The 112151-nt window shown below is 72.5% G+C and carries 102 protein-coding genes and 1 pseudogene (2 of these 103 running past the window's edge); 39 read left to right on the top strand and 64 right to left on the bottom strand.

Annotated elements, in window-relative coordinates:
• From egtA to ACJ9NR_RS33525, 6 genes are all read left to right on the top strand, one after another.
• Positions 1–1117: the 3' portion of an ergothioneine biosynthesis glutamate--cysteine ligase EgtA gene (egtA, locus tag ACJ9NR_RS33550; protein ID WP_412490920.1), read on the top strand. The gene continues 236 nt to the left of window position 1, outside the view; 1117 of the gene's 1353 nt are visible here — the last part of the coding sequence; its start codon lies off the left edge, out of view; the stop codon is at positions 1115–1117.
• Positions 1114–2484, top strand: a complete 1371-nt coding sequence (gene egtB / locus ACJ9NR_RS33545; RefSeq protein ID WP_412490921.1) for an ergothioneine biosynthesis protein EgtB — start codon at positions 1114–1116, stop codon at positions 2482–2484. Before egtA ends, egtB begins: the two co-directional genes overlap by 4 nt.
• The gene (egtC, locus tag ACJ9NR_RS33540) at positions 2484–3275 is read left to right on the top strand and encodes an ergothioneine biosynthesis protein EgtC (protein ID WP_412490922.1); all 792 of its coding nucleotides are present in this window, start codon (positions 2484–2486) and stop codon (positions 3273–3275) included. Before egtB ends, egtC begins: the two co-directional genes overlap by 1 nt.
• Entirely contained in the window at positions 3272–4234 is a 963-nt protein-coding gene (gene egtD, locus ACJ9NR_RS33535) for an L-histidine N(alpha)-methyltransferase (protein ID WP_412490923.1), read from the top strand. The genes egtC and egtD overlap by 4 nt, the downstream gene beginning before the upstream one ends.
• A 261-nt stretch (positions 4235–4495) precedes the next feature.
• Positions 4496–5170: a glycoside hydrolase family 11 protein gene (locus ACJ9NR_RS33530; RefSeq protein ID WP_412490924.1), complete on the top strand. Its 675-nt coding sequence runs from the start codon at positions 4496–4498 to the stop codon at positions 5168–5170.
• Positions 5167–5856 carry a polysaccharide deacetylase family protein gene (locus ACJ9NR_RS33525; protein WP_412490925.1) on the top strand — a complete coding sequence of 230 codons (690 nt, stop codon included), beginning with the start codon at positions 5167–5169 and terminating at the stop codon, positions 5854–5856. Before ACJ9NR_RS33530 ends, ACJ9NR_RS33525 begins: the two co-directional genes overlap by 4 nt.
• Before the next feature lie 82 nt (positions 5857–5938).
• Here the strand turns inward: ACJ9NR_RS33525 and ACJ9NR_RS33520 are convergent, their stop codons facing one another.
• Both ACJ9NR_RS33520 and ACJ9NR_RS33515 read right to left on the bottom strand, forming a co-directional pair.
• Entirely contained in the window at positions 5939–7192 is a 1254-nt protein-coding gene (locus ACJ9NR_RS33520) for an extracellular solute-binding protein (protein ID WP_412490926.1), read from the bottom strand.
• A gap of 180 nt (positions 7193–7372) precedes the next feature.
• Positions 7373–10798, bottom strand: a complete 3426-nt coding sequence (locus ACJ9NR_RS33515) for an indolepyruvate ferredoxin oxidoreductase family protein (RefSeq protein ID WP_412490927.1) — start codon at positions 10796–10798, stop codon at positions 7373–7375.
• Between the two features lie 167 nt (positions 10799–10965).
• Here ACJ9NR_RS33515 and ACJ9NR_RS33510 point away from each other — a divergent pair, with 167 nt between their 5' ends.
• The 3 genes from ACJ9NR_RS33510 to ACJ9NR_RS33500 all read left to right on the top strand — a co-directional run bounded on the left by ACJ9NR_RS33510 (position 10966) and on the right by ACJ9NR_RS33500 (position 12654).
• Positions 10966–11412 (top strand): Lrp/AsnC family transcriptional regulator, encoded by a 447-nt coding sequence (locus tag ACJ9NR_RS33510; RefSeq protein WP_412490928.1) that lies wholly within the window; start codon positions 10966–10968, stop codon positions 11410–11412.
• Positions 11413–11525: 113 nt separating this feature from the next.
• Positions 11526–12338 carry an SAM-dependent methyltransferase gene (locus tag ACJ9NR_RS33505; RefSeq protein ID WP_412490929.1) on the top strand — a complete coding sequence of 271 codons (813 nt, stop codon included), beginning with the start codon at positions 11526–11528 and terminating at the stop codon, positions 12336–12338.
• A 97-nt stretch (positions 12339–12435) separates the two neighbouring features.
• Positions 12436–12654 (top strand): dodecin, encoded by a 219-nt coding sequence (locus ACJ9NR_RS33500; RefSeq protein ID WP_412490930.1) that lies wholly within the window; start codon positions 12436–12438, stop codon positions 12652–12654.
• Between the two features lie 100 nt (positions 12655–12754).
• Here the strand turns inward: ACJ9NR_RS33500 and ACJ9NR_RS33495 are convergent, their stop codons facing one another.
• Both ACJ9NR_RS33495 and ACJ9NR_RS33490 read right to left on the bottom strand, forming a co-directional pair.
• Entirely contained in the window at positions 12755–13246 is a 492-nt protein-coding gene (locus tag ACJ9NR_RS33495) for a phosphatase domain-containing protein (protein ID WP_412490931.1), read from the bottom strand.
• Positions 13247–13266: 20 nt separating this feature from the next.
• Positions 13267–14100, bottom strand: a complete 834-nt coding sequence (locus ACJ9NR_RS33490) for an alpha/beta fold hydrolase (protein WP_412490932.1) — start codon at positions 14098–14100, stop codon at positions 13267–13269.
• A gap of 153 nt (positions 14101–14253) precedes the next feature.
• Here ACJ9NR_RS33490 and ACJ9NR_RS33485 point away from each other — a divergent pair, with 153 nt between their 5' ends.
• The 3 genes from ACJ9NR_RS33485 (at position 14254) to ACJ9NR_RS33475 (ending at position 16705) form a co-directional block, all read left to right on the top strand.
• Positions 14254–15246, top strand: a complete 993-nt coding sequence (locus tag ACJ9NR_RS33485; protein WP_412490933.1) for an LLM class flavin-dependent oxidoreductase — start codon at positions 14254–14256, stop codon at positions 15244–15246.
• A gap of 252 nt (positions 15247–15498) precedes the next feature.
• Entirely contained in the window at positions 15499–15840 is a 342-nt protein-coding gene (locus ACJ9NR_RS33480; protein WP_412490934.1) for a VOC family protein, read from the top strand.
• 106 nt (positions 15841–15946) lie between these two features.
• A complete protein-coding gene (locus tag ACJ9NR_RS33475; protein ID WP_412490935.1) occupies positions 15947–16705 on the top strand; it encodes an MBL fold metallo-hydrolase in 759 nt (252 codons plus the stop codon).
• A 76-nt stretch (positions 16706–16781) separates the two neighbouring features.
• Here the strand turns inward: ACJ9NR_RS33475 and ACJ9NR_RS33470 are convergent, their stop codons facing one another.
• The 5 genes from ACJ9NR_RS33470 to ACJ9NR_RS33450 form a co-directional block, all read right to left on the bottom strand.
• The gene (locus ACJ9NR_RS33470) at positions 16782–18959 is read right to left on the bottom strand and encodes a DUF6114 domain-containing protein (RefSeq protein ID WP_412490936.1); all 2178 of its coding nucleotides are present in this window, start codon (positions 18957–18959) and stop codon (positions 16782–16784) included.
• Positions 18960–18995: 36 nt separating this feature from the next.
• Entirely contained in the window at positions 18996–19655 is a 660-nt protein-coding gene (locus tag ACJ9NR_RS33465) for a DUF6230 family protein (RefSeq protein WP_412490937.1), read from the bottom strand.
• Between the two features lie 179 nt (positions 19656–19834).
• Positions 19835–20467 (bottom strand): DUF6230 family protein, encoded by a 633-nt coding sequence (locus ACJ9NR_RS33460; protein ID WP_412490938.1) that lies wholly within the window; start codon positions 20465–20467, stop codon positions 19835–19837.
• 172 nt (positions 20468–20639) lie between these two features.
• Positions 20640–21515, bottom strand: coding sequence for a lysophospholipid acyltransferase family protein (locus tag ACJ9NR_RS33455; RefSeq protein ID WP_412490939.1), 876 nt, complete (start codon positions 21513–21515; stop codon positions 20640–20642).
• The gene (locus ACJ9NR_RS33450; protein WP_412490940.1) at positions 21515–22285 is read right to left on the bottom strand and encodes a GNAT family N-acetyltransferase; all 771 of its coding nucleotides are present in this window, start codon (positions 22283–22285) and stop codon (positions 21515–21517) included. The genes ACJ9NR_RS33455 and ACJ9NR_RS33450 overlap by 1 nt, the downstream gene beginning before the upstream one ends.
• Before the next feature lie 124 nt (positions 22286–22409).
• Here ACJ9NR_RS33450 and ACJ9NR_RS33445 point away from each other — a divergent pair, with 124 nt between their 5' ends.
• On the top strand, positions 22410–22583 hold the full coding sequence (locus tag ACJ9NR_RS33445; protein WP_412490941.1) for a hypothetical protein: 174 nt from the start codon (positions 22410–22412) through the stop codon (positions 22581–22583).
• Between the two features lie 67 nt (positions 22584–22650).
• Here the strand turns inward: ACJ9NR_RS33445 and ACJ9NR_RS33440 are convergent, their stop codons facing one another.
• Genes ACJ9NR_RS33440 through ACJ9NR_RS33430 form a run of 3 tightly spaced genes read right to left on the bottom strand, consistent with a single transcriptional unit; the run spans position 22651 to position 26023 of the window.
• On the bottom strand, positions 22651–23400 hold the full coding sequence (locus ACJ9NR_RS33440) for a succinate dehydrogenase/fumarate reductase iron-sulfur subunit (protein WP_412490942.1): 750 nt from the start codon (positions 23398–23400) through the stop codon (positions 22651–22653).
• Positions 23397–25349, bottom strand: coding sequence for a fumarate reductase/succinate dehydrogenase flavoprotein subunit (locus ACJ9NR_RS33435; RefSeq protein ID WP_412490943.1), 1953 nt, complete (start codon positions 25347–25349; stop codon positions 23397–23399). The genes ACJ9NR_RS33440 and ACJ9NR_RS33435 overlap by 4 nt, the downstream gene beginning before the upstream one ends.
• A 2-nt stretch (positions 25350–25351) precedes the next feature.
• A complete protein-coding gene (locus ACJ9NR_RS33430) occupies positions 25352–26023 on the bottom strand; it encodes a succinate dehydrogenase (protein WP_412491840.1) in 672 nt (223 codons plus the stop codon).
• A 120-nt stretch (positions 26024–26143) separates the two neighbouring features.
• On the opposite strand from ACJ9NR_RS33430, the gene ACJ9NR_RS33425 reads away from it, so the two are divergent.
• Positions 26144–27031 (top strand): LysR family transcriptional regulator, encoded by an 888-nt coding sequence (locus tag ACJ9NR_RS33425; protein ID WP_412490944.1) that lies wholly within the window; start codon positions 26144–26146, stop codon positions 27029–27031.
• 25 nt (positions 27032–27056) lie between these two features.
• On the opposite strand, the gene ACJ9NR_RS33420 is transcribed toward ACJ9NR_RS33425, so the two are convergent.
• The 8 genes from ACJ9NR_RS33420 to ACJ9NR_RS33385 all read right to left on the bottom strand — a co-directional run bounded on the left by ACJ9NR_RS33420 (position 27057) and on the right by ACJ9NR_RS33385 (position 35954).
• Complete coding sequence (locus tag ACJ9NR_RS33420) at positions 27057–28145, bottom strand: pentapeptide repeat-containing protein (protein WP_412490945.1); 1089 nt, start codon at positions 28143–28145, stop codon at positions 27057–27059.
• A 15-nt stretch (positions 28146–28160) separates the two neighbouring features.
• Positions 28161–28682 carry a dCTP deaminase domain-containing protein gene (locus tag ACJ9NR_RS33415; RefSeq protein WP_412490946.1) on the bottom strand — a complete coding sequence of 174 codons (522 nt, stop codon included), beginning with the start codon at positions 28680–28682 and terminating at the stop codon, positions 28161–28163.
• Between the two features lie 14 nt (positions 28683–28696).
• Entirely contained in the window at positions 28697–29803 is a 1107-nt protein-coding gene (locus ACJ9NR_RS33410) for a PEP-utilizing enzyme (protein ID WP_412490947.1), read from the bottom strand.
• Positions 29804–29815: 12 nt separating this feature from the next.
• Positions 29816–30799, bottom strand: coding sequence for a radical SAM protein (locus ACJ9NR_RS33405; protein ID WP_412491841.1), 984 nt, complete (start codon positions 30797–30799; stop codon positions 29816–29818).
• A 42-nt stretch (positions 30800–30841) separates the two neighbouring features.
• Positions 30842–31648 (bottom strand): PEP/pyruvate-binding domain-containing protein, encoded by an 807-nt coding sequence (locus ACJ9NR_RS33400; RefSeq protein ID WP_412490948.1) that lies wholly within the window; start codon positions 31646–31648, stop codon positions 30842–30844.
• Positions 31649–31784: 136 nt separating this feature from the next.
• Positions 31785–33920 (bottom strand): putative bifunctional diguanylate cyclase/phosphodiesterase, encoded by a 2136-nt coding sequence (locus ACJ9NR_RS33395; protein WP_412490949.1) that lies wholly within the window; start codon positions 33918–33920, stop codon positions 31785–31787.
• Positions 33917–34729 (bottom strand): SAM-dependent methyltransferase, encoded by an 813-nt coding sequence (locus ACJ9NR_RS33390; protein WP_412490950.1) that lies wholly within the window; start codon positions 34727–34729, stop codon positions 33917–33919. Before ACJ9NR_RS33390 ends, ACJ9NR_RS33395 begins: the two co-directional genes overlap by 4 nt.
• Before the next feature lie 277 nt (positions 34730–35006).
• Positions 35007–35954 carry an SCO0930 family lipoprotein gene (locus ACJ9NR_RS33385; RefSeq protein ID WP_412490951.1) on the bottom strand — a complete coding sequence of 316 codons (948 nt, stop codon included), beginning with the start codon at positions 35952–35954 and terminating at the stop codon, positions 35007–35009.
• Positions 35955–36662: 708 nt separating this feature from the next.
• Between ACJ9NR_RS33385 and ACJ9NR_RS33380 the strand changes: the two genes are divergently transcribed.
• From ACJ9NR_RS33380 to ACJ9NR_RS33370, 3 genes are all read left to right on the top strand, one after another.
• Complete coding sequence (locus ACJ9NR_RS33380) at positions 36663–36791, top strand: hypothetical protein (RefSeq protein ID WP_412490952.1); 129 nt, start codon at positions 36663–36665, stop codon at positions 36789–36791.
• 16 nt (positions 36792–36807) lie between these two features.
• Complete coding sequence (locus tag ACJ9NR_RS33375) at positions 36808–37566, top strand: bestrophin-like domain (RefSeq protein ID WP_412490953.1); 759 nt, start codon at positions 36808–36810, stop codon at positions 37564–37566.
• Between the two features lie 196 nt (positions 37567–37762).
• Entirely contained in the window at positions 37763–38326 is a 564-nt protein-coding gene (locus tag ACJ9NR_RS33370) for a hypothetical protein (protein WP_412490954.1), read from the top strand.
• A 125-nt stretch (positions 38327–38451) separates the two neighbouring features.
• Here the strand turns inward: ACJ9NR_RS33370 and ACJ9NR_RS33365 are convergent, their stop codons facing one another.
• Positions 38452–38943: a hypothetical protein gene (locus ACJ9NR_RS33365; RefSeq protein WP_412490955.1), complete on the bottom strand. Its 492-nt coding sequence runs from the start codon at positions 38941–38943 to the stop codon at positions 38452–38454.
• A gap of 342 nt (positions 38944–39285) precedes the next feature.
• Here ACJ9NR_RS33365 and ACJ9NR_RS33360 point away from each other — a divergent pair, with 342 nt between their 5' ends.
• On the top strand, positions 39286–39954 hold the full coding sequence (locus ACJ9NR_RS33360) for a class F sortase (protein ID WP_412490956.1): 669 nt from the start codon (positions 39286–39288) through the stop codon (positions 39952–39954).
• Positions 39955–40012: 58 nt separating this feature from the next.
• On the opposite strand, the gene ACJ9NR_RS33355 is transcribed toward ACJ9NR_RS33360, so the two are convergent.
• Together ACJ9NR_RS33355 and lysX are read right to left on the bottom strand one after the other, a co-directional pair.
• Positions 40013–40846, bottom strand: coding sequence for a polysaccharide deacetylase family protein (locus ACJ9NR_RS33355; protein WP_412490957.1), 834 nt, complete (start codon positions 40844–40846; stop codon positions 40013–40015).
• Between the two features lie 132 nt (positions 40847–40978).
• Positions 40979–44257 (bottom strand): bifunctional lysylphosphatidylglycerol synthetase/lysine--tRNA ligase LysX, encoded by a 3279-nt coding sequence (lysX, locus tag ACJ9NR_RS33350; RefSeq protein ID WP_412490958.1) that lies wholly within the window; start codon positions 44255–44257, stop codon positions 40979–40981.
• A gap of 85 nt (positions 44258–44342) precedes the next feature.
• Between lysX and ACJ9NR_RS33345 the strand changes: the two genes are divergently transcribed.
• On the top strand, positions 44343–44804 hold the full coding sequence (locus ACJ9NR_RS33345; RefSeq protein ID WP_412490959.1) for a universal stress protein: 462 nt from the start codon (positions 44343–44345) through the stop codon (positions 44802–44804).
• Between the two features lie 108 nt (positions 44805–44912).
• Positions 44913–46340 carry an amino acid permease gene (locus tag ACJ9NR_RS33340; protein ID WP_412490960.1) on the top strand — a complete coding sequence of 476 codons (1428 nt, stop codon included), beginning with the start codon at positions 44913–44915 and terminating at the stop codon, positions 46338–46340.
• Between the two features lie 30 nt (positions 46341–46370).
• Here ACJ9NR_RS33340 and ACJ9NR_RS33335 read toward each other — a convergent pair whose 3' ends face one another.
• On the bottom strand, positions 46371–47519 hold the full coding sequence (locus ACJ9NR_RS33335) for a CapA family protein (RefSeq protein WP_412490961.1): 1149 nt from the start codon (positions 47517–47519) through the stop codon (positions 46371–46373).
• A 232-nt stretch (positions 47520–47751) separates the two neighbouring features.
• On the opposite strand from ACJ9NR_RS33335, the gene ACJ9NR_RS33330 reads away from it, so the two are divergent.
• The 3 genes from ACJ9NR_RS33330 (at position 47752) to ACJ9NR_RS33320 (ending at position 49802) form a co-directional block, all read left to right on the top strand.
• Positions 47752–48297, top strand: a complete 546-nt coding sequence (locus tag ACJ9NR_RS33330) for a sigma-70 family RNA polymerase sigma factor (RefSeq protein WP_412490962.1) — start codon at positions 47752–47754, stop codon at positions 48295–48297.
• Between the two features lie 155 nt (positions 48298–48452).
• Positions 48453–48965: a hypothetical protein gene (locus ACJ9NR_RS33325; protein WP_412490963.1), complete on the top strand. Its 513-nt coding sequence runs from the start codon at positions 48453–48455 to the stop codon at positions 48963–48965.
• 177 nt (positions 48966–49142) lie between these two features.
• Complete coding sequence (locus ACJ9NR_RS33320; RefSeq protein ID WP_412490964.1) at positions 49143–49802, top strand: zf-HC2 domain-containing protein; 660 nt, start codon at positions 49143–49145, stop codon at positions 49800–49802.
• 44 nt (positions 49803–49846) lie between these two features.
• On the opposite strand, the gene ACJ9NR_RS33315 is transcribed toward ACJ9NR_RS33320, so the two are convergent.
• Complete coding sequence (locus ACJ9NR_RS33315) at positions 49847–50710, bottom strand: Fpg/Nei family DNA glycosylase (RefSeq protein ID WP_412490965.1); 864 nt, start codon at positions 50708–50710, stop codon at positions 49847–49849.
• Positions 50711–50765: 55 nt separating this feature from the next.
• Positions 50766–52841: a SpoIIE family protein phosphatase gene (locus ACJ9NR_RS33310; RefSeq protein WP_412490966.1), complete on the bottom strand. Its 2076-nt coding sequence runs from the start codon at positions 52839–52841 to the stop codon at positions 50766–50768.
• Between the two features lie 228 nt (positions 52842–53069).
• On the opposite strand from ACJ9NR_RS33310, the gene ACJ9NR_RS33305 reads away from it, so the two are divergent.
• A complete protein-coding gene (locus ACJ9NR_RS33305) occupies positions 53070–54494 on the top strand; it encodes a lipase maturation factor family protein (protein ID WP_412490967.1) in 1425 nt (474 codons plus the stop codon).
• Here ACJ9NR_RS33305 and ACJ9NR_RS33300 read toward each other — a convergent pair.
• Genes ACJ9NR_RS33300 through ACJ9NR_RS33265 form a run of 8 tightly spaced genes read right to left on the bottom strand, consistent with a single transcriptional unit; the run spans position 54482 to position 62395 of the window.
• A complete protein-coding gene (locus ACJ9NR_RS33300; protein ID WP_412490968.1) occupies positions 54482–55315 on the bottom strand; it encodes an amidohydrolase family protein in 834 nt (277 codons plus the stop codon). The two genes, ACJ9NR_RS33305 and ACJ9NR_RS33300, sit on opposite strands and share 13 nt — an antisense overlap.
• A complete protein-coding gene (locus ACJ9NR_RS33295) occupies positions 55312–55626 on the bottom strand; it encodes an L-rhamnose mutarotase (protein WP_412490969.1) in 315 nt (104 codons plus the stop codon). Before ACJ9NR_RS33295 ends, ACJ9NR_RS33300 begins: the two co-directional genes overlap by 4 nt.
• A complete protein-coding gene (locus tag ACJ9NR_RS33290) occupies positions 55623–56609 on the bottom strand; it encodes an aldo/keto reductase (RefSeq protein ID WP_412490970.1) in 987 nt (328 codons plus the stop codon). Before ACJ9NR_RS33290 ends, ACJ9NR_RS33295 begins: the two co-directional genes overlap by 4 nt.
• Positions 56606–57379 (bottom strand): SDR family NAD(P)-dependent oxidoreductase, encoded by a 774-nt coding sequence (locus ACJ9NR_RS33285; RefSeq protein WP_412490971.1) that lies wholly within the window; start codon positions 57377–57379, stop codon positions 56606–56608. The genes ACJ9NR_RS33290 and ACJ9NR_RS33285 overlap by 4 nt, the downstream gene beginning before the upstream one ends.
• Positions 57376–58734 (bottom strand): L-fuconate dehydratase, encoded by a 1359-nt coding sequence (locus ACJ9NR_RS33280; protein ID WP_412490972.1) that lies wholly within the window; start codon positions 58732–58734, stop codon positions 57376–57378. Before ACJ9NR_RS33280 ends, ACJ9NR_RS33285 begins: the two co-directional genes overlap by 4 nt.
• A 31-nt stretch (positions 58735–58765) precedes the next feature.
• Entirely contained in the window at positions 58766–59791 is a 1026-nt protein-coding gene (locus ACJ9NR_RS33275; RefSeq protein ID WP_412490973.1) for an ABC transporter permease, read from the bottom strand.
• Positions 59784–61322, bottom strand: coding sequence for a sugar ABC transporter ATP-binding protein (locus tag ACJ9NR_RS33270; protein ID WP_412490974.1), 1539 nt, complete (start codon positions 61320–61322; stop codon positions 59784–59786). Before ACJ9NR_RS33270 ends, ACJ9NR_RS33275 begins: the two co-directional genes overlap by 8 nt.
• The gene (locus ACJ9NR_RS33265) at positions 61319–62395 is read right to left on the bottom strand and encodes a sugar ABC transporter substrate-binding protein (RefSeq protein WP_412490975.1); all 1077 of its coding nucleotides are present in this window, start codon (positions 62393–62395) and stop codon (positions 61319–61321) included. The genes ACJ9NR_RS33270 and ACJ9NR_RS33265 overlap by 4 nt, the downstream gene beginning before the upstream one ends.
• A gap of 165 nt (positions 62396–62560) precedes the next feature.
• Here ACJ9NR_RS33265 and ACJ9NR_RS33260 point away from each other — a divergent pair, with 165 nt between their 5' ends.
• Positions 62561–63262: a FadR/GntR family transcriptional regulator gene (locus tag ACJ9NR_RS33260; protein ID WP_412490976.1), complete on the top strand. Its 702-nt coding sequence runs from the start codon at positions 62561–62563 to the stop codon at positions 63260–63262.
• A 92-nt stretch (positions 63263–63354) separates the two neighbouring features.
• Here ACJ9NR_RS33260 and ACJ9NR_RS33255 read toward each other — a convergent pair whose 3' ends face one another.
• The 6 genes and pseudogenes from ACJ9NR_RS33255 to ACJ9NR_RS33230 form a co-directional block, all read right to left on the bottom strand.
• Positions 63355–66375: an alpha-mannosidase gene (locus ACJ9NR_RS33255; RefSeq protein WP_412491842.1), complete on the bottom strand. Its 3021-nt coding sequence runs from the start codon at positions 66373–66375 to the stop codon at positions 63355–63357.
• 39 nt (positions 66376–66414) lie between these two features.
• Positions 66415–66908, bottom strand: a pseudogene (locus ACJ9NR_RS33250) (endo-beta-N-acetylglucosaminidase); the annotation flags it as partial.
• A 128-nt stretch (positions 66909–67036) separates the two neighbouring features.
• The gene (locus ACJ9NR_RS33245) at positions 67037–68299 is read right to left on the bottom strand and encodes a glycoside hydrolase 5 family protein (RefSeq protein WP_412490977.1); all 1263 of its coding nucleotides are present in this window, start codon (positions 68297–68299) and stop codon (positions 67037–67039) included.
• Positions 68300–68334: 35 nt separating this feature from the next.
• Positions 68335–69240: a carbohydrate ABC transporter permease gene (locus ACJ9NR_RS33240; RefSeq protein ID WP_412490978.1), complete on the bottom strand. Its 906-nt coding sequence runs from the start codon at positions 69238–69240 to the stop codon at positions 68335–68337.
• Positions 69237–70163 (bottom strand): carbohydrate ABC transporter permease, encoded by a 927-nt coding sequence (locus tag ACJ9NR_RS33235; protein WP_412490979.1) that lies wholly within the window; start codon positions 70161–70163, stop codon positions 69237–69239. The genes ACJ9NR_RS33240 and ACJ9NR_RS33235 overlap by 4 nt, the downstream gene beginning before the upstream one ends.
• A 10-nt stretch (positions 70164–70173) precedes the next feature.
• The gene (locus ACJ9NR_RS33230) at positions 70174–71466 is read right to left on the bottom strand and encodes an ABC transporter substrate-binding protein (protein ID WP_412490980.1); all 1293 of its coding nucleotides are present in this window, start codon (positions 71464–71466) and stop codon (positions 70174–70176) included.
• Positions 71467–71723: 257 nt separating this feature from the next.
• On the opposite strand from ACJ9NR_RS33230, the gene ACJ9NR_RS33225 reads away from it, so the two are divergent.
• The 3 genes from ACJ9NR_RS33225 to ACJ9NR_RS33215 all read left to right on the top strand — a co-directional run bounded on the left by ACJ9NR_RS33225 (position 71724) and on the right by ACJ9NR_RS33215 (position 74369).
• The gene (locus ACJ9NR_RS33225; RefSeq protein ID WP_412491843.1) at positions 71724–72734 is read left to right on the top strand and encodes a LacI family DNA-binding transcriptional regulator; all 1011 of its coding nucleotides are present in this window, start codon (positions 71724–71726) and stop codon (positions 72732–72734) included.
• A 60-nt stretch (positions 72735–72794) separates the two neighbouring features.
• Positions 72795–73709, top strand: a complete 915-nt coding sequence (locus ACJ9NR_RS33220) for a YihY/virulence factor BrkB family protein (protein ID WP_412490981.1) — start codon at positions 72795–72797, stop codon at positions 73707–73709.
• Between the two features lie 162 nt (positions 73710–73871).
• Complete coding sequence (locus ACJ9NR_RS33215; RefSeq protein ID WP_412490982.1) at positions 73872–74369, top strand: MarR family winged helix-turn-helix transcriptional regulator; 498 nt, start codon at positions 73872–73874, stop codon at positions 74367–74369.
• A gap of 1 nt (position 74370) precedes the next feature.
• Here ACJ9NR_RS33215 and ACJ9NR_RS33210 read toward each other — a convergent pair whose 3' ends face one another.
• From ACJ9NR_RS33210 to ACJ9NR_RS33190, 5 genes are all read right to left on the bottom strand, one after another.
• The gene (locus ACJ9NR_RS33210) at positions 74371–75579 is read right to left on the bottom strand and encodes a PP2C family protein-serine/threonine phosphatase (protein WP_412490983.1); all 1209 of its coding nucleotides are present in this window, start codon (positions 75577–75579) and stop codon (positions 74371–74373) included.
• A 511-nt stretch (positions 75580–76090) separates the two neighbouring features.
• Entirely contained in the window at positions 76091–76540 is a 450-nt protein-coding gene (locus tag ACJ9NR_RS33205; protein ID WP_412490984.1) for an anti-sigma regulatory factor, read from the bottom strand.
• Positions 76537–76938 carry an STAS domain-containing protein gene (locus ACJ9NR_RS33200; RefSeq protein ID WP_412490985.1) on the bottom strand — a complete coding sequence of 134 codons (402 nt, stop codon included), beginning with the start codon at positions 76936–76938 and terminating at the stop codon, positions 76537–76539. Before ACJ9NR_RS33200 ends, ACJ9NR_RS33205 begins: the two co-directional genes overlap by 4 nt.
• Positions 76863–77084, bottom strand: coding sequence for a hypothetical protein (locus ACJ9NR_RS33195; protein WP_412490986.1), 222 nt, complete (start codon positions 77082–77084; stop codon positions 76863–76865). The genes ACJ9NR_RS33200 and ACJ9NR_RS33195 overlap by 76 nt, the downstream gene beginning before the upstream one ends.
• 139 nt (positions 77085–77223) lie before the next feature.
• Positions 77224–78384 (bottom strand): PP2C family protein-serine/threonine phosphatase, encoded by a 1161-nt coding sequence (locus ACJ9NR_RS33190; protein WP_412490987.1) that lies wholly within the window; start codon positions 78382–78384, stop codon positions 77224–77226.
• A 202-nt stretch (positions 78385–78586) separates the two neighbouring features.
• On the opposite strand from ACJ9NR_RS33190, the gene ACJ9NR_RS33185 reads away from it, so the two are divergent.
• Positions 78587–79024 carry a MarR family winged helix-turn-helix transcriptional regulator gene (locus tag ACJ9NR_RS33185; RefSeq protein WP_412491844.1) on the top strand — a complete coding sequence of 146 codons (438 nt, stop codon included), beginning with the start codon at positions 78587–78589 and terminating at the stop codon, positions 79022–79024.
• Between the two features lie 269 nt (positions 79025–79293).
• On the opposite strand, the gene ACJ9NR_RS33180 is transcribed toward ACJ9NR_RS33185, so the two are convergent.
• Complete coding sequence (locus tag ACJ9NR_RS33180) at positions 79294–80136, bottom strand: RNA polymerase sigma factor SigF (RefSeq protein ID WP_412490988.1); 843 nt, start codon at positions 80134–80136, stop codon at positions 79294–79296.
• A gap of 189 nt (positions 80137–80325) precedes the next feature.
• The gene (locus tag ACJ9NR_RS33175; RefSeq protein WP_412490989.1) at positions 80326–80871 is read right to left on the bottom strand and encodes an ATP-binding protein; all 546 of its coding nucleotides are present in this window, start codon (positions 80869–80871) and stop codon (positions 80326–80328) included.
• Between the two features lie 229 nt (positions 80872–81100).
• Between ACJ9NR_RS33175 and ACJ9NR_RS33170 the strand changes: the two genes are divergently transcribed.
• Positions 81101–81343 (top strand): DUF397 domain-containing protein, encoded by a 243-nt coding sequence (locus ACJ9NR_RS33170; protein WP_412490990.1) that lies wholly within the window; start codon positions 81101–81103, stop codon positions 81341–81343.
• A gap of 161 nt (positions 81344–81504) precedes the next feature.
• Positions 81505–82410, top strand: coding sequence for a Sco1979 family transcriptional regulator (locus tag ACJ9NR_RS33165; protein WP_412490991.1), 906 nt, complete (start codon positions 81505–81507; stop codon positions 82408–82410).
• A gap of 45 nt (positions 82411–82455) precedes the next feature.
• On the opposite strand, the gene phoU is transcribed toward ACJ9NR_RS33165, so the two are convergent.
• Entirely contained in the window at positions 82456–83130 is a 675-nt protein-coding gene (phoU, locus tag ACJ9NR_RS33160) for a phosphate signaling complex protein PhoU (RefSeq protein ID WP_412490992.1), read from the bottom strand.
• Between the two features lie 128 nt (positions 83131–83258).
• Here phoU and ACJ9NR_RS33155 point away from each other — a divergent pair, with 128 nt between their 5' ends.
• A complete protein-coding gene (locus tag ACJ9NR_RS33155; RefSeq protein ID WP_412490993.1) occupies positions 83259–83870 on the top strand; it encodes a DedA family protein in 612 nt (203 codons plus the stop codon).
• A 501-nt stretch (positions 83871–84371) separates the two neighbouring features.
• Here the strand turns inward: ACJ9NR_RS33155 and ACJ9NR_RS33150 are convergent.
• Positions 84372–86729 (bottom strand): alpha-L-fucosidase, encoded by a 2358-nt coding sequence (locus ACJ9NR_RS33150; protein ID WP_412491845.1) that lies wholly within the window; start codon positions 86727–86729, stop codon positions 84372–84374.
• Positions 86730–86995: 266 nt separating this feature from the next.
• Between ACJ9NR_RS33150 and ACJ9NR_RS33145 the strand changes: the two genes are divergently transcribed.
• Together ACJ9NR_RS33145 and ACJ9NR_RS33140 are read left to right on the top strand one after the other, a co-directional pair.
• Positions 86996–88339: an amidase gene (locus ACJ9NR_RS33145; RefSeq protein WP_412490994.1), complete on the top strand. Its 1344-nt coding sequence runs from the start codon at positions 86996–86998 to the stop codon at positions 88337–88339.
• A gap of 113 nt (positions 88340–88452) precedes the next feature.
• Complete coding sequence (locus tag ACJ9NR_RS33140; protein ID WP_412490995.1) at positions 88453–89091, top strand: LysE family translocator; 639 nt, start codon at positions 88453–88455, stop codon at positions 89089–89091.
• A 24-nt stretch (positions 89092–89115) separates the two neighbouring features.
• On the opposite strand, the gene ACJ9NR_RS33135 is transcribed toward ACJ9NR_RS33140, so the two are convergent.
• Positions 89116–89598 (bottom strand): GNAT family N-acetyltransferase, encoded by a 483-nt coding sequence (locus ACJ9NR_RS33135; protein ID WP_412490996.1) that lies wholly within the window; start codon positions 89596–89598, stop codon positions 89116–89118.
• 56 nt (positions 89599–89654) lie between these two features.
• The gene (locus ACJ9NR_RS33130) at positions 89655–89828 is read right to left on the bottom strand and encodes a hypothetical protein (RefSeq protein ID WP_412490997.1); all 174 of its coding nucleotides are present in this window, start codon (positions 89826–89828) and stop codon (positions 89655–89657) included.
• A gap of 377 nt (positions 89829–90205) precedes the next feature.
• Between ACJ9NR_RS33130 and ACJ9NR_RS33125 the strand changes: the two genes are divergently transcribed.
• The 3 genes from ACJ9NR_RS33125 to ACJ9NR_RS33115 all read left to right on the top strand — a co-directional run bounded on the left by ACJ9NR_RS33125 (position 90206) and on the right by ACJ9NR_RS33115 (position 92723).
• A complete protein-coding gene (locus ACJ9NR_RS33125; protein WP_412490998.1) occupies positions 90206–91318 on the top strand; it encodes an ABC transporter ATP-binding protein in 1113 nt (370 codons plus the stop codon).
• Between the two features lie 114 nt (positions 91319–91432).
• Positions 91433–91882 carry a hypothetical protein gene (locus tag ACJ9NR_RS33120; protein ID WP_412490999.1) on the top strand — a complete coding sequence of 150 codons (450 nt, stop codon included), beginning with the start codon at positions 91433–91435 and terminating at the stop codon, positions 91880–91882.
• A 25-nt stretch (positions 91883–91907) separates the two neighbouring features.
• Positions 91908–92723 (top strand): SDR family oxidoreductase, encoded by an 816-nt coding sequence (locus tag ACJ9NR_RS33115; RefSeq protein WP_412491000.1) that lies wholly within the window; start codon positions 91908–91910, stop codon positions 92721–92723.
• 17 nt (positions 92724–92740) lie between these two features.
• On the opposite strand, the gene ACJ9NR_RS33110 is transcribed toward ACJ9NR_RS33115, so the two are convergent.
• From ACJ9NR_RS33110 to ACJ9NR_RS33080, 7 genes are all read right to left on the bottom strand, one after another.
• Positions 92741–92971 carry a hypothetical protein gene (locus ACJ9NR_RS33110; protein ID WP_412491001.1) on the bottom strand — a complete coding sequence of 77 codons (231 nt, stop codon included), beginning with the start codon at positions 92969–92971 and terminating at the stop codon, positions 92741–92743.
• 73 nt (positions 92972–93044) lie between these two features.
• Positions 93045–94538, bottom strand: coding sequence for an SDR family NAD(P)-dependent oxidoreductase (locus ACJ9NR_RS33105; protein ID WP_412491002.1), 1494 nt, complete (start codon positions 94536–94538; stop codon positions 93045–93047).
• A 159-nt stretch (positions 94539–94697) separates the two neighbouring features.
• Complete coding sequence (locus tag ACJ9NR_RS33100) at positions 94698–96032, bottom strand: wax ester/triacylglycerol synthase family O-acyltransferase (protein ID WP_412491003.1); 1335 nt, start codon at positions 96030–96032, stop codon at positions 94698–94700.
• A 146-nt stretch (positions 96033–96178) separates the two neighbouring features.
• Positions 96179–98497 carry a GH92 family glycosyl hydrolase gene (locus ACJ9NR_RS33095; RefSeq protein ID WP_412491004.1) on the bottom strand — a complete coding sequence of 773 codons (2319 nt, stop codon included), beginning with the start codon at positions 98495–98497 and terminating at the stop codon, positions 96179–96181.
• A 202-nt stretch (positions 98498–98699) separates the two neighbouring features.
• Positions 98700–99920: a glucose-1-phosphate adenylyltransferase gene (gene glgC / locus ACJ9NR_RS33090; protein WP_412491005.1), complete on the bottom strand. Its 1221-nt coding sequence runs from the start codon at positions 99918–99920 to the stop codon at positions 98700–98702.
• Positions 99921–100088: 168 nt separating this feature from the next.
• A complete protein-coding gene (glgA, locus tag ACJ9NR_RS33085; RefSeq protein WP_412491846.1) occupies positions 100089–101240 on the bottom strand; it encodes a glycogen synthase in 1152 nt (383 codons plus the stop codon).
• Positions 101241–101278: 38 nt separating this feature from the next.
• Positions 101279–102016: a (2Fe-2S)-binding protein gene (locus ACJ9NR_RS33080; protein WP_412491006.1), complete on the bottom strand. Its 738-nt coding sequence runs from the start codon at positions 102014–102016 to the stop codon at positions 101279–101281.
• A 262-nt stretch (positions 102017–102278) separates the two neighbouring features.
• Here ACJ9NR_RS33080 and ACJ9NR_RS33075 point away from each other — a divergent pair, with 262 nt between their 5' ends.
• Positions 102279–103409 carry a DMT family transporter gene (locus ACJ9NR_RS33075; protein ID WP_412491007.1) on the top strand — a complete coding sequence of 377 codons (1131 nt, stop codon included), beginning with the start codon at positions 102279–102281 and terminating at the stop codon, positions 103407–103409.
• On the opposite strand, the gene ACJ9NR_RS33070 is transcribed toward ACJ9NR_RS33075, so the two are convergent.
• Complete coding sequence (locus ACJ9NR_RS33070) at positions 103399–104640, bottom strand: transglycosylase family protein (RefSeq protein ID WP_412491008.1); 1242 nt, start codon at positions 104638–104640, stop codon at positions 103399–103401. The two genes, ACJ9NR_RS33075 and ACJ9NR_RS33070, sit on opposite strands and share 11 nt — an antisense overlap.
• Before the next feature lie 279 nt (positions 104641–104919).
• Here ACJ9NR_RS33070 and gnd point away from each other — a divergent pair, with 279 nt between their 5' ends.
• Complete coding sequence (gene gnd / locus ACJ9NR_RS33065; protein ID WP_412491009.1) at positions 104920–106359, top strand: NADP-dependent phosphogluconate dehydrogenase; 1440 nt, start codon at positions 104920–104922, stop codon at positions 106357–106359.
• A 494-nt stretch (positions 106360–106853) separates the two neighbouring features.
• Here gnd and ACJ9NR_RS33060 read toward each other — a convergent pair whose 3' ends face one another.
• The 5 genes from ACJ9NR_RS33060 to ACJ9NR_RS33040 form a co-directional block, all read right to left on the bottom strand.
• Positions 106854–107486 (bottom strand): aspartate/glutamate racemase family protein, encoded by a 633-nt coding sequence (locus ACJ9NR_RS33060; protein ID WP_412491010.1) that lies wholly within the window; start codon positions 107484–107486, stop codon positions 106854–106856.
• A gap of 53 nt (positions 107487–107539) precedes the next feature.
• On the bottom strand, positions 107540–107893 hold the full coding sequence (locus ACJ9NR_RS33055; protein ID WP_412491011.1) for a GNAT family N-acetyltransferase: 354 nt from the start codon (positions 107891–107893) through the stop codon (positions 107540–107542).
• A gap of 32 nt (positions 107894–107925) precedes the next feature.
• Positions 107926–108345: an aspartate 1-decarboxylase gene (panD, locus tag ACJ9NR_RS33050; RefSeq protein ID WP_412491012.1), complete on the bottom strand. Its 420-nt coding sequence runs from the start codon at positions 108343–108345 to the stop codon at positions 107926–107928.
• Positions 108346–108613: 268 nt separating this feature from the next.
• Positions 108614–111481, bottom strand: coding sequence for a glycosyl hydrolase (locus ACJ9NR_RS33045; protein ID WP_412491013.1), 2868 nt, complete (start codon positions 111479–111481; stop codon positions 108614–108616).
• 600 nt (positions 111482–112081) lie between these two features.
• Positions 112082–112151, bottom strand: the end of a protein-coding gene (locus tag ACJ9NR_RS33040; protein WP_412491847.1) for an ABC transporter ATP-binding protein. 1832 nt of this gene lie beyond the right edge of the window; the window shows 70 of its 1902 coding nt (coding positions 1833–1902); its start codon lies off the right edge, out of view; the stop codon is at positions 112082–112084.

Below are 112151 nucleotides of genomic sequence, written 5' to 3'. Positions count from 1 at the left end.
GGCGCTCACCATCGAGCCCGGCGGTCAGCTGGAGCTCAGCTCGCCGCCCGCCGCCTCCCTGATGGAGTGCGTCCGCACCGTCTCCGCCGACCTCGACGCCGTCCGCCCGGTCCTGACCGGGCAGGGTCTCGGCCTCGTCGGCATCGGGCACGATCCATGGCACGCCCCCCGCCGGTTCCTGCGCGAACCGCGCTATGACGCCCTGGAGGCCTGTCTCGACCGGACCGGCCCCGCCGGGCGCCGCATGATGTGCACCTCGGCCTCCGTCCAGATCGCTCTGGACGCCGGCTACGAGGAGCCCGGCCCGCTCGGTCACGGGCGGCGCTGGTGGCTGGCGCACCAGCTGGGAGCGGTCCTGGTGGCCGCCTTCGCCAACTCCCCGCTCGCCGGGCGGCGGCCCACGGGCTGGCGCTCCACCCGGCAGTCGCTGTGGCTGGACATCGGCCCCGGCCGGGCGGGCGCGCCCCCGCTGGACCGCGACCCGCGCCGGGCCTGGGCGCGGCACGTCCTGGACGCGCCGGTGATGTGCGTACGCAGGGACGACGGGCCCTGGGACGTTCCGGAGGGGCTGACCTTCCGGGAGTGGGCGGAGTCCGGGGCACCGCGCCCGCCCACCCGGGAGGATCTCGACTACCACATCACCACCCTGTTCCCGCCGGTCAGACCGCGCGGGTTCCTCGAACTGCGCATGATCGACGCGCAGCCCGGCGAGGACGGGTGGATCGTCCCGCTCGCCGTGACGGCGGCGCTCTTCGACGATCCGGAGGCCGCCGAGACCGCGTACCGCACCGTGAAGCCCCTGGCGGAGCGGGCGCTCGCGAGGCCGGCGCCGCACAATCCGCTGTGGATCGACGCCGCCCGCGACGGCCTGGCCGACCCCGAACTGCACGAGGCGGCCATCACCTGCTTCGCCGCGGCGCTCGAGGCCCTGCCCAGGATCGGCGCCACCACCGAGGTCACGGACGCCGTGGCGGCGTACCTCGGCCGCTATGTCATCCGGGGCCGCAGCCCTGCCGACGACCTGCTGGACCGGTTGCGCGGCACCGGTTCCGCCCGTTCCGGGCCGCACCCGGCCGGGGGGACCCCCGGCCCGCACGGGAAGGACATCCGCACATGACCGACCCCGCCATCGACGCATCCTTCACCGACCCCGCCGGCGGCTCCTCCACCGACGGGGGCGTCCTCGACGCGGAGACGCTCCGCGAGCGGGCCCTGACCACGCTCGTCACCGCCCGCGACCGCACCACGCTCCTGACCAGCTGCGTCGAGGAGCCCGACCTCACCGCCCAGCACTCGCCGCTGATGTCGCCGCTGGTGTGGGACCTGGCGCACATCGGCAACCAGGAGGAGCTGTGGCTGCTGCGGTCGGTCGCCGGGCGGGAGGCGATGCGGCCCGAGATCGACGGCCTCTACGACGCCTTCGAGCACCCGCGCTCCGAACGGCCCTCGCTGCCGCTGCTGCCGCCCGCCGAGGCGCGCGCGTACGCGGCCGAGGTGCGCGGGCGGGTGCTGGACCTGCTGGAGGGCGCCGACTTCCACGGAACGCGGCTGACCGAGGCGGGCTTCGCCTTCGGGATGATCGCCCAGCACGAACAGCAGCACGACGAGACGATGCTGATCACCCATCAGCTGCGCAAGGGCCCGCAGGCGCTGACCGCCCCCGACCCGGACCCGGTCCCGCTGTTCACCGGACCGGCCGAAGTCCTCGTGCCGGGCGGCCCGTTCACCATGGGCACCTCGACCGAGCCGTGGGCGCTGGACAACGAGCGCCCCGCGCACCGGCGCGAGGTGGCCTCGTTCCACATCGACACCACACCGGTGACCAACGGCGCCTACCAGGCGTTCATCGAGGACGGCGGCTACGACGACGAGCGCTGGTGGACGCCCGAGGGCTGGGCGCACATCCGCGAGCACGCCATCCGGGCGCCCCTGTTCTGGCGGCGCGACGGCAAGCAGTGGCTGCGGCGGCGCTTCGGCGTCACCGAGGTGGTGCCGGCGGACGAGCCGGTGCTGCACGTGTGCTGGTACGAGGCCGACGCCTACGCCCGCTGGGCCGGGCGGCGGCTGCCGACCGAGGCCGAGTGGGAGAAGGCGGCCCGGCACGACCCGGCGGGCGGCCGTTCGACGCGCTACCCGTGGGGCGACGCCGACCCGCGGCCCGAGCACGCCAACCTCGGGCAGCGGCATCTGCGCCCCGCGCCGGCCGGCAGTTATCCGGAGGGCGAGTCCCCGCTGGGCGTACGGCAGTTGATCGGTGACGTGTGGGAGTGGACGTCGAGCGACTTCGCGCCGTACCCGGGCTTCGCGGCCTTCCCCTACAAGGAGTACTCGGAGGTGTTCTTCGGGCCGGAGTACAAGGTGCTGCGCGGCGGTTCGTTCGCCGTGGACCAGGTGGCCTGCCGGGGCACGTTCCGCAACTGGGACTACCCGATCCGCAGGCAGATCTTCTCCGGCTTCCGCACGGCCCGCTCGGGAGACGTCTGATGTGCCGTCATCTCGCCTATCTGGGGCCCGAGGAGCCGCTCGGGCACGTCCTCGTGGATCCCGCACACGGCCTGTACCGGCAGTCGTGGGCACCGCGGCATCAGCGGTACGGCACGGTCAACGCCGATGGTTTCGGGGTGGGCTGGTACGCCCCGGGGGACCCGGCGCCGGCCCGCTACCGCCGGGCCGGGCCCATCTGGGCCGACCTGTCCTTCGCCGACCTGGCCCGCGTCGTGCGCTCGGGGGCCCTCCTGGCCGCCGTACGGGACGCGACCCTGTCCGGCGCGGACGCGGAGGCCGCGGCGGCGCCGTACGCCGCGGGGCCCTGGCTGTTCAGCCACAACGGCGCCGTGCGGGGCTGGCCCGGTTCGCTGGCCCCGCTCGTGTCCGCCCTGCCCGCCGTCGACGTGCTGTCGCTGGAGGCCCGCAACGACTCGGCGCTCGTGTGGGCGCTGGTCCTGGCGAGGCTGCGCGAGGGCGACGAGGAGGGGCAGGCGCTGGCGGACACGGTCCTGGAGGTCGCCGAGGCGGCCCCCGGCTCCCGCCTCAACCTGCTGCTCACCAACGGCACGTCGATCACGGCGACCACCTGGGGCGACACCCTCTGGTACCTGTCCCGGCCCGGCCGGGGCACCGTCGTGGCGTCCGAGCCCTACGACGACGACCCGCACTGGCAGGAGGTCCCCGACCGCACCCTGCTCGCGGCGAGCGGCACGGACGTGCTGCTCACCCCTCTCAAGGAGCCGAGCGACGCCTCGGCACCCGCACTGCCGAAGGAGCCCCGCACGTGAGCCCGTTCCTTCTCACCCGCACCCTGCCCGAGGACGCCACCGACACCGCCCTGCGCACCGACGTCCAGCGGGGCCTGACCGGCACGCCCAAGACGCTGCCGCCGAAATGGTTCTACGACGCGCGGGGCAGCGAGCTGTTCGAGCAGATCACCGAGCTGCCCGAGTACTACCCGACGCGCGCGGAGCGGGAGATCCTGATCACCCGTGCCGCCGAGATCGCCGCGGCGACCGGCGCCCGCACCCTGGTCGAGCTCGGCTCGGGCTCCTCCGAGAAGACCAGGCACCTGCTCGACGCGCTCACCGGCCTGGACACCTACGTCCCGGTCGACGTGAGCGACAGCGCCCTCACCCAGGCCGGGCAGGCCCTCGTCGCCGAACGTCCCGGCCTGCGCGTGCACGCCCTGATCGCCGACTTCACCGCGGGCCTGTCCCTTCCGGACACGCCCGGTCCCCGGCTGATCGCCTTCCTCGGCGGCACGATCGGCAACCTGCTGCCGGCCGAACGGGCCGCCTTCCACGCCGCGGTCCGCTCCCTGCTCTCCCCCGGCGACGCGCTGCTGCTCGGCACGGACCTGGTCAAGGACGAGAAGGTCCTGGTCCGTGCGTACGACGACGCGGCCGGGGTGACGGCCGCCTTCAACAAGAACGTCCTGGCGGTCGTCAACCGTGAACTGGGCGCCGACTTCGACCCCGGCGCCTTCGACCACGTGGCCCTCTGGGACTCCGGCAACGAGTGGATCGAGATGCGCCTGCGCTCCCGCACCGCGCAGACCGTGAAGATCCACGCCCTGGACCTCGCCGTCGACTTCGCCGAGGACGAGGAGCTGCGCACCGAGATCTCCGCGAAGTTCCGCCAGGAGGGCGTACGCGCCGAACTGGCCGCGGCGGGGCTGGACCTGACCCACTGGTGGACGGACAGGGAGGGACGGTTCGCACTGTCGCTGAGCGTGGCGCGGTAAGCCGCAGCAGCGTGGTCGGGGCGGGTGCCGATGTCGGCACCCGCCCCTTTCCGTGGCAGCCCAGCTCCGGAATGTCTTCGAAACTTTCGACGGTACGGTGAGGTACCGGCGGCGAGTTTGAGACAGGGATTCGAAAGTAAACCGCAGGCTGAATACCTTCGAATGTTTCGAATTCCCACCGAAAGTATTGACGCTTGACGGGGACAGGCCAACACTGGCGGACCACAACCCGGCCTCGATCCACGAGGAGGAAACCCCCACATGGACGTCACACCCGCACACCCGGTGAGCCGCAGGGCCGCCTGCGGCCTGCTGCTGGGTACGGCCACGGCGCTGGCGCTGCCCGGTACCGCCCGAGCCGCGACGGTCATCACCACGAACCAGACCGGCACCGACAGCGGCTTCTACTACTCGTTCTGGACGGACGCGCAGGGCACCGTCTCGATGACCCTGGGCTCCGGCGGCAACTACAGCGCCGGCTGGCACAACACCGGCAACTTCGTCTGCGGCAAGGGCTGGAGCACCGGCGGCCGCCGCAGCGTCGGCTACTGGGGCAGCTTCAACCCCTCCGGCAACGGCTACCTCTCCCTGTACGGCTGGACGTCGAACCCGCTCGTCGAGTACTACATCGTCGACAACTGGGGCACCTACCGGCCCACGGGAACGTACAAGGGCTCCGTCACCAGCGACGGCGGTACGTACGACATCTACCAGACGACGCGGTACAACGCCCCGTCCGTGGAAGGCACCAGGACCTTCAACCAGTACTGGAGCGTGCGGCAGTCGAAGCGGACCGGCGGCACCATCACCACCGGCAACCACTTCGACGCCTGGGCCCGTGCCGGGATGCCTCTCGGCAGCTTCAAGTACTACATGATCCTCGCGACCGAGGGTTACCAGAGCAGCGGCAGCTCCAACATCACGGTGTCCGGATGAGCCGCCGACGAGGACTGCTGTCACGCCCGCTGACGTCGGCCCTGACCGCCGTCGCACTGGCCGCCACGGGCACCCTCGCCCTGCACGCCGCCCCGGCGCGGGCCGCCTCCTGCTACGGCTATGTCGGACTCACCTTCGACGACGGCCCGTCCGGCAACACGACCGCCCTGCTCAACGCGCTCGGGCAGAACGGCCTGCGGGCGACGATGTTCAACGAGGGCCGGTACGCCGCCGCCTACCCGGCCCAGGTCAGGGCCGAGGTCGCCGCCGGGATGTGGGTCGGCGACCACAGCTACACCCACCCGCATCTGACCCGACTCGGCCAGGCGCAGATCGACTCGGAGATCTCCCGCACCCAGCAGGCCATCGCCGCCGCGGGCGGCGGTACGCCGCGACTGTTCCGCCCGCCGTACGGCGAGACCAACGCGACGCTGAAGGCCGTCGAGGCCAAGTACGGCCTGCGGGAGATCATCTGGGACGTGGACTCGCAGGACTGGAACGGCGCGAGCACCGACGCGATCGTCGCGGCCGCCGGCCGGCTCACCAACGGCCAGATCATCCTCATGCACGACTGGCCCGCCAACACGGTCGCCGCGGTTCCCCGCATCGCGCAGCAACTCGCCTCCCGCGGCCTGTGCGCCGGGATGATCTCCCCGCAGACGGGCCGTGCCGTGGCACCGGCATGACCGGTACGCCCTGAACGATCCCGGTGACGCCCCGGCCTCCGGACAGGCGCCGGTCCGGAGGCCGACCGCGTCCGCCCGGGCGTCAGCCCAGCCTGTTGAGCACGTCGGTGATGCGCCGGGAGGCCCGCCGGGCCTCGGTCGCCGGGTCGGCTCCCGTGAGCACCTTGGTCATGTACTCCTTGATCGGATTGTCCGCCTCCACCGCCCCCCACTGCGGCGTGCTGGGCGTGGCCCGGCCCTGTGCGGCCCCGGCCGCCATGGCCGCGACTCCCTCCTCGCCGCCGACGGCCCCGGCGAGGCTCTTCTTGTTGGGGACGTAGTTCATGGTGCGGGCCAGTTCGGTGTCCCACCTGGCGCCGGTGAGCGCGGCGACGACGGCGACGGCGCCGTCCCGCTCACGGGTGTTGTTCGGGACCACCAGGTCGGAGCCGCCGGTGAAGACGGCGCCGGGGTGGGCGGCGGTCGGGCCGGGCACGGGGAAGAAGCCCAGCCTGCCCTTCAGGTGCGGGTTCTGCTGGACGACGGTGCGGGCCAGGCCCGGGACGGCGACCATCTGGGCGACCTTGCCCCCGGCGAACACGCCTGCCTGCGGCGGGTGTTCCTCGTCGGCGCCGACCGGTCCGGCACCGAGGGCCTGCAGCCGCCGGTAGAAGTCCATGCCGCGCAGGGCCGCCGGGGTGTCCAGCGTGCCGCGCCAGCCCTCGCCGTCCCCGTCGTCGGCCAAGTCCCCGCCCTCGTCCCAGATGAAGCCGGCGAGGGTGTACCAGTCCTGGCCGGCGAGGTAGATACCCTGGTTCCCGCCGGAGTCGAGCTTCTCGGTGGCGTCGAGCCACTGGTCGCGGGTGCGGGGCACGGCCCTGATGCCGGCCCGCGCGAACAGGTCCTTGCGGTAGACGACGACCCGGTTGGCCGCGTACCAGGGAATGCCGTACTGGTGCGAGAGGAACTGTCCCGGCTCGGCGAGGCCCGGCAGCCAGCTCTCACTGCCCCAGCGCAGCGCCGACTCCAGGGTCAGGTCGAGCAGCCGGCCTCCCTCCACGTACTGCGGCACCTGGGTGTTGCCCACCTCGATGACGTCGGGTCCGTGGCCGGCGTCGGCGTCCAGGGCGGCCTGCACCTTGGGGCCGATGCCGGTCCACTGCTGGATGCGGATGTCCAGCCGGAGCCTGGGGTTGTCGCGCTCGAACGCCGCGGTGAACCGCCGCAGGAAGCTCCGCGAGGCGCTGTCCTTCATCAGCCAGGCCGTGACGGTGCGCCTGCCGTCGCCGCCGGAATCGAGTCCGCACGCGCTGACGAGACCGACGGAGGAGAGGGCGAGGAGCCGACGACGTCTCACGAGGGGTCCTGTTCTGTCTGACGGACAGGGCGAAGGGCCCGACGTGGGGGGACGAGCGCGGGGGCTCGCACGGGTCGTCCGGGATTTTGGTATGGACCAATGCGGTAGTCAAGAGGGGGCGAAGGCGGCGTCCACGGAGGAAGGCCGTATGCCGGTCCGGTTCGCCCGCGGTGCGCGGGGTCAGCCGGTCAGCTCGCCCAGCGTCCTGCGCGCCTGCTCCCGGTACTCCTCGACCCGGGCCATCTTGATGTGCTCGTAGCCGCGGACGGACTGCGGGAGCCCGGCGATCCGCACGACCGTGTCGGCGTTGTCCGGGGTGAGCCGGTCCAGGGCCGCGCGCATCAGCCGCTGGTACTCCGCGACCAGGGCGCGTTCCGTGCGGCGCACGGTGGTGCGGGCGAAGGGGTCCAGCGGGGTGCCGCGCAGCCGGCGGGCGGCGCGCAGGGCCCGGAAGGCGGGGCCGCCGGTGCGGCGCAGCCGCAGTTTGCGGTTCATGCCCAGCGCCCGCAGGACGGGCGGGTGCAGCATCACCGAGACCGTGGCGTCCGCACCGAACTCGGCGCGGATCCGGGCCTGTTCGGCGGGGTCGAGGTGCAGGCGGGCCACCTCGTACTCGTCCTTGTACGCCATCAGCTGGTGCAGTGACGTGGCGAAGGCGTGCGCGATCCGCCGGGCGTCCCGCTCCCCCGCGCGCTCGGTGGCGAGGCGGGTGACGGCCTCCACCGCCCGCCGGTAGCGGTCCGCGTAGGCCCTGTTCTGGTACTCGGTCAGGTCGGCCGCACGGACGTCGACCGCCTCCTCCAGGGTGGTGCTGCGCGGGACCTGCTGCCGCGGTGCCGCGGCCCGCCGCACGGCCTCGGGTTCGAGCACCGCGGCGCGTCCCCAGCGGAAGGCGGCCAGGTTCTTCGCCACGGAGGCGCCGTTGAGCTCGATGGCGCGCTCCACCGCCTCCGCGCCCACGGGCAGACAGCCGTGCTGGTAGGCCGCGCCGAGCAGCAGCATGTTGGCCGGCATGTGGTCGCCGAAGAGCCGTTCGGCCAGACCCTGGGCGTCGAGCGGGAGCAGCGTCTCGGAGCGGGTCGCCGAGGCGATCCTGGCGAGCGCGTCCTGGGGGCCGCCGGGCACGGCGACCTGCCGGGTGACCATGGCGGCGGTGGGCACGACGGCCGTGTTGACGACGGCCACCGTCCGCTCGGGCGCGCAGGTGGCCAGGGTGGCATCGGAGGCCGCGCCGAGCAGGTCGTAGCAGATGAGGACGTCGACGCCGGCTGCGGAGGCGCGCACGGCGCCGGTGACGGGGTCCTTGCCGATGCGGACGTCGCTGACGACGGGGCCGCCCTTCTGGGCCAGGCCGGTCTGGTCCAGGCCCGCGGCGTGCAGTCCGTCCAGGTGCGCGGCCATCTGCAGGATCTGGGAGACGGTGACGACGCCGGTGCCGCCGATGCCGGGCATGCGCAGCACCACCTCGCGGTCGGTGAAGCGGCGCTCCGGTTCCGGCAGCGGGGCGGGCGGTTCGGGCAGGCGGCCGGGAGCGGGGGCGGCCGAGGTGCCCGGTCGCACCAGCAGGAAGGAGGGGCAGTCGCCCTTGAGGCAGCTCAGGTCGGAGTTGCAGGACGGCTGGTGGATACGGGTCTTGCTGCCGAACTCGGTCTCGACGGGCTGCACGGACAGGCAGGTGGACTGCTCGGCGCAGTCGCCGCAGCCTTCGCAGACCCGCTCGTTGACCACGACCTTCTCGGCGGGGGCCGGCAGCAGACCGCGCTTGCGCATCCGGCGTTCCTCGGCGGCGCAGCGGTCGTCGTGGATCAGTACCGTGACGCCCTCGACGCCGGCGAGCTCGCGTTCGACGTCGGCGAGTTCGTCCCGGTGGCGCACGGAGGCCCGCGGGTCCAGGCGTGTGCCGCGGTAGGCGCGCGGCTCGGGCGTGGTGACGACGACGCGCCGCACGCCCTCCAGCGCCAGCAGCCGGGTGAGGGCGGCGACGTCGAGGCGCCCTTCGACGCTCTGCCCGCCGGTCATGGCGACGGCCTCGTTGTAGAGGAGCTTGTAGGTCATGCTCACCCCGGCCGCGACGGCGGCGCGGACGGCGAGCGAGCCGGAGTGGTGGAAGGTGCCGTCCCCGAGGTTCTGCACGAAGTGGCGGTCGTCGGTGAAGGGGGCGAGGCCGAACCACTGTGCCCCCTCGCCGCCCATCTGCGTCACGCCGATCTGGTTGCCGCGCATGCCGCTGTCGTCGAGGGCGACCATGGCGTGGCATCCGATCCCCACCCCGACCAGGGTGTCCGCGGTGGTGCGGGTGGAGAGGTTGTGCGGGCAGCCGGAGCAGAAGAACGGGGTGCGGGTGGCGACGAGCGGCAGCATGCGCGGTCCCGACGGGCGCGGCCGCCCTGCGGGCGCCGCGGGCCGGCCCGGCAGGCGCCCGGCGCCGATGAGTCCGGCCAGCGCCCGGGCCACGTCGTCGGCCTTGAGGGTGCCGCGCACCGGCAGCAGCGTACGGCCGGAGTCGTCGCGGCGGCCGAGGACGAGCGGTGCTCCGGGCCGCCGGTAGAGGGCCTGCTTGAGCCGGCCTTCCAGGAAGTCGCTCTTGTCCTCCACCACCAGCAGGCGCTCCAGGCCCTCGGTCAGCTCCGCCAGGTGGTCGCCGTCCAGCGGATGGGGCATGCCCAGCGCGATGAGCCGGATGCCGAGCCGTTCCATCCCGGCCTCGTCGATGCCGAGATCCCCCAGCGCCCGGCGCACCACGGCGAAGGACGTCCCCGAGGCGAGCACGCCCAGGGTCGCCCGCCGGGCGGAGGCGACGACGCGGTTGAGGCGGTGCTCACGGGCGTAGGCGCGGGCGATGTCGAGCCGGCGGGTCAGCAGGTCCTGCTCGGCGTCCAGCGCGGCGGGTCCGACCAGCACCGGTGGCTTGCCGGCCGGGCGGCGCGCGGGCACGGGAACGTCGCGGCCGAGGCCGGTCAGGTCGACGGTCGCCGAGGAGTCCGCGACATCGGAGACGATCTTCAGGGCCGTCCAGAGGCCCGCGGCCCGGGACAGGGCGACCGCGTGCAGGCCGTGGTCGATGAGTTCGCGCACCGACCCCGGCGCGAACAGCGGCAGGTGCAGGCTCGCGCACATCGCCTCGCAGGAGCTGGGCAGCGTGGAGGACTTGCAGTCCGGGTCGTCCCCGATCCAGGCGACCGCCCCGCCCAGCGGCGCCGTGCCGGCCGTGCTCGCGTGCCGGATCGCGTCCGCCGCCCGGTCCAGGCCCGGGTTCTTGCCGTACCAGAACCCGGTGACCCCCTCGTGCCGGGCTCCGGGCAGTTGGCCGAGCAACTGGGTGCCGCCGACCGCGGTGGCGGCCAGCTCCTCGTTCAGTCCCGCCTTGAAGACCACGCCGGCCTCGTCGAGGAAGCGGGCCGCGCGGTCCATCTCCAGGTCGACGCCGCCGAGCGGGGAGCCCTGGTAGCCGGAGACGTACACGCGGGTGTCCAGCCCCCGCTCCCGGTCCAGGCGCCGCTGCTCCAGTGTGAGCCGCACCAGGGCCTGCACCCCCGACATCAGGGCACGCCCCTCGGTGGCCGTGTACTTGGCGTCGAGCGACGAGGAGACGGCCGGGACGCTCACGAGTTCCTCCACTGGATCCGGGGAGCAGGAGTGGGCACAGCACACAACCGGCCGGCAGGCGACGCAAGACCTGTGCGGGAAGACGCTCCGAAGACGCAAAGAACTCGTGGACAGGGCCCGGATTGCTTGATTCCATTGCGCCACCGCATGCGGAGGAAGGGGTGGCGATGGCGCCGTACCAATTGGACGAGACCGATCACCGGCTGCTGCGTCTGCTCCAGGCGGACGGCCGCCGTACGTTCTCGGAGATGGCACCCGACGTCGGGCTGTCCGTGGCGGCGGTGAAGCGCAGGATCGACCGGATGCGCGAGGCCGGGGTCATCACGGGCTTCACCGTCCAGGTCGACCACGCCAAACTCGGCTGGGGCATCGAGGCGTTCACCGAGCTGCGCTACGCCGGCACCACCAGCATCAAGGACATCCTCGCCAGCACGACCCGCACCCCCGAGGTGCAGGCGGTGTTCACCATCGCCGGTGACCTGGACGCCCTGGTCCACATGCGGGTGCGCGACATCAACCATCTGCAGGAGGTCATCGACCGGCTGCGCGGCTCGGGCAAGGTCATCGGCACCAGGACCCTGATGGTGCTGGGCTCCTGGACGCGGGAGGACTGATCCGCGGCACCTTCGGGTCGTACGGCGAACTGGGCTGTGGAACCGGGGTGTTGGCCTCTAGGTTATGCGGAGAAGCATTCACTGACGCCTCGGCCGAAAGACGGACGCCACGCATGACCGACCCTGAGACGCACGGACCCGCGGGACACACGAAGATCGACACCTCGGTGCCGCACTCGGCCCGGATCTGGAACTACTGGCTGGGCGGCAAGGACAACTACCCGGTCGACGAGGAGGCGGGCGACGCGTACACCGCCGTGTTCCCCGGCATCGTCACCATCGCCCGCAGCAGCCGCGCCTTCCTGCGGCGCACCATCACCTACCTGGTCACCGAGGCCGGGATCCGGCAGTTCCTGGACGTCGGGACCGGCCTGCCGACCGCCGACAACACGCACGAGGTCGCCCAGCGGCTGGCACCCGAGTCACGGATCGTCTACGTCGACAACGACCCGATGGTGCTCTCCCACGCCCGCGCGCTGCTCTACTCCTCGCGCGAGGGGGCGACCGCCTACGTCGACGCCGACGTGACGGACCCCGACCGCATCCTGGCCGCCGCCGCCGAGACGCTGGACCTCAGCCGCCCCACCGCGCTGATCCTCAGCAACATCCTGGGGCACGTCGCCGACCACGCGGAGGCCCGCTCCATCGTGACCCGGCTGATGGCGGCGCTGCCGCCGGGCAGCTACCTGTCCGTCAACGACGGCTCGCGGGGCGTCGACCCGGTCTTCGAGCGGGCGCAGGACGCCTACAACGAGAGCGGGGCCGTTCCCTACAACCTGCGCACGGTCGACGAGATCACCGCCTACTTCGATGGTCTGGAGCTCATCGAACCCGGTGTCGTGTCGGTCCCTCTGTGGCGTCCGGAGCCCGGCGCGCCGGCCCCGGAAGTCATCGGCGAGCACGGCGGGCTGGCCCGCAAGCCCTGACGGCCACCGCCCGGTCGGACATGTCGCGCTCCGCCGCGCCCTGGGGCACGGTGGAGTGACGTGTGACACAGGCGTCACCGCCGAGAGGAGCACCGGCATGTCGAACCACACCTACCGGGTCACGGATATCGTCGGCACCTCGCCCGACGGAGTCGACCAGGCCATCCGCAACGGCATCTCCCGTGCCTCGCAGACCCTGCGCAACCTGGACTGGTTCGAGGTGACCCAGGTCAGGGGCCAGATCGAGGAGGGGCAGGTCGCGCACTGGCAGGTCGGTCTGAAGGTGGGCTTCCGGCTGGAGGAGGAGGGGGACTGAGGGCTCGGCCTCCCGGGCCGGGCCGACGGTCAGGCGGCCGGGGCCCGGCCCGCCGTCCGCGGGAGGGAAGGCCTGCGCGCGGTCCGGCGGGCGGCGCGCTTCAGGTCCGGCCCTCCCGCTCCTGCGCCGTCTTCAGGGCGGCCGACGGGGCCGCCCAGCGGGCCCGTACGACGGGGAACCCGGCCCGTTCGGCGTCCTCGCAGACCAGTTCGTCGTCGTCCACGACCACGCGGATGTCGCGGTCGCGGGCGAGGCGGCGCAGGGTCTCCAGCTTGGTGCGGCGGGCGGGCCTGCGGTCGTCGTCGCGCCGCATGTGCACCCGCCCGTCGGGCAGCCCCTGCGCGGCGAGCCAGTCCAGCGTGTCGCGGCGGCAGCGCTCGGGCCGGCCGGTGAGGTACACGACCTCGCACTCCCGCGCGCTCTCCCGCACCAGCGCGATGCCCTCCGAAAGCGGGGGGTCGGCCGGTGCGGCGGCGAAGAACGCGTCCCAGTCCCGCGGCCGGCGTTCCAGGAACCGCTGCCGGTGGGCCGTGTCGGCGAGGGTGTTGTCCAGGTCGAACACGGCGAGGGGGCGTGTGCTGCTGTCGGTCACACGGCCACCCTAGACAGCGGTCAGGACAGCTGCGCGAGGAAGGCGATGAGCGCGGCGGTGAGTTCGGCCGGGGCGTCCTCCTGGACCAGATGGCCGGCGCCGGCGATCGGCTCGAGGCGCGCGCCCGGGATGCGGGCGACCAGCTCGTGTCCCTTGGCCGGCGGGATCCAGGTGTCCTCCTGGCCCCAGCAGACCAGGACGGGGAGGCCGATCTCGCCGTAGCGGTGCTGCACCTCGTTGGTGTGGCGCTGGTCGGCCTGGGCGATCTGCCGGTAGAAGGCCGCCTGGCCCGGGTCGCCGAGCCAGGGCCGGACGAGCCGGTCCAGTACGGCCGGGTGCAGCCCGCGGCTGCTCGCCGAGCCGACGTACTCGCGCACCAGGGCGCCGTGCAGGGCGGGCGGCAGCTGCTCGAAGACCTCGGCGTGCTCGCCGACCAGCCGGAAGAACGGGGAGCCCCAGGGCACCAGCGCGACCGGGTCGACGAGCGCGAGGGCCCGGTAGCGCGCCCCGTGCAGCAGACGGGCCCGCAAGGACACCGCGCCGCCGAAGTCGTGGGCCACCACCACCGGTTCGGTCAGGCGCCAGTGCGCGAGGAGCTCGGTGAGGATCCGGCCCTGGGCCGCCAGCGACACGTCCTGCCCGGCGGACATCTGCGAGGCGCCGTAGCCGGGCATGTCCCACACGAACACGTGGTGGTGGCGGGCGAGCGAGCGGGCGACGGCGCGCCAGACGTAGGAGGAGAAGGGCGTGCCGTGACAGAGCACGACCGGGTCCCGGCCGGGCTCGCCGAGCGTGTCCCAGCGCACGTCGCCGGAGGCGCTGCGGAAGGTCCTGGTCAGCGGCCAGTCACTCACAGCGGTACTCCCGGGACGTCGTGGTCGGCCGTGACACGTACACGCTAGCAACCGGCGGCCCGCGCCGGGCACCGGACGTACGGATCATGCTTCCGCCCCGCCCTTCGTGCTCGCGGTGAGGAATCCTGCGGGCGGCCGGCTGTTGAACCGTGCATGAGCTCCGTCATCGCCTCCACCCGCTTCTCCGTCCTCGACCGCTCCCGCACCCGTGAGGGTCACACCGCCGCGGAGGCGCTGCGCGACACGGTGGCTCTGGCACGGGAGCTGGAGGTGCTCGGTTACCACCGCCTCTGGGTCTCGGAGCATCACGGGGTGCCCGGGGTCGCCGGGTCCGCGCCGACCGTGCTGGCCGCCGCCGTCGCGGGAGCCACCGGATCGATCCGGGTCGGCACCGGCGGCGTGATGCTGCCCAATCACCAGCCCCTCGTCGTGGCCGAGCAGTTCGGAGTGCTGGAGTCGCTGTTCCCCGGGCGGATCGACATGGGGCTGGGCCGTTCCGTCGGGTTCACCGGCGGGGTGCGCAAGGCGCTGGGCCGGGACAGGGGCGAGGCCGAGGGCTTCGAGGCACAACTGCGGGAACTGCTCGGCTGGTTCCGCGGGACCTCGCCGACAGGCGTGCACGCGCGGCCCGCCGAGGGCCTGACCGTGCCGCCCTTCGTCCTGGCCATGGGCGAGGGCGCCGCGATCGCCGCCCGCACGGGCCTGCCGATGGTCATCGGCGACCTGCGCAACCGCGAGAAGATGCGGCGCGGCATCGACCACTACCGCAGCCTCTTCCGGCCCTCCGCCTGGGCGAGCGAGCCGTACGTCGTGATCTCCGGCACCGTCGCGGTGGCCGCCACCCCCGAGGAGGCCCGGCGGCTGCTGATCCCGGAGGCCTGGTCGATGGCGTACTCGCGCACACACGGCTCCTTCCCGCCCCTGCCGCCCGCCGAGCGCGTCGAGGCACTGGCGATGACCGGCAAGGAGCGCGGCCTGTACGAATCCGGGCTCACCGGCCACATCGCCGGCACCGAGGAGCAGGTCGCGCACGAACTGGAGGCGGTGCTGAAGGAGACCGGGGCGCAGGAGGTACTGGTCACCACCAGTACCCACGACCGCACGGCACTGGTGGACTCCTACCGGCGCCTGGCCCGCCTGTGGTGAGAGGCCGCGGCCGGCCCCGCCGGAGCCCGCGCCGGGCGCCATGCGCCCCGTCGGCACAGGATCGTGGCGTCTGTCCCGCAGGCGGCCCGGTCGACGCCGGACACACCGTGATCGTCGTCGAGCACGACATACCGGTCGTGGCCGGCGCGGACCGGGCCGTCGGCCTCGGCCCGGCGATCCGCTTTCTCCCGCGCACCCCGCGGCGGCGCCGGATCCGCGTGTCCCGCCCACCGCCCGACCTATCGTGACGCCATGACCCTCACCCTCTTCGCAGGCATCCCCGTCAACGACTACGCGACGGCGCTGGCCTGGTACGAACGGCTCCTCGGCGGCCAGCCGGCGTTCTTCCCGAACGACAGGGAAGCGGTGTGGGAACTCGCCGAGCACCGCTACGTGTACATCGAGCACCGCCCCGGACACGGCGGCCACGCGCTGCACACCGTGTTCGTCGACGACCTCGACACCCGTGTCGCCGGGATCGCCGGCCGGGGCCTGGAGCCCACGAGCAGGGAGACGTACGCCAACGGCGTACGCAAGGTCACCTACCACGACCCGGACGGCAACGAGTTCGGCTTCGGCGGCGCCGCGGCCTGAGCCGGGCCACGCCCGCGATCGGTGAGCCGGAGAAGTCGGTGAGCCGGAGACGAGGGAGCCCGAATCCCGTCGCCCGGTTCCCGGCCGGAGGTTAGGGTCTGCTGTCATGCGACTGACGGTTCTCGGCGGCTGCGGTGCCTGGCCCACGGCCGTACAGGCGTGCAGCGGCTACCTGGTCGAGTACGACGGGTTCCGCCTGCTGCTCGATCCCGGATACGCCACCCTGCCGCGCCTGTTGCACCGGCACACCGCCGACGCGGTCGACGCCGTGCTGGTCAGCCACGGCCACCCGGACCACTGCGCCGACCTCAACCCCCTGCTGCGCGCCCGGGGGCTGAGCGACGATCCTCCGCCGCCGCTGCCCGTGTACGCGCCGCACGGCGCCCTCGACGCGGTGCTGGCGCTCGACGGGCCGCGCATGCTGGCGGCGGCGTACCGCCTGCACGAGTTCACCCCCGGCGACCGGTTCGCCGTCGGCCCGTTCACCGTCGCCACCCGGCTCCTGCCGCACTTCGTACCCAATGCCGGCATCCGGCTCGGCACCCCGCACGGCGTGCTCGCCTACACGGGCGACACCGGTCCGAGCCCGGACGTCCCGCTGCTCGCGGAAGGCGCCGACCTCTTCCTGTCCGAGGCCACCCATCTGCACCGGGTTCCGGCCGCCGACGCCCCCTATCTGCTGACCGCCCGACTGGCCGCCCGCTACGCCCGGCAGGCCGGCAGTGCCCGGCTCCTGCTCACCCATCTGTGGCCGGGCACGGATCCGGCGGCGGCCCGGGAGACGGCCGCGGAGCTCTTCACCGGGCCGGTCGACGTCGCCGTGCCCGGCCTCGTCGCCGAGCCGGCTTCCCGATCCACTTCCTGATCCACCCGGCGGCCGCTTCCTGATCGACGCGGCGGCCGCACCCGCGGCCCGTGCCCGGTTCCACGGTGCGCCGCAGTCAGCGGGACGCCGTCTGGTGGAGACCCGGAACGTCCAGGTCGTCGGCGCCGAGGTACTGGTTGTAGGCGGTGACGTCGGTGAAGAAGATCGGGATGGGAAGAGTCAGTCCCGGCGGCAGCGGGGGCGGCATGCTCGGGGTGAACGTGACGGGCAGCAGGCCGAGGAGGTTCCCGCTGAGGACCTTGGTCAGCAGGACCACGGGCTCACCGGTGGCGACCGCCGTGCCGGAGGGAGCGCCGTCCGTCTCCAGAGTGCCCTGGCACGGATACCAGGGGCCGGGGGCGGCCGGGTCCACGCTGCCGATACCGGGAACGCCCATGTCCAGCAGGGGCAGCCGGAGGCCGGGCAGGCCGTGGAAGGACGGAGCGGGCGGCGGGGGCTGGTCGCGGCCGCACCGGGGGGCGAGCAGGGGCGCGGTCTGGCGCAGGCTCTCGATGGCGATCCGGGACACGGTGAAGACCAGCACCTCCTCGGGACCGTACGCCGTCGGCACCTCGGTGATGCCGTGATAGGTCAGGCCGGTGAGCACCATCAGGGGGCTGCGGACCCGGAACGGCTGGGCCGCGGTGCGGACCTGGTACGCGGCGGCGTCGACACCCAGCCTGAGGGAGATCAGGGGCTGCGGAAGGCACCAGGGCGAGCGCTCGTCCCGGCCGGAGCCGGCGTCCGGCCTGATGTGCGGGGGCAGCAGCGACAGCAGGCCGTCCATCCGCCCGTCGCCGGGCAGGGGCGGGATCCTCAAGGGCAGGACGGACGGCGGGGCGGCGTCCGCGGCGCCGCCGGACCGGCCCGGCCGCTCGTGCGGCGCACCCGGCCGCGCGGAGTGGCCGGACTTGCCGCGCTGCGCCGGGCCGGCCGAACCGCTCGGGCGCGGCGTCGCACGGTCGTGCCGGGCGGCCGGGCCGGCGCCGCGTCCGCCGGGCGCGCCGTGTCCGTCGGGTGCGTCGGGTGCGTCGGGTGCGTCGGGTGCGTCGGGTGGACCGTCCAGGCCGAGCAGGCCCGCGACCGAGCCGAGCAGGCCCGCTCCGGACGAATGTGCGGGAGGCGGGGCGGACTCGGCGGAGTCGGGTCCCCGTCCGGGCCTGTGGTGGCCGTGCGCCTCGGTACGCGGCTTCGGCACGCGAGGACTCCGGGCCGCGTGCGGGCCCGGGCCGTCCGAGGCGGAGGCCGGGCCCGTGGGGTGGTGAGCGGCCTCAGGCCCGGAGCCGGGGTCCGGCGCGCGGCCCGGCTCGGCGCGCACCGGATCGCGGCTTCCCGCGCCCGGCCCGGTGGGTGCCGTGGTCCCGGCCAGCAGTCCGCCGAGCAGGGAACAGACGGTCAGGCCCCGCGGGGTCTCCTCGTCGGCGGTGCCTGCGGGCACGCCGGGTGGTGCGTCGGCGATGTTCGACACCGTCCGGGGGAGGTGCGCCGGGGGCGCCTGCAGCCCGCCGGTCAGCAGAGCCCCGATCGGAAGCACACCGAGCGCCCGGGTACGGGCGGTGCGCCAGCTCAACGGGTTCGTGCGCGGACCGCTGCCGGCGTGTCCGCCGCCGGCCGTCCGATCACCGTCGCCCTCTCCCCCGCTGCCCGGTTCACCGGAACCGCCGGCGTCACCGGCGCCGGGGCCACCGGGCCGATCAGGACCACCGGCCCCACCGGGACCGCCCGGACCACCCGGACCGTCAGGGCCGCCCGGACCGCGCGGCTCCTCCGGGTCGCCCGGTCCTCCGGGGCGGCCCGGACCGTTCCCGCGGCGCCAGTCCGGCCGGATCGGCGGCCGGGCCGGCGGCCGGGCGTACGGCACCCAGCTGACCGCCATCGCGCCGCCGGCGACGCCCAGCAGAAAACCGATCAGGAAGCCGCCGAAATTGGAGAGCACGAGTGAGGCGACGGCGAACACCAGCGTCGCGATGCCCGCGAACACCCGGTGCCCGGGAGCCAGCCACATGCTGAGCGCGAGGACCACCATGAAGATCCCCATGAGGGACCCCGCCACGCCCGCGATGCCCTCGTGCATCATGATCGGCAAGGGCGCGAACGGGATGGAGAGGATCTCGACTCCGGCCAGCAGCGTCCACACCCCCGCCCAGAACGGGCGGCTGCGCCGCCAGTCCGTGAAGGCGTTCCACCACCCGCCGCTCCGTCCGCCGGCCGCCGTCTTCCCCTTGCCTCCCCGGCGCAGCCGCGCACTACTCACGTCGTTCTCCCCGAGTGTGGTTTGCGTGAGACGGCGTCAGAAACACGAGTGGTCGCCGACCTTCACGCTCAGGTGGAGTCCCGGCAGCCGGAACGTCGCCGCGCTCACCGAACGTGTCCGCTGCCGCAGATCGTCGATGCGTACGGTGTCGGCCTGCTCACCGAAGCCGCCGGGCTCGCCGTGCACACCCGGCACCCCCTGCACGGTCGCGGCGTCCTGGCCGATGTTGATGTTGTGGAAGAGCGCGTCACCCTGCAGGTCGTGGCTGTCCGCGACGAGCCGCCGGGCGCGCGCGGGATTCCCCCCGCTGCCCGAGGTCAGCCGCAGGGTGACGGGCCCGAAGAGGGGCACGTCCTGTACGACGGACTGGCACAGGTCGTACAGCTTCGCGTCCCGGATCCCGGAGAGCGCCTCCGGGTACGAGGCGTGCGCGCCCCGGTCCACCACGCCGAACTGGACGAACCCGCGTCCCTCGAGCGTGCTGGCTCCGATCTGGAAGCTCTGGCCGGACACCGTGAACGAGTTGGGTGACACTCCGAAGGACGCGGCCAGGGCGCCACGCGCCATCGCCGTGCACAGCGCGGCGGACGCCAGCAGGGTGGGCACCATGGCCACGGCCAGGCGCCGCCATCGGGTGTGGCCGGTCGGACGTGAGCTCACGGCGGTCTCGGCGGAACTGTGGGCGATGCTTGTCATCCCTCTCCCCGTCAGCCATTCGGGGCCGGCCCGCCGGGCCGGGACACCCCGACGCCCGAGTCTCGGGCGGTATGCATCGCCAACTCCCGCGGGACTCGCTCGTGACGTCGGGAACCGCAGGGATACCCCAATGGCCGGACACTTTCATCCGTTCGGCCCCGAGGGAGGGGGAGGGCCGTTCAGTAGCAGGGCTTGGCCCCGGCCTTCACGCCCAGGTGCAGGCCCGTGAGCCGGAAGGTCGCCGCCGTCACCTCTCGGGTCGACTGCCGCAGGTGATCGATGCGTACGGTGTCGGCCCGCTGCCCGAAGATCCCCGCCACGCCATCGGGGCCGTTCTTGAAGGTCGAGGCGTCCTGACCGATGGTGATGTTGCTGAACACGGCGTCACCGCCGAGGTCGTCGGTGTGGACGACGAGATGGTCCGCGTGCGCGGGCTTGCCGCCCCCGCCGGCACCGATCCGCAGCGTGGTCTCGCCGACCACGGGGAGGCGGACGACCATCGACTGGCAGAGGTTGTACAGGTCGGCCGAGTCGATGCCCGCGATGGCCTCCGGGTACGCCTTGGACTTCGACCGGTCCGTCCCGACGTACTGGGTGAACCCGGTGCCCTGCAGCCGGTCCGCGGAGATCTTGAGGTTCTGTCCGGAAATCACCATGGACTGCGCGGAGACCGCGAGCGAGACGGGGAGGGTGCCCGTGCCGACCGCCGCCAGGAGGACCGCCGAGACCAGCAGCGTCGGCACCATGACCCAGGCGAGCCGCGGCCACCGGGTGTGCCCCGCGGGGCGGGAACCGGGATCAGGGAACGTCATCGCTGCCTCCCGCCTCGAGCGGTGCCGAGCGGGGACGGGGCAGCACCCGCGCCGCCGGCAGCGGCCGTCGGGCCACAGCCTCATTGCACCCCGGGGCACGGGGGTCGGCAACCGGAACACCTGCCGGGCGCCCCCGCGGCACGCGGCCGGAGCGGGCCGCGGGACCGCCGCGTCACCGGGCCCGGGCGGCAGCGAGCCGGCCGGAGGGGGCACCCGGCGACAAGGATTCCGGAGCGGTCCGGACCGCCGGCGCGGCGTGGATCCGGCCCGGTCGACCCTCCGTCGCCGGCTGAGCGGCCCGCGCCAGCGCCCGCCGGTCGCCGTGCGTGCCCGGCGCGATGACCTCGCGCACCTCGACCTCGGCCACCAGCCCCCGCGCCGTCAGCACCCGCCACACCGACGTCAGCAGCGAGTCGTCGCCGATGAAGGCCGGCACCGTGCTGGGCGTGCCGCCCTCGATCCGGTAGCGCAGGCGGACCGGCTGGACGGGGACGCCCGCGTCGAGTGCGGCCTGGAAGGCGGCCCGCCTGAAGGTGCCCTGGGCCCGTCCGCACCAGGTGCTGCCCTCGGGGAAGACGCCGACGGCCTGCCCGCGGCGCAGCGCGTCCGCGATCTGGGCGACCGTCCGCGGCAGGGCGCGCAGCCGGGTCCGGTCGATGAACAGCGCGCCGCTGCGCGCCGTCAGCGGGCCGGCCACGGGCCAGCCGCGGATGTCGGACTTGGCGAGCATGCGGGCCGGGCGGACGGCGGCGAGCAGCGGGACGTCCAGCCAGGAGATGTGGTTGGCGACCAGCAGCAGGCCGCCGGCGGGCGCGGTGGCGCCGGTGATGCGGACCCGGACCCCTGCGGCCCGTACGATCCACCGGCACCACCGCCTCACCAGTTCGGCGGGGATCCTCCCGCCAAGCGGCGACAGCACGATCCCGGCGAGCATCAGCATCACGACCGCCCCCATACGCAGCACGGCGCGCGGTACGGCCGAGGCGGACCCCGTCGCCTCTATGCACGCCCCCGGGGTGCAGGGCGCGCTGGGCTGCCAGACGCTCATCAGGCCGGCACGAGCGAGAGGAAGTGCCGCAGATAGCGCGGGTCGACCCGGCGCATCGACAGCAGCACGTACAGGTCGGCGACCCCGAAGTCCGGATCGTGGGCGGGTTCCGCGCACACCCAGGCGCCCAGGCGCAGGTAGCCGCGCAGCAGGGCGGGGAGTTCGGTGTTCGCGGCCGGAGCGGCCGTGCCCGGGACCCAGGGCAGCAGCGGACGTACCCGGTACTCCTGAGGGGCCAGGTGCGCGGCGCGCACCCGGTCCCAGGTCGCGGAGGCGAGCCGGCCGCCGTCGGCGAGCGGGACGGAGCAGCAGCCGGCCAGCCACTCGTGGCCGCGGTCGACCATGTAGCGGGCGATGCCGGCCCAGATCAGGCCGATGACGGTGCCGTCGCGGTGGTCGGGGTGGACGCAGGAGCGGCCGACCTCGACCAGGCCGGGCCGGATCGCGTCGAGCGCGGTGAGGTCGAACTCGCCCTCGGAGTACAGCCGTCCGGCGATCGCAGCGCGCTCCGGCGGCAGCAGCCGGTAGGTGCCGACGACCTGGCCGCTCATCTCCTCGCGCACCAGCAGGTGGTCGCAGTGGGCGTCGAAGGGGTCGATGTCGTGGCCGGGCTGCGAGGTGGTCAGCAGGGCGCCCATCTCCCCGGCGAAGACGTCGTGCCGCAGCCGCTGCGCGGCGCGCACGTCGGCCTCGTCGCGGGCGAGGGCGACGCTGTAGCGGGTGGGCGCGGCGGGCCGCGGGGGACGGTCGAGCGTGGGTACGCCGGTCATGGCTCACTCCTGGTCACGGGCCGGGGCGGCGAGGTGGGGGCGGCGGAGCGGTGTGCTGCGATCCGCCGCCCCTGTTCTTCCGATGCCGACTGACCTTCGAGTGACCGGCGCTAAGAGGAGGGGTGTGAGCTTGCTGAACGGCTCGGTCGACGGCTTCCAGCCGCACTCACTGCTCGTCGGCCGGCCCGTGTCCGGTTCCCGTCGTGCGCGAAGCCCACCGACCCCGCGCATGCGGGGCGGGGCCGGGGAGCACCACTCCCGGCCCCGCCCGTCCGCCCTGTCGGCGGACGTCTCCTGAGCGTGCGACCGGCCGTGCCGGCGCCGGCAGCCGCCGGGCGGCGACCGCGGCGCTCACGGCGGGACGCTCAGCGCTTGGCCACCTTGCGGGTCGCCCGCAGCCACTCCTTGTTCATGCTGGTGATGGACATCAGCGGAATGCCCTTGGGGCAGGCCGTGGCGCACTCCCCGGTCAGCGTGCAGCCGCCGAAGCCCTCTTCGTCCATCTGGGCCACCATGTCCAGGACGCGGGTCTCGCGTTCGGGCGCGCCCTGCGGCAGCGTGTTCAGGTGGTTGATCTTGGCGGAGGTGAACAGCATCGCCGCGCCGTTCGGGCAGGCCGCCACGCACGCGCCGCAGCCGATGCACTCCGCGTGCTCGAAGGCGAAGTCGGCGTCCGGCTTGGGTACGGGGGTGGCGTGGGCCTCCGGTGCGGCGCCGGTGGGCGCGGTGATGTAGCCGCCGGACTGGATGATCCGGTCGAAGGCCGAGCGGTCGACGACCAGGTCCTTGATCACCGGGAAGGCGGAGGCGCGCCAGGGCTCGATGTCGATGGTGTCGCCGTCCTCGAAGGACCGCATGTGCAGCTGGCAGGTGGTGGTGCGTTCCGGGCCGTGCGCGTCGCCGTTGATGACGAGCGAGCACGCGCCGCAGATCCCCTCGCGGCAGTCGTGGTCGAAGGCGACCGGGTCCTCGCCCTTGAGGATGAGCTCCTCGTTGAGGGTGTCGAGCATCTCCAGGAAGGACATGTCGGCGGAGATGCCGTCCACCTCGTACGTGGACATGGTGCCGTCGGCGTCGGCGTTCTTCTGCCGCCAGACGCGCAGGGTGAGCTTCATGCGTAGCTCCGCTGGGTGGGGTGGACGTACTCGAAGACCAGGTCTTCCTTGTGCAGGGCGGGAGCCTCGCCGGTGCCGGTGAACTCCCAGGCGGCCGCGTAGGCGAACCGCTCGTCGTCACGGGCCGCTTCGCCGTCCGGGGTCTGCGACTCCTCGCGGAAGTGGCCGCCGCAGGACTCGGTGCGGTGCAGTGCGTCGAGGCACATCAGCTCGGCGAGTTCGAGGTAGTCGACGACGCGGTTGGCCTTCTCCAGCGACTGGTTGAACTCCTCGCCGGTGCCGGGGACCTTGATGCGCCGCCAGAACTCCTCGCGGATCTGCGGGATGCGCTCCAGCGCCTTGCGCAGTCCGCTGTCGGTGCGGGCCATGCCGCAGAACTCCCACATGAGTTCGCCGACCTCGCGGTGGAAGGAGTCGGGGGTGCGGTCGCCGTCGACCGCGAGCAGCCCGGCGAGGCGCTCCTCGGTCTCGCGGACCGTCTCGACGGCGGCCGGGTGCGTGGCGTCGACCTCGACGGTGTGCGGGTTGCGGGCGAGGTAGTCGTTGATCGTCGCCGGCAGCACGAAGTAGCCGTCGGCCAGGCCCTGCATCAGCGCGGAGGCGCCGAGCCGGTTCGCGCCGTGGTCGGAGAAGTTGGCCTCGCCGATGGCGAACAGGCCCGGGACGGTGGTCTGCAGGTCGTAGTCGACCCACAGCCCGCCCATCGTGTAGTGCACGGCCGGGTAGATGCGCATGGGCACCTGGTACGGATCCTCGTCGGTGATCCGCTGGTACATGTCGAAGAGGTTGCCGTACCTGGCCTCGACGGCCGCCCGTCCCATGCGCTCGATGGCGTCGGCGAAGTCCAGGTAGACGCCCTGCCCGCCGGGGCCCACGCCGCGGCCCTCGTCGCAGACGTTCTTCGCGGCGCGGGAGGCGATGTCGCGCGGGACCAGGTTGCCGAAGGAGGGGTAGATGCGCTCCAGGTAGTAGTCGCGCTCGTCCTCGGGGATCTGGTTCGGCGGGCGGTCGTCGCCCTTCGCCCTGGGCACCCAGATGCGGCCGTCGTTGCGCAGCGACTCGCTCATCAGCGTCAGCTTCGACTGGTGGTCGCCGGTGCGCGGGATGCAGGTCGGGTGGATCTGGGTGAAGCAGGGGTTGGCGAAGTACGCGCCGCGCCGGTGGGCCCGCCAGATCGCGGTGGCGTTGGAGTTCATGGCGTTCGTCGACAGGTAGAAGACGTTGCCGTAGCCGCCGGACGCCAGGACGACGGCGTCCGCGAAGTAGGTGGAGATCTTGCCGGTGATCAGGTCGCGGGCGACGATGCCGCGGGCCTTGCCGTCGACGACGACCAGGTCGAGCATCTCGGTGCGCGGGTGCATCTCCACGTTCCCGGCGGCGATCTGCCGGGACAGCGCCTGGTAGGCGCCGAGGAGCAGCTGCTGGCCCGTCTGGCCGCGGGCGTAGAAGGTGCGGGAGACCTGGACGCCGCCGAAGGAGCGGGTGTCGAGCAGGCCGCCGTACTCGCGGGCGAAGGGCACGCCCTGCGCCACGCACTGGTCGATGATCTCCACCGAGATCTGGGCGAGCCGGTGCACGTTGGACTCGCGCGCCCGGAAGTCGCCGCCCTTGACGGTGTCGTAGAAGAGCCGGTGGACGGAGTCGCCGTCGTTGCGGTAGTTCTTCGCGGCGTTGATGCCGCCCTGGGCGGCGATGGAGTGGGCGCGGCGCGGGGAGTCCTGGTAGCAGAACTGCACGACGTGGTAGCCCTGTTCGGCGAGGGTGGCGCCCGCGGAGCCGCCGGCCAGGCCGGTGCCCACCACGATCACGGTGTGCTTGCGCCGGTTGGCCGGGTTGACCAGCTTGGCCTCGAACCGGCGCCTGTCCCAGCGCTCGTTGATGGGGCCGGCGGGTGCCTTGGTGTCGGCGACGGGCTCGCCGGTCGTGTAGTCCACGTAGTCAGCAGGCATGTTCAGCTCACCACTCCGGTCATCACGCCCACGGGGACGGCGACGAAGCCGGCCGTGAGCAGCAGTGCGAGGACGTTGGCGCAGGTCTTCAGGGCGCGGTCGCGGGTGCGGCTGCCCACGCCGAGGGTCTGGGCCGCGCTCCAGAAGCCGTGCCGGACGTGCAGGCCGAGGGCGAGCATCGCGACGATGTAGATGACGTCGCCGTACCAGGTGGAGAAGGTGTCCACGACGTTCTGGTACGGGTGGCCCGCCTGGAATCCGCCGGAGTGCACGGTTCCCGTGGTCAGGTCGAGGATGTGCCACACGATGAACAGGCCGAGGATGACGCCGCCCCAGCGCATGGTGCGCGTGGCGTAGTCGGCCCGGGGCCTCTTGTGCGCGTACCTGCTGGGCCGGGCCTTGATGCCGCGGCGGCTGAGCTGGTAGGCGGAGACCGCGTGCGCCACGACCGCGACGACGAGCACGACGCGGATCAGCCACAGCGTCCACTCGTAGTGCATGAAGGGCTCACCGACGGTGCGCAGCCAGTGCGCGTAGTGGTTGAACTCCCCCGCTCCGAAGAAGATCTTCAGGTTGCCGATCACATGGGCGACCAGGTACAGCAGCATGATCACGCCGCTGACGGCCATCACCGTCTTCTTGCCGACGGAGCTGTCCCACACCGTGCGCGCCATGGACGGTCGTCGGTCCGTCCGCGTTGCCAGAGCCATGGGACACGACGCTAGGGCCGAACGACCCGATCGGTCCAAGACATGGTCCAGCTTGATTCCATAGGCATCGGCTATCGTGGAGCGGTGCAGTTCCAGCAACTCCAGTACTTCGTGGCGGTCGCCGAGACGCGGCACTTCACCCGCGCCGCGGACCTCGTGCACGTGGCCCAGCCGTCCCTGTCCCAGCAGATCAAGGCGCTGGAGCGGGAGCTGGGGGCCGATCTGTTCCTGCGGGCGCGCGGCAACATCACGCTCACCGACGCGGGCGAGGCACTGCTGCCGCTGGCCCGGCGCATCCTGGCCGACGCGGACACGGCCCGGCACGAGGTGCAGGAGCTGGCGCAGCTGCGCAGCGGCCGGGTCCGGCTGGGCGCGACGCCGAGCGTGTGCACGGGCCTGCTGCCGGACGTGCTGCGCGCCTTCCACGACCGCTACCCCGGCATCCGGCTGCTGATCGAGGAGGGCGGCTCGCACGATCTCGTACGGGAACTCGCCCGCGGCGCCCTCGACCTCGCCCTGGTCGTCCTGCCACTGCCGACGCCGTCCCCGGCGCTGACCACGGTGGAACTGCTGCGCGAGGACCTGGTCGTGGTGTCCTCGCCGGAGACACCCGCGCCGGGCGGTCCGGGCCGGCGCACGGTGCGCGTCGCCGACCTGGAGGGCGAACGCCTGGTGATGTTCCGGCACGGCTACGACCTGCGCGAGCTGACCGTGGCCGCCTGCCGCGCCGAGGGCTTCGAGCCGGACCTCGCGGTGGAGGGCGGGGAGATGGACGCGGTGCTGGGCTTCGTCCGGGCGGGGCTCGGACTGGCGGTCGTGCCGCGCATGGTGGCCACCCGCTCGGGCCGCGGGCTGCGGGTGACCGCGCTGGCCCGGCCCGGGCTGCACCGGACGATCGCGCTGGCGCACCGCAGCGACGTGGCACCGCCGCGCGCGGCCCGGGAGCTGCAGCGCATGCTGCTGGAACGGTGACAGGCCTCCAACGGTTCTCCGACTGTCACTCACTGAGCAGGCGCAGGAACACCGCCGAGAACAACAGCGCCAGCAGGCAGGCGGACAGGGCGAAGTAGAGCAGCGAAACCGGGATCATCACGCCGTAAGGCGTGAACTGGTTCACCTCCGGACTGACCATCCCGAGCGAGGAGTACTGCGCCAGCCGACCGACGTCGCTTTCGCCCTTTCCGAGGTCTGTGCTGACGTTCCGCACCCGTGGTTGCGCGGAGGCAGGGGAGACGGATCCTCTGACAGCCGCCGCAGGCCGGGGCGCCTGGTAGATCACCCCGCTGCCACTCGTGAAGATGGACACGAGGCACGCGGTCAGCCAGAAAGCGAGGAAGAGGAGCCCAAGATTCCGCAGGATGCGCAGCGGGCGCACGCCGTACCCGCTCAGGAACTCGGCAGTGTACGCGAAGCCGGTGCGGATGATCGTGCGCACGATCTGGTCGCGGTACTGGCCACCGGTCAGCGCGCTGTATCGGTAGAAGGACCGGGTCAGGTAGTAGCGCTCGTTGTACTGGCAGTGCACCGCCGCCTGTCCATTGTGGTTCTCCCGGTACAGACGCTTGAGCCGGTTGTAGATCTGCGAGCGCTGCAATGCGGCTTCCTGCGGGTCCAGTTCGTCGAACGTGAACCCGTAGCCACCGACCTGATAACTACGCAGACACAGGTCCTTCGTGTCCTGGATAACCTGGCCGAAGGGTACGTCGCGGACGTTGTGCTCGATGTCCACCGAGAAGGTCACCGATCGGCGGCGGGACTCCACTCCGAAGTCGAGCAGCTTTGCGTACGTCACGTTCGCCGAGGAATTAAGCAGCCATCCGTAGGTGAATGCCCCCCGAAAATCGGCCCGCGTAAGATTCGCACCGTCGAGCTCGACCGCATAGAGGACGGACCGCACGAAATTACAGCGGTAGAGGTCCGCTCCGGAGAAGTTGGCCATACTCAGATCGCTGTCCGAGAAGTCACAGTCCTTGCATATGGCGCCGGAGAAATCAGCCCCCACCAGACATCTGCTGGAGAAGTCAACGCCTATGAACGTCTGCCCGGCAAACACACCCGGCTCCCACACACCCTGATACGACGCCATACCCTCCCCCTCTTGTCACGCACGGCCACCGTTGAGCATCGGGAATCTGTTGTTGTAATCCTTTAGGTTCGGTTCGTTGCGGGGATACATGATGCGATAGATGTTCGCGAAGCAGTACGCTTCACCGGCCGCCAGATGAGATGTAGGCCGACGTACCGTTATCTCGAATATGATCGGCGCGGGCCCTGCATTTCCGAAGCCAGGGACAACGAAGTTCGACGACTGAAGCGTTTCAAGCCCTATACGGGCGAAGCGGGAGCGCGTGTGCAGAGACGCCACGAGCCCCATGCCGAGCGAGAAACGTTCACGAGTGATGCCGAGATAGAACGAACCCGGGTCTAGCCGGGCCGCGGGCAGCGGAATCTGCTTGAGGACGGCGTGCTGAGGTGCCCGCAGGTCGACATCGCCGACCACCTCGTGCAGTTCGGCCATGTGGAGGGCTATGCGGTGCTCGTCCAGAAATTCATGGCCGCCCTCTATAAACAGATCGCCGGACCTCATGAGCGAGCCGATCTCGGAGATGTTGCACAGATGCATGGCGACGCCTCCCTTCACGTCGTCCGGATGATGCCTGAATCGGCGTCCACAGTCACACACTGCCCGCTCTGAATCATCTCCGTCGCGTTGACCGTGCCGATGACACAGGGAATTGCCATCTCCCGGCACACCACGGAGCAGTGGCTCAGCAGTCCGCCGCGATCGGACACCACCGCCGCCGCCTTGGCGAGCAGGGGAATCATGTCCGGGGTCGGCTCCGAGCACACCAGCACCTCGCCGTCCGCGAGATCCAGCAGGTCGGCCTCCCGCTGGAGGAGGACGCGAGCCACCCCGACCGCGTGCCCCCGGCTGGCGGTCACGCCCTGGACCTCTGTCTGCTCGGTGGCCTGCTGGGCCCGGATGAGGTCCAGGTACGAGGCCTCCAGGCGCCTACCCATCGCGATGTTGAAGTCGATGAAGCGGATATCCGCACTGGGTCCGACCACAGCCTCGTAGTACCCCTCCATATAACCGCCGCGTGTGAACGAGCAGCCGAGGCTGCGGCTCAGTTCAAGCTGCGCGGATGCGGCCACACGCGTGTGCTGGACCACGGAGGCTGCGATCTCCTGATACTTGGCCTGCGGTGGCACCACACTCCACTCAGCATCGAAATTATGCGTGAAGATGCTCGGTGTCGCCGCCGTGTAATCCCCCTGAGTGAGCTGCCGCAGACTACCGCGCACCACTTCTCCAATGATGCCACTGAGGGTCACGACAAAAATAGTGGCCCACTCGTTCGGCATGTGCGGAGTGAATTCGATGTCACAGTCCGAGAGGTCACTGACCTTCGACTCAAGCCACTGGAGGAGTTCGTCCACCGGTAGGTTGCGGTTACGCACCACCGTCTCAGTACCGCGATGGAAGGACCGTACGGCGTAGGCGCCCCGGGCGGTCCGAAGGAATTCCTCGAACTCCGGCGCGCGTTCCGCGACCTGCTGCCCGGAAAAGGGCACCACGTGGAGGATGGGAAGACCCATGCGCTCATGCAGAAATCGAAGCCGACTCGAACGGGTGGAGTCCTCGTTGAGGATCGCCTCCCGACTGTCCGGGCGCGCAACGGCCAGCCAGTCCGCCAAGGCGGAATGGCTGCGAAAATATTCTTGAGGTGAAGGGCGCGTCATCTCATCATCTCCTCATTGGATGGAAGGCACATACATTCCCGCGGCTGGAAGCGTCACCTTGTCAAAGATGCACGCCACATGCTGTCCGACCCTCTCGGACTCCTCACACAGTGGAGCGTTGACGATCCGCATGGCGGGGCAGTGCTTGAACTCCCGCTCCTGCGTGCCTTCGGTGCGCCGCAGCAGAAAATTTGGATTCCGTTTCAGGTCGGTCCCGTCCCAGGTGAAGGAATGCCCGTCAGCCATACCCAGAAACATGGGGCACTGAAATACTCTGCCATCCGGAAAGAGCAGCAACTCGCTGTCCTTTTCCACGGCACAACCCGAAAGCGACGCCCGGGAGGTGAAGCCTCGGTCGACACGGACGGGAGTGGTGAGCCCCAGCTTTTTCATTTCCTGGCGCAGAGCCATCCAACGGCGTGCCGAAATGACCGGCTGGCGTGCCGCATAGCCCCGGTTGGAGACGTAGTGCACGTTGATGTGGTGGAGCTTGAGCTCATCGAGCAGTACCAGTGTCGGCAGCGCCCGCTGCAGGTTGTGCGTACCGATGGACACGATGGCCGCGGCCTCGTGGCCTGCTTGCCGCACGGCCTCAAGGCTGCGCAGCGCCCGCTCGAACGACCGCGGCCTGCGGATGCCGTCGTGGACAGCCGACGAATCGCCGTCCACGCTCACCGTCACCGCGAACGGTGCGTCGTCGCGACGCTCCTCCAGGAGCCTACCTAACGAGAGGCCGCCGTTCGAGACAAGTCGGACGCGGAATCCCAGCTCTTGCGCCCTGGCGATGGCGCGGCCGATATGCGGGTACAGGCTCGGTTCCCCACCGAGGAACGCCACCTCCTCGGATGACCACTCGGTTCTCGCCGTCTCCAGGAAGGCGCACAGTGCGTCCCAGTCAAGATCGGCAGCCGTGTCGAGGAGCTCTCCGACGAAGCAGTGGCCGCAGCGCATGTTGCAGCGGAAGGTCGTGTAGACGTCGATGGCGGGAACACGCATCCGTTTCACTGCCTTCTCTTGGCAACAGGACAACCGGAAATCTCACACGGTGACAGGGCGGCTCTGCAAGATGCGCAAGCGGCCGCCGGTGAAGGCCCACTCGATGTCCTGGGGGCCACCCAGCAGCGCCTCGCACCGGGCACCGGCCTTCGCCAGCTCTTCCAGTTGCCCGGGGGTGAGCGACGGAACCCCTCGCCGCTCGGCCGGCACGGGCACGATCGCTGTCCCGCCACCGACCGCGGCCCGTACCATCCGCTTCTTGTCCGCGTTCTCCCGCTCCATGACCCGGCCCGTCCGGTCCAGCGTGAAGCGGTCGGAGCTCGCGCCTCCGGCGACCGTGCTCTGACCGAGGCCCCACGCCGACTCCACGAGGAAGACCGGGGCCCCTGTGACGGGGTGCACGGTGAACAGGACGCCGGATGCCTCCGCGTCGATCATCTCCTGCACGATGGCCGCCATCCGGACGTCGTGGCGCAGTCCCAGCATCGAACGGTAGGCCACGGCCGAGTCCGAGTGCGCCGACGCCCGAACCGCGCGCAGCGCCTCGCACACGTCGTCCACGACGCCCCTGACGCCCACAACCGAGGTGAAGACACCAGCGTAGGAGCGCGCCGAGCCGTCTTCGTCCGCGGCCGAGGAGCGCACAGCGAGTACCGAGCAGCCCAACCGCCCAAGTGCCTGGTCGAGTTCGGCTGTGAAGCGTGGCGCCTCCAGGGCCGCGAGCTGGGGTTGGGTGACGCAGAATCCTGGGGGAACGGGAAGTCCCTGGCGCGCGAGCAGGGCGAGGCTCAGGGCTTTGGGCCCGACCTCGTCCACCGCGTCGACTTCGGCCAACGTGATGATCGACACATCGCGAGTGTAGAGCCTGGCTCCCGGCCCGTCCTCGACTTGGACAACACCACGACTCCGACCACCGCCGCGCTTAGCACGCTTGGGGCCGGATGCCCGGTCGTCCGGCCCCTCACCGCCGCCCGCCTGCGGTCCGTCAGCCCGTCGCGTCCACCAGCGCCAGCTCGTGCAGCCGGTCCGGCGGGCCCGGGCGGGCGTAGTACCAGCCCTGGGCCGTGTCGCAGCCCAGTATCCGCAGCTGCTCGGCCTGGGCCCCGGTCTCCACTCCCTCGACCGTCACCGCGAGGTCCAGGGAGTGGGCGAGCGAGACGATCCCTTCGACGATCTTGAGGTCGACGGGGTCCGCCGGGAACTGCTGCATGCTCTGGGTGAAGGAGCGGTCCAGCTTCAGGACGCTCACCGGCAGGCGGCGCAGGTTGGCCAGGTTCGAGTAGCCGGTGCCGAAGTCGTCCAGGGCGATGTCGACACCCATCTCGGCGAGCCGGCGCAGCGGCTTGAGCAGGTCGTCGTCGGCGCCGATGAGGGCCGACTCGGTGACCTCAAGGCACAGCGCGTCGGGTGCGACGCCCGCGCGCTCCAGGATGTCGACGGTGTCCTGCACCAGGCCCGGGTGAGTGAGCTGGCAGGGCGAGAGGTTGACGTTGATGCGCAGCGGTCCCGCGTCCTGGTCCCGCTCGCGCCACTCGCGGGCCTGGCGCACCGACTGCTCCAGCACCCAGCGGCCGAGCGGCACGATCAGGCCGGTGTGTTCGGCGAGCGGGATGAAACGGTCCGGGCCGAGCACCCCGTGCTGCGGGTGCAGCCAGCGCACCAGGGCCTCGGCGCCGCGCACACTGCCGTCGCCGAGGTGCACCAGCGGCTGGTACTCGATGAAGAACTCGCCCCGGTCCAGGGCCGCAGGCAGCGCGGTGGTCAGGCCGTGCCGGGTGATGGCGCGGGCGTCGGCCTCCTCGTCGGCGAGCTCGAAGCGGTTGCCGCCCGCCGACTTGGCCCGGTACATGGTGATGTCGGCGCTGCGCAGCACCTCCGCCGGGCTGCGCTCGCCCGCCGGGCCCTCGACGACGCCGATGCTGCCGCGCACGGTCAGCTCCCGGCCGTCGATGCTGATCGGGGCGAGCAGCGCGTTCATGATGCGGGCGGCGAGCTCGTCGACCTCGCGCTCGGTGTCGGGGCCGGTGGTCAGTGCGACGAACTCGTCGCCGCCGAGCCGCGCGACCATCTCCCCGGGCGCGGTCGCGCAGGCCTGCAGCCGGTCGGCGACCTCCACCAGCAGCCGGTCGCCGGCGGCGTGGCCGAGGCTGTCGTTGACCGTCTTGAAGCCGTCGAGGTCGAGGTAGCACAGGCCGAAGCGCTGGCCCGGCCCGGCGCCCAGGGCCTTCTCCAGGCGTTCGAAGAAGAAGGTGCGGTTGGGCAGGCCGGTGAGCGCGTCGTGGGTGGCCTCGTAGCGCAGCCGGAGGTTGAGCAGCCGCCGCTCGGTGGTGTCCTCCATGAGGGCGAGCTGGTACTGCGGATCGCCGTCGGCGTCCCGCAGCAGGGAGACCGTGAGGTTGGTCCACAGGACCGTTCCGTCAGGCCGGTAGAACGCCTTCTCGAGGTGGTAGTGGTCGCGCTCGCCGCGGACGAGCTCGTCGTAGAGCGTCCAGGTCTGGGGCGCGTCCTCGGGGTGGGTCCAGGCCCTGACGTTGCGGGCGTGCAGGTTCGGTTCCGACACCCCGAACATGCGCAGCAGGGCGCCGTTGACCTGGAGGATGTTGCCCTCCAGGTCCGCGATGCCGATTCCTATGGCCGCGCCCTCGAAGACCGCGCGGAAGCGTGCCTCGGTCGCGTGCAGCGCCTGGGCCACCACGCCCTGCGCCTTCAGCGCGGCCGCGGAGATCGCCTCCTGCTCGGCCCGCGTCCGCTCGCGCAGCGCCTGCGCGAACCCGGCGGCCATGGTGTGCTGCAACCGGGCGCAGCGCGCCCGCAGTTCCTCCGGGTCGCCCTCCTCGCCGCAGTAGAGCACCAGGTAGGCGTCGACGCAGTCCAGCGTGCGGGTCAGCGCCTCGGGGTCGGTGCAGTGCGCGGCGACCAGGGCGGTGCCGACCGCCCGGCCCTCCTCCGCGTCGAGCGCGCGGGTGTGCAGCGCGTCACTCAGCCGACGGGCCAGCGGCAGGAGTTGCTCCTCGAGCTCCGGCCGGGTCAGCGACGTGGAGGTCACCGGGAAGACCGCCCGGCTCCAGATCGTCGCGAACCTGCGCAGTCTGCCCTCGGGCCCGTCCGGTTCCGCGTTCACGCCGTACGTCCTACGCCGGCGAACCCGGAGAAGGCGTAGGGATCCTCGTCCTCGGGCGCCGTCTGCGGCCGCCAGCGCGGCATCGGCACCAGTCCCGGTTCCACCATGTCGTACCCCTCGAAGAACCGCGCGATCGCGTCAGGCGAACGCATGATCAGCGGGTTGCGGATGTCCTTGTACACGTCCACCGTGCCCGCGGCCTGCTCGGCCGGGAGCGGGATCCCCTCGTACGAGGCATGGGTGAGGACGAGCAGGCTGCCGGGCGCGAGCGCGTCGCGCAGTTCGGCAACCGCCCCGTACGGGTCGTCCTCGTCGTCCACGAAGTGAAGTATGGCAACCAGAAGCAGCGCGACTGGCCGATTCCGGTCGATCAGTCGCTGCACCTCGGGACTGGCGAGGATCTCCTGGGGCTTGCGGAGGTCCGCGGCGGTGACGGCCGCGTTCTCGTTGCCGTCGAGCACCGCCTGGCTGTGCGCGACGGCGACGGGGTCGTGGTCGACGTAGACCACGCGGGCGTCCGGCCGGGCCGACTGGGCCACCTCGTGGACGTTCCCGAAGGTGGGGATGCCCGAACCGATGTCCAGGAACTGGTCGACGCCCTCGTCGAGGGCGAAGCGCACGGCGCGGCGCATGAACGCCCGGTTCGCCTGCATGATCTTCGGGAGTCCCGGCATGAACTCCATCGCCTTGCGGGCCGCCTCCCGGTCGACCTCGAAGTTGTGCGAACCGCCCAGGTAGTAGTCGTAGATCCGCGAGACACTCGGCACCGAGATGTCGATGCTCCGTGGGGCCCAGGCGGGACGTTCCATCTATCTCTCCAAGGCATAGGCGATCCGGTGTTCGAGCTGAGGCTACTGATCGCCCGCCAACAGGGCGAGCGGAACCGGAAATTGACCGTCCGTTCCCGGTCACTGCCTGAGGCAATTGCCACATTCGCCCGGTGCTGCGCCTTCCCGGAGGGGACATCCCCCTCCGGCAACCGCGCGGCGGCGCGCCGAAGGGCCCGCCCCCTCCGTGCGGTGCGGAGGGGGCGGGCCGCGGGGCCGTGCGCGCGTCCGGGTGCGATCAACCCTGGGGAGGTGACGCCTACTTCTTCGGCGCGCCGACCGGCTTTCCGTCGGGCGACATGGCGTACCACGTGCCGCCCACGCCCTGGCCGTTGACGTCCCCGGGCTCCTTGTCGCCGGAGAAGGTGTACGCGGGCCAGCAGTCGACGGTCATCTGCCTGACTCCGTCGGGCCGGGTGAAGCCCATCAGGCCCTTCTTCTCGATGCCCTTGGTGTCACCGGACGCCACCGGGCTCACCGCCGGCCACTTCGCCAGGCACGGGCCGGTGCAGTGGGAGATCGGCTTGGGCCAGGCCACGTCCTTCACGAAGCGGTAGACCGTCATGCCGTTCTTGTCGACGACGATCTTGCCGAGCTTGGGGTCGGTGCGCACGGACAGACCGGGCAGGTTCGCCTGGGTGGCCTTCTTGCCGTCGGGGGCGAGCGCGTACCACTTGCCGCCCACGCCCTGGCCGGTGACGTCGCCGGCCTTGGCGTCCTTCGCGTAGCGGTACGCCGGCCAGCCGCCGATGGTCAGCTGCTTGGAGCCGTCGGCACGGGTCACCTCGCCGAGCAGGGTCTTGTCGATGCCGGCGCCGGCCGTGGCGTCGTCCGCGGGGACCGGCGGCCAGACCTTGGCGCAGTCGCCGTCACAACTCGACTTCGGCGGCTCGGCGGTGTCCTCGTCGAAGCGGTACAGCGTCTTGCCCGCCCCGTCGGTCAGCACCTCGCCGAACTTGGCGCTCTGGGCGACGGTGAGCTTGCCCGCGGCCGGAGCCTGGGCCTGCCCGTCGGCACCGTAGCCGTTGCTGGGGCTGGCGCTCGCGCTCCCGCCGGCGCCGACGCTGCCGTAGTCGCCCGCCGCGGCCGTGGCGCCCACGTTCTGACTGCCCACCGACGGGCTGCTTCCCTGACCGCACGCCGTCGTCAGCGCCAGCACAGCCGCAGCGCTCGCCACGAGTGAGGCGCTCCGCCAGGAGGTCTTCATCGTCAACTCCCCACACATACAAGGGTGTTGCAGCGCCCTGCTGCGCCGCCGCACGGCCATGGGTACGAAGGGGACCACCGGTTGTGTTCAACCGCCGCCCGAATTTCTTTCCGGAACCTGTGACCCGGGAGGCCGTCTCGCACGCGTGTGCGCACCGGCAGACCGCCGAGCGTGGAGCGGCCAAACGGCCACGGGAACCTGATCCTTCGTTCGTGCCAATCCCGGCACACTCCGGCGTGCCCCGCCCCGCCAAGGCTCATGATCTTCGTCGTGCATGGACCCGAAACGACCCAAACCACCACGATCACAAGGGCGTTGGCGCTGGCACTGCTGACCTGGCTGCTGGTGGGGGTGCCGGCCGGCCGGGCGACGGCCGACGCCTGCGCTTACGCCTCGACGGGCCCGGACGGCATCCAGGCGGTGGCGGTCGCCGGTGACCTCCCCTGGCCGCTGCCGCCGCAGTGCACCACACCACCGCCGGCACCGGCTCCCACCCCCACTCCGGCACCGCCCGAACCGAGGCCCGCGCCGACGCGCACGCCGAAACCCAAGCCGCCGCCTCCCCCCGCACCGCCGCCGCGGCCCACGCCACCGCGGCCGAGCGTGCGCCCGGCTCCCCCGCCCCCGCCGCCCCCGGCCCCCACTCCGACGCCGACACCCACTCCGACACCGACGGTCCGGTCCGCGCACCGTCCGTCCGCGGCCCCCGTGACCTACCCGCGCTACCGGGCGCCGGTGCGCACCGGGCCGAGCCGCCACAGCACCTCACCGATCGTCTTCGTCCTGCTCATCACGGCTCCCGCCGTGATCGCCGTCGCCGCGCTGCGGGCGCGCTGACCCCTGGAGGCAACTCTTGCCGGAATGGCTTGTTCTCACCCTCGCGATGCTGGCCGCCTGCGGCGTCGTGGTCATCGTCACCCTCGTACGGCACCGGGCCGCCCCCGACGACGAGGACACCAGCGAGACCCCGGACGTCATCGAGTACATGACGATGTGGATCGGCGTCGTGTACGCCATCGTCCTGGGCCTGGCCATCGCCGGGGTGTGGGAGGGGCGCAGTGCCGCCCAGGACCATGTGCAGGCGGAGGCCGTCGCGCTGCACGAGATCTCGGAGCGGGTGCGGGTCTATCCCGCCGACGTCCGCGACCGGATCCGGGAGGATGTCAACGCGTATGTCGGACAGGTCGTCCACACCGAGTGGAGGACGATGGCCGACGACGGGCATCTCACCGCGCGCGGCGACGCACTCTTCGACCGCGTCCGCGCGGACGTCACCGACTACCGGCCAAGGACCGACTTCGAGGGCCAGGCCTACCAGCCGCTGCTGGACCAGGTCACCGCGGCGGACCAGGCGCGCAGCGCACGGGCCGACTCCATGGGGGCGACCATGCCGGGCGTGGTGTGGTTCGGGCTGCTCGCCGGCGCCGTGATCACCATCGGCATGGTCTTCGCGCTGCAGATCCGGCGCACCCTGCGCGAGCTGGTCCTCGCCGGGCTGTTCTCCGCCCTGATCGCCTTCCTGCTGTTCCTCATCTGGGACTTCGACGCGCCCTACACCCGCGGCATCACCGCCTCGCTCTCCCCGTATCTGCACCTCTTCCCGCACGTCTAGGACGTCCCGCGCCCCGGAGGCCGCCCGGGGACGCGCGCGCCCCGCCGCCGTCCCCTGGGTGGCCCACACGCGTGCCCCATTCGCACTACACCGATCGCGCGCACGCACTCCTCTTCCTAGCGTTTCGGTCATCGAGGTGCATTTCTCCCGACAGCGGAAAGAGTCCGCGGCTGCTCCTCGGGACCGGAGGAACACCATGCGCGCGATACGTGTCGCTTCGGCCGCGCTGCTGGGCGCCGGCGCTCTCGCCCTCTCCGCACCGGCCGCCGTCGCTGGCGACGTCGCGAGGGACGACAACCACGGCATCACGCCGTTCGCCTTCAGCGTGCTGCCCTCGACCGTCGCGGCCGGCGGCCACGTCTCCCTGCACGTGAACCGCGACGGCGACTGCAAGGGGCCGGCCACGGTCCGCTCGGCGGTCTTCGACACGGTCGTCATCCCGCCCAGGCAGTCCTGGGGGACAGCGGTCGTCGACCGGGACGCCAGGCCGGGCGCGATGTACAAGGTGACGTTCACCTGTGACGGCGCGAGCGGTTCCACGGATCTGACCATCGCGGGCGGCCGTCCGCGCCACCCCACACCCGTGCCGGTCGACCCCAGGCCGGTCCCGCTCACCCCCCACCGGGGCGTGCAGGCCGGTGAGGGCGGCAGCATCGCCGGGTTCGACCTCAAGGAGATCGGGATGGGCGCGGCGCTCATCGCGGGCTCGCTCGCAGCCGCGTACCACTTCTCGCGCCGCCGCGACGAGAACGGCGCCTGACCCGTCGGCAGGCCCGGACGCCGCCTGCCGGCACAGGTGTTCTGACAGCACAGGTCTTCGCCCCGGAACCCGAGAGCGGTTCCGGGGCGAAGTGGCGAAGAGGGGGAAGGCCCGCAAGGCGGAGGTCAGATCCGCCGCTCGGACCTGCGCCGCAGCCAGAAGAACCCGCCGGCCACGACCGCCGCGGCCACGAGCCCGCCGCCGATGGCCATGTCGGTCGGCGTCGCACCGCTGGAGCTGCCGCCGCCGAGACCGCCCTGGACGCCGCCGATGACGGTGAAGGCGGCCGGGTTCGTCAGCGTCTTGCCGTTGCAGTTGACGGTGATGCTGTGGGAGCCGTTGCGCGCGTTGCGGTTGACCGTCGCCGTGCCCTTGGCCGTCTGGGTGGTCCTGACCGGGGTGAGCGGTGTGCTCCGGAAGGCGTCCGAGGTCGCCGTGCCGCCGCCCGGGCAGCCGTCGACGGTGATGGTCAGCTGACCGCCGCGGGCGATGACGCTGGGCAGGGCGACGATGTTGCTCGGGTTGATGTTCATGCCGTCGGCCTCGGCCGCCGGTGCGGCCAGCCCGAGGGCGGCGACCGCGGCGGCGGAGACCGCCAGGGCACGATGAGTACTCATGTGATCCTCCGCGGAAGGCACCCCGGGGCCCGTCCCCGGTCTGTCGGCGAGGAAGCGCCTCCCAGAAAGACCCTCAGATGCCCCGGACGCGCCCGCATTTCGGCGACGGCGGGAAATGGTCCGTATCGGTGAGACGACACGCCGGGCGATCACCGCGCATTCCTCTATCGCCGCAGGTCACCGGAGCATTGGAAATTTCGTGTCGGTGGCAACTCGGATGGCGCACCGAAGGTGTCCGGGCCACCCGTTCGCGCCTGCCCCCGTCGCCGGTCGCACACTCGGCATTTAGCGTGGTCGTATGCGCGAACGACCCGGCGACGGCCGCGTCGAGAGGGGTGACGAATGTCTGCGTCGGAGCTGGCCGAACTGGCCGAAGAGGAGGAGCGGCGGAAGAAGCGTGCTCCGTGGGGCGTCATAGCGCTCGTCCTGCTGACCGGCCTCGCCCTCATCCGCAACGGCTCGGGCGAGTTCGACGTCGGCCCGCCGCAGCCCGCCACCGCCGCGGCGGCGGACAGCCGGGTCCCCGGCACCCCGGCGAACGACGTCCAGCCCCTGCCCTACGCCCTGCCCGACCGGGTCCGCATCCCCACGATCCGGGTCGACGCACCGGTGCTGCCGGTCGGCCTCGACGCGGACGGCTGGGTCGCGGCGCCGCCTCCCGAGGACCCCAACCTGGCGGGCTGGTTCACCGGTGGCGTCACCCCGGGCGAGAAGGGCACCGCGGTCGTGGTGGGGCATGTCGACAACAAACAGGGCCCGGCCGTGTTCTACAACCTCGGGGCCCTGAAAAAGGGAAATCACATCGAAGTCGCCCGCAAGGACGGGAAGACGGCCGTGTTCGAGATCTACGGCATCCAGGTCTTCGAAAAGAAGAACTTCCCCGGCGACCGCGTCTACGCCTCCAAGGGCAGCCCGGAATTGCGGGTCATCACCTGCGGCGGCGGTTTCTCCAAGAAGAACGGCTACGACGGCAATGTCGTCGTCTTCGCCCGCCTGGTCGAGGTGCGGTAGGAGTTCCCCGGCCGGGCCGGCGGTCACGGCGGCGGTGCCCGGCGCCGCACCGGCACCCTCACGTGGGGCGACGTCTCGGCACGGTGAAGTGGTAGCCGGAGTCCAGCAGATGCGGCAGCCACTTGTGCAGGGCGCGGACGGTCTGCGAGCGGTTGCCCCCGGCGTCGTGCGAGAGCACCACGACCCCGGGGGCGGCGCCGTGCTCGACCCTGCGGACGATGGTGCGGGTGCCGGGCCTGGCCCAGTCGCGGGTGTCGACGGTCCAGGCGAGGGGCTCCATGCCCATCTCGGCGCCGAGTTGGAACGTGGCGCGGTTCCAGACCCCGTAGGGCGCGCGGAACCACTGGGGCGGTTCCCCGTACGCCTTCTCGATGACGTCGCTGGTGCGCTCCATCTCGGAGCGGATCCGGGAGCGCTTCAGCCGGGTCAGCAGCGGGTGGCTCCAGGTGTGGTTGCCCACCAGGTGCCCGTCGTCGGCCATCCGGGCCAGCAGGTCCTGGTTGTCGACGGCCATCTCCCCGCACACGAAGAACGTGGCCCGCACGTCGTACGCGGCGAGCGTGTCCAGGATGCGCGGGGTGTAGCGGGGGTCGGGCCCGTCGTCGAAGGTCAGCACCATGGTGCGGCCGTGCACGGGCAGCCGCAGGAACGGCTCGTGCCGTACGGCGGTCGGGGCGGGCGCCGCGCGGAGCGGTCCGCCGTATCCGGTCAGCGGCCGCAGACGGTACGTGGACGGCTTGCGGGCGGCGCCCACCCCGGGTCCGGGAGCCGGAGCCGCCGGCTGTCCCGCTCCCCCGCCCAGCGCCAGCCCGGCGGCACCGCCCGCGAGGCCCAGAGCGGCGGCGCCGGCGACCAACACCTGGCGCCGCGTGAGCAACTGATCCGTCTTCATGACTCATCAGTCGCCCGAGCCGGCGCCCGGCGCCGTCACCGACACGGCAGCGGCGCCCGGAAAGCACCCGCCCGGAGCAAGCAGCCGGACCAACGACGGCGTGTCGGGGGCGGGTGCGGCCGGCGGCAGCCGTCAGCGGCGGCGCACCAGCGGGAAGGGCAGTGTTTCGCGGATCGTCAGGCCCGTGAGGAACATGACGAGGCGGTCGACACCGATGCCCAGGCCCCCGGTGGGCGGCATCGCGTACTCCAGGGCGCCGAGGAAGTCCTCGTCCAGTTCCATCGCCTCCGGATCGCCGCCGGCGGCCCGCAGGGACTGGGCGGTCAGCCGGCGGCGCTGTTCCACCGGGTCGGTCAGCTCGGAGTAGGCGGTGCCCAGCTCCGTGCCGAAGGCCACCAGGTCCCAGCGCTCGGCCAGGCGCGGGTCGGCGCGGTGCTGCCGGGTGAGCGGGGAGACCTCGGTGGGGAAGTCCTTGTAGAAGGTGGGCCGCCGCGTCCTCTCCTCGACCAGGCGCTCGTACATCTCCAGGACGACGTCGCCGCGCCCGTCGTCGGCGGTGTACGGCACGCCCGCGCGGTCGCACAGCCGGCGCAGCCGCGGCAGCTCCGTGCCGGCGTCGATCTCCTCCCCCAGGGCCTCCGAGATCGCGCCGTGGACCGTCTTGACCGGCCAGGTGCCCGAGATGTCGTACTCCTCGCCGTCCTTGCGGGCGACGGGTGAGCCGAAGACGGCCGTGGCGGCGCCCTGGACGAGTTCGCGGGTGAGGCCGAGCATGACGTCGTAGTCGGCGAACGCCTGGTAGGCCTCCAGCATGGTGAACTCGGGATTGTGCTTGTAGGAGACGCCCTCGTTGCGGAAGGTGCGGCCGAGTTCGAAGACCTTCTCCAGGCCGCCCACGCACAGCCGCTTCAGATACAGCTCGGGCGCGATGCGCAGGTACAGGTCGAGGTCGTAGGCGTTGATGTGGGTGGTGAAGGGGCGGGCGTTGGCACCGCCGTGGATCTGCTGCAGCATCGGCGTCTCGACCTCGAGGTAGCCGCGCTCCAGCAGGCCCTGGCGCAGCGCCTGCACCGCGGTGGAGCGGGCCCGGATCACCGCGCGGGCCTCGGGGCTGGAGATCAGGTCGACGTGGCGCATGCGGACCCTGGCCTCGGGGTCGGCCAGGCCGTGGCGCTTGTCCGGCAGCGGGCGCAGGCACTTGCCGATGAGCCGCCAGCCGGTGACGAAGACCGTCGGCTCGCCCCGGTCGCTCACGCCCGCCGTGCCCGTGGCGGTGATGTGGTCGCCGATGTCGGTGTCGGCGGTGAAGCGGTCGAGGGCGGGCCCGCAGCGGTCGCGGGTCAGGGCGAGTTGCCGGTCGCCCGACCAGTCGCGCAGCACGGCGAAGACGATGCCGCCGAAGTCCCGTACCCGCATGATCCGGCCGGCGACGGTGACCTGGTCGCCCGCGCGGACGTCGGCGAGGGCGTGGGTGAGCGGGGGGATGCCGACCGGGTAGGGGTCGACGCCCTCCGCGCGCAGCCGCTCCAGGGTGCGCAGCCGGACGCGGACCTGTTCGGGCAGGGCGGCCTGCGGACTGCCGGGCCCGGCCTCGTCCCCTCCGGCGAGGCCGAGCGCCGACAGCGACGGCAGGCCCTCGGTGGTGGCCGGCCTGTCCGCGCCCCTTGGGTGCCCCTTTCCCCAGAGCTTGCGCAGGGACGGCACGGAGACGAAGCCTTCGGCGATCCCGGAGGCCAGGCCGATGCGGGCGAGGGAGCCGGCGTCGCCGTAGCAGATGAAGCGCGGGTACCACTGCGGGCGGTACTTGGCGTTGGACCGGTACAGGGCCTCCAGCTGCCACCACTTGGAGAAGAACAGCAGCAGGCGCCGCCACAGCCGCAGCACGGGCCCGGCACCGATGCGGGCGCCCTCCTCGAAGGCCGAGCGGAAGACGGCGAAGTTCAGCGAGACGCGGCGCACCCCCAGCTTCGGCGCGGCGGCGCACAGTTCGGCGACCATGAACTCCATGACGCCGTTGGGTGCGGCGCGGTCACGGCGCATCAGGTCCAGGGACACGCCGTCGCGGCCCCAGGGCACGAAGGACAGCAGGGCCAGCAGGCGGCCGTCCTCGCCCAGCGCCTCCACCAGGAGGCAGTCGCCGTCCGCCGGGTCGCCGAGACGGTCCAGGGCCATGGAGAAACCGCGCTCGGTCTCGGTGTCGCGCCAGGCGTCCGCCCGGTCGACGATCTCCTCCATCTCCTCGTCGGTGAGGGTGGCGTGGCGGCGGATGCGGCACTGGGCGCCGGCGCGGCGCACCCGGTGCACGGCCTGCCGGGTCACCCGCATGTCACGGCCGTCGAGGTCGAAGTCGGCGACGTGCAGGATCGCCTCGTCGCCGAGTTGCAGGGCGCCGAGTCCCGAGCGCCCGAAGGCCCGGGCGCCGTCCTCCGAGGCGCCCATCACGGCGGGCGCCCAGGCGTGCCGGCGGGCCACGTCCAGCCAGGCGGCCACGGCGTGCGGCCAGGCCTCCCGGTCGCCCACGGGGTCGCCGCTGGCCAGGCAGACGCCGGCCTCGACGCGGTAGGTGACGGCCGCCTTGCCGCTGGGCGAGAAGACGACGGCCTTGTCGCGGCGGGTGGCGAAGTAGCCGAGTGAGTCCTCCTCGCCGTAGGCCCTGAGCAGGGCGCGGATGCGGGCCTCCTCGTCGCCGTGCAGGGCGGATTCCATGCGCTGCGAACGGAACAGGGTGGCGGCGGCGTTGAGCAGGGCGAGGGCGCCGAACAGGCCGAGCAGGAAGAACAGGGCGCGCGGCGGGCGGCCGTCGAAGGAGTGACCGGAGACCAGGCCGCCGCAGACGTGGTTGGCGGCCCACGCCAGGCTCTGGGTGTCGGGCAGCGTGCCGGGGAAGAGCTCCACCAGCCCCCAGCCGACGGCGATGCCGAGGACCAGCCCGGCGAGCAGGACGAGCAGGGCCCGGCGGACGGCGGCGCGGCGGGAGGCGGCGTAGAACTCCCGGCGGGCGACGATGAGCAGGGCCAGCGCGAGGGAGCAGACGACGAGGGAGCCGACGGACTCGGCGTACAGGCCCATTGCCACGCCGGCGACGTCGGCGAGGACCACGAGGCCGAGACAGCTGACGACGAGCCACCAGGCGATCTTCTTGCGGGCGGCGGTCGCGGCGGCGAGGAGGAAGAGGAAGGCGGCGTAGGCGAGGTTGTCGCTGACCGGGACGGTGAGCAGGTCGAGGACGCGGACCAGGGGAAGCAGCAGCACGCGCAGGGGCCGGATCAGGGCCAGCAGGACGCACAGCAGTCCCAGGGCGCCGAAGAAGGTCCCGAAGGCCTCCGGCACCTTGCTCATCGGGCCGTGTCGGGGCGGCCGTGCCGGGCCGGTCGTCGCCGTGGGCGGGGAGGCCTCCGCGGTGGCACTCATGTTCCGAGGGTAGGAACTGCGCGGCCGCCTCGCCCGCCGAGCCCGCACATCGGCACGACCTGCGGCTTCGGATAGCCTCACAGCCGTGACGGAACAGCACTCGCATCAGTTCGAGCGGGGCACGGACGGGCCCAAGGTCATCGTGGTCGGAGTGGACGGCTCGGACACCTCGATGCGCGCCGCGGCCTATGCCGGCGGCCTGGCCCGGCGCCAGGGCGCGCTGCTCGCCGTCGTCTACGTGCAGCCGGTGATGGCCGCGGGCGCCGCCATGGGGGCGCCGGTCGCCGAGACGACGGACGAGATCGCCGAGGGGCTGATCGCCTACATCCGGGACGCGACCGAGCGGCTGAGGGGGATATTCGAGGTGCGCTGGGAGTTCCACACCTTCCGCGGTGACCCCTACGGCGGCCTGGTGAAGGCGGCGGACGAGCTGAAGGCCGACGCGGTGGTGGTGGGCGCCTCCGAGCAGGCCGGCCACCGGATCGTGGGCTCGGTGGCGGTCCGCCTGGTCAAGGCCGGGCGGTGGCCGGTGACCGTGGTGCCGTAGCGTGCGCCCGTGCCGCGCGGTGCCCGTGCGCGGCGTCTTCCCTCCCCCGGGCCGCTGGGCCATCATGATCGGCGGTCAGTCGTTGCCGAACGTGAAGAGGTGAGGCGCATGGCCCGGCTCCGGATGGGCGAGGGGATTCTCCGCCGCAAACCGATCGAGCACATCGAGGACACGGAGGTCGGCGAAGGCACCCGTCTGGAACGCTCGTTGGGACTGTGGCAGCTGACCGCGATCGGCGTCGGCGGCATCATCGGCGCCGGCATCTTCACCCTCGCCGGCACGGTGGCCAACGGCACGGCGGGGCCCGCGGTCCTCGTCTCCTTCCTCATCGCCGGTGTCGCGAGCGCCGCGGCCGCGCTGTCCTACGCGGAGTTCGCGGGGCTCATCCCGAAGGCCGGTTCGGCCTACACCTACGGCTACGCGGTGCTCGGCGAGTTCGCCGGCTGGTTCATCGGCTGGGACCTGCTGCTGGAGTACACGGCGATCGTGGCCGTCGTCGCCATCGGCATCTCCGGGTACTTCAGCTTCCTGGTCCAGGACATGGGCGCCGAGTTGCCCAGGTGGATGCTGGGGGCGCCCGGCACCGGGAGCGGGCACCGGGTCGACCTCTTCGCGGCCCTGCTGTGCCTGCTGATCGCCTACCTGCTCAACCAGGGCATCAGGAACGCGGCCCGCTTCGAGACGTTCGTCGTGGCGCTCAAGGTCCTGGTCGTGCTGCTGGTGATCGGCGTCGGCGTCTTCCACATCGACACCGGCAACTACCACCCGTTCTTCCCCTACGGCATCGGCGGCGCCTTCACCGGCGCGGCGACCGTGTTCTTCGCGGTCTTCGGCTACGACGCCATGTCGACCGCGGCGGAGGAGTCCAGGGACGCGGCACGGCACATGCCGAAGGCGATCATCTACTCGCTGGTCGTCTCGATGGTCCTGTACGTGGCCGCCTGCCTGGTGCTGACCGGGATGCAGGACTACCGGCACATCGACAAGGAGAGCGGCTTCTCCTCGGCGTTCAAGTCGGTGGGTCTCGGCGGACTCGCGGACGTGATCGCGGTGGGTGCGATCATCGGCATCCTCACCGTGATGTTCACGTTCATGCTGGGCGTGACCCGGGTGTGGTTCTCCATGTCCCGGGACGGGCTGCTGCCCAAGTGGTTCGCCAAGACCCACCCCACCCGGCACGTGCCGACCCGCGTGACCTGGATCGTCGGCGTGGCGTCGGCCGTCATCGCCGGCTTCCTGCCCATCGGCGAGGCGGCCGAGCTGACCAACATCGGCATCCTGCTGGCGTTCGTGGTGGTCTGCACGGCGGTGATCGTCCTGCGCTACCGGCGTCCGGACCTCCCGCGCTCCTTCCGTACACCGTTGATGCCGCTGGTGCCGGCGGTGGGCGTCGTCGCCTCCATCTGGCTGATCACCTATCTGCAGTGGCAGACGTGGGTGCGGTTCGCCGTGTGGTTCCTGGTCGGGGTCGGGATCTACTTCGGGTACTCCTACAGGCGCTCGGAACTGGCACGGCCTCAAGCCCCTCCCCCCTGACGAAGCCTTCGGGTTCCTCCGGTCCTCGGGCTACTCCCCCATCACCAGTCCGTCCCTGGCCGCACCGCGGCTGAGCACCACGTCCCGGATCGCGTCGCGTACGGCCTTCACCTCGGCGCCCCTGCGGATCGCCCGGTTGAGGTCGACGACCCGGCCGGCGTCGACGTCGAACATCTGCGGGATGAACTCCGCCTTGGTCACCTTCCAGCGCCCGCCCGGCCTCGCGGGCGGGGAGAAGGTGAAACGGCCGAGGGTGGACTCGTTGCCGCGCGGGTCCTTGGCGCCCGCCTTGTCGGTCATCTCGCCGGCGATCTGGTCGCCCATGCCGTAGATCACCCAGGTCCCGTTGACCTTCTCGTACGCCTGCGGCACATGGGCGTGGGTGCCGAGGATGAGGTCGATGTCGGGCCGGCCGCCCGCGCGGGCGGCCGTGAGCTGCCGGGCCAGGGCGAGCTGCTGCGCGTCGGGCGCGTCCTGCCACTCGGTGCCCCAGTGCAGGGAGACGACGACCACGTCGGCGCCCGCGCGCCGGGCGGCCCGGGCGTCGGCGAGGATCGCGTTCTCGTTCATGAGGCTGACGGCCCAGGGCTGACCGGCGGGCAGCGGTTTGCCGCCGGTGTCGAAGGTGTAGGCGAGGTGGGCGACCTCGGCGCCGCCCGCGCGCAGCATCGTGACGGTGTGCGCCTCCGCCTCCGTGCGCGCCGTGCCGGCGTGCCGTACGCCCGCCGCGTCGAGGGCGTCGAGGGTGCGGCGGATGCCCTGGGCGCCGTCGTCGAGGCTGTGCTCGGAGGCCGTGGAGCAGCCGTCGTAGCCGGTCGCGGCGAGAGCCTGGGCGATCTCGGGCGGGGACCTGAAGTCCGGGTAGCCGGTGTAGACGCCGCCGGTGCCGTAGACGGTCTCCATGTGACACAGCGCCAGATCGGCTCGGGAGACGACCGGCTTGACGCCGGAGAGCATCGGGCGGAACTCGTAGGCGCCGCCGCCGTCGAAGCGCGCGCGGTCGATGACGGAGCTGTGCGGAAGGACGTCGCCGGAGGCGACCAGCGTGAATCCGCGTGCCGCGGCCGGTGCCGGCCGGCCGGCACCGGCGGCCGGTTGACGGTGCTGGGCCTGACAAGCGGCGCCCGCGGCCAGAAGGGCCGTCAGGGCGAGGGCAACCTGTCGTCTGCGTGCAATCATCAGCTCACCCCACTGTGGTCCTATTTACGGACAAATACGTACGAACTTGGGAGCGCCGCCAAACAACCCCGCCGCGCCGATTAGCCCGTCCGGGTCCCCGGCTCTCCCGCGGCACCGCCGCGGACGGTGACCCGGACCGTTCGCCGAACCGTTCGCCGACGCGATCGACCGTCCGCCGCAGATCCCGGCGCGTTCCCTGTCCGGGAGCGGCGGCCCGCGGTGCCATACAGCCATGACGGCCGCACCCACCCTGCCGAACGCGACGACCGCCGAGCACGAACTCGCCGCACTCCAGCGGGAGCACGGACGCCCCCTCTTCGCGCTGCTGCTCCGGCTCTGCGACGGCGACCGGCAACGCGCCGAGGACCTCGTGCAGGAGACGCTCGTACGCGCCTGGCAGCATCCCGAGGCGCTGCGCGCCGACGACTTCGAATCCGTACGGCCCTGGCTGCTGACCGTGGGACGGCGGCTCGCCATCGACGCGCGGCGGGCCCGGCAGGCCCGGCCGCCCGAGGTCGGCGACGCGGTCCTGGAGCACACCCGGGTGATCGGCGACCACGCCGAACGGGCCGCCGCCGCCCTCGACGTACGGGAGGCTGTGAAGACACTCACTCCCGGGCACCGTGAAGTCCTGGTGCTCGTGTACTTCCAGGGGGCGAGTGTTGCGGAAGCCGCGAAGACCCTCGGGATCCCGCCCGGTACGGTGAAGTCCCGCGCGTACTACGCGTTGCGCGCCCTGCGCCGGGTGCTTCCGGGATACGCGGCCGACCTGCGGTGAAACGGACTGTCTGGTCAAGCCTCGGCAAAGCGCCTTGCTGAAGACATGCGTTGAGCAATGGGCTGTCTTCATCCGTGTTCCGGACTGGGGGCCCGGGGTCCCGAACGGGAGCCCGGGCGGGGCGACGCGCACGCACCGGAGGAAGGCAGGAAGGGATGCTGCACAGAGGTCACAAGAGCACGGACGGGACCGGCGGCGATGAACTGGTCGTCCCCATGGCCTGGCTGTACGCCGAGTACATCGCCGACGAACTGCTGCGGACGGGCGACCTGATGCCGCCGACGTCCTTCGAGTTCCGGGCCGGTCGCGACGCCCTGGCGCTGACCGTCTTCCTCTCGGACACGGACGGCGAGCTACCCGGCATCCGGGTGGTCTCCCAGCTGGAGAACTGGCTGTCGCTGACGGCCTACGACCAGCCGTGGCAGGACTGGGTGCGGGAGCGGATGGCCCTGCTGGGCGCCGAGGCGGCCGAAGCGGGAGGCCCCGCGCCCGACTTGGAACTGGCGGAGGCGGCCTGGCGCTGGCTGGAGGAGACCGAGCTTCTCGCGCCCGACCTGAACGCGGTGCCAGGCGGCGCCGTGGTCGGCGAGGACGAGGGACCGAAGGTATGGACCAAGGCGTGGCAACTGGGGCTGCCCCTCGGGCATCTCGCCATCCATCTCTTCTAGTTTCGTCCGGGTTCGTCCGGTTCCAGATTCGTCCGGTCTCCGACCAATCCACGGGTCCGTCCGCTCCGAATCCCTTGGTTGCGATTCTGTGGACGCCTTGAGTGATTCGACTGTCTGGTGCGTACCGGTGGGAGCAAGGAGTAACACCCCCCGCACCCAACGGCACGAGGATTCGGCATGTGGTCGTCCCAGGAGAGGCATCGCGACGTCGCCGCGTACGCGCTCGGCGTGCTGGACGAGGCGGACGCCTTCCGCTTCGAGGACCACCTCATGGAGTGCGCGCGCTGTGCCGCCTCCGTGACCGAGTTCGGGCCCATCACCCGGCAGATGATGCTGTACCGCCGGGCCACGCCGCGGTTCGTGAGCCCCATGAGCAGGCCCGGCCCGCAGTTGCTGGACCGGCTGCTGGCCACGGTGGCGGCCCGGCACCGGGCCGGCCGCCGGCGCTTCGTCTTCGCCCTCGCCGCGTCCGCGGCGATCGCCGTCACCGGCCCCGCCCTGGCGATGACGGCCGGCCACCGCGACGGCGGCGACACCGTGCGCATCGCGGCGACCGACGCGCGCTCGGGCGTGTGGGCGCAGGTGACCTCCCGGGACGCGGAGATGGGCAGCCGGGTCGAGTTCGAGATGAAGGACGGCGCGGGACCCCGCTCCTGCCGGCTGATCGCCGTGGGCCGCGACAACTCCGAGGAGGTCGTGACCAGCTGGACGGTCCCCCGCCACGACGCCCGCGCGATCACCATGCGGGGCAGCTCGGCCATGCACACCGCGGAGATCGCACGGTACGACGTGCGGACGGCCGACGGGGAGCACCTGGTGACCCTTCAGGCCCCCTGACCCACGGACGGGCGGGACCGACCGGACGGGCGGGGCCCGCGCCGCTACTTCAGCAACCGGGACATCCTCCGGTCCGCCAGCGGCTTGCCGCCCGTCTGGCACGTCGGGCAGTACTGCAGCGAGGAGTCGCTGAAGGAGACCTCGCGGATGGTGTCGCCGCACACCGGGCAGGGCTCGCCGGTACGGCCGTGCACCCGCAGGCCGCTCTTCTTCTCCGCCTTCAGCCGGCCCGCCGCCACCCCGCGGGAGCGCTCGACGGCCGCCCGGAGCGTGCCCTGGAGCGCCGCGTGGAGGCGGTCGGTCTCCTCGGGGGTGAGGGACGCGGCCAGCTTGAAGGGGGACATCCTCGCGGCGTGCAGGATCTCGTCGCTGTAGGCGTTGCCCACCCCGGCGATCAGGCTCTGGTCGCGCAGGGCCCCCTTCAGCCGGCGCCGCTCCGGCCGCAGCAGGCCGGCGAGGCGCGCGGCGTCGAAGTCGTCGGCGAGCGGGTCGGGGCCGAGGCGGGCCACGCCCGGTATCTCCCGGGGGTCCCGGACGACGTGGACGGCGAGACGCTTCTGGGTGCCCGCCTCCGTGAGGTCGAAGCCCGCCCCCGTCTCCAGGGCGACGCGCAGGGCGAGCGGTCCCCTGCCGGGGCGGGGCGGCCCGTCGGGGAGCCGGTCCCTCCACTGCAGCCAGCCCGCGCGGGCCAGATGGGTGACCAGGTGCGGGCCGCCGCCGGTGGCCAGGTCGAGGAACTTGCCGTGCCGGCGCACGGCGGTGACCTCACGGCCCTCGACGGCCGAGAGCGGGGGGTCGTAGGTCTTCAGGACGCTGATCGCGACGGGCAGCACCCGGACGATCTCGTGACCGACCAGGTGCTCCGTGAGGAAGTCCTTGAGCGCTTCGACCTCGGGCAGTTCCGGCATACGTCCAGGGTGCCACCCGGCACCGACGGTGCCGGGCGGGAGCGGGCGGGGCGGATCAGTCTCCGGGCGGGACCACGAACTCGCACCACACGCACTTGCCGCCGCCCCGCGCCTCCACGCCCCACGCGTCCGTCAGCAGGTCGACCAGGAGCAGGCCCCGTCCTGAGACGCCCGACTCCCCCGCGTCACGGCGGCGCGGCAGGGCGCTGGAGGAGTCCTCGACCTCCACGCGCAGCCGGCGGTCGCCGCCGGTGAGGACCCTGAGGGTGAGGATCGCGGAGCCCTCGGTGTGCATCAGGGCGTTGGTGACCACCTCGTCGGCGACCAGCTCGATCTCGTCGGCACGCTCCCCGGCGCCCCAGGCCCGCACCGCGGCGCGGATCATGTGCCGGGCCTGGGTGAGGGCCTCGGGATCGCCGGGCGCCACGTGCTGCTGCAGCCGGCTGCCGGACTGCGTGGTGTCCGGGCCGCGGCGGCGCAGCAGGAGCAGGGCCACGTCGTCGTCGCCGCCGCGTTCCTCGGCGACGTCGATCAGGCAGTCCGCGAGGTCCCGTACGTCGTCGGGCCCCGTGGCGATGAGCGCGGTGAGGACCTGTACGCCGTCGTCCAGGTCCGCGCCGGGCTGTTCGACCAGGCCGTCGGTGCACAGCAGCAGCGTGTGACCGGGGTCGAGCTCGAGGGTGCCGACCGGGTACTCCAGGCTCCCGAACTCGGCGGACAGGCCGAGCGGCAGTCCGCCGGGCACGGGCACCCGGCGGCAGCCGCCGTCGGTCGCGCGGATCAGCGGGTCGATGTGGCCGGCCCGGACCACCTGGACCACTCCGGTGGACAGGTCGGCCTCCGCGTACAGGCAGGTCGCGAAGCGGTCGGTGTCGAGTTCGTGCAGGAAGACGGAGGCGCGGGCCATCACGGTGGCGGGGGTGTGGCCCTCGGCGGCGTAGGCGCGCAGCACGATGCGCAACTGGCCCATGACAGCGGCCGCGTGCGTGTCGTGCCCCTGGACGTCGCCGATGACGGCGCCGACGCGTCCGCCGGGCAGCGGGATGAGGTCGTACCAGTCGCCGCCGATGTCGCGGCCCAGGGCGGCGGAGCGGTAGCGCACGGCGACGTCCGCGCCGCGCACGCTGGGGATGGTGCGCGGCAGCATGGCCTGCTGGAGACCGGAGGCGAGGTCCTTCTCCTGCTCGTAGAACATGGCCCGCTGCAGGCTCTGGGCGATGCTGCTGCCGAGGGCGAGCAGGACGTTGCGCTCCTCGTCGGAGAAACCGCGCCGGTCGTTGTAGAGCAGGCCCATGGCGCCGATCGGCCGGGCCTGCACGATCAGCGGCAGATAGGCGGCCGACGTGATGCGCAGGTCGGTGATGTGCGGCCACAGCAGCGGGTAGCCCTCGGCGAACTCCTCCGGCGACTCGATGAAGCGCGGCGTCAGAGTCCGTACGACATCGCTCATCGGGTAGGGCTCGTCGATCCGGGTGACCAGGGTGCCGGGGACGAAGCTGCCCGCCGGGCCCTCCGCGATCAGCCGGATGCGGCCGGCCTCGACCAGGCCCATGACCAGACTGGTGGCACCGAGGTGGGTGAGACCGTGGGTGTCCTTGACGACGTCGATGACGTCCTGGACGGTGCGCGCGTGGGCGAGGGCGGCCGTGGTGAGCTGGACGACACTGGTCTGGTGGCGCCGGGCCGCGTCCTGGGCCTCCTGCTCGCGGCGGGCCTCGCTGTCGGCGAGCTCCTGGGTGGCGTCCCGGACGATCCCGATGATCCGGCGCGGGCGGCCCGTCTCGTCGCGCCGGATGTAGCCCTGGGTGTGGGTCCAGCGCAGGGTGCCGTCGCGGCGGCGCAGGCGGAAGTAGGCGCCGTAGTTCTCGCTGCCGTCCTTCATGGCCCGGGCGACGAGGCTGTCCAGGCGGTACGACTCGGCCGCGGGGACCCGCAGCGCGAGGGTCTCGGGGTGGCCGTCGTACTCGTCGGGGCGCAGGTCGAAGACCTCGTGGGCCTGGGCGTCCATGTGGAACAGACCGCTGTCCAGGTCCCAGTCGAAGCTGCCCATGAGGTTGAGCGCCAGGATCGGATCCGGGTGGGCGGGCCAGCCGTCCGGGAGAGACGGGGCGCTCGCTCCCCGATCAACCATGGGGCCACCTTGCCAGGATTCGCCCGATTCTTCGACCGGTGGGCACGCGGGCAGGCCGCGGCGAGGGTTCGGGGGGCTGTCCGCGCCCCCTCCCCGCACCCCCGTCCGGACCATTCATCACTATGGTTTGATTCGCCCCCTTGGGTTACGCAGGCGTGAGGGGGATACGCGGAGAGTGACGCAGGGTCCGGCGCGACAGGCGCGACAACGGCAGAGGAGCGCACGGCCGTGGACTGGTTCACCGCACCCGGATACTGGCTGAGCCGGCTGGTCTTCCAGCGGGCTCTGGCCGGCCTGTACCTCGTGGCGTTCCTGGCGGCGGCGCTGCAGTTCCGGGCGCTGCTGGGTGAGCGGGGCATGCTGCCCATCCCCCGCTTCCTCGAACGGGTGCGCTTCCGGCAGGCCCCGAGCCTGTTCCAGCTCCACTACTCCGACCGCTTCTTCGCGGCCTGTGCCTGGGCCGGCTGCGCGGTCTCGGCGGCGCTGCTCGCCGGCGCGGACTCCCGGCTCCCGCTCTGGGCGGGGATGGCGCTGTGGCTGCTCCCGTGGGCGCTGTACCTCTCGATCGTCAACGTCGGCCAGACCTGGTACGCCTTCGGCTGGGAGTCCCTGCTCCTGGAGACCGGCTTTCTGGCGGTGTTCCTCGGCAACGACGACGTGGCCCCGCCCGTCGTGGTGCTCTTCCTGCTGCGCTGGCTCCTGTTCCGGGTGGAGTTCGGCGCCGGCCTGATCAAGATGCGCGGCGACGCCTGCTGGCGGAAGCTGACGTGCCTGGACCACCACCACGAGACGCAGCCGATGCCGGGCCCCCTGAGCTGGTTCTTCCACCATCTGCCCCGGCCCCTGCACCGGGCCGAGGTGGCCGCCAACCATGTCACCCAACTCGTGGTGCCGGTGCTGCTGTTCACTCCCCAGCCGCTGGCCACGGCCGCCGCGGCCCTGATGATCGTCACCCAGCTGTGGCTGGTGCTGTCGGGCAACTTCGCCTGGCTGAACTGGATCACCATCGTGCTCGCCGTCCCGGCGCTCGAGCTCCCGGCCGACGCGCCGTCGCCGGTGCCCGGCACCCCCCTGTGGTACGAGGTCCTGGTCCTCGCCGTCGCCGTCCTGCTGCTCGCCCTCAGTCACCAGCCGGTGCGCAACATGATCTCCCGCCGCCAGATCATGAACCGGTCCTTCGACCCCCTCCACCTGGTCAACACCTACGGCGCGTTCGGCAGTGTCAGCCGGCAGCGCTACGAGGTGGTCGTGGAGGGCACCCGCGACGGCGTGCCGCGCGAGGACTCCGACTGGCGGGAGTACGAGTTCAAGGGCAAGCCCGGCGACCCGCGCCACTGGCCGCGCCAGTTCGCCCCCTACCACCTGCGCCTGGACTGGCTGATGTGGTTCGCCGCCCTCTCCCCCGCCTACGCCGGCGCCTGGTTCAGCACCCTGGTGGAACGCCTGCTGGAGAACGACCGCGACACCCTGCGCCTGCTGCGCCACTGCCCCTTCCCGTCCGAGGACCCGCCCCGCTACGTCCGCGCCCGCCTCTTCCGCTACGAGTACACGAGCTGGCGGCGGCTGCGGGAGACGGGGGCGTGCTGGGAGCGGACGTTCGTGCGGGAGTACCTGCCGCCCACGCGGCTGGCGGAGGTGGCTCAGAGGTCGTAGACACGCGCGGCGGTGGTCTCGAAGAGCCGTGTGCGCTCGGCCGGGCTCAGGCCGCTCGTCGACTGCCGTGCCATGGCGAGCACTTCGCCGTACGACGCGTGCTCGGTGCACACCGGCCAGTCCGAGCCGAACATCAGGCGGTCGGGGCCGAAGGCGTCCAGGGCCGTGTCGGTGCAGGGGCGCAGGCCGGGGACGCTCCAGAACGCCGGGCCGGCCTCCGTGACCAGGCCGGAGAGTTTGGCGACCGTGTTGGGGCGGGCGGCGAGGGCGCGCAGGTCCCGGGCCCAGGGCGCGAGGGCGGCGGAGGCGATCGGGGGTTTGCCCAAGTGGTCCAGGACGAAGGTGAGTCCGGGTACGGACGCGGCCGCCTCGGCGCAGGCCGGGAGCTGGTGCGGGAGGACGACGAGGTCGTAGACGAGGCCCGCTCCGGCCACGGCGGCCAGGCCGCGACGGACGTCCGGGCGCAGCAGCCAGCCGGGGTCCGGTTCGCCCTGGACCTGGTGGCGGATGCCCTTGAGGTGGTGGCCGCCGGGGAGTCCGCGCAGCCGGGCGAGTTCGTCGGCGATGTCGGGGCGGGTGAGGTCGGTCCAGCCGACCACCCCCGCGATCAGGTCGCAGGACGCGGCCAGGGCCAGCAGCTCCGGGGTCTCCTCCGCCGCGGTGACTGTCTGGACGAGGACCGTGCGGTCGACGCCGGCCGCGCGGGCCTCGGGTTCGAGGTCGGCGACGGCGAAGTCGCGGCGGATCGGGCTGCCTGGGGGGATCCAGTCCTGGTCGCGTACCGACAGGTCCCAGACGTGGTGGTGGGCGTCGACCGTCACGGCAGCTCCCAGACCACGGGCAGGCCGGCGTCCGCGCCCTCGCCGGAGTAGTCGTGCGCCACCTCCAGCAGCCGGGCCATACGGGCCTGCCAGGCGACGTTGACCGGGAGCTTCTCCAGCTCGGCCAGGAGGCGGGCGTAGTCCTCGCAGTCCAGGACGTGGAAGAGGTCGGTGCCGCTGCGCCAGATCGTCCAGGAGGTGGCGCCGGCCGCCCGGATCGCGGCCGTGAGTTCCTCGGGCACCTCGCGGTGTGCGGCCTCGTACGCGGCGACGCGGTCCGCGCGGACCTTGGTGTGCAGGGCGACTCTCACGACGGCTCCTCGGCGGGGACGGGGGCGTCGGGGGGCAGCAGGCCGGTGTCCCGCAGCTCCTGCCAGAACGCCTGCGGCACGGGTGCGGCGAACTGCTCGGCGCAGTCGCGGACTTCGGCCGCCGAGCGGGCGCCGACCAGGACGCTCGCGACCGCCGGGTGGGCGGCGCAGAAGGCGAGTGCGGCGGCGCGCAGGGTGGTGCCGTGCCGGTCGGCGAGGGCCTTCAGGCGCAGGGCGCGCTCCAGCAGCTCCGGTGGTGCCTGCGTGTAGTCGTACGTCGCTCCGGGCTTCGGGTCCGCCAGCAGGCCGGAGTTGAACGCGCCGCCGATCACGACCGAGGTGCCGCGGTCCTGCGCGGCGGGCAGCAGGCCGGTGAGCGCGCCCTGGTCGAGCAGCGTGTAGCGGCCGGCGCACAGCACCATGTCGACGTCGGTGTCGCGGACGAAGCGGGTGAGCATCCCGGCCTGGTTCATGCCGGCCCCGATGGCGCCGACGACGCCTTCCGAGCGCAGCTTCTCCAGTTCCGGATAGGCCTCGTGGAAGGCCTGTTCGGCGTGGTCGTCGGGGTCGTGCAGGTAGACGGCGTCGACGCGGTCGAGGCCGAGCCGGGTCAGGCTCTCCTCCAGCGAGCGCCGCACGCCGTCGGCGCTGAAGTCCCAGACGCGCCGGTGCGTGGCGGGCACGGCGAAACCGTCGGCGAGGTCGTCGCCGCCCGCGCCGGACGGCTCCAGACGGCGGCCGACCTTGGTGGAGACCGTGTACGCGCCGCGCGGGTGCGCGCGCAGGGCGGCGCCCAGGCGGCGCTCGGACAGGCCGATGCCGTAGTGCGGCGCGGTGTCGAAGTAGCGCATCCCGGCCGCCCAGGCGGCTTCGACCGCCTCATGGGCCTGTGCGTCGCTCACCTCGGTGTAGAGGCCGCCGATGCCGGCCGCGCCGAAGCCCAGCGGACCGACCTCGACGCCGCTGCGGCCGAGCGCCCTCATCGGCGCACCGGCCTCGGGCGCAGGCCCTGCATGCCGCCGTCGACGGCGAGGGAGGTGCCGGTGGTGGCGCCGGACAGCGGGCTCGCCAGGTAGGCGACGGCGCCCGCGACCTCGTCGGCGGAGACGAGACGGCCGGTGGGCTGGCGGGCCTCCAGGGCGGCGCGTTCGGCGGCCGGGTCGGGGGCCCTGGACAGCAGGCGGCCGATCCACGGGGTGTCCACCGTGCCGGGGTTGACGCAGTTGACGCGGATGCCCTCGCGTACGTGGTCGGCGGCCATGGCGAGGGTCAGCGCGTGCACGGCGCCCTTGGACGCGCTGTACAGCGCCCGCTGCGGCAGGCCGGCCGTGGCCGCTATGGAGCAGGTGTTGACGATCGCCGCGTGCCGCGAGGCGCGCAGCAGCGGGAGCGCGGCGCGGGTGACGCGCACCATGCCGAGCACGTTGACGTCCAGGACGCGGTGCCACTCGGCGTCGTCGTTGTCCTCGACGGTGCCCTGGGCGCCGATGCCCGCGTTGTTGACCAGTACGTCCAGTACGCCGCGTACGCCGTGCCCGCCGAGCTCCGCGGCCGCGGCCGCCACCGCCTCGCGTACGGAGGCGTCGTCGGTGACGTCGGCGCGGTGGGCGAGCAGCGGCTTGTCGACCGAGGAGGGGTCGAGGTCGAGGACGGCGACCCGGGCGCCGCGGGCGGCGAGGAGTTCGGCCGTGGCCCGTCCGATCCCGGAGGCACCGCCGGTCACCAGGGCGGTCAGTCCCTCGAAGTCCGTCATGCCGCCCGTCCTTTCTGCGCGTCGCGGTCGGCGGTCCAGAAGGCGCCGTCGGGGAAGGAGTACCGCGCGATCGACTCGGGCCGCATGGCGGCCGAGAAGCCCGGCGCGGTGGGTGCCGTGTAGTGACCCTCGCGCACGACGACCGGTTCGAGGAAGTGCTCGTGCAGGTGGTCGACGTACTCGATGGCCCGGTTCTCGGTGGAGCCGGAGACGGCGACGTAGTCGAACATCGACAGGTGCTGGACGAGCTCGCACAGGCCGACGCCGCCGGCGTGCGGGCAGACCGGCACGCCGAACCTGGCCGCGAGCAGCAGGATGGCGAGGTTCTCGTTGACGCCGCCGACGCGGGCCGCGTCGATCTGGACGATGTCCAGGGCGCCGGCCTGGAGCATCTGCTTGAAGACGACGCGGTTGTGCACGTGCTCGCCGGTGGCGACCTTGACCGGCGCGACGGCCTCGCGGATCGCGGCATGCCCGAGGACGTCGTCGGGGCTGGTCGGTTCCTCGATCCAGTACGGGTCGAACTCGGCGAGCGCCTTGGTCCAGCGGATGGCCTCGGCCACGTCCCAGCGCTGGTTGGCGTCGATCGCCATGCGGATGTCCGGGCCGATCACCGCGCGGGCGACGCGGCAGCGCCGTACGTCGTCCTCCAGGTCCGCGCCCACCTTCAGCTTGATCTGCCGGAAGCCGTCGGCGACGGCCTGCGCGGCGAGCCGGGTGAGCTTGTCGTCGCCGTAGCCGAGCCAGCCGGGGGAGGTGGTGTAGGCGGGATAGCCGCGCCGCAGCAGCCGGGCGGTGCGCTCGGCCGCGCCCTGCCGGCCGCGGCGCAGGATCTCGAGGGCCTCCGCGGGGGTGAGCGCGTCCGTCAGGTACCTGAAGTCGATCTGCTCGACCAGCCATGCGGGGTCGGCCTCGGCGAGCAGCCGCCACAGGGGCTGGCCGGCGCGCTTGGCCGCCAGGTCCCAGGCGGCGTTGACGACCGCGCCGATCGCCATGTGCATCACGCCCTTCTCGGGCCCCAGCCAGCGCAGCTGGCTGTCGCCGACCAGGTCCCGGTAGAGGGTCCCCGGGTTCGCGCACACCTCGTCGAGGGACCGTCCGACCAGGTGGTGGCGGAGTGCGTGGATCGCGGCGACCTGGACCTCGTTGCCCCGCCCGATGGTGAAGGTGTAGCCGTACCCCTCGGGCCCGTCCCCGCCGTCCTCGGATTCCGTGCGCAGCACCACGTACGCGGCCGAGTAGTCGGGGTCCGGATTCATCGCGTCGGAGCCGTCGAGCTCGCGCGAGGTCGGGAAACGGATGTCGTGGGTGTCGACCGCGCGGATGCGGCCGGAGGGGACGGGCGTCGGGGACACGGAGGGCCTTTCGGTCGGGGGCAGGGGGCGGTCAGTCCTGGGCGCGGCCGGTGGTCACCCGGGCGAGGACGAGCGCGAGGAGGATGATTCCGCCGTAGATGGCGTCGATCCAGAACGACGGCACCTGGGCCATGGTGAGCATGGTCTTGACCACGCCCAGCAGGAGTACGCCGGTCAGGGCCCCGAACATGGTGCCCTTGCCGCCGTCGAGGCTGATCCCGCCGATCACCGCGGCGGCGAACACCGTGAAGATCATGTTCTGGCCCTGGTTGGCGCCGATCGCACCGACGTAGCCCGTGTACATCAGGCCGCCGACCGAGGCGAGGACGCCGGCGACGACGTAGACCCCGAGCCGGGCGCGGTCGACGCGGATGCCGGCGGCGCGGGCCGCCTCCAGGTTGCCGCCGATCGCGTACAGCGAACGGCCCACACGGTGGTACTTCAGCACCAGCCCGGCGACGGCGAAGGCCGCCGCGGCCACCCACACGGAGAGCGGGACGCGCAGGAACGTGGTGGTGGCCAGGGAGAAGAACGCGTCGGGCATGCCGAACAGCGTCTTGCCCTTCGTGGCGCCCACCAGGAGTCCGCGCAGGACGATCAGCATGGCGAGCGTGACGATGAAGGCGTTGAGCTTCACCTTCACCACCAGGACGCCGTTGAAGGCGCCGATGGCGGCGCCCACCAGGGGGATGGCCAGCAGGGCGAGTCCCGCGGGCAGCCGCGTGCCCCAGCCGGCCTGGGCGGCCGGCAGCACCAGCAGGGCCGCCACCGCCGGGGCGATGCCGACCACCGACTCGAGCGACAGGTCGAACTTGCCGGTGATCAGCACCAGCGACTCGGCCAGCACCACCATCGCCAGCGACGCCGAGGAGGCCAGGATGGAGATCAGCGTGGCCTCGGTGAGGAAGGAGTCGTTCAGCACGGCGCCGAGCAGGAGCAGCAGCAACAGCGCGGGCACCAGGGCGAGTTCACGTGCGCGCCGCACCAGCACGACCCGCGCCGACCGGGCGTCCGGCACGCTCACCGCCTGCTCCGGCGGCGCCTTGGTGTCAGCCATCGTGGTCCACTCCTTCTATGGAGGCGATCAGCTCGTGGTCGCGCCAGCCCGCCGGGTGCTCGGTGACGACGCGGCCGTGGAAGAGGACGAGGACGCGGTCGCAGCGCCGCAGGTCGTCGAGTTCGTCGGAGACGACCAGTACGGCGGTGCCGTCCTCGCGGGCGCTGTCCACCCGGGCCAGCAGTGACTCCTTGGACTTCACGTCGACGCCCGCGGTGGGGTTGATCAGCACGAGCAGCCGCGGGCCGGAGGCGAGGGCGCGGGCCATGACGACCTTCTGCGCGTTGCCGCCCGACAGGTCGGACACCGGCTGTCCGGGGCCCTCGGCGTGGATGTCCAGCCGGTCGATCAGCTCGGCGGCGACAACGCGCCTGCGCTCGGTGCCGACGAAGCCGAAGCGGCCGAGCCGGTCCAGGACGCTCAGGGTGGCGTTGTCGCCGACGGTCATGCCGGCGACCAGGCCCTGCTCGTGCCGGTCGCGCGGGACGCAGGCCACACCGGCCTCCAGGGCGGCCCGCACATCGCCGAACGGCAGCTTCGCGCCGTCGAGCCGTGCCGTCCCGGCGGTCGGGGTGTGCAGTCCCGCGAAGGCCTCCGCCAGCTCGATCTTGCCGCTGGCGGAGGAGCCGGCGAGCCCGACGACCTCACCGCGCCGGACGGCCAGGTCGACGCCCTCGTACGCCGGTGAGGTGAGCCCGCGGGCCTCCAGCAGGACGGGCGCGCCGTCGCCGACGGCCCGCTCCCGCACGCCCTGCCCGGCGATCGTCTCGACGGCCTCCCCCGCCATGGCCTCGACCAGGGCCGGCCGCGGCAGGTCGGCGACCGGGGCCGTGGTGATCCAGCGGGCGTCGCGCAGCACGGTGACGGTCCGGCAGACCTCGTAGACCTCCTGCAGGTGGTGCGAGATGAACAGGAAGGTGACGCCGGAGTCCTGCAGCGCGCGCATGCGGCCGAAGAGCCGCTCGATCTCCCGGTTGTCGAGCTGGGCGGTCGGCTCGTCGAGGATGATGAAGCGGGCGCCGAAGCTCAGCGCCCGGGCGATCTCGACCATCTGGCGGTCCTCGACCTTGAGGTCGGCGGTGCGCGCCTCCGGGTCGACGCGCACGTCCCAGGTGTCCAGGAGCCGGGCCGCCTCCGTCCGCAGGCGGCGCCAGCTGATCAGGCCCCGGTGCCGGGGCTGGCGGTTGATGAAGAGGTTCTCCGCGACCGTCAGCTCCGCTACGACCGTGGGGTGCTGGTAGACGCAGGCGACCTTGCGGCGCCAGGCGTCCCGGTCGGCGAGCGGGGGCGCGGGCCGGCCGTCGAAGCGGACCGTGCCCGCGTCGGGCGCCTCCAGGCCGGTGAGCACGCGGACCAGGGTCGACTTGCCGGCGCCGTTGCGGCCGACGAGGGCGTGGGACTCGCCGGCCGGCACGGTGATCCGGCCGTCCGCGAGGGCGGTGGTGGGGCCGTAGCGCTTGACGATGCCGCGTGCCTCGACGAGGGGCTCCACCGGGCCGCCCTCGGTCGACGGGCTTGGCTGGGCGCTCATTTGACGGTGTTGCCCCAGAGCTTGGGGTCGTCGACGTTCTCCTTGGTGACCAGTGGGGCGGGCAGCTGGTCCTCGAGGATGCCGCTGGGCAGCTCGACGATCGTCGAGTCGTGGTCGGTGGGGCCGGGCTTGAAGGTCTTCCCCTCCATCGCCGCCTTGATGTAGTACATGCCGTACTTGGCGTAGGCGTCGGCGGGCTGGGAGACGGTCGCGTCGATCTGGCCCTTGCGGATGGCGTCGTACTCCTGCGGGATGCCGTCGTTGGAGACGATGACGATGTGGCCCGTCCGGCCGGCCGGCCTCAGCAGGTTCTTCGACTTCAGGGTCTGCAGGGTCGGGGCGAGGTAGACGCCGCCGGCCTGCAGGTAGATGCCCTTGATGTCGGGGTTGGCGTTGAGCAGGGTGTCGAGCTTGGCGGCCGCGGCGTCCGACTCCCACTTGGCGGGGATCTCCAGGACCTTGAGCTTCGGGTACTTCTTCTTCACGCAGGAGCGGAAGGCCTCGGAGCGGTCGCGGCCGTTGACCGAGGCGAGGTCGCCCATGATCTGCACGACCTTGCCGCTGCTGACGTGCGCTCCGAGGTAGTCGCATGCCTTGGTGCCGTAGGCGACGTTGTCGGCGCGTACGACCATGGCGACCTTGCCCTTGTCGGGCGCGACGTCGACGGCGACCACGGGCACGCCCTTGCGGTCGGCCTGGTCGAGGCCGGCCTCGATGGCGGCGCTGTCCAGCGGGGCCACGACCAGGCCCTTCACGCCCTGGTTGAGCTGGTTGTCGATGTCGGTGATCTGCTGCGAGGGGTCGCTGTTGGAGTTGACGGTCTTCAGGGCGTCGACGCCTTCGGACTTGGCCATCTTCGGCACGTAGTCGTTGTAGGACTGCCAGAACGGCGAGGTCAGCAGGGGCAGGATCACCCCGACCTTGCCGGTGCCGCCGCCTCCCCCGGCGCGGGCGGAGCCTGCGGTGTCCTTGGTGCTGCCGCACGCGGCGAGCGCGAGCGAGGCGCAGGCCGCGATGGCCACCACGCCGACGATGTTCGACCTGTTCCGTTTCCGCACTGTCCTGCCGGGCATCTTGGCGGCTCCTCGGTGAGCGGGTTCGAGCAGACGACGGCATACTTATCAGACCACTTCGCCGAAACAACACCCCTATGCCCCAGATTTCACGGCAACTGGTCGCTAGTGGTCGGACCACTGTGCTGGTTAGACTGCGGCGGACCCGGTGACTGGAGGCGTGGCGTGGACGAGGTGGCTCCGCAGAAGGGCACCGTGACGCAGCGGGCCATGGAGCAGATCAAGACGATGATCGCAGAGGGCCGTCTGGAGCCCGGCCAGCGGCTGCCCACCGAGCGCGACCTCGCGGCCCAGCTGGGCATCTCCCGCAGTTCGATGCGCGAGGGGATCCGCGCGCTGACCGTACTCGGCGTGCTGGAGGCGCGGCACGGCTCCGGCATCTACGTCACCCAGCTGGAGGCCGGCGACCTGCTGGAGACCTTCGGCGTGGTCGCCGACCTCTCGCGCGGCCCCCGCCTGGTGGAGCTGCTGGAGGTGCGCCGCGTCCTGGAGTCGACGGCGACGGCGCTCGCGGCCGCCCGCATCACCACCGACCGGCTCGCCGAGGTCGAGAAGCACCTCACGGCCATGAACGCCACCGACGACCCCGAGGAGATCCTCGCCCACGACCTCGCCTTCCACCGCGAGATCGCGGCCGCCGCGGGCAACGACACCATGGCGGCCATCCTGGAGGGCCTGTCCTCGCGCACCTTCCGCGCCCGGGTCTGGCGCGGCTACCAGGAGGAAGGCGCGTTCGCCCGCACCCGCCGCGAGCACGCCGCCATCCACCGCGCCCTGGTCGCCCACGACCCGGAGGCGGCCCGCGCAGCGGCCGCCGCGCACGTGGGTGAGGTCGAGCAGTGGCTGAGGAACCAGCTGAGCCCGTGAGACGCCGGCTTCGGCGTGGCCCTCACGCGACGACGTGCCCGGGGGCGCTCGACGTCGCCGAGCGCCCCCTCATCCCGCCGTACGGCGCCGGGTCAGCCCCTGGCCAGCCGGAGCGTGACCAGCTCGAAGGGGCGCAGGGACAGCCTGACGGCCGGACCGTCCCGGTCCGGTGCGGCCGCCTCGGCGAGCGGGCGCTCCAGCAGGTCGGTCACGACCGCGCCGGCCGGCGGGAAACCGGCCGTGAGCGTGGCCCGGGTGCGGGCGCCGTGCGCCTCGTGGAGGCGGACGATCACGTCCCCGCTGCCGTCGTCGGCCAGTTTGACGGCCGTGACGACGACCGCGTCCCGGTCGACGGCCACCAGCGGCGCCACCTCCCCGGCACCCGTGACCCGGCGCTCGGGCAGATTGATCCGCCAGCCCTCACGGACGGCGTCCGCGATGTCCGCGCCCGGCACCAGCGCGTGCCGGAAGCGGTGGACGCCCTGGTCCGTCTCGGGGTCCGGGAAACGCGGGGCCCGCAGCAGGGACACCCGCACGGTCGTGGTCGTCCCCCGGTCGCCGTCGGTGCGGACGCCGCGGGTGATGTCGTGGCCGTAGGTCGAGTCGTTGACGAGGGACACGCCCCAGCCGGGCTCCTCGATGTGCAGGAAGCGGTGGTTGCAGGCCTCGAACTTGGCCGCCTCCCATGAGGTGTTGGTGTGGGTGGGCCGCCAGAAGTGCCCGAACTGGGTCTCCGACGCGTACCGTTCGGCGTGCAGGTCGAGCGGGAAGGCCAGCTTCAGGAACTTCTCCGTCTCGTGCCAGTCCACCTCCGTCTCCAGCACCAGCCGCCGCTCCCCCGGGGGCAGTGCCAGCACCTGGGTGACGCGCGAGGCGCCGAAGGACCGCACGACCCGCACGGACGCGCCGTCCGCCGCGGGGACCACCTCGTCGGCGTCGGTGAGGTCGGTGACGGTGTTGCGGTAGAACTCGTCGACGTCCCAGGCGTCCCACATGTTCGGGAAGTCCGGGTGGAGTTGGAGCACGCCCGCGGCCCGTCCCGGGGCGATCGTCTCCCGGTCGGCGGCGATGTCGTAGGCGGAGACGACGAGCCCGCGGGCGTCGATGCCGACCCGCAGCAAGCCGTTGTCCAGAACGTGGCCGCCGCCCTCGCGCGGGGTGAGGACGGTGCGTCCGCCGGCGACGGGTGCGGCGGCGCCGCCCGCGGGGACGCCGGCGCGGGTGTGCGGGGCCGAGTTGAACACCAGCGGCGTCGAGCCGGCGCCGGCCAGGGCGCGCTGGGCGCCGTCGATGATCGCGGTCAGCTCCTCGGCGAGGCGCGCGTAGGTCGCGCGGGCCTCGCGGTGCACCCAGGCGATGGACGAGCCGGGCAGGATGTCGTGGAACTGGTGCAGCAGCACCGTCTTCCAGATGCGGTCCAACTCCTCGTAGGGGTAGGGGAACCCGGTGCGTACGGCGGCGGTCGCGGCCCACAGTTCGGCCTCGCGCAGGAGGTGCTCGCTGCGCCGGTTGCCCTGCTTGGTGCCGGCCTGGCTGGTGAGGGTGGCGCGGTGCAGTTCGAGGTAGAGCTCGCCGACCCAGACGGGCGGGTCGGGGTATTCGGCCTCGGCCTTGGCGAAGAATGCCGCCGGGGTCTCCCAGACCACGGTCGCCGAGCCTTCCAGGTCACGCAGCCGGGCCGCCTTGGCGACCATCTCGCGGGTGGTGCCGCCGCCTCCGTCGCCCCAGCCGGTGGGCGCCAGGGAGTGCCGGGCGACCCCCTTGTCCTTGAAGTTGCGGGCCGCGTGGGCGATTTCGCTGCCCTTCATCGAGCAGTTGTAGGTGTCGACGGGCGGGAAGTGGGTGAAGATCCGGGTGCCGTCGATGCCCTCCCACTGGAAGGTGTGGTGCGGGAACCTGTTCGTCTGCGACCAGGAGATCTTCTGGGTGAGCAGCCGGGTGGAGCCCGCCGCACGGATGATCTGCGGCAGTCCCGCCGCGAAGCCGAAGGTGTCGGGCAGCCACGCCTCGTCGTTCTCGATGCCGAACTCGTCGAGGAAGAACCGCTTGCCGTGCACGAACTGGCGGGCCATCGCCTCCGAGCCCGGCATGTTGGTGTCCGACTCCACCCACATGCCGCCCGCCGGCACGAACCGCCCCTCGGCCACCGCCTTCTTCACCCGCGCCCACACCTCGGGCCGGTGCTCCTTCACCCACGCCCACTGCTGGGCCTGTGACATGGCGAAGACGAAGTCCGGCTCGTCCTCCAGCAGCGCGGTCATGTTGGACGTCGTACGGGCGACCTTGCGGACCGTCTCGCGCAGCGGCCACAGCCACGCCGAGTCGATGTGCGCGTGGCCGACGGCGCTGATGCGGTGGGCGGAGGGCACGGCGGGCGCCGCCAGCACCCCGGCGAGGCGTTCACGCGCCCGCGCGGCGGTACCGCCCACGTCCTGGAGGTCGACCGCGTCGAGGGCCCGGTCCACCGCGCGCAGGACGTCCCAGCGGCGGGCCGATTCCACGGGCAGTTCGGCCATCAGCTCGCCCAGCACCTCCAGGTCGATCACCAGCTGCCACACCGTCTCGTCGAAGACGGCGAGGTCCATGCGGGCCAGGGTGTACTGCGGCGCGCTGCCGGCGGTCTCCTTGTCGCCCAGCTGTGTGGGCAGGAAGGGGTGGTAGTCGAGGATGACGGGGTTGGAGGCGGCCTCGATGTGCAGGCGCACCTCCTCCCCGCCGCGGACGGGCGCACCGACGCGCACCCACTGGTTGCGGGGATTGAGGCCCTTCACCGGCGTGCCGTCGGGCCGGTGGACCAGGCCCTCGCACTGGAAGCCGGGCATGTTCTCGTCGAAGCCGAGGTCGAGGATCGCCTCGACGGTCTTCCCGGCCCAGGTCTCGGGGACCGTTCCGGTGACCCGGAACCAGCTGGTCCCCCACGGAGCGCCCCACCGGGCGCCCACCTCGATGGGCTCGGGCTCGGCGGCGAGTCCCTCGGCGACCGGCACCGGCTCGCCGGGCGCGTGCCAGACCGCGACCCGGAGCGGGACGGACTCGGGGTACACGGCGGGACGGATGCGCTCGTCGAGGACGCGCCGGAGACGGGCTTCGACCAGGCTGCGGTCGTCATGCATGCGGGGTGCTCCAAGGGTGGGGGCGGATCGCGGGTGATGCCAGGGGTGGGTCACGGTGACGGGGGCCGACGAGGTGTACAGCTCCCCCACAGCGCGCGACTCCAACCGCACGTGCCGTTCGCCCTGCTCGGGCTCGAGGACGGCGACGAAGCAGGCCGCGACCGGCCGGTGGCGCCGAGGAAGCGGCGGGTGCCGTCGGGGAGGCGCCGGTACGGGGTGGACTGCCGGGCGCCTCCCCCAGGCCGGGCACCTCCCCGGGCCGGCCGCCACGCCGACCGCGGGTCCCCGCCGGAGGCGGCGGTGGCCCGCAGGCCGGAAGGGGCGGCCGGGGTGACGACCGCGTCCCGGACCGCGAGCCCGTCCAGCCGCCACTTCACCGGACCGCCGGTCGCGGTCAGCCGCACGCCGATCGCGTGCACGGTCCCGGACTGGCCGGTGAGCGGCACGGTCACGGTCCGCCGGCCCTCGCCCGACGGCACGGGCAGACAGGTGTACGGCGGCGCGCCACCCGCCGTGCCCGGTTCGGCGGTGGCGGTCCGGGGCTGCCGGAGGGCAGCGAGTCCGGGTACCGGTACGAGGCGTACGGCGCGGTGGCGGCGGCCCTCGTCCGACCGGGGGCCGCGGCGGCGGGCAGCGGCGGCGACGGTGCGTCTGGCGGGGTTCACGAGCCGGCTCCTCCTCGGGGGGCGGGGAGCACCTGTCCGGGAGTGACGACCTCGCTGATGCCGCGCGCCGTGAGGTGGTCCTTGTCGTCCGCGCGGGTGTCCAGGACGGTCGTGGGGCGGGCGCCGTCGGCGGTCAGCCGGAAGAAGGCGTCGAAGACGTCCCCGCCGGGGGCGCAGCGCGAGCGCCGGGCCGGGTCGGCGGGGACGGCGAGGGCGGTGGTGCGGGGGGCGGGCGCGGGGGAGGTGCGGGCGCGGGCCGCCGCGCCCGCGAACGCGCGGGCCGTGTCCTTGGCCTGCCGGTCGTTGGTCAGCAGGCCGAGGCCGTACTCGAGTTCGGGGAAGTCGGCGAGGTCGCGGGAGACGTCGTGGGAGCACCACCAGGTGACGCCCCACAGGCCGGGGCAGTCCAGGGCGTTGGCGACGGTGGCCTCGGTGAAGGCGGCGGCGTGCTCGGGCGGGACGAGGGGCGCGGGCGCGCCGACCTCCTGGAGCCAGACGGGCCGGTGCGGGGCGCCGGCCCAGGCCTTGGCGAGCTCGACGAGGTAGGCGGCGTGGTGTTCGGTCGGGACGCCGGCGCGGCCGTGGCGCTGGGCGGTGCCGTTGAACACCCAGGAGTGGACGGCGGTCAGGGCGCCGTGGCGGGCGGCCTGGGCGGGGGTGAAGGGCTGGTCGTCCTGGTACCAGGTGGCGTCGTACTCGGCGTGCAGGTGGAGCCGGCCGGGGGCGCCCTCCTCGCAGGCGGCGAGCATGCGCTCCAGCCAGGCGTCGATCTGCCGCTCCGTGGCGCGGTCGGGGTCGGGGTGCGGGCCGGCCGAGAACTGGTTGACCTCGTTGCCCAGGGTCATGCCGAGGAAGTTGGGCCGGCCCGCGAGGGCGGCGGCGAGGGTGCGCAGATAGGCGGCCTGGCCGTCGAGGACGTCGGGGTCGGTGAAGAGGTTGCGGCGGTGCCAGGTACGGGTCCAGGCGGGCAGGAAGTCGAAGCTGCTCAGGTGGCCCTGCAGGCCGTCGACGTTGACGTCGAGGCCGCGTGCGGCGGCGTCGTCGACGAGCTGCACCAGGAGCTCCACGGCCCGCGGGCGGATGAGGGTGCGGTTGGGCTGGAAGTAGGGCCACAGCGGGAAGACGCGGATGTGGTCCAGGCCGAGGGCGGCGATGGAGTCGAGATCGGCGCGTACGGAGTCGGGGTCGTGGTCGAGCCAGTGGTGGAACCATCCTTTGCTGGGGGTGTAGTTGACGCCGAAGCGCACGGCAGAAGGCATGCGGTGTCCTGTGTCCTTGAACTCGGGTGCGGTGCTCAGCCCTTGACGGCCCCCTCGCCCACGCCGCGGAAGAAGTACCGCTGCAGACAGGCGAAGAGGGCGATCAGCGGTGCCACGGCGATGACCGTGCCCGCGGCGACGAGGCGTTCGTCGTTGGCGAAGGTGCCGTGCAGGTAGTTGAGGCCGATGGTCAGCGTGAACTTGGAGGGGTCGCTGAGCACGATGAGCGGCCACAGGAAGTCGTCCCAGGCCCCCATGAAGGCGAAGATGGCGACGACGGCGAGGGTGCCCTTGACCGCCGGCAGGGCGATGCGCAGGAAGCGCTGCCAGACGTTGGCGCCGTCGACGTAGGCCGCCTCCTCGATCTCGTAGGGCAGGTTGAGGAAGGCGTTGCGCATCAGCAGCACGTTCATGGCGGCGACGCAGCCGGGCAGCACGACCCCGATCAGGGTGTTGTTGAGGCCGAGCTCCCGCATGGTGGTGAACTGGGCGATGATGATGCCCTCCACCGGGACGAGCATCGCCAGGATGAACGCGAGGGTGGCGACACGGCGGCCGCGGTAGCGCAGCCGGGCCAGCGCGTACCCGGCCAGGGCCGAACCGACGCAGTTCGTGACGACGTTGGCGGCGGCGACCTTCAGGGAGTTGAGGGCGTAGTCCCACACCGGGATGGTCTCGGCGACCCGCTTGTAGTTGTGCAGGGTGGGGTGGGCGGGCAGGAACGTCGGCGGTGAGCTGAAGATGTCCTCCGTCGGCCCCTTCAGCGAGGTCGACAGCTGCCACAGGAACGGGCCGACGGTCAGGGCGAGGACGGCCAGCAGCAGCACATAGCGCAGCAGGAGTTCCCACACCCGGATGCGGCGGCCGTGCTCGTCGGTGACGCGGGGCTCCCGGACGGGCGCCGGCGCCGCGGCGGGCCGTACCTTCTCGGCGACGCTCATGTCTCCTCCCTGCGGTCGGCGCGCAGGACCAGCAGCATCAGCGCGACGGTGACGACGAAGACGACGAGGGAGAGGGCGGAGGCGTAGCCGACGCGGCCGGTCAGGCCGGTGCCGGTGCGCTGGACCAGCATCACCAGCGTGGTGTCCTCGCCGGCCGGTCCGCCGCTGGGGCCCGCCATCAGGTACACCTCGGAGAACACCTTGAAGGCGGCGACCGAGGAGAGCGCGGCGACCAGGACCATCGTGGAGCGGACGGCGGGGACGGTGACGGTGAGGAAGCGGCGCACCGCGCCCGCGCCGTCGACGGCGGCGGCCTCGTGGAGTTCACGGGGCACGTTCGCCAGCGCCGCCAGATAGATGATCATGTAGTAGCCGAGGCCCTTCCACACCGTCACGGCCATCGCGCTCAGCAGCAGCAGCCACTGGTCGCTGAGGAAGCCGACCCGGCCGATGCCGACGCCCTCCAGCAGGGAGTTGATCAGGCCGCGTTCGTCGAGCAGCCACACCCAGATCAGTCCGACGACGACGACCGAGGCGACGACCGGGGTGTAGAAGGCGGACCGGAAGAAGGTGATGCCGGGGATGTTCTTCTGCACCAGCAGCGCGAGCAGCAGCGGCAGGATCACCAGCGCGGGCACCACGCCGACGACGTACAGGGTGCTGTTGCGCAGGCCGATCCAGAACATGTCGTCGTGCAGCAGCTCGCGGAAGTTGGCGAGCCCCACGAACCCGCCCGGGACCAGCGTCCGGCGGTCGGTGAAGGAGCTGATCACCGTGGAGACGAACGGGTAGAGGACGAACGCCGCGGCGATCAGCAGTCCGGGGGCGGCGAACAGCCAGGGGCTGGTGGGGAGCTGGCGCCTGACGCGCCGGGCGCCCCGCGCCCCGGCCACTCGCTTGCCCGGCGCCGTGGACAAGGCCATCTCCGGTGTCCTATCCCTGCTGCCGGAGCAGCGTGTCGCACTGCTTGACAGCGTTGTCGAGAGCTTCCTTGGGGCTTTCCTTGCCCTGCAGCGCCTTGGCGACCTCGTTGCGCAGCGCCGTCTTCATCTGGTCGCTGAACAGCACGGGCGTGTAGTTGACCGCGGTCTTCAGGGACTTGGCGGCGGCGACGCGCACGCGCGTCTCGTCGGTGCCGTCCTCCTTGGTGAAGTACGGGTCGTCGAGGGAGCCGGCGGTGGAGGGGAAGATGGCGACCTTCTTCGCGAAGGACATCTGGTGCTCGGCGTCGGTGACGTAGTGCGCGAAGGCCACGGCGGCGGGCGTGTGCTTGGTCTTCGAGTTGACCATCACACCCATCACGTACATGTTGACGTGGCCGGTGCTGGTGATCTGGTCGGTGATGCCGATGTGCTTGTACAGGTTCGGCGCCTGCTTCTTGAAGTTGTCGAGATCGAGGGCGCTTCCGGGGTTCATGGCGACGGCCCCGGTGAGGAACTTCTTGCCCGAGGACTCGGGCGTGGCGGTCAGCGCCTGCGGGTCGAGGGCCTTGGCGTCGTACAACTGCTTGTACTTGGTGAGCAGTTCGACGCCCTTGGCGTCGTTGAAGGTGAAGGCGCGGCCCTGCTTGTCCATCAGCTCCACGCCGTAGCGGCCGAAGTCCTCGATGGTGGGGACGTTGGCCAGGGTGGCGACCTCGCCGTCGGTCTTCTTCGCCATCTGCAGGGCGTCGGCGAAGAGGTCGCCGTAGGTCTTCGGCGGTTGCTCGGGGTCGAGTCCGGCCTTCTCGAAGAGGGACTTGTTGTAGAACAGCGGGCCGGTGTTGAGGTACCAGGGGAAGGCGTACGTGCCGGTCATGCCCGGTATCCGGTGGCTGGCCCACGCTCCGGCCAGGTACTCCTTCCTGTACTTGGCGGCGGCCTTGTCGAGGTCGAGCGCGAGGCCGGCCTTGGCGAGCGGGGCGACGAGGTCCGGGGAGACGTTGACGACGTCGGGCAGGGTGCCGCCGGCCGCGTCCGCGCTGATCTTGTCGGCGTAGCCCTCGGCGGGCTGGTCGATCCACTTCACGTGGGTGCCCGGGTACTTCTTCTCGAAGTCGGCGATCAGGCCGTCGAAGTAGGACTTGAAGTTGGCCTTCAGGTTCCAGGTCTGGAAGGTGATGTCGCCCTCGACCTTGCCGGAGGCGTCGGACGATCCGCTGCCGTCACTCCCGGAGCCGCAGGCGCTCAGCGGCAGGACGAGGGCGGCGACGGCTGCGGCGGCGAAGGTTCTGCGGGATGTGGACACGGTGACACGGCTCCCTCGAAGGGTCGTCGGCGGTGATGCCACGGACCATGCCCGGGACCTTCGGAGGAAGTCAATGGATTCGCCTCTACTAAAGAATTGTGGTCCTCATTAGTGCAGGTCAGAGCGGTCATGATCGAGAACTTGCGCTTCATCACTAATGCGCTTTACCGTTCTTGCACTCAAGCGCATTAGCTACGACTGCCGAGAAAAGGGTGAGCGAGGTGGCAGCCAGGCGTTCCCCCGCCCGTCGGCCGACGATGAAGGACATCGCCCGGCGCGCCGGTGTCTCCGAGAGCGCCGTCTCCTTCGCGCTCAACGGCCGCCCGGGAGTCTCCGAGGTCACCCGCGACCGGGTGCGCAGGGTCGCCGAGCAGCTGGGCTGGCGGCCCAGCGCGGCGGCGCGCCAGCTGTCCGGGGAGGGCGCGGCGACGGTCGGCTTCGTGCTGGCCCGGCCCGCGCACACCCTCGGTGTGGACTCCTTCTTCCTCCAGCTCGTCTCGGGCATCCAGGAGGTGCTGGCGGAGCGTCATCTCGGCCTGCTGTTCCAGGTGGTGGAGGACGTCGCCGACGAGTGCGCGGTCTACCGCCGCTGGTGGGCCGAGCACCGCGTGGACGGCGTCCTGGTCGTCGACCCGCGCACCGACGACCCGCGGCCCGGTCTGCTGGACGAACTCGGCCTGCCCGCCGTGGTGATCGGCGGCGCGCCCGACGAACGCCACCCCGGCCTGTCGACGGTCTGGGCGGACGACGCGGGCGCGATGGCCTCCGTCGTCGACGAGCTGTACCGGCTCGGCCACCGCCGCCTCGTGCACATCGCCGGCCTGCCGGGCCTGGCCCACACCGAGCGCAGGGTGCGCACCCTGCGCACCGAGGCCGAGGGCCGCGGCCTGCGCGAGGTCGAGTCGGTGACCACCGACTACTCCGACGCGGAGGGCGCGGCCGTCACCCGCCGCGTCCTGGGCCGCCCCGCCCCGCCGACCGCCCTGATCTACGACAACGACGTGATGGCCGTCGCCGGCGTGGCCACCGCGACCGAGCTCGGCTTCTCCGTACCGGCGGACGTGTCCGTGGTCGCCTGGGAGGACTCGGCCCTGTGCCGCATGGTCCGGCCCTGGCTGTCCGCGCTCTCCCGCGACAGCGTCGAGTTCGGGCGTACGGCGGCGCGGGAGCTGACCGCGCTGCTGGACGGGGGCCCGGCGCGCGCGGTGCGGGTGCCGGTGCCGCGGCTGATCGTGCGGGAGAGTACAGGGGCGGCCCGGGGGGCATGAGCCAGCCGAGGCCCCGGCCCGACCGGCTGCCCGGACGACGAGGACGAGAGCACCCACCCCATGTACGACGCGGACGACGCCGATGACGCCGACGCCCCGGACGGTCGCAGGGCCCGCTGGTGGGCGGCGCTGCGCCGCACCCCGGTGGCCGTCTGGAACGACGACGTCACGGACTGGGCCGCCGCACTGACGTACTACGCCGTCCTGGCCCTCTTCCCGGTGCTGCTGGTGATCCTCTCGATCGTGGGGCTGACCGTGCCCACCGCGAAACCCGAGGTCATCGACCGCATGGCGCAGGCCGTCCCGGTCGCCTCGCGGGCGCTGCTGCGCAGCACCCTGCGGCAGCTGACCGAGCAGTCGTCGGCGGCCTGGACGCTGGTCTTCCTCGGCGGGGCGGCGGCCCTGTGGTCGGGCTCCAGCTATCTGAGCGTCTTCCGCCGGGCGCTGCACGCCATGCACCGCGTCAGTGCGCACCGGCCGGTCTGGCGGACCGCGCCGCGCATCATCGTCACGACCCTGGTGCTGATCTCGCTGCTGCTGACGTCCACGCTCACGCTGTTCCTCACCGGCAGCCTGGCCCGGCGCCTGAGCCGGGCGCTGGATCTGGGCAGCGGACCGCAGGCCGCGTGGGACGCGCTGCGGTGGCCGGTGGTGGCCGTGGTCGCCGTGGCCATGGTGCTCGTCCTGTACCGTTCGGGCCCCGCCTCCTCCCGCCCGGTACGCCGGATGGCCCCGGGCGGCGCGCTGGCGGTGGTGCTCCTGCTGGCCGTCTCGGTCGGGTTCGCCGTCTACACGTCCCACATCGGCACCTACCACCGCCTGTACGGCTCTCTGGCCGGCGTGGTGATCTTCCTGATCTGGCTGTGGCTGTCCAACCTGGCCCTGCTGGTGGGTGCCCAGTTCAACGCGGAGCTGGCGAAACCCGGCCGGCAGGCGCCGGTGGAGCCCCGCGTCGCGGTGGCGGACCGCTCGTAGGATCCCCCGTCCGCCCGGCTGCCGTGACGGAAGTGGCCGGGGATGCGTGCGCGGTCGGGTGGTCATGGTCCACAAAGGCTGCTTGCGCCCCGGCTCTTCGGGTACAGCCTTGGAATACGGGATGTCCCCGCAAGATCGGATCTTACGGAAAGTGATGCGTTCGTGACTCTTCCCGGCGGCGCCGACGACCGCGCGGAGGGCTCGGGCGACGGCGCGAGCGCCGACGCTCGAGAGATCGCCGACGCGGTGGAGCGTCTCGCGAACCTCTGGTCCGCGGCCGCCCAGGAAGCGGCCCTGCGGCTGTCCCTGCACCAGTTGCGGGCGCTGCGGGCGCTGGAGACGGCACCGGAGCTGAACCTCACCGGCCTGGCGGAGCGGCTGGACATCGGGCTGCCCACCGCCAGCCGGCTGTGCAACCGGCTGGAGGCGGCGGGGATGCTGGAGCGTGCGCTGCACCCGGGCAACCGCCGCGAGGTGCAGCTGAACCTCACCGGTCAGGGGCGCCGCGTGCTGAGGGACGTGGCCGGCCGGCGCACCGAGGCCCTGGCGGGCCTGCTGGCGGCCATGGCACCGGCGGAGCGGTCGGCGCTGGTCAGCGGCATGAAGGCGGTGCTGAAGACACCGGAGCAGGCGCCCTCCCGGCCGCCCGGGGCACCGTAGGTCAGCGCCCCGGCCTCTGCTGCCCGGGCGCCCCGGCCTCGCGCCCCGTCCAGTCGAGGCAGACGACGGAGGCGTCGGCGAGGATGTCCCGGGTGCCGACGTGCTCGATCAGCCCGGCGACCACCGAACGGGCCGTCTCGTGCGGCGAGGTCTGCCGGGTCGCGCCCAGGATCTGGCGCAGGACGCCCTCTCCGAACATCTCCCCGGTCGCCGAGCGGGTGTCGTGGACGCCGGTGCTGAGGGCGACCAGGCGGTCGCCCGGCTCGACCTGGAAGGTCTGCTCCTCGTAGGGGGTCTCCTCGAACATGCCGAGCGGCATCTGGGCGTCGAGTTCGACGCGCTCCACCGCGGTGCCGCGCTGCCGGTACAGCTGCGGGGAGCCGGCGTCCACGGCCGACACGGCGCCGGTGGCGAGGTCGAAGCGCAGCAGCAAGGTGGAGGCGTACCTCTTGCCTCCGTACTGGGAGAAGAGGGCCTGGTCGGCCAGGGACGCCTGCTCGGCGAGGCCGACGCCGGCGCGGCGGGCGTTGCGCAGCGCGCCGACGGTGAGGCTGGTGAGCAGGGAGGCGTCGATGCCTTCGCCCATGCCGTCGGTGACGGTGAGCGTGAGGTGGTCGGCGCTCGTGGACCAGTCGTAGTTGTCGCCGCCGATGGCGTAGGCCGGCTCCAGATGGGCGCCGATGACGAACTCCTCGCGCGCGCACCCCCGGCCCGGCAGCAGCTGCCACTGCATCTCGGCGGCGAGGGTGAGGCGGCGGGTGCGTCGGGCCCGCAGGTAGAGGTCGGTGTCCCGGCCCGCCGTGGCGACCTCGTGGCCCAGCGCGGTGGCGAACTCGCCGAGCCGGAGCACCGTGGCCGGGTCGGCGGAGGTGCCGGGCACCTGGACGCGGAGCACACCGAGGCGGTCACCGCGGACGGTGACGGGCAGGTGGAGCAGTTCCGTGGCCGGGTCGGCGGTGACCTCCAGCACCGGTTTCTGGGTGGTGAAGGCGGTGCCGGCGGGGCCGTCGTGGGCGGACACCGGTTCGCCCGTGTCCGGCAGCCGTGTGACGGGCTGCAGCACCGTCAGGCCGTAGTCGGCGAGGAGGAGCGTGACGTCGCCCGCGCCGAACCGCTCGGCCAGCAGCCGGCCGGCGGTGGCCACCAGGGCGTGCGGCGGAGCGGCCCGCAGCTGGGCCTCGGCGGACGGGACCGCGTCAGAGGTGTTCACGAAGTCTCCATCCTCTCCCCTTGCGGCCTCCACGCTATCGCGGCGGGCACCGGTACCGGGACGCAGGCGAAGCGTGCGGGACGGCGGCAGGCGGACGTCGTGCAGTCCGACGGCGTCCCGCGTCATGGTGCCGGTGGTCAGCGGCTGGACGTGCGCGGGCACCCGGCAGAAGGGGCGCGGACGAGGACGACGAGGCGGGTCCCGGCGCGCGCGAAGCCGGTGGCACTGCCGGCATCGCGCGCGACGGCCGCCGCGTCGGCTGCCCGCGTCCGGCCGGGGAGCGCCGGATCGGCGGGCGGCACCCACCGGCCGGACAGCCCGTCACGGTGCGCGACGAGCGGGCCGCCCGGCTCCCGGGACCCCGGGCGGAGGCCGTCGGGACCGGCCCGGGCCCCGGCCGCCCCGGTCGCCACACGGACGTCACGCACACGGACGTCACGCACATGGACGTCTCGCACACGGACGTCACGCACACGGGCGGAGTCGTGCGCCGGGACGTCGCCGACGCGGGTCATCCCGTCCCCGGGCGGGGGGCGGGCACGCCGGTGATCCAGGCGGCGACGGTGACGACCGTGCCCTTCCCGGGCACGGTGTCGACGGAGAACTCGTCCATCAGCCGCCTGGCCCCGCCGAGCCCCATTCCCAGGCCGCCCCCGCTGGTGTAGCCGTCGGTCAGCGCCTGCTCCACGTCGCCGATACCGGGGCCGGTGTCGGCGAAGGCGAGCCGCAGTCCGCGCCGCGGACCGTCGGCCAGAGGGGTGATCCGCGCCTGGCCGCCGCCGCCGTGGACCAGGGTGTTGCGGGCCAGTTCGCTGGCCGCGGTGACCAGTTTGGTCTGCTGCACCAGGCCGAAGCCGAGTTCGGCCGAGATCCGCCGCACCTGCCGGCGCAGCCGGGCCAGGTCCGCGTCCGAGCCGATCGGCAGGCTCGTCGCGGTGGCGGGATCGGTGGCCGGTGTCACGCGCACCCCTCGGGGCCGCCGGGGACGGAACCGTGTAGCGATGCGAGAGCGCGGTGGGCGTCGAGCGCCGTCATCAGGCCGGGCAGCGTCATACCGGGCAGCGTCAGGCCCGGCCCGACCAGGGTGAGCGCCGCCGCCGGCCGCATGCCGCACAGGACGGTGCGGGCGGCCGGCAGGCGGGTCCCGGCCGCGATCCCGGCGACGACCCGCGCCAGGGACGAGTCCACGATCCGGGCGCCCGAGACGCCCGAGACGCCGGAGACGCCGGAGACGCCGGAGACGCCGGAGACGCCGATGACCACGCCGGTCGCCGCGCTGCCGGTCACCCGGCGGGCGGTGTCCCGCCGGAGCCGCTCGGCCGTGCGGTCGTGCAGGTCCCCCTGGAGACGGACCTGCACGCCTCCACCACCTCGTCGCGGGAGACGGTGAGGACCGTACGGAACAGCGGCGCGTCCGCCCGCCGCCGGGCGATCCGCTCGCGGCAGCGCTCCAGGACGGCCGCCGGCTCCCGTGCCGCCGACTCGGCCACCGTCCGCTCCGACACCCTGCATCGTGCCCCTTCAGCACAGCCGTCCGCGCCTCGTCCGACGCCCTCCGGCAATTATTGCCACATGACAAGTATGAGTGCCGCGCGCACCGTGGAAACGACACCGCATCGACACATCCGCGGCTCGCGCGGCGGCTCAGTGCCCGCGCCAGTCCAGGCAGACCACCAGCGCGTCGTCCTGCGGAGCGGACTGGCCGCGGTGGCCGGTCAGCTCCCGCAGGATGGCCCGCGGCACCTCGGCGGCGGGCAGCAGCCGGGTGGACGTGATCGCCCGGGCCAGGGCGGCGTCCCCGTAGGCCTCACCCTTGGGCGAGGCGACCGCGTACACCCCGTCACTGACGAAGACCAGCCGGTCGCCCGGCTCGACCTGGAACTCCTGAGCCACGTAGTCGGTCTCCTCGAACATCCCCAGCGGGAGCTGGGCCTCGAAGCCGACCCGCTCGACCACGCCCTCCCGCAGCCGCAGCAGTTGCGGGGAGCCGGCGTCCACGACCCGCACCCGGCCCGTCGCCAGCTCGAAGTCCAGCATCAGCACCGAGAGGTAGCAGCGCCCCCGGTAGTGCGCGTACACCGCCTGGTCGGCCAGGGCGGCCTGGTCATCGATGGCGATACCGGCCCGCCGGGCGTTGCGCAGGGCGTTGATCGCGAGGTTCGTCAGCAGGGAGGCCTCTATGCCCTCCCCCATGCCGTTGGTGACGTAGAGCATGAGGCGGTCGGCGTCGGCGGACCAGTCGAAGTTGTCACCGAAGATCGCGTACGCCGGCTCCAGCTGGGCCCCGAGGTCGTACTCGGGGCGGGAACAGGAGCGGCCCGGCAGCAGCTGCCACTGCATCTCGGCGGCCAGGGTCAGCCGGTCCTTGCGCCGCGCCCGCAGGTAGACGTCCGTGTCGCGCTCGGCCACGAGGACCTCGTGGGCCAGCACCTCGGCGACGTCCGCGAGCTCGCCCAGCAGCTCGCGCACGGCCTCCCGGTCCCGCATGGTGACCGACAGCACACCCAGCCGGTCCCCGCGCACGGTGACCGGCAGATGCACGCGTACGGCGCCGTCCCGGACGCCCTCCAGGAACGGCTCCTGGGCGCCGAAGGCGCGGCCGGCGGGGCTGTTGTGCACCGACACCGGGGCCGTGGTGCGGGGCAGCTGCGACACCGGCTGCAGGACGGTCAGGCCGTAGTCGGCCAGGAACAGCTCGACGGACTGCGCCGCGTACTCCTCGGCGAGCACGCGGCTCACCGTGTCGAGCAGCTCATGCGGGGCCGCCGTGCGCAGCGCGCGCTCGGCGGTCACAAATCTGTTCACGATGGGAAATACACCATTCCTTCGACGGACACACGCGGGGCTCGCCCTGGGCGACGAGCCGGCCCGGGTCGAGCCGCGCCGCCTGCCCGAGTCATCTGTTGCCGCTTGCGGCACCTAGTACGCTGACGACCGTCCCAGTGCCTGCGAGAGTGTGACGGTGACTGTCTTCCGCCCCCGCCCCGAACCCGCCGAGGTCGCAGGCATGACCTTGACGGCGGTGGAGCTGCTGGAAGTCCTCTGGGGCCGGGCCTCGACCGCGCCGGCCTCTCCCTCCCAGCTGCGCGTGCTGTTCATGGTCGAGCACCAGGACGGCATCAACCTGCGCTCCCTCGCGGACTCCCTGGCCTCCACTCCCCCGTCCACCAGCAGGCTCTGCGACCGGCTGGTGGCCGCCGGATTCCTCGAGCGCATGGTCAGCCCCGCCGACCGGCGCGAGGTGCGGCTGCACCTCAGCAGCCACGGTCGCGCCTTCCTGGACGATCTGCGGGCACGCCGGGAGCGGGAGTTGCGGGCGGTGCTGGAGCTGATGCCCGCCGCCAAGCGGACCGCGCTCCTGGAAGGGCTGGAGTCGTTCTGCGACACCGCGGCGCTGCAGATACACGACAGCGCCGCGCACACCCCTGGAGAGCGGACGGCCTGAACACCGGGCCGGGCCACCGCGAGCCCCGGCACCCCCGGGCTCGGACGGCCGGCGCACGGAGCGGACTCCGCCCACCGGAACATTGCAGATCCTTCCCCTGCCGTACGACTCGCCTACTTTGTTGCCTCACGGCCATAGTTGTCAAATGGCAACTGTTGTGCCGCGGGCGGCCAGGACCCGGCCGGCTGACCGCCTCTCCGACCGGGCCGAGGGCGCCGGACACTCCTGCGCGGTGCGCCGGGGCGGCCCCGGAGGGGGCCGTCCGGCGGTCAGCCGGTGCCGAGCATGCCCTCGCGCAGACCCGCCAGGAGACGGGAGAGCAGCCGGGAGACGTGCATCTGGGAGACACCGAGGCGCTCGCCTATCTCGGCCTGGGTGAGCTCCTCGACGAAACGCCAGTGGATGATCCTGCGGTCCCGTTCCCCGAGTTCGGCGATCATCGGCGCGAGGGCGTGGAAGTCCTCGACCAGGCCGAGCGCTGCGTCCTCGTCGCCGATGAAGTCCGCCAGCGCGGCCTCGCCGTCCTCGCTGCCGTTGATCGCCGCGTCCAGGGAGGCCGACCTGTAGCCGTTGGAGGCGAGTTGGGCCTCGACGACCTCGTCCTCCGGGAGGCTCATCAGCTCCGAGAGCTCCTTGGTCGTCGGCGTCCGGCCGAGCCGGCTGCGCAGTTCCTCGCTCGCGCGGGCGAGTTGGAAGCGGGCTTCCTGGAGCCGGCGCGGGACGTGCACGGCCCAGGTGGTGTCGCGGAAGAACCGCTTGATCTCACCGACGATGTAGGGGACGGCGAAGGAGGTGAACTCGACCTCGCGCGACAGCTCGAACCGGTCGATGGCCTTGATCAGGCCGATCATGCCGACCTGGACGATGTCCTCCATCTCCTCCGGCCCGCGGCTGCGGAAGCGGCCGGCCGCGAAGCGGACGAGGGACATGTTCATCTCGATCAGCGTGTTGCGCGCGTACTGGTACTCCGGCGTGCCCTCCTCGAGGACCGCCAGCTGGTCGAAGAAGAGCTTCGACAGCTCCCGCGCGTCCTGGGGCGCGACCTTCGAAGGGTCCGCGATCTCCGGCACGTCCGCCGTCCGTCCGGCAGTCTGCGCGGTCGTCGCCGTCATGGTGGGTCCCTCCCCGGTCGTCGGCCTCGGCTTCGCCGGACCGAGGCCCGGCAAGCTCCCGGATACCCCGGTCGCCGGGCAGCATGCCTCGCACCCGTTCGGCCGCCGCCCGGGCGCGGACCGCGCCGCCGGGCGTACGAGGAGAGAGAAGAGGGGAGCCAGGAGAGGTGACCGCCGTGCTCCGCGGTGTCAGAGTCCGAACAGCGCCCAGACGACCTTCCCGCCGTCCGCACGCGGACTCCAGCCCCAGCTGTCGCTCAGCGCCGAGACGACCCGCAGCCCCCGCCCCGACTCCGCCAGGTCCTCCGCCTCCACGGCGACCGGCCCCGGATCGCTCTCGTCGGTGACCCCGCACACCGCGCAGGACCAGCTGTCCCAGTACGCCAGCCAGAGCGCGGGCCGCAACTCCGCCCCGTCCGGGGGCCGGCCGTAGCGCAGGGCGTTGCTGATCAGTTCGGAGACGGTGACCGCGACGTCGTCGATGCGGTCGCGGGCGGCGCGGTCGGCGAGGGTCGTCCTGACGAAGTCACGGGCGATGTGCGCGGACTGGGGCAGGGGCGGCACGACGAGGACCGAGCAGCGGGCGGGGCCCCGGCCGTCCTCGGAGGCGGGTGCGAGGGGGAAGGTGATCCCGGGTCCGGGGCGGCCTATGTGATCCACGGCCTGGCACAGCCACTGCCAAGTCGCCTCGATGCGTGGGGGGTCGGCCGGTTCTGCGACTTGCTCTGCGGACATCGCGACCCCTGGGACCCCTGCGGAGAGAACTGACGAGCGCTACACCTGTGCGAAGTATCGTGCTACGCCCGCGAGTCCGTCCGCAAGTGCATCGGCAATTACCGCTGCAATTGCAGACGATCTTGCGAGCGGCGGGAGCCGGGCGCTATCGTCCCCGCATCACCCGTGGATGCAATTGAGGATGCAATTGCAGAGCCGGCAGCGCGACTTCATCTCAAAGAGGCTCCAGATGCAGCACGTGAGCAACGGCATACCCGCCACCCAGCTGAGAGGGGCGATCTGGCGCAAGAGCCATCACAGCAACCCCGAGGGCAACTGTGTCGAACTCGCCGCACTCCCGGACGGGAGTGTCGCCGTGCGCAACTCCCGCCACCCCGAAGGTCCGGCTCTCGTCTACACCAGCGCCGAGATCTCCGCCTTCGTCCGCGGCGTGAAGGACGGCGACTTCGACGGCCTACTCCCCGGCCGTTGAGGTTCTGCACACCCGCGGACGGCCGGAAGGCGCACGTCAACGGCGCGCGCCTTCCGGCCACTTCACGCACCGCAGCCGTTCGGCACCACGGTGCTACCCTCCTTGGTTGAGTCCCGGAAAAATACGCAGACACAGCCGGCGCGGCGGCCGAGGGGATGATCATGACGGCAGTGCGACCCGATCCGATCGCCACCGGTCCCGACGTCCTCAGCCTTCGGCGCGGCGGCCCGACCGTGCAGCGCATCATGCTGGGCACACGCCTGCGCCGCCTGCGGGAATCCCTCAACATCAGCCGGGACACGGCCGCTTCGGCGATACGCGCCTCGGACGCCAAGCTCTGCCGCATGGAGCTCGGCCGCGTCGGCTTCAAGCAGCGCGACGTCGCCGATCTGCTCACGCTCTACGGCGTCCATGACCCCGACGCGCGCCAGGAGTACCTGGAGTCGGTGCAGCGGGCCAACGAACCCGGCTGGTGGCGGGCGTACGGCGACGCCTTCCCGAGCTGGTTCGAGCAGCATCTGGGCCTGGAGGAGGCGGCGTCCCTCATCCGCACCTACGAAGTGCAGTTCATTCCCGGCCTGTTGCAGACCCCTGCCTATGCCGAGGCCGTCATCCGTCTCGGCCACCCCATCAGCTCGCCCGAGGCGATCCAGCGCCGGGTCGATCTGCGCATGACCCGGCAGGAGCTGCTCTCCCGGCCGGATGCGCCGAAGCTGTGGGTGGTCGTCGACGAGGCCGCGCTGCGCCGGCCGCTCGGCGGCACCGGTGTGATGCGCGACCAGCTCGAGCACCTCGTCGAGGTCGCCGCCCGGCCCAACGTCACGCTCCAGGTGCTGCCCTTCCACGTCGGGGGCCACGCGGCGGCCGGCGGCCCGGTCACCGTGCTCCGCTTCCCCGTGCCCGACCTGCCCGACGTCGTCTACCTCGAGCAGCTCTCCAGCGCCCTGTACCTGGACAAGCCCGAGGAGGTCGACCACTACCTCGCGGTCATGGACCGCCTCAGCCTGGTCGCCTCCCCGGCCGTGGATTCGGTGTCCTTCCTGGAAGAGGTCCTGCGGCAGACCTGAGCCCGCCGGGGACCGGGGCGGCGGCCGGGGATCACCCGGATGTGATCACACCGGCGTGGGCGGGTTGTCCACCAGGTCCTCGGCGTGTTCGCCGGTGACCAGGTAGACCACGCGCTGGGCGATGGAGACGGCGTGGTCGGCGAAGCGCTCGTAGTAGCGGCCGACCAGCGTGACGTCGACGGCCGTCTCCACGCCGTGGTGCCAGCGGTCGTCCATCAGGTGCTGGAAGATCAGGCGGTGCAGTTCGTCCATCCGGTCGTCGTCCCGCTCCAACTGCAGCGCGGCGTCGACGTCCTGCGTCATGAGCACCTCGGCGGCCTGCGCCATCAGCCGCTGCGCGAGCTGGCCCATCTCCAGGATCGTGCGGCGCAGATCGCGCGGCACCGCGTGGTCGGGATGGCGTCGCCGGGCCAGCGTGGCGACGTGCTGGGCCAGGACCCCGCTGCGTTCGAGGTCGGCGCTCATCCGCAGTGAGGTGACCACCGTGCGCAGGTCGGTGGCGACGGGCTGCTGCCGGGCCAGCACCGTGATCGCCTTCTCCTCCAGGTCCCGCTGCATGGCCTCCACCTGCTCCTCGGTGGAGATCACGCTCTCCGCGAGCGGCAGGTCGGCGTCCAGCAGAGCACCGGTCGCGCGGCCCATCGCGGAACCGACCAGGTTCGCCATCTCCACCAGGGCCTCGCTGATCGATTCCAGTTCCTTGTGGTAGGTCTCTCGCATCCGTACCTCACCGTCCCGTCCGTGCCCAGCCTGCACCGGCTGCCAGATTCGCACATGGTGTGCCCGGCGTGTCAGGGGAACCCGGTCCGGCGAGGAATCCGGCGAACGGCGGAGAGGGGAACCGGCAGATGCACGCTCTGATCGGCTGGCTCACCGGGCTGTCCGGCCCGCTGGTCTACGCCGTGGTCGTGGCGCTGGTGTTCGCCGAGGACGCGCTGTTCTTCGGGTTCGTCCTGCCGGGCGAGACCGCCGTGATCGTCGGCGGCGTCCTGGCCCGCCGGGGCACGGTGGACCCGGTCTGGCTGACCGTCGCCGTGGTCCTCGCGGCGGTCGCCGCGGACAGCGTCGGCTACGAGATCGGACGGCGCCTGGGACCGCCGCTGCTGCGCACCCGGCCCCTGCGCCGGCGGGCCGAGCGGGTCGAGCGGGCACGTGACCTGCTGCGCAGGCGGGGCCCGGCGGCCGTCTTCGTCGGCCGCTTCCTCGCCTTCGTGCGCTCGCTGGTGCCCGCGCTGGCGGGCGCCTCGCGCATGCGCTACCGCCGCTTCCTGCTGTACAACGCCCTGAGCGGGCTGGCCTGGGGCGTCGGCAACGTCGCCGTCGGCTACGCGGCGGGCGCCGCCTTCCAGCGCGTCGAGGGTGTCGTCGGCGGGACCGTCGCCCTGGTCTCGGTGGCCCTCGTCGTGGCCGGCCTCGTCGTCTGGCGGGTCCGCCGGCAGCGCCGCCGCTCACCCGCCTGAACGGACGGTCACCAGAGCGCCGACACCCTGGTGACCGCCTGCCCCGCGGGTACCCCCGGAATCCGTGAACGGTACAAATGGAAACGGCCCAGCCGTACGGTCCCCCCGCGCCCGGGTGATCCGACCGCGCCGCCGGGGGCCCGTACGGGCGCGGGCAGGAGCGGGATGCGGCTCGCGCCGGCGGTTCCGGCCCGGGTCACCTCCCGCCGGGCGCCCCGTCGCGCCACGCCTCGGCCGCGCCGCTGCCGGTCTGCCGGCCGTGCCGGAGGTGCTCGGCCGGCCGGACGCGGTCCGCCCGTCGTCCGCCGCCGAGGCCGACCGTCCGCGCCCGGGAGGCACCGGTGGCCCCGTGCTCCCCGGGCGAGGTCGGCTCCGCCCTCCGGTCGGCCGGCGCGGGCACCGTGAGCTGTGGCGGGTCCCGCCCTGCGCGAAGGCCGGTGCCGTCAGCGGCGTCGGCACCGCCATGGCCCCGAGCAGCCGCGTCGGTCTCTCCTGCCGGGCTCAGTCATGCCACTCCACCTTGAAGACCCACACGTGCTCTCCCGCCCGGCGGGCCGACTCGGGTACGTCGATCACCAGTGCGCCGTTGCGGACGGTCCAGGTCAGCGGCCGGTCGTGGCCGAGCATCGTCACCCTGTCCCGGGCCCGGACCGGTACGGGTGCCTCGACGGTGAGCCGGGCGCCCGGCCTCGTCAGGGAGTGGATGTAGAAGGCCTCGTCCCCTCGGACGGTGAAGCGCAGGTCGTCGCCGAGCTGGGCCATGCGCGACCAGTACGTCGTGCCGTAGATCGCTTCGCCGTTGACCGCGAGCCAGGCGCCCGTCTCGCGCAGCCTGCTCTGCATGACCTCCGGGATGGTGCCGTCGGCGCGCGGGCCGATGTCGAGCAGGAGGTTGCCGTTCTTGGAGACGATGTCGACGAGGCTGTGCACGACCTCCTCCGCGCTCATGTAGGAGGCGTCCGGGGTCGCCCGGTTGTAGCCGTAGCTGAAGGGGTCGAGGCCGCGGCTGGACTCCCACTTGGCGACGACGGTGTTGTCGTAGGTCGTGTACTCGGGCGTCGTGAAGTCGTGGAAGGCGATGCCCGAGCGGTTGTTGACGGTGACGTCGATCGGACGGGCCCGGTTCTTGGCGTGGTTGAAGTACTCGGCGAGGACGTGCAGGCTGTCGTTCGCGCCGCCGATGTCGCACCAGATGATCTCCGGGTCGTAGCCGTGGATCAGTTCGAGCATCTGCGGGGCCTGGAAGTCCTTCACGTAGTCCTTGCCCGCGGTGTATCCGGTGTACGGCACCGGTTCGAGCGTGTACGGATTGCGCGGGGCGTGGCCCATCCACGGGTTGTCCGGGTTGAACCACTCGGGCATGGAGAAGTACAGGCCGCGGTGGAGCTCGGGCGTGTACCTGCGGGAGGCGGCGAACAGCTCCTTGACCAGGTCCCGCCTGGGTCCCAGCTTGACGGCGTTGCGGTCGGAGACCTTGGTGTCCCACAGGGCGAAGCCCTCGTGGTGCTTGGAGGTCAGCACGTGGTACTGCGCGCCGGCCTCGCGGAACAGCTCCACCCACGCGCGCGGGTCGAACCTCTCCGCGGTGAAGCGCGGGATGAAGTCGTCGTAGGCGAAGTCGGCGCCGTAGGTGTCGCGGTGGTAGGCGTACGTCGGGTTCGACGGGTCCTGCATCTGGTCCCAGTACCACTCGGCGTACTGCTTGCCGACCGGCGCCCAGGCGGGCACCGAGTAGACGCCCCAGTGGATGAAGATGCCGAACTTGGCTCCGTCGAACCAGTACGGCGCCTGGTGGGCGGCGAGGGAGGTCTCGGTGGGCCGGTAGTCGGCCGTGCCCAGGGTCAGCGTGCGCCGGCCGGTGGCGGCTTCGCCGCCTCGGCCGCGGACGGTCACCGCGCCGTCCTGCCGCGTGCCGGGTGCGGTGCCCGCTCGGTTGCGGATGCCGACCCGCACGCGGGCCTGTTCGCCGGGGTCGAGGCGCCGGATGCGGGCGGGTTCGACGGTGCGGGCGCCGGGGACGTCGACGCGTACGCTCACGTCGTCGCCGCTCAGGACGGCGACGGTGCCGGCGTTGACGACGGTGGCCTCGACGCTCTGGGCGCCGGTGGGCTCCAGGAGGGAGGGGGTGGAGCGGGCGTCGCGCAGGGCGAGCGCCCGTCCCCGGGCGGCCGGTTGGAGGGAGAGCGCGAAGACGTGCAGGGAGGTCTTGTTCGCCTCGGCCGGGTTGGTGACCGGCAGGGTGAGGGCGACGGCCTCGCGCCCCGGGTCGAGCCAGACCTCGGAGGTGCCGATGCCGACGCTGTGCTCGTCCTTGGTGCCGTCCGGCTTGTAGCGGTAGGGCGCCGACAGCGAGCCGCCCGCCGCGTACCAGTCGGCGCCGCCGAGGCCGGCCGTGCTGGTCGAGCCGTCCGCGTAGTGGACGGTGGCCCGGCCGGAGGCGTCGCCGTAGCTGCCGGCGGTGAGGAACACGGCCGACAGGTAGCGGCCCCGGGGCAGGTCGACGCGCTGGCCAAGCGCGACGACGTTGTTCCTGGCGCCCGCGGTGGAGGCCGGGAAGTCGAAGGGGATGCCGTCGACCTCGACGCGGCCGGCGGGGAGTTCCTCACCGGGGAAGGTGTAGCCGGAGCCGTCGAAGTCGCCGCCGCGGGCCGCGGCGGTGTCGAGGCCGTCGTTGTCGTAGAGGGCGTCGAGCGGGACCGGGACCGGGTCGGGGACGGGGGCCCACCGGGGTGAGGTGCCCGCGTCGTCGCCGGTGGGCGGGGCGGCGTGTGCCGCGCCGGGCGCGGCGAGGGGCAGGGCGGCCGCGGCGGCGACCGTGGCGGCCGCGCCGAGGACCTGACGTCTTGGATACGGACTCATACTCATGAGCGGCTCCCAATTCATCGGATGTCTGATGATTGAGCGGGCTTATACGCCTGTCAATGGGGCCGATGGCGACCAGAGTTGAGTTATTGATCGGATGAGCTGGGGTGTCGGGGCCGGTGACCGGAAGATCCTCGCCGGAAGTCCGGCACGAGTGCCGCGCAGGTCCGGGAGCGGGAGCTCTCGACGTGCGGCCCGCGCCGGGGCAGAGTGCTGTGCGTACTGACGAGTAAGCCCAGGCTTCGCACCCCCGAGGAGCACCCGTGACCAGCTGGGTCGGCCGGACCGCCGCCGAGATCGCCGCCGCCGTACGCGAGAAGCGGGCCACGCCCCGCGAGGTGGTGGCCGAGCATCTGGAGCGCATCGAGCGGATCGACCCGCGCGTGGGAGCCTTCCGGGTGGTGCGGGCCCGGGCGGCCCTCGCCGAGGCCGACGCGGTGGCCGACCGCGGCGACCTGGCCGGACTGCCGCTGGCCGGCGTGCCGGTGGCCGTCAAGGACAACCTTCCGGTGCGCGGCGAGTCCAACCGGGTCGGTTCCGCGGCGACGCCGGACACGCCCGCCGAGGAGGACCACGTCACGGTGGCCCGGCTGCGGGCGGCCGGCGCGGTGGTCGTGGGCCTGACCAACGTGCCGGAACTGTGCGTCTTCGGCACCACCGAAGGCGTGCACGGCACCGCCCGCAACCCCTGGGACCCGACCCGCACCGCGGGCGGCTCCTCGGGCGGCAGCGCGGCCGCGGTCGCCGCCGGCCTGGTGCCGATCGCCCTCGGCAACGACGGCATGGGCTCGCTGCGCATCCCGGCCGCCAACTGCGGCCTGGTCACCATCAAGCCGGGCCATGGCGTGGTCCCCGCGGGCATCGGCGAGGGCGACTGGTTCGGCATGTCCGAGAACGGCCCGCTCGCCACGAGCGTCGAGGACGTGCGGCTGATGCTGACGGTCCTCGCGGACACCGACGCCGTACGGCCGTCCGAGCCGGGCATGCGCAAGGTCGCCGTCTCGCTGCGCAGCCCCCTGCTGGGCGTCACGATCACCAGCCCGTACGCGACCGCGGCCCGGGACGCGGGCGGCGTCCTGATCAAGGCGGGCCACCAGGTGCGCCGCGCCGAACCGCCCTACCCGCTGTCCCTGAACACGATGTCGCTGACCCACTGGACGGCCGGCACGGCGGTCGACGCCAAGGACCTCGACCCGCGCCTGCTCACCCGGCGCACCCGCGTCCACGCCGCCATCGGCCGCCGCTTCGTCGACCACGTCCGCACCAGCGACAGCCGGGAGCGGCTGCGCCGCCGTATGGAGGCGTTCTTCGCCGAGTACGACGTCCTGCTCACCCCGGCCCTCGCCCGCCGCTCACCCAGGTCCGCGCCCTGGCACGAGCGGGGCTGGCTCGCCAACGTCCTCGCCAACACCAACTACTCCCCCATGACCCCGCCCTGGAACCTCACCGGCTGGCCCGCCATGGCCGTCCCCTTCGGCACCCTGCCCTCCGGCGCCCCCACCGCCGTCCAACTGGCCGGCCGCCCCGGCTCGGAGGCGATGCTGCTGGACGTCGCGGAGCAGCTGGAGCAGCTGCGCCCGTGGCGGCGGACGGCACCGCTGGACTGAGCGCCCCGCGGGGAGCGCCGCGGTGTGCCGGACGCCGGCAGCGGGCGTCGTGCCGGACGCGGGCGCGGAAAAACCGGCTGAGGGCCGGCCCGTCCGCGTGCTTGCATGGGCGCATGCCTTCCACCGACCGGCTTCTCGCCTTCGCGGCGCTGTCCCTCGTGCTCATCGTGGTTCCCGGGCCGAGTGTGCTGTTCGTGGTCGGGCGTGCGCTGGCGCAGGGGCGGCGGGCCGCACTGACCACCGTCGCGGGGAACACACTGGGGGCCTACCTGCTCGTCGTCGCCGTGGCGGTGGGCATCGGGTCGCTCGTGGAGCGCTCGCTGCCGCTCTTCACCGGGCTGAAGCTGTCCGGTGCCGCCTATCTGGTGTACCTCGGCATCAGGGCGTGGCGGGCGCGCGGTTCGCTGCGGGCCGCGTTCACGGGCCAGGACGCGGGCCACAGCGGGCTGCGCACCTTCTGGGAAGGGTTCGCCGTCGGGGTGACGAACCCCAAGACGATCGTGTTCTTCGCGGCCGTGCTGCCGCAGTTCGTCGACCGTGACGCGGCACACGTCACGGCCCAGATGCTGCTGCTCGGCCTGGTCTTCAACGCCATCGCCCTCGCCTCCGACAGCGTCTGGGGCCTGGCCGCGTCCACCGCGCGCGACTGGTTCGCCCGCTCCCCGCGCCGGCTGTCGATGGTGGGCGGGGCCGGCGGGCTGACGATGATCGGCCTGGGCGTCACGGTGGCGGTCACCGGCCGCAAGGACTGAGGGCTTCGAGCGGACCGGGCGGACCTACAGCGCCCGGTGCATCACGTGCAGCCCCACCCGCCCGTACCGGGGATGGTCGTAGGCGTCCGGCACCGTGCCCAGGATCGTGAAGCCCAGCGACAGCCACAGCCGCACGGCGGGGTTGGTCTCGACGACGGCGTTGAAGACCATGGCGTCGTAGCCGTCGGACCTGGCGGCGGCCAGGACGTGTCCGGCCAGGGCGCGTCCGATGCCGCGGCCCGCCCGGTCGGGGTCGACCATGAAGCCGGCGTTGGCGATGTGGGCCGCGGGGCCGCCGTAGTTGGGAGTGACGTAGGCGGAGGCGACGACGGCGCCGCTGTCGTCCTCGGCGACGTAGACCCGATTGGCGGGACCCATCCACAGGGCCCGGGCAGCCTCCTCGGAGGTGTCCGGGTCCCAGGCGTAGGTCTCACCGGCGGCGACGATGCGGTGCCAGAAAGGCCAGATCCGCGGCCAGTCGTCGGCCGCGGCTTCTCTGATCTGCATGGGCGTGAGTCTGGCACGCCCATGCGGTCGGCGATCGCGAGGCTCCTGCCGGCGTCTCAGTCGACGCTGGGCAGGATGTGGGGTTCGGCCAGGTCCTCCTCGTAGCCCGCCAGGCGGATCGGTGCGGAACGGGCCCACACGTCCAGGCTGCCGATCTCGTCGGGCCGGTGGCCGGCGCGCTCCGCGTGTTCCTCGGGGCGCTGTTCGCGATTCGTCTTCTCTGGTGTCACCGCGCACTCCTTATGTGTCGGGTCACCCTCGGGGCGTGCCGGTCGCTCGGCGGTCCGGCGCCTGACGCCCGCTCAGGTGTGAGTCGAAAGCAGTTCGGACGCGGTGGCGCCTGCAACTCGGGTGAGAACAGGCCGCTGTGAACCGGCTTGCCCCGGGACGGACGTGGGTGTGGGTGGGACCCGGTGGTGCTGTCCGTCCGCTCCAGATTAACCAAATGAGCGGAGGACCGCTCTATGGGGCCGAAAACTTGGGCTCAATGTCCTAAGTTATTCGGTTTCAGTCCTCATTTCTGTCACCCGTTCGGCTCACAGACGTGCCGAACGGCCAACACCCGTTCCATCCTGGGTCGGAGAGACATCTCCGGGAGGGGGACGTCATGGCCTCGGTCACCTTCGACAGAGCCACCCGGTGCTTCCCGGCGATGGACCGGCCGGCCGTGGACTCGCTCGACCTCGAGATCGAGGACGGTGAGTTCATGGTCCTCCTCGGTCCTTCCGGGTGCGGGAAGTCGACCTGCCTGCGCATGCTCGCCGGCCTTGAGGACGTCGACTCGGGTTCGGTCCTCATCGGCGTCCGGGACGTCACCCATCTTCCGCCCCGGGACCGGGACATCGCGATGGTCTTCCAGGACTACGCCCTGCTCCCGCATTTGTCGGCTGCCGACAACATCGGGTTCGCCCTGAGGATCGCCCGCATGGCCAGGCCGCCGGCCCGGCAGCGGGTCCGGCACGCCGCCGCCGTACTGGACCTCGAGCAGTACCTCGACCGCCGGCCCGGCACCCTCGCGGGCGGCGAACGGCAGCGGGTCGCGACCGGCCGGGCGCTGGTGCGGGACCCGCGGGCCTATCTGATGGACGAGCCGCTGTCGAACCTCGACGCCCGGCTGCGCGCGCAGACCCGTGCGCGCATCGTCCGGATGCAGCACCACCTCGGCATCACCACCGTGTACGTGACCCACGACCAGCTCGAGGCGATGGCCGTGGGCGACCGTGTCGCCGTGCTCAGGGACGGGGTGCTCCAGCAGGTGGGCACGCCGCGGGAGGTCTACCGCCGCCCGGCCAACACCTTCGTGGGCGGCTTCGTCGGCTCGCCGGCGATGAACCTCCTCCGGCTCCCGCTGTCCGCCGCCGGGGCCCGGTTCGGCGCCCTGGACATCCCGCTCGCCCGTGGCACGCTGCGGGCGGCCGGCGCCCCCGAGATCGTGCTCGGCGTCCGGCCCGAGCAGTTCGAGTTCCTCTCCCCGGAGGACCGCGAGACGCCGGGGCTCGACCTCGTGGTCGACGCGGTCGAGGACACCGGCGCCGTCGTCCACCTCCACACCACCGCGACGTCCGGCCGGGCCCGCGCCGAGCTCGTCGTCCGCCTCCCGGGGCGCCCCGCCTACGGCGAGGGGGCCTCGCTGCGGGTCGCGATCCGCGCCCAGGAGGTGCACTGCTTCTCGGCCGTGACGGGCCGGCGGCTTCCCGGGGACACGGCAAGCGCCGGCTGAGCCCGGCGCCGGGCGGCGGACGGGCCGCACAGTTCAGGTCCCGTTGGCCGAATCGCAAGGCGGCCATGGTCTGCTGGCGGACGGCAACGGCCTGTCCTGCGGGAGGACTGACGCATGCAGCTGCGCAGTGTCGAGGAGCTGATGGATCTGCTGTACGCCTGCCGGGGCTCGTGGGACGCCCCGGGCCCGAGGAGGGGCCGCGTCGATCTGCACCAGCACGCCCTGCAGACCGCCGCGCTGCTGCGGCGCCGGCGCCCCGCGGACAAGGAACTCCAGGTGGCGGGGCTGGTGCACGCCATCGGCCCACTGCTGCGGCCGGGCCGCGCCGCCGCCCACCCCGGTGGCGCGGCCGACGCGGTGCGCGCCCTGCTCGGCGAGCGCGTCGCCCGGCTGGTGCGCGAGCACCACCGCTCCGGTCGGCCCGCCGACGAGGAGCTGGCGTGCCTGCGCCAGGCGGACGAGGAGGGCCGCGCCCCCGGCGTCGACGCCGGGGTGCTGGAGGACTGGCGTACCGTGCTGGAACTGGTCGCCGCACGCAACTCCCGCCTGGGGGCTGTCGACTGACGGCCCGTCATGAGACGGTACGGCGATGAAGCCGTCGTATGGGTCGTACGGGCTGAAGGGCAGGGCCGCCGTCGTCACCGGGGCGACGCGCGGCATCGGGCGCGCGGTCGCCGGGCGGCTGGCCGAGGCGGGGGCGCTGGTGTGCGTCACCGCGCGGGACGCGGACGGGGTCCGGCGCACGGCCGAGGAACTGGGCGGCGTGGGGCTGGCCGGCGGCGTCGGGGACCCGGACCATCTGCGGGCGGTCACCGAGCTGGCGCTGGAGGCGTTCGGCCGGATCGACGTGGTGGTCAACAACGCGGCGACGAACCAGCCGTACGGGCCGCTGATGGACATCGACCCCGGCGCGTGGCCGGAGGCCTTCGCGGTGAACGTCGAGGCGCCGCTGCGGCTGGTGCGGGAGGCGTGGCACGCGTGGATGCGGGAGCACGGCGGCTCGGTGGTCAACATCTGCACGGAGGGCGCCGGCCACGTCGGACCGCACGTCGGCGCCTACGGCACGAGCAAGGCGGCCCTGCTGCACCTGACCCGGCAGCTGGCCGGGGAGCTGGCGCCCGCGGTGCGGGTGAACTCCGTCTCCCCCGGCCTGGTGCGCACCGAGATGGCGCGGTTCGTCTGGGAGCCGGGCGGGCCGGAGCTGGCGGCGGGACTGCCGCTGGGGCGCATCGGCGAGCCGGACGACGTCGCGCGGGCCGCGGTGTGGCTGGCCTCGGACGCCGCGGGGTGGGTCACCGGCGCCGACCTGCTGGTGGACGGGGGGACCCGGGTCAGGACGGCGTACCCCGGGCCGGGGTACGCCGCCGGTGACATTCTTCGCTCATACGCACCACCTCGCTCCTGACGGCGGCCATGGTCCCCTTACGGGAACAGCGCGATGCCCAGGGCGACGATCAGGACGACGAACACGACGATGGCGACCGTGCTCCACGTCCAGGGGTGCTTGTACGGCTCCCGGGCGCCGCCTCGCGGCCGGTCCTCCGGCAGCGCGGACCGGCCCGTACGATCGCTGCCGTAGAACTGCTCATCGGTGGGGTAGCGGTTGCGCGGGTCGTTCTGCGCTCGCGGATCGATGTTGTCCTGACCACCCATGATCACTCCCTGACGCGGTTGTCACCAGGGGCCGGGTTCCCGGCGGGCGCCGGGCCACACGCACGATCGCGGATCACCACTTTCCGGGCGCGTAGTCCTTCAGGAAGACGCCGTACAGGTCCTCGCCCTGTTCGCCGCGCACAATCGGATCGTAGACCCGGGCCGCCCCGTCCACCAGGTCGAGCGGTGCGTGGAAGCCCTCCTCGGCCAGGCGCAGCTTGTCGTGGTGCGGGCGCTCGTCGGTGATCCAGCCGGTGTCGACCGAGGTCATCAGGATGCCGTCGGTCTGGAACATCTCCTGGGCGCTGGTCCGGGTGACCATGTTCATGGCGGCCTTGGCGGCGTTGGTGTTCGGGTGGCCGGCGCCCTTGTAGCCGCGGCCGAAGACGCCCTCCATGGCGGAGACGTTCACGATGTGGGCGCGCCCGCTCGCCGCCTTCCGCGCGGCGTCGGCCAGGGCCGGCCGCAGGGCGCTGATCAGGATGAACGGCGAGGTGTAGTTGCACAGCTGGGTCTCCAGCAGCTCCACCGGGGAGATCTGGTCGATGGTCTGCACCCAGGTGTTGCTGTCGACGACGTCGGGGACCAGGCCGCCCGCGTCGATGGCGGTGCCGTCGAGGTGCCGGGCGACGCTGGCGTTGCCCGCGACCAGGGCGAGGTCGGCGACCTGCTGGGCGTCCAGGCCGCCGGCGCCCGGCGGCAGTGCGGCCAGCCCGTCGACCGCGCCGGAGCCGAAGGCGCCGATGACGTGGTGGGCGGGCAGTTCCCCGGCGGGCAGCGGGGCGCTCTCGCCGTCGACCAGGGCGGCGTAGGCGGAGGGCAGGCGGCGTACGGTCTGCGTCGCGTTGTTGATCAGGATGTCGAGCGGGCCCGCCCCGGCGACCTGTTCGGCCAGGGCCACGGCCTGGGCCGGGTCGCGCAGGTCGATGCCGACGACCTGGAGGCGGTGGATCCACTCCGCCGAGTCGTCCATGGCCTTGAAGCGGCGGATGGCGTCCTTGGGGAAGCGCGTGGTGATCGTGGTGTGGGCGCCGTCGCGCAGCAGCCGCAGCGCGATGTACATGCCGATCTTGGCCCGGCCGCCGGTGAGCAGGGCGCGCTTGCCGGTGAGGTCGGCGCGGGCGTCGCGCTTGACGCGGTTGACGCGGGCGCAGTCGGGACACAGCTGGTGGTAGAAGTAGTCGACCTCCACATACCGGGTCTTGCAGGTGTAGCAGGAGCGCGGGCGCTGGAGTATCCCCGCGATCCTGCCCTCGCCGGTGGCCGACGAGGGCAGCAGCCCCTCGGTCTCGTCGTCGATGCGCTGGGCGGAGCCGGTCGCCGTCGCCTCCGTGACCGCCTTGTCGTGGGCGGTCTTGGCGGCCCGGCGCTCCTGGCGGCGGCGCTGCTTGACGGTGCGGTAGATGCCCGCGGTGGCCCGGCGCACCGCGATCGCGTCCGGGTGGTCGACCTCCAGCCGGTCGAGTTCCTCGAGCACGCCGAGGCAGACGGCGAGCCGTTCGGGGTCGATGCCGGGCCCGAAGACGGCCTCGTCCGTGATCGCCGGGCCGTTGTCTGTCACCGTCATCGCCGCTGCCGTTTCCCTGGTCTTCCGTCGCGGCGCTCCGGTCGCGCCCGCTTTCGAACAGCGAATTTTAACGGAGCGCCGCCCCGGTCCACCAAACCGTCCGCGAGCGGCCGGCAGGAGGTGCCGGCCGCTCGGGGGGCGAACGCGCGAAGAGGGGGCTCAGGAGCCGCAGGCGGTGATCAGCGTCCGCACCTCCTCGGTGAGCGCGGCGGCCAGCACGGCCAGGTCGGGTACGGCCTTGGCGTCGGCGACGAGGCCGTAGTGGACCCGGCCGCGGTAGGTCGACACGGCCACCGCCAGGGACTGGCCGCGGGCCAGCGGGGCGAAGGGGTAGACCTCGGTGACCGGGTTGCCGCCGAGCTTCAGGCCGATGCCGGGCAGCGGCACACTGGTGACCAGGATGTCGAACCAGAGCCGGGCGGCCTGGCTGACCAGCGGTCCGCCGAGCCGGTGGGCGAGCGCCGGCACGTGGTCGGCGAGCAGGGCCACGGCGCCCGCTCCGCGGTTGGGGCCCGCGTCCTTGTTGCGGTCCATGGCGGTGCGGACCGTGTCGAGCCGGCCGAGCGGGTCGGGGTCGTCCACGGGGAGCCGTATCAGGTAGCCGGAGAGCCGGTTGCCCTGTGGGTGGGCGGTGCGCGGGCGGCGCTTGGAGACGGGGATGAGGGCGCGCGGCGCGACGCCGTCGCTGCCGTCGCCGCGCTCGTCGAGCCAGCGGCGCAGGGCACCCGCGACCACCGCGATCAGGACGTCGTTGACGGTGCCGCCCTGGGTCTTGCGTACGCGCTGGACGTCGTCGAGGTCGATGACGACGCCGGCGGTGCGGCGGGTGCCGGTCGCCTCGGAGGTGAACGCCGGGCAGGGGCGCGTACCGAGGGTGGACACGGCCACGGAGGCACCGATGTCGAGGGCGCGGCCCACGTCGGACAGCGCACCTTTGAGCAGCCCGGGCAGCTTGCGCACATCGGGCAGCGGGCCGCGGCCGGGCTCCTCGGGGCGGGGCCGGCGCTCCGGCAGGTCCATCGGGTCCAGGACGGCGGCGGCGAGCGTCAGCGCCCGCAGGCCGTCGGCCAGGGCGTGGTGGAACTTGAACAGCACGGCGAAGGAGACACCGTCCTCGCCCGGCAGGACATGGGCCTCCCACGGCGGCCTGCCGCGCACCAGCGAGCGCTCCATGAGCCGGCCGGCCTCGGCGTGGAAGTCGGCGGTGGGCGCGTGCAGCAGGACGTGGTGGAGCGGGTCGAAGCCGGGGTCGGCCTCGCGGCTGGCGCTGCCGAAGGACAACGGCCTCAGCGGCGAGGGCTGCCACAGGTCGCGGATGCGCATCCGCAGTCCGGGCACCGCCGCGGCCCGCGCGGCGAGCAGGTCGGCGGCGTGGGCGCCGGCGGTGGGCGAGTGCGCGGAGAAGACACCGAGGGCGCCGAGGTGCATGGGGTGCTCGGCGGACTCGATGTTCCAGAACGCCAGGTCGAGTGGAGCGAGCAGGTCAGTGGTCAATGGCTTGCCTCGCGTCGACGGACGGGTGAGCCAGCAGTCAACCCCTCCGGGGAGATTACGGTCAAGTACGATCAGGCTACGCACAGTTAACAGCAGATTAAGTCCCGTCCCCCTGTTGAGGGACGGGACTCATGGGACTTCTGAGGTCAGTTCAGCGCGGGTGGCGCCGCCTCGGGTGACGTACCCCACTCCGACGGGTGCGGGCCGACCGTGAAGTCGAGCCGGCGCAGGGAGCGCAGCGCGCCGGTGGTCAGATACGTCCGGCCGTAGGACCTGCCGTCGGTCCGGGCCGACTGGATGTACCGGTCGGTGGCGGAGGTGCCCTTCGCGGTGATCGTCAGGGCGCCGCGCGGGTAGTAGCGGCGGTCCAGGGTGAGGTCGACGCGGTCGAAGACCGGCGTGGACAGCCCCCAGGTGTCGAAACCGGGCTGCACCGGGAAGACACCGATGGACGACAGCACGTTCCAGGCGGACATGGTGCCGAGGTCGTCGTTGCCGGTCATACCGGTCGGCGTGTCCGTGAACAGCGTCAGCGCCGCGTGCACGACATCGGTCGTCTTCCACGGCTGCCCGGTGGACAGATACGTGTACGGGGCGATGAGGTCGGGCTCGTTCTGCGGGTTGTACTTGTCGGCGTTGTAGTAGTCGTACGGCCCGTTGACCCAGACCTCGCGGGCCGTCTTCGCCGGATCGGCCAGCAGCCGGTCGTAGGCGAAGAAGGAGTCCAGCCGGTCGTTGGCCGCCTGCTCGCCGCCGATCAGGGAGACCATGCCCGGCAGGTCCTGCGGCACCAGCCACTGGTACTGCCAGGCCGTGCCCTCGTGGAAGCCCTCGCCCTGCGCCGGGTCGGCCGGCCCGGTGAAGGCGCCGGAGGCGTCACGGGCGCGGAAGAAACCGGTCGAGGGGTCGAAGATGTGGCGGTAGCTCTGGGCGCGGGCGGCGTAGCGCGCGGCGTCGGCGTCGTGCCCGAGGTCGCGGGCCATCTGCGCGAGCATCGCGTCCGACAAGGCGTACTCCAGCGTCGCCGAGGCGCCGTGGTCGTAGTCGGAGTCGCCCGGCTTCGCGTGCGGGCGGTTCTTGAGGTACGGCGCGAAGCCCTCGGCGATGTACTCCTTGTTGGCCTCGCGGCCCACGGCCGGCGAGTCCGCGGGCGGCACCCCGTCGGCGTTCCGCTTCAGGGCGCGGTAGGCCCGCTCCGCGTAGCCCCCCAGCAGGCCCTGCTGGTAGGCGTTGGTCAGGAAGGGGGTGACCGGGTCGCCGGTCATGATGTTCGTCTCGACCGTGCCGTAGCCCCACTTGGGCAGCCAGCCGCTCTCCTCGGAGATCTTGATCACCGAGATCGCCATGTCGCGGGCCTCACGGGGCGCGAGCAGCGACAGCAGCTGGGACTGGGTGCGGTAGGTGTCCCACAGGGACCAGTTCTGGTAGTACGTGAAGCCCCTGGTCCGGTGGACCCGCTGGTCCCAGCCGGTGTAGCGGCCGTCGACGTCACTGCCGATGTTGGGCGCCAGGAAGGACCGGTACAGCGAGGAGTAGAAGGTCCGCCGCAGGCTGTCGTCCCCGCCCCGGGCGCGCACGTCGTCCAGGCGGTCCTCCCACGCCCGGTCGGCCCGGTGGCGTACGGAGTCGAAGGAGCGGCCGCCCTCGGCGCGGAGGTTGACCGCGGCGCCGTGGGCGTCGACGTAGGACAGGGCCGTGGCCGCCTCGACCGTGCGGTCCCTGGTGGTGTCGAAGCGGACGTAGGCGCCACCGGAACCGCTCTTGGAGCCCGCGGTCACCGTCGAGCCGTCCCAGGTCCCGTAGGCGGTGAAGGGACGGTCGAAGCGGGTGATGGTGTAGACGGTGTACGGCTTGGTGTCCTGGCAGAAGCCGCGGCCGGTGATCGCCGTGCGCACGGTGCGGTGGTCCAGGATCTCGACCCTGGTGGAGACCGTGGTGTGCAGCGACTGGGCCGCGTTCAGCAGCACGTTGGCCTTGTCGGTGGCCGGGAAGGTGTAGCGCTGCACGCCGGTGCGGGCGGTCGCGGTCAGCTCGGCCCGGATGCCGCTCTGCAGGCCGACCTCGTAGTAGCCGGGGCGCGCCCGCTCGTCGTCGTGGCTGAACCCGGCCGCGTACCTGGCGTAGTCCGTCTGCGTGACGTCGCCCGTCGTCGGCAGGACCGGCAGGTCGCCGCCGAGGCCGCAGCCGACACCGGACAGGTGGACCAGGGAGAACCCGCGGATGTGGTTCTGGGCGTAGTCGTAGCCGGTGTTGTGGCCGGTGTCCGGCGAGAACTGCACCATGCCGAAGGGCACGGCCGCGCCGGGATAGGTGTTGCCCTCGTTCTGGGTGCCGATGAACGGGTTCACCAGGTCGGTGAGGTGGGTGTCGCTCGGCTCGGCGGCCCGGGCGGCGGGAACGGCGAACAGCGACGACGCTGCCACCGCTCCCGCGAGGCCCAGGCGCAGGCGCCGGGTCCATCTCATACGGGAAGACCTCCGTCGGGTGGGTGTGCTGAACTCGCGGACATGCCGGTGACAACGTTGTCGTCCGCCACCGACAACAACGTTGTCAGGGAGAGCAGTTGGCATGACAGCACGGATTCCAGCGTGCGTCCAGGGACATGACAAACGCGGCGGCCGGCCGGTCCGGGGCCGGCCGGTCCGCGCGCGTGGGCCCGGAGGCCGCCTACGGCACCACCTGGTTCTTCCCCAGCGCGATCACTCCGCCCTTGGAGACGGTGTACAACTCCGCGTCCCGCTCGGGGTTGACACCGATCGTCGCGCCCGGGGGCACCTCGACGTTCTTGTCCAGGACCGCGCCGCGGACGACCGCGCCGCGGCCGATGTGGACGTTGTCGTGCAGCACCGAGCCCTGGACGACGGCTCCGGGGTCGACGCGGACGCCGGGCGACAGGACGGAGCGGGTGACCTGGCCGCGGATGAGGCAGCCGGCGCTGATGATGGACTCGCTCGCCATGCCGCCCGCGTTGAAGCGGGCCGGGGAGAGCTGGTACGAGTGCGTGTAGACGGGCCACTGCCGGTTGTAGAGGTTGAACGCCGGGCGCTCGGCGATCAGGTCCATGTGGGCGTCGTAATAGGCGTCGAGGGTGCCCACGTCGCGCCAGTAGCCCTGGTCCCGGGTGGTCTCGCCGGGCACGTGGTTGGCGCTGAAGTCGTACAGCTGGGCCTCGCCGCGCTCGGTGAGCTGGGGCAGGATAGAGCCGCCCATGTCGTGCACCGAGTGCTCGTCCTCGGCGTCCCGCTGCAGCGCCTCGATGAGCGCCTTGGTGGTGAAGATGTAGTTGCCCATGGAGGCGAAGACGCAGTCCGGGTCGTCCGCCAGGCCGGGCGGATCGGCGGGCTTCTCCAGGAAGCGCTCCACCGACAGGCCGTCCGAGCCCGGGGAGATCACCCCGAACTGCGAGGACTCCGAGCGCGGGACGCGGATGCCGGCGACCGTGACGCCCGCGCCGCTCTCGATGTGCTGGGCGAGCATCTGGCGCGGGTCCATGCGGTACACGTGGTCTGCGCCGAACACCGCGACGTACTCCGGTCCCTCGTCGTGGACGAGGTTCAGGGACTGCAGGATGGCGTCGGCGCTGCCCAGGTACCAGCGCGGGCCGAGCCGCTGCTGGGCCGGGACCGGGGTGACGTAGTTGCCCAGCAGGCTGGACATCCGCCAGGTGGTGGTGATGTGCCGGTCCAGCGAGTGCGACTTGTACTGCGTGAGGACGCAGACGCGCAGGATGTCGCCGTTGACGAGGTTGGACAGGACGAAGTCGACCAGGCGGTAGGTGCCGCCGAAGGTGACCGCTGGTTTGGCGCGGTCCGCGGTCAGGGGCATCAGGCGTTTGCCCTCTCCGCCCGCCAGTACGATCCCGAGCACCGAAGGTCCGCCACGACGCATGGCCGCTCCCCTCACCGTGGTTGATCCATCCTTGCCCCCGCCCGGGGCGGTGTAAGCCTGTTCGAAGGACTGCCGCCGCTGTCCTCGTCCACTTCTCGTCCACTCCTGCTTGAGGATCTCCGCTACCCCTGCTTGAGGACCTCCTCTACCCCTGCTTGAGGACCTCCTCTATCCCTGCTTGAGAATCTCCTCGTACAGACCGACCGTGCGGCGGGCGACGGCGTCCCAGCCGAACTCACCCACCGCGCGCTCCCGGCCGGCCTCGCCCATCCGCCGGGCGGTCTCCGGGTCACCGATCACCGAGTCGAGGGCCCGCGCGAGGGACGCCTCGAAGTCGTCGTCCACGTCGACGAGCAGGCCCGTCCTGCCGTCGTCGACGACCTCGGGGATGCCGCCGACCCGGGAGGCCACGACGGGTGTCCCGCAGGCCATCGCCTCCAGGTTGACGATGCCGAGGGGCTCGTACACCGACGGGCAGACGAACGCGGCCGCGTGGGTCAGCAGCTGGATCACCTCGGGGCGCGGCAGCATCTGCGGGATCCAGTGCACGCCCTCGCGCACCCGGCCGAGGTCCTCGTACAGCGCGCGGAACTCCCGGTCGATCTCCGGTGTGTCGGGCGCTCCCGCGCACAGCACGACCTGCGCGGACGGGTCGATGTCCCGCACCGCCCGCAGCAGGTGGGGCACGCCCTTCTGCCGGGTGATGCGGCCGACGAACAGCACGAAGGGGCGCTTGGTGTCCAGGCCGACGCGCTCCAGCACGTCGGTGCCGTGGTCGGGGCGGTACAGGGTGGTGTCGATGCCGTTGTGCACGATGTGGACCCGGGCGGGGTCCAGGGCCGGATAGCAGTCGAGGATGTCCTCGCGCATGGCGCCGGAGACGGCGATCACCGCGTCGGCGGACTCGATCGCGGTGCGCTCGGCCCAGCCGGACAGGGCGTATCCGCCGCCGAGCTGCTCGGCCTTCCAGGGCCGCAGGGGCTCCAGGGAGTGCGCGGTCATCACGTGCGGGATGCCGTAGAGCATCTTGGCGAGGTGGCCGGCGAGGTTGGCGTACCAGGTGTGGGAGTGCACGAGTTCGCGGCCCTCGACCCCGGCGGTCATCGCGAGGTCGACGGAGAACGTGCGCAGCGCGTCGTTGGCGGTGTCCAGGGCGGCCCAGGGGCGGTGGCGTGCGACGCCCACCCCGCGGCCCTCGCCCCAGCAGTGCACCTCCAGGTCGACCAGGGAGCTCAGCTCCCGGGCGAGGAACTCCACGTGGACGCCCGCACCGCCGTACACGTCCGGCGGGTACTCCCGGGTCAGCAGTCCCACTCGCACCCGCAACCCCCAGCTCTCGGCGACCGGTTCCCTCATGGTCACCCAGATGTCCCGCGCGCGGAAGAGCACGGCGGCCGCGGGAAGCAGCAGTCACCGCACACGCCCCCGCCGGGCACGCGGTAGTACAGGCAGCAGCTGCGGCGCCGGAAGGCGGTGCCGGTGAGGGTGCCGGTGGCGGACAGCAGGGGGTGGGCGAGGAGCTGCGCGGTGAGGGCGCGGGTGCGGGCGGCGGCCTCGGTGCGGCCGTGCCGGTACGCCCACTGCTCCAGCTGCCGGGCGGCGCCCGCCAGCGCCGAGGCCGCGTTGCCCCACAGCAGTCCGGCCGCGACGCGGTGGCGGGCGCGCAGGGCCGCCGCCAGCGGTTCCAGATGGCCGTGCAGCACGGTGTCCGCGACGCTCGCGGCGTGGGCGGGCAGCGGGCGGACCTCGGGCAGCCACAGGTCGTCGGGAGGGCCGGCGCCGGGGTCCCAGTGCAGCAGTGCCGGGTCGAGGTCGGGCACGGCGCCGTAGCGGACGGCGCAGCCCAGCGTCACCGACCACAGGCGGGCGGCGAGACCCTGCTGGGCCACGGAGGCCGCGATCCGCACCTCGGGGGCGCGCAGCGACCGGGCGACCTTTTCGACCCGAAAAGTAATAGGATCTGCCTCAGCGTCGGAGAACTGGTCCCCGTACGCGCGGGCGAGCGTCGGCAACGACCCCCGCGGCGCCCCGCCGGTGCGCAGTACGAAGAAGCCGCCGAGCGGTTCGAGGGCGGCGAGATCCTGGTCGAGCTCCACGAAGGGCAGTAGTACCCGAAGGACCCGGTCCGCGAAAAGCAGTGGCTGTCAGGGGGCCCTGGGGGTTCCCATTGGGGGTGCCGCTCCGCTGTCGCCCACCTTGGGGAGGACGGCGCCCGATTCGTACTCCATCGGCAGTAGGACCCATTGACTGCTCAGGGACGACGACGGGAAGAGATCGGCAAGGCATCGTGTTGGTCATGAAGGCCGACCGTTCGTCGCGCGGGGCGCACCGCACCCGCCACACGCAGAGGAGCAGCTCATGAGTGCCCTCGCGTTGTCCGTTCTGCTGTCGCTCGTCTCCGCCGTGGCGTACGCGGGCGGGGCGATCGTGCAGGAGCACGTTGCGGTGTCCTCGCCCGGTCGGCAGTACGCGCCGCTGCGCCGGACGGCCTGGTGGGCCGCGGTCGCGCTCAACGGCCTGGGCGGACTGCTGCACGTGGTGGCGCTGGCCTACGGCCCGCTCAGCCTGGTGCAGCCGCTCGGCGCGCTGACGATCGTGTTCGCGCTGCCGATGGCGGCGCTGTTCGTGGGCCGCAGGGCCGGCGCGACCGCCTGGCGGGGCGCGGTCATGGCGACCGTGGGCCTGGCCGGCCTGCTGTCCCTGGTGGCCTCCTCCGACGCCCAGTCGCTGTCGACGGCCCAGCGGGTCGCCGTGGCCGTCGTCTCCGGCGGCGTGGTCGTGGCGCTGATGATCGCGGGCCGGGCCGCCCACCGGCACCCGGCGGTGCGCAGCATGCTGCTCGCCACCGGCTCCGGCATCGCCTTCGGCATGTCCTCGGTGTTCACCAAGACCGTCGCGGTCGACTGGACGGACGGCGTGTCCGCGGCCGATCTGCCCTTCCTGGCCGTCATCGCCGTCCTCGCCACGGCCGGCATGCTGCTGTCCCAGGCCTCCTACCGGGGCGCCGGCCTCGCCGCCCCGCTGGCCACCCTGACCGTAGTGAACCCGGTGGTCGCGGCCGCGCTCGGCATCACGATGTTCGGCGAGACCTTCCGCTACGGCACCACGGGCACCGTGCTCGCACTGGCCTGCGGCGTGGTCGCGGCGGGCGGCCTGATCCTGCTGACGACGGAGCGCATCACGCGCACCGCCGCCGGGAGCGCGCCGGAGCCCCTGGCCGTACCGCGGCCGGCCGAGCCCGTCGCCGCCGGGCCGACGCCCGTGGAGGAGCTGCTCGCCACGATCCCGGAGCAGCCGGCGAACGCGCCGCGCGAGGAGACGCTGGTCCCCGCCCAGACGGGCCCGGCCGTCCTGGCCGTGGCCTACGGCGGCGAGGACGACGTCCCGGCCGCCGACCCGGCCCGCTACCGCTTCTACGGCCCCTTCTACGGCGGCTCGTACGTCCCGGTGCCGGACCTCGGCCGGCACCGGGAGCGTGTCAGATCGTGACGCCTCCGGCCCTGAGATAGGCGACGGGGTCGATGTCGGAACCGAAGCCGGGCCCGGTCCGCACCTCGAAGTGCAGATGCGGGCCCGTGGCGTTCCCGGTCGCCCCGGAGCGGCCGATGCGCTGCCCGCCACCGACGCTCTGCCCGGGCTTCACGGAGATCGCGGACAGATGGGCGTACTGGCTGAAGCGGCCGTCGGCGTGCCGGACGACCACCTGGTAGCCGTAGGAGCCGCCCCAGCCGGCGGAGACCACCCGTCCCGCGGCGATCGCCCTGACGGTCGTGCCGGTGGGCACGGGGAAGTCGACGCCGGTGTGGTAACCCTTCGACCAGGAGGTGCCGGCCTCGTGGTACGGGGTGCCGGTGGGCCCGTGGACCGGCGCGACGAGCGCGTGGCCGCTGCCGGTGGCCTTCTGCCCGGCGGCCGAGGACGCCTTCTTCTTCGTGGTCTCTTTCTTGGTCTCCTTCGTGGTCTTGCGGGGCTCGGCGCGCGTGGCCCTGTGGGACTCGGCGTGTGTCGTCCTGTGCGGCTCGGCGCGCGTGGACGACGCCTCGCTCGTCCCGGCCGGGTGCGGGGCGGGGGCCGTGCCGCGCAGGTTCAGCCGCTGGCCCGGCAGGATCAGGTCCGGGTCCGCTCCGACGGTCCCGCGGTTCGCGGCGTACAGCCGGTGCCAGCCGCCGCGCACGTGCTCGGTCTCGGCGATCTCGGAGAGGCTGTCGCCGCGCACCACCGTGTACATCTCCGCGCTGCCCGCCCGCGACTGGGGCGTCGTCTGCGGCTGCACGTCCCGCACGGAGGTCTTCCTGACGGTGCTCCGGCCTCCCGCGTCCGGGTGGGTGTCCGCGGTGGCGCCGCCCCGGGTCAGCCCGGCCTTCACCGAGCACACCGGCCAGGCACGCGGCCCCTGTCCGTCCAGGACCTTCTCGGCGACGGCGATCTGCTGGTCCTTGGTGGCCAGATCCGCCCGCGCCGCGTACTTCGTGCCGCCGTAGGCCTCCCACGTGGACCGGGTGAACTGCAGTCCGCCGTAGAAGCCGTTGCCGGTGTTGATGCTCCAGTTGTTCGTCGACTCGCAGGCGGCCACCTTGTTCCAGGTGGACACGTCGGCGGCATGGGCGGTGCCGGTGCCGATCAGCGGGATCGCCATGCCGGCGCCCGAGGCGGTGACGGTGAGTGAGGCGCGGTTGATCCTGTTCGGCTGATACCGGCGGTGCCGGCCGCGTACGGCCATGAAGATCCCCCTCGACATGCGTCAGGAGGGCCAAAAGTAAGCGCCGCGAACAGGCCATGACAAGACGGCAATCGGCCGCCCTGAACACACAAGCACCCAGGAATAGACGCCAGTTGCACACACGCTGAGGCGGGTGGGGCCCATGGTGCGTATCTGCCTACGGTATGCCGGGCACCCCGGACATGCGCCCGGCGTACCGGCACGTCAGGATGGCGGTGGGGCGATACTGACGGGCACGACCGGCACCACCGATTAACGGATCCTTAGGAGCCAAACCGAATGAGCACTTCAGCCCAGATCGGCGTCACCGGACTCGCGGTCATGGGCCGCAACCTCGCCCGCAACTTCGCGCGCAACGGCTACACGGTCGCCCTGCACAACCGGACGGCGTCGCGCACGCACGCCCTGGTCGAGGAGTTCGGGAGCGAGGGCGACTTCATCGCGGCCGAGACCGCGAAGGAGTTCGTGGCGGCGCTCGAGCGGCCGCGGCGCCTGGTCATCATGGTGAAGGCCGGCGACCCCACCGACGCGGTGATCCACGAGTTCGCCCCGCTCCTGGAACCCGGCGACATGATCATCGACGGTGGCAACGCGCACTTCGCCGACACCCGGCGCCGGGAGCGCGAACTGCGCGAGCAGGGCATCCACTTCGTGGGCATGGGCGTCTCCGGCGGCGAGGAGGGCGCGCTGAACGGGCCGAGCATCATGCCCGGCGGCCCCAAGGAGTCCTACGACTCCCTCGGCCCGATGCTGGAGAAGATCTCCGCGAAGGCGAAGGACGGCTCGCCCTGCGTGACCCACGTGGGTCCCGACGGCGCCGGCCACTTCGTGAAGATGGTCCACAACGGCATCGAGTACGCCGACATGCAGCTGATCGGCGAGGCCTACCAGCTGCTGCGCGACGTCGCCGGGTACTCCCCCGCGCAGATCGCCGAGATCTTCCGCACCTGGAACACCGGCCGGCTCGACTCCTACCTGATCGAGATCACCGCCGAGGTGCTGTCCCACGTGGACGCCGCGACCGGCAGGCCGTTCGTGGACGTGGTGGTGGACCAGGCCGAGCAGAAGGGCACCGGCCGCTGGACCGTCCAGATCGCTCTCGACCTCGGCGTCCCGGTCTCCGGCATCGCGGAGGCGGTCTTCGCCCGCTCCCTGTCCGGCCACGCGGCCCTGCGCGAGGCGTCCCGCGGACTGGCCGGCCCGAAGGCCACCCCCCTCTCCGAGTCCGAGGCGGCGGCCTTCGCCGACCGCGTCGAGCAGGCGCTGTACGCGTCGAAGATCGTCTCCTACACCCAGGGCTTCCACGAGATCCAGGCCGGCAGCGAGGAGTACGACTGGGACATCGACCTGGGCGCGGTCTCCGCGATCTGGCGCGGCGGCTGCATCATCCGCGCCGCCTTCCTGGACCGCATCCGCGCCGCCTACGACGCCCGCGCCGAGCTGCCCAGCCTGCTCTCCGACGACACCTTCGCCCAGGAGATCGCGGCCGCCCAGGACGACTGGCGCGAGGTCGTGATCGCCGCGACCCGCCAGGGCGTCCCCACGCCGGGCTTCGCCGCCGCCCTCGCGTACTACGACGCGCTGCGCGCCGAGCGGTTGCCCGCGGCGCTCACCCAGGGCCAGCGGGACTTCTTCGGGGCGCACACGTACCGGAGGGTGGACCAGGACGGGGCGTTCCACACGCTGTGGGGCGGGGACCGGTCCGAGGTGTCCGCCTAGCGGGCGGCCCGGTTCCCTGGGGCGCGGGCGGCCGCCGCCGGCCGACCGCGCCCGGCGGCGGGGCCGGGCACGGCACCGCCGCCGGAGGGTGCCGCGGTGGGCGCTGTTCCCTCACGCGCCCACCGCTCTCCCTCTCGGTGGCTCACCGCAGCGGCGGGCCGGGCTCCGGGTTCGGCACCGGCTCCGGGCCCGGTGGCACCGGGGACGGGGAGGGGTCCGGCGTGGGAGTCGGAGGTGAGGGCGGCTGCGGCGGCGGAGTGGGCTCCGGGGACGGCGGCTGGGGGGTGGGAACCGGTGAGGGGTACGGGTCGGGGGGCTGCGGGTCCGGGCCGCCGGGCGTGGGCCCCGGGGGGACGGGTTCGGGACGGGGGTCGGTCATCAGGTCCTCCGGCCAGTCGGTCGACGTCGGCTCTGGACTAATCCCCCGCCTACCCGGCGCCCGCGTCCCCACTCACCCGCCCGCAGGACGCCGACAGCCCCGAGTGGGCCTGCCGTCAACCGGTCGGCAGCGCCGCCGCCGCTGCCGCCAGCCCCGCGCGGGGGCTGGACAGCACCGGGACCGCGGTCGTCGTCAGGTGTTCGGCCGGGGCCATGGAGCCCTGGGCCAGGACGATCGCGTCGGCGTCGGTGACCGCGTCGGCCGCGGCCGCCACGAGGCGGGCGCAGCCCTCGGTGTCACCGGACGCGAAGCACTCCCAGGCGCCCTCGACGAGGCGGGTCCGTACCCGGGCGGGGCGTCCGGCGCGGAGAGCCTCCTGCCGGATCAGGGCCGTCGTGGGGCCGAGGGTGCTCTCGACCGTGGCCAGGACCACGATCCGGGCGCCCGCGGCCACCGCGGCCGCCGCCATCGGGCGATCGGAGCGCAGGACGGGCGCCGTGACGGCGGCCTGCTCCGCGACGCCGCCGATCGTCGAGCAGGTGCACAGAACGGCGGCGGCGCCCTGCCGCACCGCCTCGCCCAGCACCGCGCGCACCGCGTCCGCCACCGCCTCGGGGCCCTCGCGCCGGGCCCGGGCCAGCAGTCCCTCGTCGACGAAGTGCCGTAGTTCCAGGCCCTGATGATGCGCGTCGCGCAGCGCCTCGAAGACCGGGACGTGGAGGGGTGAGGTGTGCAGCAGGGCGAGCACGGGGCGCCGGCGACCTTTCTCGGGAGATTCCGGTACGGCTTCCTGGGGCGGTGTCAGAGGCGGCCCGGATGCTCCGTCAGCCGGCGCTTCGCCGCCCGCAGCAGCTCCGGGTCGGCAGCCGGGGCCTCGTCGGGGTGGCGTTCGGCCCACTTGACGACGTAGGGGCAGAGCGGGGCGACGACGACTCCCTCGCGCCCGGCGATGGCGTACAGCTCACGGGCCAGTGAGCCCGCGATGCCCTTCCCCTCGTGGGCCGGCTCCACGACGGTGTGCACGGGGACCAGGGCGCGCGCGGGCGATTCGAGGACGAAGTACTCGATGTGGCCGACGACTTCGCCGCCCGTGCCGTCGCCGGTCGCCTCCAGGCGGCCCGCCGTCCGGTCGTCGCGGATCTCGAGATCGCTCATCGGCACGCTCCTGGTCGGCAGGTCGGCGAGGGTCAGGCCCGGACGGCCTGCGGGCTGCGCTCCTGGTCGGAGCCGGGCACCGGCTCGGACGGGTCGGTGCCCAGGGCGACGACGCGGTTGTCGCGGTCCACGTGCACGACCCGGGGCCGCAGGGCCCTGGCCTCCGCGTCGGTCACCTGAGCGTAGCTGATGATGATCACCAGGTCGCCGGGGTGCACGAGATGGGCGGCGGCGCCGTTGATCCCGATCACACCGGAGCCCCGCTCCCCCTCGATGACGTACGTCTCAAGGCGCGCGCCGTTGGTGATGTCGACGATGTGCACCAGCTCACCGGGCAGCAGATCGGCGGCGTCGAGCAGGTCGGCGTCGATGGTCACCGAGCCGACGTAGTGCAGGTCGGCCTGGGTGACGGTGGCGCGGTGGATCTTGGACTTGAACATGGTGCGCAGCATTCAGTACTCCCAAAACTCGCTCCCTGCCTGATTTCCCAGGTCAAGGGCTGTCTTCTCAGACTACAAGGGCGCTTGCCGCCGGCCCGGCCGCGGGCCGGCGGCCGACGGCCTCCCTCAGGGTAGGGACCGGCATGCCGGAACCGCACCGAGAGCTCGGTCACGTGCCCTCTCCGGGACGGCTGCGCGTCCCGGAGAGGGACCCGGCTCCGTCCGGCGTGCGGCCCGTTCGGGCCGTGTGCCGGACGGAGTTCGTGGTTCGTGTCGCCGGTCAGGTGAAGGGCAGTCGGACGACCGCCTGGGTGCCGGTGGCGACGGTGCTGGGGGCGTGGCCCAGGGCGTTCCAGATCAGGACCCGCACGGTTCCGTTCCTCAGGTCGCAGGAGGTGCCGGTCGCGGAGGCGAGCCCGGCGGCGTCGGTGTAGTGCTCCCAGCCGGGGACGGGGTCGGTGGCGAAGTAGCGGTAGGTCTCGACGCGGTCCCAGGTCCCGCTGCCGGTGCAGTCGTACGACACCTGGAGCTGGACTCCGTTGCCGACGGCCTGCTGAGCGTCGACGGCCAGGTCGAACCGGGCGGTGCCGCCCGCGTACTTCATGTTCAGCCCGGAGGCGGTGAAGGCCAGCGGCCTGTACGGAGTGCCGTCGTGGTTGACGCTGTCGGCGGACGCCACGGTCACACTGCCCGCGGTCCCGGCCGTGTCCGTCAGCGTCCCGTCACCGCTCAGGTACAACGTGGGCGACGTCCCCGAGTTCCCGGGCGGCGTGGGAGTCGGGGTCGGGGTGGGAGTCGGGGTCGGGGTGGGCGTGGGGTCCGTGCCGCCGGGACCGCTGCCGCCGGTCCAGGTGTGGGCGCCGGCCGTGACCGTCTTCCCCGCGGGCACCTGCACGGTGGTGCCGTCGGAGAAGTGCACGGTGATGGCGGCGGCGGTGGTGTCGGCGGCGACGTAGGTGCGGGCGCCGTTCTTGACGAAGACCGCAGTCAGCGGGCTGTCGGCGGTGACGCCGGTGTCCACGGTGCCGAGGGCGGCAAGGTTACGGATCCAGTGGAAGGTGTGGGCCTTGCTCTCGCCCTCCTCGGAGGTCAGGGAACTGTTGGCGCGGAAGTCCGCCAGGGCCGCGTCGCCGTCGCCCAGGGCCAGGTACTCGTACCAGATGTCGGGCCAGATGCCGGGCTGGGTCTTGCCGGCCTGGTCGAGCATCTCCTGGTAGTTGGCCTTGACGTAGGCGGGGTCGTCGCCCAGGTAGAGGTGTCCGCCGGTCACCGGCAGCAGGTTGATGCCCTGGATCTGTTCGGGGGCGCTGGAGAACCAGGTGGAGTACGCGCCGCCGTTGCCCCAGACCATGCCGACCTCCTTGTGCGGGAAGTCGCTCGGATAGATCTCGTCCTTGGTGTCGAACCAGTAGTCCTGCACGGCGGCGGCCTGTGTGGTGTACATGTAGATGCCGGCGTCCCGGACGGCCTTGTTCCCGGTGGCGGTGCCCCACTGGATGAGCGCGTTGTCGAAGTTCATCCCCTCGGACGAGGACTCCTGGTTGTTGCCCGCGGCGAACGAGCCGTGGCCCGAGGCCCAGTCGTGGCCGCTGTAGATGTCGAAGTCACGCAGGTAGGGGAAGCGCTTGTCGGCGCGGTCGTAGTTGTCGGCGTCGCGGATCAGCAGGTCCACCATGCCGCCGTACTGGGTGGAACCGGCCCAGGCCGGGTCGAACCTGGCGAGGGTCGCGGCCGCGGCGATGTAGTAGCCGTAGTGGAAGTGGTGGTCGTTCAGCTCCTGGTCGGACCCGTAGGAGGCCGGGTAGCCGATCAGGGTGCCCCACTTGTCGTCGTAGTAGAACAGGTGGCCCGTCTCGCCCGGCGAGGCGGTGAACCAGTCCGTCAGCTTGGACTTGATCGCCGCGAGGGCGGCGTCGCGCACGGCCGTGTTGCCGGTCTGGTCGGCGATCTCCGCCAGCCGGGCCGCGCGGCCGAGTCCCTTGCCGGTCCAGTAGGTGTCGTCGCTCTGCTGCCGGGTCGGGTCGGCCTTCTCCGCGTTCAGGTGGTTCTGCAGGGTGGTGGCGTCGGCCCCGGAACTGTCGGCCACGGCAGGCACCTCGGGGAGAACGCCGTGGAAGACCATCGACGTCGTGAAGGAGGTGATGCCGGTGAGCACCTTCAGCGGGCCGCGCGAGGAGATGTACCTCTGCGGCAGCGGGCTGCCGCCGGCGAGGTGGCGCCACTGGTGCGGCATCAGCGCCGCGACCGTGCCCTTGCCGGTGCCCTCCATGGCGGTGGTGGTGAAGCCGTACTTCGTCGTGACGGTGCTGCTCGCCTCGTCGTACGCGTACGACACGGCGGTGCCGGTGACGTGGTTGTGGGCGTACTCGGCGTACTCGTCCGCCAGCGCGGCCCGGTCCGTGGCCGGCGTGGAAGGCGTGGTCGGCAGCACGGCGATCGAGAAGTAGTCCTTGCCCGCGAGCGAGGACGTGAAGGTGGTACCGGAACCGTCGGCCGACCAGGTGGCACCGCTCGGGGCGAAGGCGGCGTAGTCGTGTCCGGCGATGGTGTAGCCGAGCATCGGACCGGAACGGGACCACACGTCGGCCGTCGCGCCGGAGGCCACCTTGATCTGCGCGTCGCCGCCGGTCGCCCGGAAGTAGGCGAACGGCAGACCGGAGCCGATGGTCGCCCGGAGCGTGTGCGTGCCGTCGCTCAGCACGGGGCTGACGGTCCAGTCGCTCCAGTCGTCGACCTTCACCTCGGGAGCGTTCAGCCCTGCCACCCCGGCGACGAAGTCCTCGGTGTAGTCGAAGTGGTACTCACCCACGCCCTTGGCGCTGCCGGAGATCGTGGGCTTGGTGCTGTAGGAGACCCCGAGCCCTGCCGACCGCGCCCGGAAGCCGAGCGGCTGCGCGAACAGCGGCTCCCCGTAGGCGCAGTTGGTGCGCTTCCACAGGATCGATGACCACCAGTCGTTGGTGGGGACGGCGCCCGCCGGGGCGTCGGCCGTCACCCAGTGGCGCGGGTTGGTGGACAGGTCCGCGCATCCCGAGGGCAGCGGGCCGGGCGCCGTGGTGGTGTAGCTGCCGGCACCCACCGTGTCGGCGCCGGCCGCCGGGGTGTCGAGCACCGTGAGCACGGCGCCGAGGAGGGCGGCGACGGCCATGAGGACCACCGTCCGCCGCCGGGCCGAGGACCCCGGGGCCGCTCTTAAGGGCTGGGCTCCGTCTCTGGACATTGATGCACACCCTTCAGCAGGAGAGAAAGCAGGCGGACGACCCGCGGCTGCGGGCGCGGCGGGCCGTCGGACGGATCAGCGATCCGAGGTGACTTTCGTTTCCCAGGTCTAGGCCATTCGGCACCCGGGCTCTTGCAGCTTGAGAGCGCTCTCAAAGCGGGAAGGCTAGGCTCACGCAGGGTGGTCGTCAATACGATGCGCAATGATCGTTCGACGATCGTTCGACCCGTCGCCGCCGGGGGTTCATCGCGGACGACGGCGCGCCGGATCGTCCGGCGGTGCCGGATCGTCGGCGGCGCCGCGGGGCCGCGTCCACGCGCGCCCGGTCACCGGTGCGCGATGGCGCCGAGCGCAGACCGCAGACCGCAGAACCTCCTCAGCCACCGCGAGCCGCTCGTGCCTGTGCGGCCGCTCCCGGCGGCAGCCGCACACCCGGCGGCTGCCGGGCACCCGACGACAGCCGGGCACCCGCCTGCGGCCGCGCGCCCGGTGCCCGGCAGCGCCGACCGCCGTGGTCGGCGGCGGTCGCTACGCCACCGACTCCCCGGCGGCGGCGACCTCCGCGACGTCGGGCGACTGCTGCTCGAACTGGGTCTGG

Origin of the sequence: Streptomyces sediminimaris (genome assembly GCF_047049295.1) — a bacterium.
In the GTDB taxonomy this organism is placed as follows: Bacteria; Actinomycetota; Actinomycetes; order Streptomycetales; family Streptomycetaceae; genus Streptomyces; species Streptomyces sediminimaris.
This window is presented reverse-complemented; position numbering and strand designations above follow the sequence as displayed.

Coding starts and splice junctions, on each gene's coding strand:
- ACJ9NR_RS33270 (WP_412490974.1), bottom strand. CDS start 61,322: ATGAGCGCCCAGCCAAGCCCGTCGACCGAGGGCGGCCCGGTGGAGCCC.
- ACJ9NR_RS33115 (WP_412491000.1), top strand. CDS start 91,908: ATGAAGCCGTCGTATGGGTCGTACGGGCTGAAGGGCAGGGCCGCCGTC.
- ACJ9NR_RS33420 (WP_412490945.1), bottom strand. CDS start 28,145: ATGGCGTCGTATCAGGGTGTGTGGGAGCCGGGTGTGTTTGCCGGGCAG.
- ACJ9NR_RS33485 (WP_412490933.1), top strand. CDS start 14,254: ATGAGCTCCGTCATCGCCTCCACCCGCTTCTCCGTCCTCGACCGCTCC.
- phoU (WP_412490992.1), bottom strand. CDS start 83,130: ATGCGAGAGACCTACCACAAGGAACTGGAATCGATCAGCGAGGCCCTG.
- ACJ9NR_RS33150 (WP_412491845.1), bottom strand. CDS start 86,729: ATGAGTCCGTATCCAAGACGTCAGGTCCTCGGCGCGGCCGCCACGGTC.
- ACJ9NR_RS33165 (WP_412490991.1), top strand. CDS start 81,505: ATGACGGCAGTGCGACCCGATCCGATCGCCACCGGTCCCGACGTCCTC.
- ACJ9NR_RS33140 (WP_412490995.1), top strand. CDS start 88,453: ATGCCTTCCACCGACCGGCTTCTCGCCTTCGCGGCGCTGTCCCTCGTG.
- ACJ9NR_RS33265 (WP_412490975.1), bottom strand. CDS start 62,395: ATGCCCGGCAGGACAGTGCGGAAACGGAACAGGTCGAACATCGTCGGC.
- ACJ9NR_RS33355 (WP_412490957.1), bottom strand. CDS start 40,846: ATGAAGACGGATCAGTTGCTCACGCGGCGCCAGGTGTTGGTCGCCGGC.
- ACJ9NR_RS33155 (WP_412490993.1), top strand. CDS start 83,259: ATGCACGCTCTGATCGGCTGGCTCACCGGGCTGTCCGGCCCGCTGGTC.
- ACJ9NR_RS33330 (WP_412490962.1), top strand. CDS start 47,752: ATGACGGCCGCACCCACCCTGCCGAACGCGACGACCGCCGAGCACGAA.
- ACJ9NR_RS33110 (WP_412491001.1), bottom strand. CDS start 92,971: ATGGGTGGTCAGGACAACATCGATCCGCGAGCGCAGAACGACCCGCGC.
- ACJ9NR_RS33340 (WP_412490960.1), top strand. CDS start 44,913: ATGGCCCGGCTCCGGATGGGCGAGGGGATTCTCCGCCGCAAACCGATC.
- ACJ9NR_RS33450 (WP_412490940.1), bottom strand. CDS start 22,285: ATGACCGGCGTACCCACGCTCGACCGTCCCCCGCGGCCCGCCGCGCCC.
- ACJ9NR_RS33185 (WP_412491844.1), top strand. CDS start 78,587: ATGACCTTGACGGCGGTGGAGCTGCTGGAAGTCCTCTGGGGCCGGGCC.
- ACJ9NR_RS33045 (WP_412491013.1), bottom strand. CDS start 111,481: ATGGCCGTCGCCGCCCTCCTCGGCGCCGTGCTCACGGTGCTCGACACC.
- ACJ9NR_RS33180 (WP_412490988.1), bottom strand. CDS start 80,136: ATGACGGCGACGACCGCGCAGACTGCCGGACGGACGGCGGACGTGCCG.
- ACJ9NR_RS33500 (WP_412490930.1), top strand. CDS start 12,436: ATGTCGAACCACACCTACCGGGTCACGGATATCGTCGGCACCTCGCCC.
- ACJ9NR_RS33455 (WP_412490939.1), bottom strand. CDS start 21,515: ATGAGCGTCTGGCAGCCCAGCGCGCCCTGCACCCCGGGGGCGTGCATA.
- gnd (WP_412491009.1), top strand. CDS start 104,920: ATGAGCACTTCAGCCCAGATCGGCGTCACCGGACTCGCGGTCATGGGC.
- ACJ9NR_RS33315 (WP_412490965.1), bottom strand. CDS start 50,710: ATGCCGGAACTGCCCGAGGTCGAAGCGCTCAAGGACTTCCTCACGGAG.
- ACJ9NR_RS33255 (WP_412491842.1), bottom strand. CDS start 66,375: ATGCATGACGACCGCAGCCTGGTCGAAGCCCGTCTCCGGCGCGTCCTC.
- ACJ9NR_RS33460 (WP_412490938.1), bottom strand. CDS start 20,467: ATGACGTTCCCTGATCCCGGTTCCCGCCCCGCGGGGCACACCCGGTGG.
- ACJ9NR_RS33320 (WP_412490964.1), top strand. CDS start 49,143: ATGTGGTCGTCCCAGGAGAGGCATCGCGACGTCGCCGCGTACGCGCTC.
- ACJ9NR_RS33510 (WP_412490928.1), top strand. CDS start 10,966: ATGGCGCCGTACCAATTGGACGAGACCGATCACCGGCTGCTGCGTCTG.
- panD (WP_412491012.1), bottom strand. CDS start 108,345: ATGCTGCGCACCATGTTCAAGTCCAAGATCCACCGCGCCACCGTCACC.
- ACJ9NR_RS33505 (WP_412490929.1), top strand. CDS start 11,526: ATGACCGACCCTGAGACGCACGGACCCGCGGGACACACGAAGATCGAC.
- ACJ9NR_RS33070 (WP_412491008.1), bottom strand. CDS start 104,640: ATGGCCGTACGCGGCCGGCACCGCCGGTATCAGCCGAACAGGATCAAC.
- ACJ9NR_RS33465 (WP_412490937.1), bottom strand. CDS start 19,655: ATGACAAGCATCGCCCACAGTTCCGCCGAGACCGCCGTGAGCTCACGT.
- ACJ9NR_RS33410 (WP_412490947.1), bottom strand. CDS start 29,803: ATGACGCGCCCTTCACCTCAAGAATATTTTCGCAGCCATTCCGCCTTG.
- ACJ9NR_RS33290 (WP_412490970.1), bottom strand. CDS start 56,609: ATGAGGGCGCTCGGCCGCAGCGGCGTCGAGGTCGGTCCGCTGGGCTTC.
- ACJ9NR_RS33335 (WP_412490961.1), bottom strand. CDS start 47,519: ATGATTGCACGCAGACGACAGGTTGCCCTCGCCCTGACGGCCCTTCTG.
- ACJ9NR_RS33525 (WP_412490925.1), top strand. CDS start 5,167: ATGAGCCGCCGACGAGGACTGCTGTCACGCCCGCTGACGTCGGCCCTG.
- ACJ9NR_RS33120 (WP_412490999.1), top strand. CDS start 91,433: ATGCAGCTGCGCAGTGTCGAGGAGCTGATGGATCTGCTGTACGCCTGC.
- ACJ9NR_RS33220 (WP_412490981.1), top strand. CDS start 72,795: ATGTACGACGCGGACGACGCCGATGACGCCGACGCCCCGGACGGTCGC.
- ACJ9NR_RS33225 (WP_412491843.1), top strand. CDS start 71,724: ATGAAGGACATCGCCCGGCGCGCCGGTGTCTCCGAGAGCGCCGTCTCC.
- ACJ9NR_RS33175 (WP_412490989.1), bottom strand. CDS start 80,871: ATGTCCGCAGAGCAAGTCGCAGAACCGGCCGACCCCCCACGCATCGAG.
- ACJ9NR_RS33370 (WP_412490954.1), top strand. CDS start 37,763: ATGCGCGCGATACGTGTCGCTTCGGCCGCGCTGCTGGGCGCCGGCGCT.
- ACJ9NR_RS33480 (WP_412490934.1), top strand. CDS start 15,499: ATGACCCTCACCCTCTTCGCAGGCATCCCCGTCAACGACTACGCGACG.
- ACJ9NR_RS33170 (WP_412490990.1), top strand. CDS start 81,101: ATGCAGCACGTGAGCAACGGCATACCCGCCACCCAGCTGAGAGGGGCG.
- ACJ9NR_RS33530 (WP_412490924.1), top strand. CDS start 4,496: ATGGACGTCACACCCGCACACCCGGTGAGCCGCAGGGCCGCCTGCGGC.
- ACJ9NR_RS33365 (WP_412490955.1), bottom strand. CDS start 38,943: ATGAGTACTCATCGTGCCCTGGCGGTCTCCGCCGCCGCGGTCGCCGCC.
- ACJ9NR_RS33405 (WP_412491841.1), bottom strand. CDS start 30,799: ATGCGTGTTCCCGCCATCGACGTCTACACGACCTTCCGCTGCAACATG.
- egtB (WP_412490921.1), top strand. CDS start 1,114: ATGACCGACCCCGCCATCGACGCATCCTTCACCGACCCCGCCGGCGGC.
- ACJ9NR_RS33075 (WP_412491007.1), top strand. CDS start 102,279: ATGAGTGCCCTCGCGTTGTCCGTTCTGCTGTCGCTCGTCTCCGCCGTG.
- ACJ9NR_RS33105 (WP_412491002.1), bottom strand. CDS start 94,538: ATGACGGTGACAGACAACGGCCCGGCGATCACGGACGAGGCCGTCTTC.
- ACJ9NR_RS33475 (WP_412490935.1), top strand. CDS start 15,947: ATGCGACTGACGGTTCTCGGCGGCTGCGGTGCCTGGCCCACGGCCGTA.
- ACJ9NR_RS33095 (WP_412491004.1), bottom strand. CDS start 98,497: ATGAGATGGACCCGGCGCCTGCGCCTGGGCCTCGCGGGAGCGGTGGCA.
- lysX (WP_412490958.1), bottom strand. CDS start 44,257: ATGAGTGCCACCGCGGAGGCCTCCCCGCCCACGGCGACGACCGGCCCG.
- ACJ9NR_RS33390 (WP_412490950.1), bottom strand. CDS start 34,729: ATGGAACGTCCCGCCTGGGCCCCACGGAGCATCGACATCTCGGTGCCG.
- ACJ9NR_RS33440 (WP_412490942.1), bottom strand. CDS start 23,400: ATGAAGCTCACCCTGCGCGTCTGGCGGCAGAAGAACGCCGACGCCGAC.
- ACJ9NR_RS33435 (WP_412490943.1), bottom strand. CDS start 25,349: ATGCCTGCTGACTACGTGGACTACACGACCGGCGAGCCCGTCGCCGAC.
- ACJ9NR_RS33055 (WP_412491011.1), bottom strand. CDS start 107,893: ATGAGCGATCTCGAGATCCGCGACGACCGGACGGCGGGCCGCCTGGAG.
- ACJ9NR_RS33240 (WP_412490978.1), bottom strand. CDS start 69,240: ATGAGCGTCGCCGAGAAGGTACGGCCCGCCGCGGCGCCGGCGCCCGTC.
- glgC (WP_412491005.1), bottom strand. CDS start 99,920: ATGCGTCGTGGCGGACCTTCGGTGCTCGGGATCGTACTGGCGGGCGGA.
- ACJ9NR_RS33275 (WP_412490973.1), bottom strand. CDS start 59,791: ATGGCTGACACCAAGGCGCCGCCGGAGCAGGCGGTGAGCGTGCCGGAC.
- ACJ9NR_RS33125 (WP_412490998.1), top strand. CDS start 90,206: ATGGCCTCGGTCACCTTCGACAGAGCCACCCGGTGCTTCCCGGCGATG.
- ACJ9NR_RS33135 (WP_412490996.1), bottom strand. CDS start 89,598: ATGCAGATCAGAGAAGCCGCGGCCGACGACTGGCCGCGGATCTGGCCT.
- ACJ9NR_RS33285 (WP_412490971.1), bottom strand. CDS start 57,379: ATGACGGACTTCGAGGGACTGACCGCCCTGGTGACCGGCGGTGCCTCC.
- ACJ9NR_RS33360 (WP_412490956.1), top strand. CDS start 39,286: ATGTCTGCGTCGGAGCTGGCCGAACTGGCCGAAGAGGAGGAGCGGCGG.
- ACJ9NR_RS33415 (WP_412490946.1), bottom strand. CDS start 28,682: ATGCATCTGTGCAACATCTCCGAGATCGGCTCGCTCATGAGGTCCGGC.
- egtC (WP_412490922.1), top strand. CDS start 2,484: ATGTGCCGTCATCTCGCCTATCTGGGGCCCGAGGAGCCGCTCGGGCAC.
- ACJ9NR_RS33430 (WP_412491840.1), bottom strand. CDS start 26,023: ATGGCGCGCACGGTGTGGGACAGCTCCGTCGGCAAGAAGACGGTGATG.
- ACJ9NR_RS33310 (WP_412490966.1), bottom strand. CDS start 52,841: ATGGTTGATCGGGGAGCGAGCGCCCCGTCTCTCCCGGACGGCTGGCCC.
- ACJ9NR_RS33235 (WP_412490979.1), bottom strand. CDS start 70,163: ATGGCCTTGTCCACGGCGCCGGGCAAGCGAGTGGCCGGGGCGCGGGGC.
- ACJ9NR_RS33385 (WP_412490951.1), bottom strand. CDS start 35,954: ATGAAGACCTCCTGGCGGAGCGCCTCACTCGTGGCGAGCGCTGCGGCT.
- ACJ9NR_RS33325 (WP_412490963.1), top strand. CDS start 48,453: ATGCTGCACAGAGGTCACAAGAGCACGGACGGGACCGGCGGCGATGAA.
- ACJ9NR_RS33245 (WP_412490977.1), bottom strand. CDS start 68,299: ATGCCTTCTGCCGTGCGCTTCGGCGTCAACTACACCCCCAGCAAAGGA.